The following is a 115,343-nucleotide window of genomic DNA, read 5'->3' on the forward strand; positions in this document are numbered from 1 at the left end:
CAGCTGATTGCCGATATTCGGGAAGCAGGAGCCCGGATTATGCTGATTTCCGATGGGGATGTCTCACCGGGAGTAGCGGTAGCGTTTGAGGAATCGGGCGTGGATTTGATGATCGGCATCGGTGGGGCGCCGGAAGGGGTAATTACTGCAGCTGCTCTCAAGTGCCTGGGTGGGGAAATGCAGGGGCGGCTGGTTCCGGAGGATGAAAGCGAATGGACTCGCTGCCAGGCCATGGGCATTACCGATCCCAAAAAGATATTGACCATGGATGACCTGGTGAAGGGGGATGACATTTTCTTTGCTGCTACCGGAATCACCCCTTCCAGTTTGCTGAAAGGAGTTGCCTTTACCGCTATTGGAGCCAAAACCCACACCCTGGTCATGCGAGGTAAATCGGGAACTGTGCGGTTTATTGAAGCCATACACCGCTTTGATAAGAAACCTAAATATAATCTGGGCCACTAAAACAGAGGGCATGGCGCATTGGTTGACGCCATGCCCTTCTTCCGTTATACTGAAAGTTAGTGATTGACGAGGGCGAGGGGAGAAAATGCGGCTGGGGCGGCGAATCCGCTTATTCTTATTGCTCTTTTTTCGCATTAAGGACATGCCCGCAAAAGTGGCACTGGGATTTGCCGTAGGCTCCTGTGTCAATTTTTATCCTACCTTCGGGGTAGGGGTTCCCATCGCCCTGGCCGCAGCCCGGCTGGCCCGGGGGAATGTTTTTGCCGGTTTATTAGGAGATCTCCTGTTCAAGCCTCTCTTTCCCTTCTTTTTTTATCTGGATTTACTGGTAGGCAACTCTCTGTTCGGTGAAAAACAAGCCGCTATTTCTCAGCAATTACTAGGCCTGGTCAAGATGGAATGGCAGGCCTTTGTTCAGGTAGGCAAAGCTTTTTTTCTGGGAGCGCTGGTCAACAGCTTGCTGCTGGGGCTGATTCTCTTTTTGGTGGTCTGGCGGACTTTTGCCCGTCTGCAGCCATGGTGTCTGAACCGTTTGCGGCATTCAAGGAGAAAGGAAGTATCAGATGCGCATTAACCGCTATTTTCGTTATCAGTATCTCCGTATTTTACGCCTCAAGGATGCACCTGATAAAATCGCCAGGGGAGTGGCGCTGGGGGTGGCCCTGGACTTTTTACCCCTGCCATTTATCAGTTTGTTTGTAGCCTGGATAGTGGCCAAACTGGCGCGCTGGAATACCCTGGCGGCAGTGATTACGGCAGCGGCTTTAAAACCGGCGGTGTTCACTATTTTTTTTCCACTCAATATACTGGTGGGCAGCCTGTTTGTAGAAGGCCGGACTGTTCATCCCCAGCAGGTACAGGTACCGGTGGCTGAACCGGGGATGGACCCCCATTCTCTGGCCAATTTTTTCTCACTGGCTACCCTGAAAAGCCTGGGTTGGCCTTTTCTGGTGGGTTCTTTTATTAATGCAGGAGTCAGTTTCTTGCTGGTTTACCTGCTGGTTAACCGCACCCTGATCTATCGGATGGAGAAAAGACTGGCCCGTTTAAAAACCGGGGTATCCGGGGAAAATAATAATTCAGAAAATCAACAGGAGGGTTGAGATTTTGACAACGCAACTGAATATGCAGGAGCTGGAGGCCATGACTCTGCAGGAGCTGTACAAGGTGGCCCGGGAACTGGAGATTCCCGGATACCGGCAGCTGCGCAAAAAAGAGCTGGTCTTTGAGATTTTGAAAGCCCGTACCGAAAAGGATGGGCTGCTGTTCGCCCAGGGAATTCTGGATATCCTGCCTGATGGCTACGGTTTTTTGCGTCCCTTCGCTTATACCCCCAGTTCCGATGATATCTATGTCTCCCCATCACAGATTCGCCGTTTTGATTTGCGCACCGGTGACCAGGTGGCGGGCCAGGTCCGGCCGCCCAAGGAAAATGAACGCTTTTTTGCCCTTTTACGGGTAGAATCGGTTAATGGCTTTCCGCCGGAATCCTCACCGGAACGCTTGCCTTTCGATGCCCTAACACCCTTATACCCTGATGAGAGGCTGACTTTAGAAACCACTTCCGATAAACTGGCTTTACGCCTGATTGACCTGCTGGCCCCCATCGGTAAGGGACAGCGGGGATTGATCGTGGCTCCTCCTAAGGCAGGGAAAACTACGTTGCTGAAAGAAATCGCTAATGCCATTACTGCCAATCATCCGGAAGTGCATTTGCTGGTGTTACTCATTGATGAGCGGCCGGAGGAAGTCACTGATATGGAGCGCAGTGTCAAAGGGGAAGTGGTGGCTTCCACCTTTGATGAACCGCCGGAACATCATGTCAAGGTGGCAGAAATGGTGTTAGAAAGAGCGAAACGGCTGGTGGAACACAAAGAAGATGTAGTGATTTTGCTGGATTCCATTACCCGGCTGGCCCGGGCCTATAACGTGGTAGTTCCGCCCAGTGGCCGTACCCTTTCCGGTGGTGTAGATCCCACAGCTTTGCATAAACCCAAACGCTTTTTTGGGGCAGCCCGCAACCTGGAGGAGGGAGGCAGTCTCACCATCCTGGCTACGGCGCTGGTGGAAACGGGCAGCCGTATGGATGATGTGATTTTTGAGGAATTCAAAGGCACAGGCAATATGGAGCTGATTCTGGATCGCAAACTGGCGGAACGCCGGATTTTCCCGGCCATTGATGTCCAGCGCTCCGGAACCCGCAAGGAAGAGCTGCTGCTGAGCAAGGAGGAGCTGGAGTTTGTCTGGAACCTGCGCCGGACTTCCAGCGGGGTGCCTTCCGCAGAAGTGGTGGAAAAAATGCGGGAATGGCTGAAAAAGTCCAGCTGCAATAAGGAACTGGTGGAGATGATCAAATGGGGATAAGGATGCTGGTAGCGGATGCCAGGGGACGGGTTATGGATATCCCGGGCTGGGGTATGGCCGGGCGCAGTGGCCGCTTTTTTACTGAGCCGCACCCGGAAGAAATGATACCCTTGCCACCGGGGGCCAGTCTGACGCTGTTGCCAGGCTGTCGTCCAGTGGGGGTGGACCGCCTGGGTAAAATTCGGGTCTATGAGCGCTATTATGCGGTAGCGGCCTTATTGCCTCAGGGCTATACCCGGACCTTATTGCCGGCTTATCAGCGGGTGGAAGGGGACAAGCCTTTACCGCTGCTGGGCTATACGGCGGTGGGCTGGGCCAAAGGCCGTTACTGGGTAGCAGCCAGCAAAACGGACCGGCCCCGGAAGTGGAATCCCCTGCTTTATAATACCCCTGACCTGGCGGAGCGGGTGGCCCGCATCCGGAAGGAACTGCCCCATAACCGTATTATCCGGCAGCTGGCCCGTTGTAGCCTGGATTATGGCTGTCTGACAGCCCAGAATATTTTCTACCGCCGCTGGGAAGGGGGAATTCCCGTTTCCCCGGCCTGTAATGCCCGCTGTGTAGGCTGTATCTCCCTGCAGCCAGCAGAATGTTGCCCCTCCCCGCAGGAGCGGATTGGTTTTTCGCCCACTAGAGAGGAAATTGTGGAAGTGGCCCTGCCCCATCTTCAACAGGCGGAAGGAGCAATTGTCAGTTTCGGCCAGGGCTGTGAAGGCGAGCCCAGTTTGGCGGCTCCTCTGATTGCGGAGGCAATCAAAGAGATCAGAACCCGAACCAGCCAGGGGACCATCAATATGAATACCAATGCCGGATATACCGAGGGTATTAGGCTGATAGCGGAAGCAGGAATCGATTCCCTGCGGGTAAGTCTAAACAGCGCTCAGCCCGACTGGTATCAAGCCTATTATCGCCCGCCCGGTTATACCCTGAGGGATGTGCGGGCATCCCTGAGCCTGGCGGCCAGGCAGGGGGTGTTTCTTTCCCTCAATTATCTGGTTTTCCCGGGGGTCAGTGACCAGAGAGCAGAGCTGGAAGCACTGGTGGAACTGGTCAAATCCACGGGTGTGAAGCTGATCCAGCTGCGCAATCTGAATATCGATCCAGACCTGTATTGTCAGTTGACCGGGGTGCAAGAACCGGGGATGGGGATGGTGGCTTTTCTGAAAGAGCTAAGGCGGCAATTGCCCGGGGTCAGCCTCGGCAATTTTTCACGCCCTCTGCGCTAAAGCTCTTGTCACTCTCAGGGCCTTATGATATAATCTTAAAGGTGTAATTTTGGACTTCCCAGGAAAGAGGTGAATCGAGATGAAAGAAAATATCCATCCCAAATATCAGGAGACAACCGTAACTTGCGCCTGTGGTGCCAGTTTTGTTACTGGTTCAACCAAACCCGTTTTGCGGGTGGAAATTTGTTCCAATTGCCATCCATTCTTCACCGGGCAACAGCGTCTGGTGGATACCGGTGGCCGGGTAGACAAGTTCAAGAAAAAATACGGTCTATAAGCAGAAAAGAGGCAGAGCCTATGGCTCTGCTCTTTTCATAAATTTCTGCCGAACCAAAGGCGGTGTGTTTATGTCTAAAAAAGAATGTTTTCAATACGGTGGACAGGCGGTTATCGAAGGGGTAATGATGCGAGGGCCGCAGGAAATGGCCATCGCAGTCCGTTTGCCCGATGGCACTATTGAAGTAGAAAAACAGCAACTCTCTTCCTGGCTGACCAAATGGCCCTGGCTGAAATGGCCGGGCTTTAGGGGTGTGGTGGCATTGCTGGAGGCCCTGGTGGTAGGGACCCGGGCTCTGGCCTGGTCGGCCAGTAAAGCCATGCCGGAGGAAGAAGGGGAACTGACTACGAAAGAGCTGGTCCTGACCATTGCCTTTGCGCTGGGACTGGGGATTTTGCTGTTTGTCATCATCCCCACAGGGGCAGTGAAACTGGTGGAAAAATGGGTAACCACCCCGCTGGGACAGAATATTGCTGAAGGGGGACTGAGGATTGCCATTTTTCTGGCCTATATTGGCCTGATCTCCCGGATGAAGGATATTCAGCGGGTCTTTCAGTATCACGGGGCTGAGCATAAGGTAATTCACACCTATGAAGCCGGGCTGGAATTGACGGTGGAAAATGCCCGGGGCTTTTCTCCTTTGCATCCCCGCTGTGGCACCAGCTTTTTGCTGGTGGTAATGGTGGTGAGTATTTTTGTCTTTGCCTTTCTGGGCCATCCACCCAATCTGCTCTGGCGAATAGGCAGCCGCATTTTGCTAATGCCCCTGGTGGCAGCTATTTCCTATGAATTTATCAAGCTCTCAGGCCGCTATGGAGACCGCTGGTGGCTGAAATGGCTGGTAGCCCCTGGCCTGGGATTGCAGAGACTGACCACACGAGAACCAGATGACAGTCAGCTGGAAGTAGCTATCCATGCTTTAAAAGCCGTATTAAGAGGTGAAGAACATGCTGGATAAACTGCAAGCAATTGAAGAAAAATACCTGGAACTGGAACGGCTGATTGCCGATCCGGAAGTGATTGCCAACCAGAGCGAGTGGCAAAAACATGCCAGGGCCCATGCAGCTATGACGGAAATTGTTACCGTTTATCGGGAGTATAAAAAAGTGGTAGCCGGGATCGAGGAAGCCCGGGCCATTCTGGCCGAAAAAGGGGACCCGGAGATGATGGAACTGGCCAGAATGGAGCTGGATGAGCTTGAAGAAAAGCTGCCCGAGCTGGAACAGAGGCTCAAAATCCTGCTCCTCCCCAAAGACCCCAATGATGAGAAAAACGTTATTATGGAAATCCGCGCCGGAGCCGGGGGTGATGAGGCCGCTCTCTTTGCCGGGGACCTTTTCCGCATGTACACCCGCTATGCGGAACGCCAGGGCTGGCGGACGGAAATCCTGTCGGCTAATGAGTCGGATTTACGCGGGTTCAAGGAAGTCATTTTCCTGGTGGAAGGCCAGGGTGCCTATAGCCAGTTGAAATATGAATCCGGAGTACACCGGGTGCAAAGGGTACCGGTGACGGAATCAGGGGGTCGCATCCACACTTCTACTGCCACCGTGGCGGTTTTGCCAGAGGCGGAAGAGGTGGATGTGCACATCGATCCCAATGACTTGCGTATAGATGTGTTCTGTTCCAGCGGTCCGGGGGGACAGTCGGTAAACACTACCCAGTCGGCAGTGCGCATTACCCACATCCCCACCGGGCTGGTGGTCAGCTGTCAGGATGAAAAATCCCAGCATAAAAACAAGGAAAAAGCCCTGCGCGTCTTGCGGGCTCGCTTGCTGGAAATCGCCCAGCAGGAACAGCAGGCCAAACTGGCTGATGACCGCCGCAGCCAGGTGGGAACGGGCGATCGCAGCGAGCGCATCCGCACCTATAACTTCCCGCAGGGCCGGGTGACTGACCATCGCATCGGCCTCACCCTGCACAAACTGGATATGGTGCTGGACGGGGAATTGCAGGAGATTATCGATGCCCTGATAACAGCTGACCAGACGGAAAAACTAAAGAATATGGAGTAAGGTGACCGGGGATGACGGTAAAATTAGGGCAGGCGCTGCAGGATACAGTAAAGCAATTGCGAGCAGCAGGGGTAGAGGCTGCCCGGCTGGAAGCCGAACTGCTTTTGATGCGGATTACGGGTTTAAGCCGGGCCCAGCTCTGGACCCGGGAGGAGACGATGCTCAGCCCGGTTCAGCGACAGGCGCTGGCAGAGCTGGTGGCTGCCCGTTGCCAGCGCCGGCCGCTGGCCTATGTTCTGGGGGAAAAGGAGTTTATGGGCCTGGCATTTCGCGTTACGCCGGCGGTGCTGATCCCCCGGCCGGAAACGGAACTGCTAGTGGAACGGATTGTGGCCGATTTGTCTGACCACCCTGCTCCCTGGATCGCCGATGTGGGGACAGGCAGCGGTGCCATTGCTGTCAGCCTGGCGGTCTTACTACCCCGGGCCCGCCTCTGGGCTACCGACTACTCCGGGGAAGCCCTGACCGTGGCCCGCCTCAATGCCTGCCGTCACCGGGTTACGATACGCTGCAGCTGGCAGCAGGGGGATTTGCTGGGCCAGTGGCAGGCCACCCTGACCGAGCGCCTGGACTGGGTTGCTGCCAACCTGCCCTATATACCCCGCGGGGAACTGGGACAATTGCAGCCGGAAGTGCAGTTTGAACCGCGCCTGGCCCTGGATGGAGGCGAGGATGGCCTGGATTTGTACCGCCGTCTTTTGCCCCAGGCCTGGCGGGTGCTCAAGCCTGGCGGCAGGCTGGGCATGGAGATCGACTGCCGCCAGGGGGCAGCCCTTTCCGCTCTGTGTCGGGAGGTGGGCTGGCGGGAAGTGGAAATCGTCAAGGATTATGCCGGTCTGGACCGGTTTGTACTGGCCCGCAAACCGGAAAGGGAGGGGTAGGTGCATGGATACGCTTTGGTTAAAACCGGAAGAAATTTCCGTGGCAGCCCGGTTGTTACGGGAAGGACAGCTGGTGGCCTTTCCTACGGAAACAGTCTATGGTCTGGGGGCCAATGCCTGGTCGGAAGAGGCTGTTGCCGGTATCTTTCTGGCCAAAGGCCGGCCTCAGGACAACCCTCTGATCGTACATATTGCCGGGCGGGCCCAGGTGGAGACTCTGGCGGCAGACATCCCTCCGGAGGCAGAAAAACTGATGGAGCGCTTCTGGCCGGGGCCGTTGACCCTGCTCTTTCCCAAAAAGGCGGAAGTGCCGGAACTGGTCTGTGCTGGCCTGGAAACGGTGGCCATCAGGCAACCGGCCCATCCCCTGGCGCTGGAGTTGATCCGGCAGGCCGGGGTGCCGCTGGCGGCCCCCAGTGCCAATCTTTCCGGGCGCCCCAGCCCTACCTGTGCTGAGCATGTCTGGGAGGATCTGGCGGGCAGGATTGCTGCCATTCTCGATGGGGGCCCGGTGGGAGTCGGGGTGGAGTCTACGGTAGTAGACCTGTTAGGACCGGAACCCATGATCCTGCGCCCGGGAGGGATTACCAGGGAGGAACTGGAAGAGGTGCTGGGACGGCCGGTCCTGCTGGATCCGGCCCTGCTGGGGGCAGAGGAACGGCCTCGTTCGCCGGGGATGAAGTACCGCCATTATGCTCCTGCAGCTCCTCTGGAAGTGCTGGACGGGCCGGAGCGGGAGTTGATCTGGCAGACCATCTTGCAGGAGGCCACTCCCGACACGGGTTTACTCCTTAGTGAGGAAGGGGCAGCCTATCTGGCTGGTCGCTGTCCCGGCCAATTCCTGGTTCTGGCTCCTCTGAACCAGCCGGAAAAGGCAGCCCAGAGGCTGTATAGCGCTTTGCGCACCATGGACAAGGCCGGGGTTAAGCGCATCCTGGCCGAGGCCTGGCCCCGGCAGGGTCTGGGGCTGGCCCTGATGAACAGGATGGAAAAAGCGGCAGGAGGACAATGCCGCCGGGTGGAGGTGCAGTAGGATGAGTAAAATTCTCTTCGTCTGTACAGGCAATACCTGTCGCAGTCCAATGGCTGAGGCGCTGGCTCGCGCCCTCTGGCAGGAGGCGGGAATAGAGGCGGAATTCCTCTCCGCTGGCCTGGCGGCCTGGGGGGAAAGCCCGGCCAGTCCGGAAGCTCAGAAAGTGATGGCGGAAAAGGGTCTGGATCTATCTGAACACCGCTCCCGCAGTTTAACGGCGGAAATGGTGGCGGAAGCGGATCTGGTGCTGACCATGACCAGAGGACACCGGGATTTTATCATCGAACGCTGGCCCCAGTTTGCCCATAAAGTCCACACCCTCTGGTATCATGCCCGGGGGGAAGATCGGGATGTTCTCGACCCCTTTGGCGGTACGGTGGAAGAGTACCGGCAGGTGGCCGGGGAAATTGAAGAGCTGCTAAAAAGGATTCTGGAGCAGGAAAAAGGCGTTTAATGTAGAATTATTGGAGGTGGTCTGATGAAAATCGCAATCGGCAGTGACCATGGCGGCTTTTTTTTAAAGGAGGAAATCAAGCGCCTGCTGGAAGAGTTGGGCCTGGAATATCAGGACTTTGGCTGTCATTCTCCGGAATCGGTGGATTATCCTGATATTGCTGAGGCTGTAGGGGAGGCAGTGGCCCGGGGTGAATACCCCAGGGGCATTCTCATCTGCGGTACCGGCATCGGCATCAGCATTGCCGCCAACAAAATTCCAGGGGTACGGGCTGCCCTCTGTCATGATACTTTTTCAGCCCGGGCCACCCGGGAGCACAATGATGCCAATATCCTCTGCATGGGGGAAAGGGTCATCGGGTTTGGACTGGCCCGGGAGATCGTCAAAACCTGGCTGGAAGGTTCCTTTGCCGGAGGCAGGCATCAGCGCCGGGTGGACAAGATCAGGCAACTGGAACAAAAACACAGCAAATAAGGCAGACAGGTAAGGGGGAAAGGTGATGAGGAAGTTTTTGCCACAACAGGATCCTGAGGTTTTTCGTGCCATTGAACTGGAATTAAACCGGCAAAGGAGCAAGATTGAGCTAATCGCTTCGGAAAACTTCGTCAGCCCGGCGGTTTTAGAGGCCCAGGGTTCGGTACTGACCAACAAATACGCGGAAGGCTATCCGGACAAACGCTACTATGGCGGTTGTGAATATGTAGATATTGTGGAAAAACTGGCCATTGAGCGGGCCAAGCAGCTTTTTGGTGCTGAACATGTCAATGTTCAGCCCCATTCCGGCGCCCAGGCCAATATGGCTGCTTATTTTGCCTTGCTGGAACCGGGGGATACGGTGCTGGGCATGAACCTGGCTCATGGTGGGCACCTGACCCATGGCAGCCCGGTCAATGCTTCCGGTAAGCTGTATAATTTCGTTGCTTACGGGGTGGAACCCGATACCGAAAAAATCAATTACGAGAAAGTGTTTGCCCTGGCTTTTGAACACAAGCCCAAACTGATAGTGGCCGGGGCCAGTGCCTATCCGCGGGTAATCGACTTCGTTCAGTTGCGGGAAATCGCCGATGAAGTGGGCGCGCTGCTGATGGTGGACATGGCCCACATAGCCGGCCTGGTGGCGGCAGGTCTGCATCCCAGTCCGGTGCCCCATGCCCATGTGGTGACAACTACCACCCACAAGACACTGCGGGGACCAAGAGGTGGCCTGATTCTCTGTCAGGCTCGCTTCGCCCAGGCTATTGATAAAGCGGTATTCCCCGGTATGCAGGGTGGACCGCTGATGCATGTCATTGCCGCCAAGGCGGTGGCACTGGGTGAGGCCTTGCAGCCCGAATTCAAAACCTATCAGGAACAGATTATCAAAAATGCCAGAGTGCTGGCGGAAGCTCTGATGGCCAAAGGCTTCCGCCTGGTCTCAGGGGGTACGGATAATCACCTGATGCTGGTGGATGTACGCAATTTTGACCTGACCGGCAAGGAAGCGGAGCACCTGCTGGATGAAGTAGGCATAACCGTAAATAAAAATGCCATCCCCTTCGATCCGGCCAGTCCCTTTGTTACCAGCGGTATCCGCATCGGTACGCCAGCGGCTACCAGCCGGGGCTTCAAGGAAGAGGACATGCGGGAAATAGCGGAAATCATTTATCTGGTGCTCAGCCGCAAGGGTGATGAACAGGCTCTGGCGGAAGGACGGGCCCGGGTCAATGCCCTGTGTGCCAAATACCCCATGTACCCTGAACTGGGATAAGGGATAGAGGAGGAATTGATTGTGGCGAAAGTGCATGTGTTTGACCATCCCCTGATTCAGCACAAGCTCACCTATATCCGGGACAAGCGGACCGGTTCCAAGGAGTTCCGGGAACTGGTGGAAGAGGTAGCCATGTTGATGGCCTATGAAGTAACCCGGGACTTACCTCTGGAAGAAGCGGAAGTGGAGACCCCGGTGGGCCCGGCCAAAACCAGAGTGCTGGCAGGCAAGAAGCTGGGAGTAGTCCCCATTTTGCGGGCCGGGCTGGGGATGGTCAACGGTGTTCTGAAACTGATTCCGGCAGCCAAGGTAGGACATATTGGCCTCTACCGGGATCCGGAAACTTTGCAGCCGGTGGAATACTATTGCAAGCTGCCCACTGATGTGCCGGAACGGGATCTGATTGTGATTGATCCCATGCTGGCCACAGGAGGTTCCGCTGCTGCAGCCATTACATTCCTGAAGGAAAAAGGGGCGAAGAACATCAAACTGATGTGCCTGATCGCCGCTCCGGAAGGGATTAGAACTGTGCAGGAAGCTCATCCCGATGTGGACATTTATGCTGCTGCCGTGGATGAAAAGCTGAATGACCACGGCTACATCGTCCCTGGTCTGGGTGATGCCGGTGACCGCCTCTTTGGCACCAAGTAGGGGGGAGTGAAGATGAATCGTCCCTCCTGGGATGAATATTTTATGGAAATAGCCCGGACGGTGGCCAGCCGCTCCACCTGCCTCAGACGGCAGGTGGGGGCGGTCATCGCCCGGGATAATCGTATTTTAACCACCGGCTACAATGGCGCTCCCCAGGGCCTGCGCCACTGCCTGGACCGGGGGGGCTGCCGGCGGGAGCAGCTGCAAATCCCCTCCGGAGAACGGCATGAACTCTGTCTGGCTGTACATGCCGAGCAAAATGCCATTATCCAGGGAGCCCTGCATGGTGTGGAACTGGCAGGGGCTACCCTTTATGCTACCACTCAACCCTGTGTCCTCTGCGCCAAGATGCTGATCAATGCCGGTATCCGCCGCATCGTTTTTCTGGGGGATTATCCCGATCCCTTTGCCAGAGAATTGCTGGTGGAAGCTGGAGTGGAGCTGTGCCGGCTGAAGGAGGAAAAACTATGACCCAGCAGGTAGATTTCAAGGAAATTCGCCTGCCCCGCTTGCGCGGACTGGATAAGGTAACTCTGGAAAGCACTTTGATCAAGCTGGCGGAGGAACTGGGGGAACTGGCCCAGTATATCGGCAAGTTTCGCGGCCTCAATGGGGAAAATATCGAGAAACAGGAAGCCGAGGTGCTGGATGGACTGACCTCGGAGTTGCTGGATGTGGCCCAGACCGCCATCACCATGATGTATGTGCTGGAAGATACCTATGGCGTGGATATTGCCGCCAAAGTTGAGCAACATATAGATAAACTCCAGCGCAAAGGATATCTCCACAAAAAATAGGAGTGAGAAGGCTTGAAAAAGGTAATGCTAATATTCGGGACCAGGCCGGAGGCCATTAAGATGGCACCTCTGGTCAAGGAATTGGCCCAAGCGGAAGGGATACAGCCCCTGGTGGCGGTAACGGCCCAGCATCGGGAGATGCTGGACCAGGTACTGGAGCTGTTTGGTATCGTGCCGGACTTTGACCTGAATATTATGCAGGCCGGGCAGACTCTCTATGATATTACCGCCCGGGCCATCAAAGGCCTGGAAGAGGTGCTGGCCCAGGCTCAGCCTGAACTGGTGCTGGTCCATGGGGATACTACCACCACCTTTGCGGCCGCTCTGGCGGCTTTTTATAAGCAAATTCCTGTCGGGCACGTGGAGGCCGGCCTGCGCACCAGGAACAAATACTCTCCCTTTCCGGAGGAGATGAACCGGCGACTGGCCGGTGCCATTGCCGACTGGCATTTTGCTCCCACTGCCACCAGTGAACAGAACCTGCTGCGGGAAGGGATACAGCCGGAACGGATTTTTGTTACAGGTAACACGGTAATCGATGCCCTGCTGCAGACGGTAAAGGAGGACTATCGCTTCCATGATGAGCAACTGGCAGCTATCCCCTTCAATCAGCGCCGGGTGCTGCTGGTGACTACCCACCGGCGAGAAAACTGGGGTGAGCCCTTGCGGCAGGTTTACCTGGCCCTGCGCCAGCTGGTGGAGGAATTTTCCGATGTGGAAGTGGTTTTCCCGGTCCATAAAAACCCTGCGGTACGTCAGGTGGTGGAGGAAGTATTAGGAGGGGTGGAACGGGTTCATCTGGTCGAGCCCCTGGATTATGAACCCTTTATTAACCTGATGGCCAGGTCTTACCTGGTGCTGACTGATTCCGGGGGGCTGCAGGAGGAAGCTCCCAGTCTGGGCAAACCGGTGCTGGTCCTGCGGGATACCACCGAACGGCCGGAAGCGGTGGTGGCAGGGACAGTACGGCTGGTCGGTACTGACCGGGAGCGGTTGTATGCCAATGTGAAGGAACTGCTTACCGTTCAGGAGGCGTACCAGCGCATGGCCCAGGCGGTCAATCCATACGGTGACGGGCAGGCATGCCGGCGAATTAAACAAGCAATTGACTGGATTTTCGGTTTTTCCGACCAAAAACCTGCAAAATATGACTATTCAGTATAATTGTATAAAAAAAAGTCCAAAATTTCTTCGTCTGGAAAAAGGATTTTTCGCAATTACATAGAATATTATTGCTTGGTAATATCGGGTCAAAAAAGGACCCTCGTCGAGCGCCGACCCGTCCGGGAGGCAAAAGCATGGCTGAAAATGGCAATTGGCAGGATGTGAAGGCCCTTGGTGTGATCATGTCTCTTGGCGGTACTATAGCTGGAGGCGTACTGGTAGGCTTCTGGCTGGGCCGCTTTCTGGACAGGAAACTCCATACTGAGCCCTGGTTGACGGTAGTCATGCTCTTAGTAGGGATAGCAGCTGGTTTTAAAGCAGCCTATGATGCCATGACCACCGTTCGGAAGGGGGATGAATGATCCCCGTGCTAACCGATCTTTATCACAGCAAAGGTAAACGCAATTTAGGATTGCTGTTAGGCCTGATAGCTGTCATCTTACTTGCAGGCGGAGAGCGGTTGGCAGCATTGGGCTTCTTTTTTGGCTTTCTTGCTGGCTGGCTCAATTTGCTGGCTCTGCAGTGGTCATTAGGCCGGGCCCTGAATTTAAAAGGGGCAGGCCGGGTAAAGATTTATGTTTTTCTCTCCTACACCCTCCGCTGGTTAGCCCTGGGAGCGGTGACCTATGGAGTGATATCTGCAGGAGGTCGCAAGGCTGGGATAGCCTTTTTGCTGGGGCTGGCAGCTCTAAAGCCTTTGCTCTTTTTCAATTTTAGAGAGGTAAGAAATATCAGGAAAAAGGAGGTGGATGAGGATGTTCGGTAGTGCTGAAGCTCTTTTTCACATCGGCCCCCTGGAAGTAACCAAGTACACAGTAACAGCCTGGGGAGTTATTGCGTTACTGGGCCTGATCAGCTGGTTAGGGACCAGGAACATGCAAAAACAACCATCAGGTCTGCAGAATGTGCTGGAGCTGTTTGTAGAAGGGTTGTACAACTTCTTTGAGGGCATGCTGGGCCCGGAACGGGTAAAACGCTATTTTCCGCTCCTGTGCACATTCTTCCTGTTTATCCTAACCTCGAACTATGTGGGGCTGTTGCCGCTGTCCGGCCATGAAGGGCCCTATATTCCGCCGACAGCTACCTTGAGTACCACGGCGGCTCTGGCAATCATTGTTTTCTTTTCTACCCATATTTTCGGGATGATGACCCATGGAATCGGTTATTTCAAACATTTTGTTCAGCCCATGGCCTTTATGCTGCCACTGAATATTGTCGAAGAAATCGTCCGCCCGGTCTCGCTGGCCATGCGTCTTTACGGGAATATTTTCGGGCACGAGCTGGTAGTAGGTACTTTGCTGGCTTTGGCTCCCGCCATTGTTCCCGTGCCGATGCAGCTTTTAGGGGTTTTGACAGGGGCTATCCAGGCTTTCGTCTTTACCCTGCTGGCTGCCAGCTACATCGGTGGTGCTACTGAGAAGCACCACTAACGAAGTTCGAGGTTCGAACTTTGGGCAGTAATCCTAAGCCTATAAACCAATGAGGCTGTTTAGAAGCGAGTATGGCAAGGTGCCAACAGCGGAGAGGCCGGAGGCGTACTGGAAGTGCGTCGAGGACCTCGGAGCTGGTGGCAACGCAGCCAGACGAAGCCTATAAACAACCGAACTAACCCGGCGTACTGATCCCTTAATCATAATTCCATACAACTTGTAGCCACCTTGGAAAGGGGGGAAACGGAATGGTAGCAGGTCTGATTGCTATCGGCGCTGGTCTGGCTGTTGGTATTGCAGCTGTTGGCGCTGGTATTGGTCAAGGTATCGCTGCTGGCAAAGCTTTTGAATCCATCGCTCGTCAGCCTGAAGTCACCGGCACTGTCCGGACCCTGTTGTTCATCGCCTTGGCATTTATGGAAACTATGACCATCTATGGTCTGGTAGTAGCACTAATGCTGGTTACTGGCAAAATGTAAGGCGAGAACATTCAGCAGGCGGGGGAGGTCTAACCTCCTTCCGCCTGCAATGGTACCTTGACCCTCACTGAAAGGAGGCAATTGGCTAATGGAATTTAATCTCTCGACCTTTGTCTGGTCGTTTATCAACTTTTTTGTCCTCTTAGCCATTTTAAATAAATTACTCTATAAACCGATGTTGCAAATGCTGGAGGAAAGAAAGAAAACCATTTCTGAATCCATGCAACAGGCTGAGCAGGCAAGGGCCGAAGCCGAACGGATTAAGCAGGAATATGCTGAACAACTGGCTCAGGCCAAGAAGGAATCCCAGGAAATCATCGCCCGGGCTGAGCGCATGGGCGAGGAAATGAGGGAAGAGCTGGTGCGCAATGCCAGGGCTGAAGCCGATAAGGCCCTGAAAGTAGCCCAGGAAGAAATCGCTCGCGAAAAAGCCAAAGCTGTTGCCCAGCTGCGGGCTGAAGTGGCTAACCTGGCGGTGCTGGCGGCCGGCAAGGTGGTGGGCAAGTCCATCACCGTCGAGGACCATGAAAAAATGGTCAAGGAATTCATCGATGAGGTAGGGGATCTCCCATGCTAAACAAGGCAGTAGCCCGCCGCTATGCTGCCGCTTTTTTCAGCCTGGCTCTGGAAAAAGGGCTGATCGACAGCCTGGAGCAGGAGCTGGCCCAGGTAGTACAGACGGTGGAAGAGAATCCTGAATTGCAGCGTTTCCTGGACAACCCGATGGTGGTTGTGGCGGAAAAGAAGAAGCTCGTTGATGAGGTTTTCGGCGGCCGGGTGTCCGACCTGACCCTGGATTTCCTGAAGGTGGTACTGGACAAGCGGCGGGAAGCCTATCTCAAGGAAATTTACAATGAGTATGTGAAACGGGCCAATGAAGCCCGCAATCTGGTGGATGTGGAAGTTACCTCGGCCAGGGAGCTGTCCCAGTCCGACCTCACTGCCCTGGAAGCCCGCCTGGTCAAATTGACCGGCAAGCAGGTACGGATTACCACCAAGGTGGACCCGGCTCTGATTGGTGGTTTGGTGGTACGCATTGGGGACAAGGTAATCGATGGCAGTGTAACCAAGCGGCTGGAGCTCCTCCGGGAAGCTCTTTTGCAAGCATAAGTTGAAGAGTTAGGGGTGAGCGAGTACAATGTCTATCCGTCCGGAAGAAATCAGTTCTATTATTAAACAACGGATTGAACAGTACCGCACCGATGTGGCCGTTACTGATGTAGGAACGGTTATTCAGGTAGGTGACGGTATTGCCCGGGTTTATGGTCTGGAAGAATGTATGGCCGGTGAGCTGCTGGAATTCCCAGGCGGCATTTTCGGCATGGCCCTCAACCTGGAAGAGGATAATATCGGTTGCGTTATTCTCGGTCCTTACACTGGTATTAAAGAAGGCGACACCGTTAAGCGAACCGGCCGTATCGTTGAAGTACCGGTAGGCGAAGCCCTGATTGGCCGGGTGGTAAACGCCATGGGTCAGCCGATCGATGGCAAAGGCCCCATTGTCACCGACCGCTATCGTCCAGTTGAACGGGTAGCACCTGGTGTTATTACCCGTAAATCAGTGCATCAGCCTCTGCAAACCGGTTTGAAGGCTATTGACAGTATGGTACCCATCGGTCGGGGCCAGCGGGAGCTGATCATCGGTGACCGCCAGACCGGTAAAACTGCAGTTGCTATCGATACTATTATTAACCAGAAGAATACCGATGTAATCTGTATATATGTGGCTATTGGACAAAAAGCTTCCACTGTAGCCAACGTGGTCAAGACACTGGAAGATCACGGTGCTATGGATTACACCATCGTTGTGGCTGCTACCGCTTCTGAACCAGCACCGATGCTCTACATTGCTCCCTATGCCGGCTGCGCTATGGGTGAAGAGTTTATGGAGCAGGGCAAGCATGTGTTAATCGTCTATGATGACCTGTCCAAGCAAGCTGTGGCTTACCGGGAATTGTCCCTCTTGCTGCGCCGTCCTCCCGGCCGGGAAGCTTATCCGGGTGATGTTTTCTACCTGCATTCCCGTTTGCTGGAGCGGGCTGCTAAATTGAATGATGAACTGGGTGGCGGTTCCCTGACCGCTCTGCCGATTATCGAAACCCAGGCTGGTGACGTTTCCGCCTACATTCCGACCAACGTTATTTCCATCACTGACGGTCAGATCTTCCTGGAGTCCGACCTGTTCTATGCTGGTATCCGCCCGGCTATCAACGTCGGTCTCTCTGTATCACGGGTTGGTGGTGCCGCTCAGATCAAGGCGATGAAGCAGGTTGCCGGTACTCTGCGTCTGGACCTGGCCCAGTACCGGGAGCTGGCTGCATTCGCTCAGTTCGGTTCTGACCTGGATAAGGCCACCCAGGCCCGGCTGCTGCGGGGTGAAAAACTGGTTGAACTGTTGAAACAGCCTCAGTATAAGCCCATGGCCGTTGAAGACCAGGTTATGTCCATCTTCGCTGCCGTCAATGGCTACCTGGATGATGTGGAAACTTCCCGGGTCCTGAAGTTCGAAGAAGAATTCCTGAAGTTCATGCACAGTCAGAAGGCGGACATCGTTGAGGCCATTCGCGAACAAAAGACTCTGACTGATGAGATTAGAGAAAAACTGAAAGCCGCCATTGTCGAGTTCAAGAAGATGTTCTAAGCTGTCCCGGTCTGAATGGGACGAAAAAGGTGGTGAACAGCAGGAATGCCCAGCATGCGGGATATTAAACGACGCATCAAGAGTATCAAGAACACAGAACAGATCACCAAGGCCATGAAGATGGTGGCGGCAGCCAAGCTGCGCAAGGCCCAGGATAAAGTGTTTCAGGCCCGGCCTTATGCCAGGGAACTGGCTGGCACCTTGAGCCGGTTGGCCGGCGCGGCTCTGGACTCCACCCATCCCCTGATGGTAAAACGGGAAGTAAAGAAAGTGGCTTTTGTGGTGGTTACCGCTGACCGCGGTCTGTGTGGTGGATATAATGCCAATATCATCCGGAAAGTGCGGAGTGAAATCAGTGCTTTCAATGATGTCAGTCTGATTTGCGTAGGCCGCAAGGGCCGCGACTTTTTCCGCCGTATTGGTGTGCCCATCATTGCAGAGTTTACCGGTCTGGGGGAAGAGGCTCGCTATCAGGATGCCAAGCTGATTGCGGAGACCATTGTGGACTTATATCTTAAAGGAGAATTTGATGAAGTTTATGTCGTCTATACTGAGTTTTTCTCCGCTCTGACCCAGAGACCGAAAACCATCAAGCTCTTGCCTGTGGAGGCCCCGGCGGAAGAAGGAGCCAAAGTCGACTATATTTACGAGCCCAATGCGGAAACCGTGCTGTCGGCCTTGTTGCCCAAGTATCTCAATACCACCATGTTCAGGGCCATGCTGGAGGCCAAGGCTTCAGAACATGGTGCCCGGATGACTGCTATGGGTTCAGCAACCGACAACGCCAAGGAAATGATCGCCAAGTTAACCTTGAACTACAACCGGGCCCGGCAGGCTGCCATTACCAAGGAGATTTCCGAAATCGTGGGTGGCGCTGCCGCTCTGGAATAAACGCAAGGAGGGAAATGGCTGAATGAACGTCGGTAAAGTCAAGCAGGTTATCGGTCCCGTCGTTGACGTGGAATTCGAGCCTGGCAAGTTGCCTGCTATTTATAATGCTGTTATCATTCGCAGTGCCGACCAGGATAAGCCCACTGCTTATGATATTGATTTGACCCTGGAAGTTGCCCAGCACCTGGGGAACAATGTGGCTCGCTGTGTTGCCATGTCTTCCACCGACGGTCTGGTTCGGGGCATGAAGGCCATCGATACCGGCGCTCCTATCAGTGTGCCGGTAGGTCCTGTTACCCAGGGCCGGCTCTTCAATGTTCTGGGTAAGGTGGTTGACGGCAAGGAGCCCGTTAAATCTGATAAATACTATCCCATTCACCGTCCGGCTCCGACCTTTACCCAGCAGTCCACCAAGGCGGAAGTGCTGGAGACCGGGATCAAGGTCGTTGACCTGCTGGCCCCCTATCTGAAGGGTGGTAAGATCGGTCTCTTTGGCGGTGCCGGTGTTGGTAAGACCGTTTTGATCATGGAATTGATTAACAACATCGCCAAGCAACACGGTGGTATCTCCGTTTTCGCCGGTGTAGGTGAGCGGACCCGGGAAGGGAACGACCTCTACCATGAAATGATGGAATCCGGCGTTATCGACAAGACGGTGATGGTGTTCGGTCAGATGAACGAGCCGCCGGGCGCCCGTCTGCGGGTAGGTCTGACCGGTTTGACCATGGCTGAATATTTCCGGGACGAAGAAGGCAAGGACGTGTTGCTGTTTATCGATAACATCTTCCGTTTCACCCAGGCCGGTTCCGAGGTGTCCGCTCTCTTAGGCCGGATGCCGTCTGCCGTGGGTTACCAGCCCACTCTGGCTACCGAAATGGGTGCTCTGCAGGAACGGATTACCTCTACCACTAAAGGGTCTATCACCTCCGTCCAGGCTATCTACGTGCCGGCGGACGACCTGACTGACCCTGCTCCGGCCACAACCTTCGCTCACCTGGACGCGACCACCGTTTTGTCCCGTTCCATTGCCGAGCTGGGGATTTATCCGGCTGTGGACCCGCTGGATTCCACGTCCCGGATTCTGGACCCCAATATCGTAGGTCAGGAGCATTATCAGGTAGCCCGGGGTGTGCAGAAAGTGCTGCAGCGTTATAAGGAACTGCAGGACATCATCGCTATTCTGGGTATGGACGAACTGTCCGAAGAAGACAAGCTGACCGTAGCCCGGGCCCGGAAGATTCAACGTTTCCTGTCCCAGCCCTTCTTCGTGGCTGAAGCCTTCACCGGTACTCCTGGTAAATATGTGCCTTTGAAAGAAACCATCCGTGGCTTCAAGGAAATCATTGAAGGTAAACACGATGACCTGCCGGAAGCAGCCTTCTATATGGTCGGGACCATTGAAGAAGCCGTGGAAAAGGCCAAAACCCTGTAAGGATGTGACGGAAAATGGCCGAGAATACCATTAAACTGGAAGTGGTTACTCCTGACCGCAAGGTGGTTTCCGAGGAAGTGGAGATGGTGGTAGCGCCGGCGGCCGAGGGTTACCTGGGCATTCTGGCCAACCACGCTCCCCTGATCACCAGCTTGCAGATCGGTGTCCTCAAGTACACCGCTGGTGGTCAGGAGCAGAAACTGGCCATCAGTGGCGGCTTCCTGGAGGTAAAAGATAACCGGGCGGTGGTGCTGGCTGAAGCAGCAGAACGTCCGGAAGAAATCGATGTGCAGCGGGCGCTGGCAGCTAAAGAGCGGGCCGAACGCCGTCTGGCTGAACGCTCAGCTGACATTGACATGGTGCGGGCTGAGGTTGCCTTGAAGCGAGCCCTCAACCGCCTCAAAGTTGCAGGTAAAATAGAATAGGTATCGACAACCGGCACAGTATGTGCCGGTTTGTTTTCGGAAAATAGTTCGGGTCAGAACTAATTTTAAGGGGTGGGAATATGGCTGCCAATAGAAAAACACTGCTGGTGAGTATTTTTCTGATGATGGTTGTAGTCCTGGCCGGGGTCAGCGGTTATTACTGGTATGAAAATACCTACTTTGTCAGTACGGAAGATGCCCGCATAGCCGGAGACATAGTTAAGGTATACCCGCTGCTTGTGGCCAAACTGGCGGAAGTTAGGGCTGCCGAGGGCCAGAAAGTGGTAAAAGGAGAAGTGCTGGCCCGGCAGGAACTGAATAACCTCCCGGACAGCAGTGCGGAACAGACATTGCTGCGCGCACCGGTGGATGGCATTATTATCAGGAAGCAGGGAACAGAGGGAGAAGTGGCAACACCAGGACAGGCTGTCTTCTGGCTGGTTGACCCCCATAAACTCTATGTGTCGGCTAATATAGAGGAGACGAAGATAAGCAGGATTAAACCTGGACAACTGGTGGAAGTTACTCTCGACCTTTACCCCGGGCGGACTTTCAACGGACGGGTGCAGGAAATCGGACAGGCTACTACTGCTACCTTTTCGGTTTTACCCCAGACGACCAGCAGCAATTTTACCAAAGTTACCCAGAAAGTGCCGGTAAAAATTCAGCTCACTGACCTGGAGAATTTACAATTGATACCTGGCACCAGTGCTGTGGTTAAAATCAGGGTCAGGTGATGAATGGTGACAGGAAGAAGGATTGATAACAGCAGAAAGTGGCTGGTTCTGGCGGTGCTGGTGCTGGGAACATTTATGGCTATCCTGGATACCAGCATTGTCAATATAGCCATTCCCAAGATGATGGCCGTGTTTGGCGTAGGGACAGAGCAAATTCAGTGGGTACTTACGGCTTATATGCTGACCATGGGGGCCATTATTCCCCTGACCGGATATTTAAGCGACAGGTTTGGCAGCAAAAAAGTATATATTTGGGCCCTAATAGCCTTTACTCTAGGTTCAGCTTTTTGTGGCCTGGCCTGGAGCAACCCCTCGATGGTAGTGGCCCGGGTTATTCAGGCACTGGGTGGAGGCATGATCATGCCTGTCAGTATGAGCATCCTCTATCAGGTTATTCCCCAGCAGGAGCGGGGGTTGGCGCTGGGGATCTGGGGAATTGCCGCCATGGCGGCACCGGCTATTGGCCCAACGTTGAGCGGCTATATTGTCGAGCATCTGGACTGGCGCCTGATTTTCACCATCAATATCCCCGTCGGGATTGTGGCCGTGATTTTTTCGTTTATCCTCTTACCGGAGATACCGCGCCGCCCGGTGGGCAAGTTTGATTACCTGGGCGTACTCTTTGCTTCTGTGGGTTTGGTGTCTATTCTCTATGTTCTGGGTGAGGGGGCTTCTATTGACTGGAATGATATTAAAAACATTTTTTTACTGATTTTCGGCGGATTTTTCCTCCTGCTCTTTACGGTTAATGAATTAACCCACAGTGACCCTTTGCTGGACTTGCGGGTATTAAAAATAGGGCCTTTTACCTTGAGTATTGTGATAGCAAGCATCACTAATATCGCTTTGTTTGGCGGGATTTTTCTACTGCCACTATTTTTGCAAAATTTGCGGGGATATACGGCAATGCAGACCGGGATTATCATGTTTCCGTCGGCAGTGGCTACCGGGCTGATGATGCCCATTGGCGGTAAACTCCTGGACCGCCTTGGACCAAAACCAGTAGTGATACCAGGCCTGGCCATCCTGGCTCTGGCAACCTATGAACTGGCCCACTTATCGATGGAGACACCGCAAACCACCATTACCTGGTTGCTGGTCCTGCGGGGCCTGGGACTGGGTCTGGCCATGATGCCGGCTTCTACGGCGGGCATGAACGCGGTACCTTTGCCGCTGGTGGCCCGGGCTTCCGCTCTCTCCAACGTGGTGCGCCAGGTGGCAGGCTCACTGGGAATCACTATTCTCACCACATTTATGCAGAGAAGACAGGCTCTGCATTACAGTGAACTGGCTGCCCGGGTGACGGAATTTAATGGCCAGGAACTGTATCTATACTGGCTCTACGGCTCGGTACAGAAGGAAGCCTTGATTACAGCTATCAATGATACACTGGCACTGACGGCTGTTATCAGCTGTGTTGCCCTGTTTTTTGCCTTCTGGCTGAAAAAGGGGCAAACCCCTGCCGGCAAGGAACAGGTGATAATCAGTGAGTAAAGAAAAGCGAACAGTACAGGCAGAGGAAATTAACTTGCTCCTGAAAAGCATTATCGGGCATTTTCGCAAATTTGTCTCCAACCATATTAAAGACCTGGGTTTGACTGTTCCTCAGTTACTATTGTTGCGGGTCCTCTACCAGCAGCCGGAACAGACCCTTTCGGAATTATGCCAGCAGCTGGGATTGGCTAAAAGCACTGTTTCCGATCTGGTAGATCGCCTGGAAAAACAGGAACTGGTTGTCAAGCGCAGAGGGGAGCAGGACCGGCGCACCGTCAGGATCAGCCTGGCGGAAAAAACCATGGCTCTGGGGGAGACTATCCAGGCCATCAAAACCGACTACTGGTCTGCCTTGCTCAGTCAGCTGACACCTGCCGAAGTGGAAGAAATTTTACGGGCTCTGCGCAAGCTGCAGGGATTAATTTCTGCCTCCCCTTCTCATACTAAGGGCGAGGTGAAAGTTCATGATAACAGAGGACAAACAGGCGCAACAGGAACTGGCCCAGCTGGCCTTCAATCTGGGGGAGTTTCCTGACCAGGTACTGGTTCGTCTGACCGATGATGAAGTAAAAGCGAAAGGCATTGACCCCCGCGTTAAAGCGGCTCTACAACAGCCCGAAGCTAAAAGAATGCTATTGCGGGCCCGGCTGCTGGAGGAAGGATATAAGTACTGGGAGCTGGCAGAGCAGGCAGGGGTGGAACCGGTAGTGGTGGAAGACCCTGGCTTTCACCCTGATACGGGTTTAGTTGTGGCCCGGGATTAAATTGATGTTTAAATCCTCCTTTTAGCGGGAACACTATCAGTAACGAATAGGATTCCTGAGGAGAAGGAGGAAGGCAAATGCGCAGATTTCTGGTGCTGCTGGGTCTATTATTGGCAGCGGTCTGGCTGGTAAAACACCCAGTCCTGCCTACCCTGGGACAGGGGTTGAGCGGGGAGAACAAACTGATTCTGGCTTTTCGGGAGAGCAAGGCGCGCTTTGAGGACTACACCATTAATGGCTGGGCCAGGGTGAACCGGAAATTTATGACCTTTGCGGAAATGGAGGAACTGGCCTGGCAGGCAGCAAGGGTATTTCCCTATCGGGAAGGGAACCTGCGTCTGGACAAACAGGAGGACACCGGTTTTCGCAGTTTGCGCCTGGCTGGCAAGCTGGGGGAAAAAACGGAACTGGAAATCTGGATCCAGTCCATGGCCGGGGTTAAAACCAGGATAGGCCAGGAGGAAACCGGTCAGGAAGCAGAAACTTATGCAGTTATTACTATTAAAGAACTCGGGGACCTGGATAAACTAAGTCAGGATCGGCTCACAGTGGATGCTGCTTTCAAGAGAATCGCAAGTAGTGCCAAAGTGTCCGAGGTAGTGGCCGGCTGGTTGCCCCAGCTAGTAGACCAGCAGCAGGGGCGGGAAATCGTTGCCTCTATCTTTAAGGAACTGGATGGTAAAAAAATCGAAGGGTATGAAGAAGGGGCAGTGGTCAGCTGGACCGGTTATAGTGATGAACTCAAGGATAACCTGCGCCTGGGCAACCGGGTGGTTAATCTGAATGTGGCGGTTCGGACTGTTCCAGGAGAACAACGCAGCTACCTGGTGATTGGCACACCTTTGATTACTACTGAATATTAATGAATTAATACAGGAGCAGAGGAAGGAGGGGCGCCGGTGGAACGACTGGTAATAACCGGTGGTACCCCATTATCCGGCCGGGTTCGGGTAGGAGGCGCCAAAAATGCTGTCCTGCCCATCCTGGCCGCTTGTCTCTTGACTGACCAGGTCTGCCAGCTGGAGGATGTTCCCCGGCTGGCTGATGTCCGCACCATGCTGATGGTATTAAGCCGGCTGGGGACGGAAGTGGCCTGGGTTGGACATTCTCATACCCTGGTGGTCAAGACGCCGAGGCTGGAAACGGGAGAAGCACCTTATGAATATGTACGGCAAATGCGCGCCTCTATTCTGGTGATGGGGCCGCTCCTGGCCCGATTGGGTTATGCCCGGCTTACCCTGCCGGGGGGATGTGCTATTGGGAGTCGCCCCATAGACTTGCATTTAAAGGGGTTTCAGGCACTGGGGGCAGAAGTGAGCTGGGGGCCAGGTCAAGTGGAAGTAAGATGCCAGCGCCTCAAAGGGAATACCGTCTACCTGGATTTTCCCAGTGTAGGGGCAACGGAGAATATCATGCTGGCAGCTACCCTGGCGGAAGGGACAACAATTATTGAAAACGCTGCGGAAGAACCTGAAATCGTGGACCTGGCCCTCTTTCTCAATGCCATGGGGGCCAGAATCAGCGGGGCTGGCACAGCGGTGATCAAGATCGAGGGTGTAAGTAAACTGCAGGGAGCCAGGCATACTGTCATCCCTGACCGCATTGAAGCCGGCACCTTTCTGGTGGCAGGAGCGATTACTGGCGGGGAAATAACAGTGGAAAATGTGATTGTGGAACACATCAAGCCGGTGATTGCCAAACTGCAGGAAGCAGGGGCGGAAATCACGGAGACGGCCCAGGGGCTGCAGCTAAAAGCCCCGACCCGCATTAAGGCCACTGACATCAAGACTTTGCCCTATCCCGGGTTTCCCACCGATATGCAGGCCCAGATGATGGCCATGCTGACTCTGGCTGAGGGTACCAGTGTGATTACCGAAACCGTTTTTGAAAATCGCTTTATGCATGTTGATGAACTGCGCCGCATGGGAGCGGATATTAAAATCGAGGGTCGAACCGCAGTGGTTCGCGGGGTGGGACAGCTGCTGGGTACCCAGGTTAAGGCTACTGACCTGCGAGCGGGGGCGGCCCTGGTCCTGGCCGGGCTGGCGGCCCGGGGGGAAACGGAAGTCATCCATTTACATCATATTGACCGGGGTTATGAACGATTTGCGGAAAAGTTACAAAGACTGGGAGCTAAAATCAACCGCCTGCGCATATAATTTTCCCGGGAGGGGAAGACATGCGCAAAGGCGGTCTTTTTTTATTGTTACTGACCACTATCCTGTTTTTACTGCCGATTATCATCGGCTGGATGCTGTACAGGCAGGAACCTGGTTTGCCTGGACCTGAAATCAAAATCTACAGTCACCGAGAACAAAAGGTGTTGACTCTGAGCCTGGAGGAATATGTAGTGGGTGTGGTAGGGGCAGAAATGCCGGCGGCTTTTCACCCGGAGGCTCTAAAAGCCCAGGCGGTAGCGGCCCGGACTTACGCCTGGGAAAGGCTGCAGCGGGCCGGGGAACTGGGGGATTTTGCCCATGACCATGGCGGGGCCGTCCTCTGTGATGACCCGACCCACACCATGGCCTGGCTGGAGGAAAAGGAAATACTGGCCAAATGGCCCCGCAGCCAGGCAGGACGCTATTATCAGAAAATCCGGGAAGCAGTCAGCGCTACTGCCGGACAAATACTTCTCTATCAGGGAAAACCCATTCAGGCTCTTTTTCATGCATCCTGTGGCGGGCTGGGCACGGAATCAGCGCTTGAAGTCCGGGGGCAGGATATTCCCTACCTGGCAGGAGCAGCCTGTCCGAAAACTGAGGCTCAGGATTTTCCGCCTCAGCGTCAGCGTGTACCGGCAGCCATCAGTGTCCTCAGTACCAGTCAGCATGGCACAGTGCTGCAGGCTCAGGTTAATGACCGTTCGGTAGCAGGAAGGGAGATCCGTAATCGCTTTCAGCTGCCATCAGCCCGCTTCCGGGTGCTGGAGGTAAGGGCCGGGGTAAGTTTGCTGGAAATCAGCGGTTATGGCCATGGGCTGGGGCTATGCCAGCGGGGGGCCAATCTCTGGGGCCAGCAGGGCTGGGATTATCAGCGGATATTGCAACATTATTACCAAGGGACAGAAATAAAAAAATTGTATTGACTTTCTGAAAACGTTTTCCTATAATAAAATTAGAAAGGGGGAGGGTAATGCCAGTAACGATCAAAGATGTTGCCAGAGAGGCGGGAGTATCGGTTTCTACCGTTTCCCGGGTACTAAATAACAGCAAACCGGTAAGTTCGGAAATCCGGGCCCGGGTTCTGGCGGCAGTAAATAAATTGAACTTTCAGCCCAACTCCCTGGCCCGCAGTCTGGTTCTGAAAAAAACCAGGCTGATCGGGGTTTTGGTCCCGGATATTGCTAACCCCTTTTTCCCGGTGGCTATCGCCGGGATTGAGGAAATTGCCAGTATGTATGGCTACAATATCCTGTTGTTCAACACTTTCGGGCAGATTGAGAAAGAATTGCAATATCTCAATATTTTAAAGGAAAAACAGGTAGATGGTATTATTAAAATGAGTACACAGGTTACAGAAAAACACGAGGAATATTTTGCAAGCACTTCTATTCCTATGGTAGTTACCAGCAATTGTACCGAACGGGAAGATGTGCCCTGTGTAGTAATCGATGATGTGAGAGCTGCCTATGATGCTACCTCCTATCTGATTTCCCTGGGACATAAGCGAATCGGCATGATTAGTGGCCCGCTGGATGACAGTGCCGGACGGGATCGTTTTTTGGGCTATCAGCAAGCAATGCTGGAACACAAACTTAATATTGACTTCAACTTGCTCAAACAGGGGAACTTCAAGGTGGAGAGCGGCAAAAAGGCAATGGAAGAAATTTTGCGGACTGTAGCCAGAGAGGAGTTGCCAACCGCCATTTTTGCAGCCAATGATGAAATGGCGATAGGCGCTATTGGAGTGCTACTGGATAATGGGCTAAGAGTGCCGGAAGATATCTCGGTGATGGGTTTTGATGATATTTTTATTGCCCCTGTTTTCCGACCGGCTTTGACCACAGTGAAGCAGCCTATATATGATATCGGGGCGGTAGCCGCCAGAAAACTGGTAAAGCTAATTGAAGGAGAAAAATTAAGTGAAACAAAGACAGTCTTGCCCTATCACATAATAGAACGTAATTCTTGCCGTAGAATATAAATTTTTTTAAGGTGTAGGAAAACGGTTTCCTAATTAGGGGGTGAGATGGCAAATAAAAAGGTGATGTTTAGTTTCATTTAAAAATCAATTTAGATGGAGGAGGAGCAGAAATGTCGAAGTGGAGAAAGGTAACCAGTATCGCCCTTGCCGCTGTCATGGCTTTTTCCCTCACCGCCTGTGGCACCGGCAAACAAGCAGCGGAAACGCCCAAAACTGAGAACAAGCAAGCTACTGAACAACCGGCAGAAAAGGTAAAACTCATTTACGCTCGGGGTAAAGATGTCACCGGTGCTACCGAAAAAATTGTCGAGGCTTTCGAAAAGAAATACCCCAACATTGATGTGGAATTCCGGGAAATGCCGGCTGATACCGGGCAAAGCCATGACCAGTATGTAACCATGTTCAGTGCCAAATCTTCTGAAATCGATGTTTTTGACCTGGACGTAATTTGGCCTGCTGAATTCGCTCAAGCTGGCTATCTCTTGCCCCTGGATCGGTTTATTGAAAAAGATCAGATTGATATGAGTAAGTACATCAAAGGTGCTGTCGAAGCCGGTAACTACAATGGTCAGCAGTGGACCATGCCCAAGTTTATTGATACCGGTTTGCTCTACTACCGCAAAGATATCGTGAAGCAGCCGCCCAAAACCTGGGATGAGCTGATCGCTCAAGCTCGTCAGTACAAAGGGAAAGGCGGAACTCAGTTTGGCTACCTGATGCAAGCCAAGCAATATGAAGGTCTGGTCTGTAATTTTGTAGAGTTCAATGCTGCTTATGGTGGTAAGATTCTGGACGAAAATGGCAATGTAGTCATCAATAACCCCAATAGCATCAAAGCCTTAAAGAAAATGATGGAAATCGTCAAGTCTGACATTGTGCCCAAGAATATCACTACCTTTACCGAACTGGAATCTCACACTGCCTTCATTGAAGGACAGGCACCTTTCATCCGCAACTGGCCCTATATGTATGCCCTGGCCCAGGACAAAACCCAGTCCAAAGTTGTAGACAAAGTGGCTATCGCTCCGCTGCCGGCAGGGGATGCTGGTTCTGCTGCTACCCTGGGTGGCTGGATGACCGGTATTAACAAGTACACCAAACATCCCAAGGAAGCCTGGGAGTTTGTTAAGTTCATGACTGGTCCGGAAGGCCAGAAGATCACTGCTATCTATGGCGGTTCTGCTCCTACTCTGTTGCCTGTTTATGATGATCCGGAAGTGCAAAAAGCCAGCCCGCTCTTCGCCAATAAAGACTTCATTAATGGTGTAAGTGCAGCTGTGCCGCGTCCTAGTTCCCCCATCTATCCCAAGATTTCTGAAATCATCCAGATCGAAGTCTCCAAGGCTCTGGCCGGTCAGCAAACTGCTGAGCAGGCAGTTCAGAACATGGAGAAGAAAATGAAAGAGGCCATTGGCAAATAAAATACCATGAAAGCGCTGTTGAGGGAGGGATTTCCTCCTCCCTCAACAGCGGGTTTTCATGGTTTTTTTTCTCACCTGAAAGGTTGTAAAAAACAGGAAGTTGGTGAATGCGATGAAACCGGGTAAAGGCAAAGGCTTATCGGAAAAACAGATAGGTTATCTGATGGTATTGCCTGCACTCCTGATGATTACGGTTATTGCCATCTGGCCAGTGCTGCGTTCTTTCTGGCTGAGTATGTTTGATATTCGCCTCAATGACCCGGCCCGGACGGCTGTACATCTCAATTACGGGCTGGATATGGAAAGATATGTGGAAACCATGCCGGCTCTAATCCGGGTGTTAAATAAAAAGAGCGCAGAGGCAGCCGGAGAGGCTCTAACTGCCCTGACGGATTTGAAAACAGCAGCGGAAAATTTGCAAAAGGAATTGAACCGGGATCCAGAAATTGCTAAAAGATATGAAGAGATTGACAAACTGCTCTATGATTTTCAGCCTGTGCCTGAACAGTTAAAATATCTGGAAGTAAAAAAAGAACAAGCAATCTTGATTAAAACCCAGCTGGCCAGTATGCAGGAAAAAATTGATGCCTTAAGCAAAGCTAAAACCATCGAAAAACCCGAGGAAATCCTCGGTCCACTGCAGGGATTGCGGGCAGCTATGATTGAACCAAACTATCTCGGTCTAACCTACTACAAAACCTTTTTCAAGGAGCCCCGGCTCTGGGCAGCTCTATTTAATACCTTTTTCTTTACGGTTGTTTCAGTATTTATTGAACTGGTGCTGGGCCTGTGGATTGCCCTGCTGATCAATAAACAGTTTAAAGGCCGCGGACTGGTCAGGGCAGCAGTGCTGATTCCCTGGGCCATTCCCACAGTAATCTCGGCCTTAATGTGGAAATTTATGTACGATGGACAGAACGGAATCGTAGCCAGGTTTTTTGAAACCATTGGCCTGGTTAATGATATGAGTGTGTTGTTAACCACCAAATGGGGGGCTATGTTCTCGGTTATCTTTGCTGATGTGTGGAAAACTACGCCCTTTATGGCGTTACTCTTATTTGCCGGTTTGCAGACCATTCCTGACTCTCTCTATGAATCAGCGGAGGTAGAGGGGGCCAGCAAAACCCAGCAATTTTTCTACATTACTTTGCCTATGCTGAAATCCACCATTCTGGTAGCGCTCCTGTTCCGGACCCTGGATGCGTTCCGGGTCTTTGACCTGATTTATGTACTAACCGGTGGTGGCCCGGCTAACTCTACCGAAACCATTTCCATCTATGCTTACAAAACCATGTTTGCGCAGATGAATTTCGGGGCCGGTTCTGCTCTCTCGGTCATAGTCTTCCTGTGTATAGCTATTATCAGTTTGATTTTCATCAAAGTTCTCGGCGCTGACCTGATCGGCGATAATCGAGGCAGGTAGGGGGTGGCAGCAAATGATTCAGAAAAAGGCAGGGCCGTTGTTTTATCTATTTCTGGTGGGTTTCCTGTTTGTAATTATGTTTCCCTTTTTCTGGCAGTTAGTCGCTTCCATCAAACCGCCCGGTGAACTGTTTGGAGACAGGGCTTTTAATGTACTGATTGAGAATCCCACCATTGAAAACTATATCCGGGTCTTCAGTGCTCGACCCTTTGGCAGATATCTCTGGAACAGTTTCGTAGTAGCTTCCACTACCACTCTGGTCAGTATTGTTATCGCCTCAATTGCTGCCTATGCTATTGCCTGGGTAAAATTCAGCGGCAAAGCCATCGTACTGGGGATAGTGCTGGCGGTATCCATGTTCCCTCAAATCGCTACCATCTCTCCCATCTTTCTGTTTTTACAGTCGGTGGGACTAACCAATAGCTATCTGGGGCTGATTTTGCCCTATACTACTTTTGCTCTGCCGCTGGCTATCTGGAACCTGACTGCTTTCTTCCGTAAAATTCCCTACGACCTGGCTGAGGCAGCCAAAGTGGATGGAGCCAGTATCTTGCAGACTCTAACCAGAGTCTTTTTCCCGCTGGCCTTGCCCGGGATTTTTACTACAGCGATCCTGGTCTTTATTGCAGCCTGGAATGAATTTCTCTTTGCCCTGACTATCAACACTGAAGAGGCAATGAAAACGGTACCGGTAGGGATTGCCATGTTCCAGGGGCAGTATACCATGCCCTGGGGTGAGATTGCGGCAGCTTCCATTGTGGTTACCGTCCCGCTGGTAATCATGGTATTGATCTTCCAGAAACGGATTGTATCAGGCTTAACCGCAGGAGCAGTTAAAGAATGATGGGAGGAGAGGACGGATGAAAAAAGCCTGGTGGAAAGAAGCGGTTGTATATCAGATTTATCCCCGCAGTTTTATGGACAGCAATGGGGATGGCATCGGGGATTTGCGGGGAATTATCTCCAAACTGGATTATCTGCAGGAGCTGGGGGTGAATGTAATCTGGCTCTGCCCGGTTTATAAATCCCCCAATGATGATAATGGATATGATATCAGTGATTATCGGGATATCATGACGGAATTCGGCACCCTGGCCGACTGGGAGGAACTGCTGGCCGAGGTCCATAAGCGGGGGATGAAACTGATCATGGACCTGGTGGTCAACCACACCTCGGATGAACATCCCTGGTTTATCGAATCCCGCAAGTCCAGGGATAATCCCTACCGGGATTACTACATCTGGCGGCCAGGCAAGGATGGCCGGGAACCCAACAACTGGCGTTCCTTTTTCAGCGGCTCGGCCTGGGAGTATGATGAAACAACGGGGGAATATTATCTCCACCTCTTCTCCAGAAAGCAGCCGGATTTAAACTGGGAAAATCCCCGTTTGCGGGCAGAAATCTATGAGATGATGAAATGGTGGCTGGACAAGGGGATTGACGGGTTCCGCATGGATGTGATCAATGCCATCTCCAAGGTTCCGGGTTTGCCAGATGCACCCAAACGCAGTGATGACCCCTACCAGTGGGGAACAGAGTATTTCATTAACGGGCCCCGTATTCATGAGTTCCTGCAGGAAATGAAACGGGAAGTGCTGGACCACTATGATATCATGACCGTGGGGGAAACACCCTTTGTCACTCCCGAAGATGCCATCAAATACACCCATGAGGAAACGGGGACCCTGAACATGGTTTTCCAGTTCCAGCACATGGATGTGGATATGGCACCCAATAGCACTAAAGGGAAGTGGGAGCTCTATCCCTGGAAATTAACGGACTTGAAAAAAATCATCACCACCTGGCAAAAAGAGCTGGAAGGCAAAGGCTGGAACAGTATCTATCTGGAAAACCATGACCAGCCCCGTTCTGTCTCCCGCTTCGCTGATGATGGGGAGTACCGGGTGCCATCTGCCAAAATGCTGGCCACTTTCCTGCTCACTCTGCAGGGTACACCTTACATTTATCAGGGTCAGGAAATCGGCATGACCAATGTCAAATTCGATTCAATTGAGGACTACCGGGACATTGAAACCCTGAACATGTATCGGGAGGAACTGGCGAAAGGAAGTAAGCCGGAGGAAATCCTGCCCTTGATTCATGCCAAAGGCCGGGATAATTCTCGCACCCCCATGCAGTGGGATGCCAGTGCAAATGCCGGCTTTACCAGCGGCCAACCCTGGATCAAAGTCAATCCCAACTACCGGGAAATCAATGTGGAACAGGCGCTGCAAGATCCCGACTCCGTTTTCCACTATTACAAGCGCTTGATTCGCCTGCGCAAGGAAATGCCGGTTTTCGTATATGGTACCTATGACTTGCTGCTGCCTGAAGATGAACAAATCTATGCTTATACCAGAACCATGGGAGAAGAAAAACTGCTGGTGGTGCTGAACTTCTCCGCGGCTACCCCTCTTTTCACCATGCCGGCAGAACTGGAGCGGTTTAGCCAGCGGCAATTGCTGATTGTCAACTACCCGGTAAACGATGAGGAAAGCAGGGAATTCCGGCTCCGTCCGTATGAAGCCCGGGTCTATCGGTTCAGTAATGGCACAGACAGGAGGTAATGGCGATGGCCAAAGTCCGATTTGAACATATCTACAAGCGCTATGGCCAGCAAACCATTGTTAAGGATTTCAATCTCGAAATCAAGGATAAGGAATTTCTGGTGTTTGTCGGTCCTTCCGGTTGTGGTAAATCCACTACCCTGCGCATGGTGGCCGGTCTGGAAGAAATTTCCGAAGGCAATCTATATATTGACGACCGGCTGGTCAATCATTTGCCACCGAAAGAACGGGATGTGGCCATGGTATTTCAAAACTATGCCCTCTATCCCCATATGAATGTTTATGAGAACATGGCTTTTGGATTGAAATTGCGGAATGTACCCAAAGAGGAAATCGACCGCCGGGTGCGGGAAGCGGCACGCATTTTGCAGATCGAACATTTACTGGAACGGAAACCCAAAGCCCTGTCCGGGGGTCAGAGGCAGCGGGTAGCCATGGGGAGGGCTATTGTGCGGGAACCCAAAGTCTTCCTGATGGATGAGCCCCTTTCCAACCTGGATGCCAAACTGCGGGTGCAGATGCGGACGGAAATCATCAAACTGCACCGGCGGCTGGAGTCCACTATCATTTATGTTACCCATGACCAGACGGAAGCGATGACCATGGGTGACCGCATTGTGGTGATGAAGGATGGGGTGATCCAGCAGGTGGATACACCTTTAAATCTCTATCACCATCCCTGTAATAAATTTGTTGCCGGGTTTATCGGTTCTCCGGCCATGAATTTCCTGGAATGTACCGTTAAACTGGAAGGTGAGACGGTCTCCCTGAATTTCGGTAATTTCGAGCTGGCAGTGCCCCAGGGGAAAGGGGAAAAATTGCAGAAGTATATTAATCAGCGGATAATTTTCGGGATCCGGCCCGAGGACATTCACGATGAGGCGGTGGTGCTGGAAGCATATCCTCACAGCCAGGTGGAAGCGGTCATTGATGTGGTAGAACTGATGGGGGCTGAAACTTATCTCTATCTTTCTGCCGACACCCATAACTTTACCGCCCGCCTGGATGGCCGTTCCCAGTATCGGGCCGGGGAAAAAGTACGGCTGGCCATTGATATGAACAAAATGCATGCCTTTGATAAAGAAACCGAAGAAGCGATTTTGTAAAGCGGGGGACTGCTAATGATAGTTTGTATCGGCGAGGCTTTAATAGATTTTGTGCCCACAGTGTTAGGCCAGGCCCTGCGGGATGTGGAAACCTTCAGTAAAAAAGCCGGAGGAGCTCCCGCTAATGTAGCTGCCGGGATTGCCAAACTGGGGGGTAAAGCGGCCTTTATTGGCAAAGTGGGAGCTGATGAATTCGGCCGCTTCCTGGAGAAAACCCTGGCGGAATTGGGGGTTGATACCAGCGGAATGCTGTTTTCCGAGGAGGCCAACACCGGCCTGGCCTTTGTTTCTCTGCGGGCTGACGGGGAGCGGGATTTCCTCTTTTACCGCCGTCCCAGTGCCGATATGCTGCTTCGGCCCGAGGAAATCCGGCAGGACCTGCTAGCCCGGGCCCGGATTGTCCACTTTGGTTCTGTCACGTTGATTAGCGAGCCGGTTGCTTCTGCCACTCTGGCAGCGGTAAAACGGGCTAAAGAGCTGGGGGCGTTAGTTGCTTTTGATCCTAATCTCCGCCTCAACCTCTGGCCTTCAGCTGAAATGGCCCGGGAGCGGATCCTGGCAGTCCTGCCACTGGCTGACCTGGTCAAGGTCAGTGAAGAAGAACTGGAGTTTCTTGCTGGCCATGCGGGGGAGAACCGGGAGGCGGCCTGCCAGCAGCTGCTGGCTGCTGGCCCCCGTCTGGTGGTGGTAACCCTGGGAGCGAAAGGCGCCTTGCTCTGCAGCCGGGAGCAGGTACTGCAGCTGAATGGGTTTGAGGTGACAGCCATTGATACCACCGGGGCTGGAGATGCCTTCTGGGCGGCTTTTCTCACCCGGCTGGAGGAAATGCTGGTAACCGGACGTCAACTGTCCGGACTAACTGAAGGGGAGTGGCAGGAGGTCCTGACCTTTGCCAACCGGGTAGGGGCGCTGACCACTACCCGGCCGGGGGCAATTGCTGCTATACCCACCCGGGCGGAGGTGGAGGCAGAACTGGCAGCAGCTCCTGTAACCAGTGCGGACTACATTCGTCAGGTGACTGTTGAACTGCCGGAAGGGCTGCTGGGAAGAAGCGCTGCTCTATTTGTCCAAACAGCCGGAAAATATGAGGCGTTATTGAAAATAGGCTACCAGAATAAACTGGTGGATGCCAAAAGTATTCTCGGGGTGATGGTGCTGGGGGTGCGACCAGGGGAAAAGGTAACTTTGTATGCCGACGGCCCGGAAGCAGCCGAAGCCCTGGAAACACTGACTTCTTTCTTACAAGGCAAGACAGGGAGCGAAAGTTGAGATGAAACAACAGACAGCAACACCAATTTACCCCCTCGATGAATGGAAGATCATTGAAGAGAGATTCCGACCTGAAGATAATCTGCGCAATGAATCCATCTTCGCCACCGGCAATGGCTATATCGGGATGCGGGGAAATTTTGAAGAAGGCTATGAGGGCCCGGAAGGGACCTCGGTGAATGGCACCTATCTGAATGGTTTTTTTGATTCAGAGCCCATTATTTACGGGGAAGAAGCTTATGGCTATGCCAGAAACCGGCAAACCATGCTGAATGTAACCGATGGCAAAATCATGCAGGTATTGGTGGATGACCAGCCTTTCAGTCTCTTTCGTGGGCGCATTCTGGCTTACCGGCGGGAACTGGATTTAAAGACCGGTTTGCTTACCCGTGAGGTGACCTGGGAGGCCCCTGCAGGCCAGCAGGTACGCTTGCGCTTTCAACGTCTGGTATCATTACAACGTAAACACCTGGCGGCTCTGACCTGTGAAGTGGAAGCTCTCAACTTTAATGGGGAAATTACCTTTATCTCCGCTCTGAATGGAGAGGTGCGCAACCAGGTCAGCAAGGGGGACCCCCGCACCGGTTCCGGTTTTCAGGGCCAGGTCCTTTTGACGGAAGGGAAAGTGGCTGAGGGTGACTTTGCCGCCCTCCGTCAACGAACCAAAACTACCGCCTTTGCCCTGGTCTGTGCTATGGAAAATGCGATAGTGGCCAGCCGGGAAGGAAAGCGGGAAAAGGTTGAAGCAGAACAACTGGTGGGCTTTCGCTATACCCTGCCGGTGAAGCAGGGGGAAAAAGTGAGACTGGAGAAATATTTGGCCTATTATACCTCCCGGGATTATCCGGAAGGGGAATTGCTGACTCGCGCTCAGGCAACTGTAGAGGAAGCCAGGAACCTCGGCTTTACGGCCCTGGCAGAGGAGCAACGCCAGTATCTGGCTGCTTTTTGGCAAGTAGCAGATATTGAAATTAAAGGGGATGCCGCCCTGCAGCAGGGACTGCGTTTCAATGCCTTCCAGCTGCTGCAATCCGCTGGCCGGGATGGCAGGACCAATATCGGAGCCAAAGGTCTGACTGGTGAAGGCTACGAAGGCCACTATTTCTGGGATACGGAAATCTATATTCTGCCCTTTTTCCTCTATACCAGTCCGGAAATTGCCCGGTCGCTGCTGGCCTATCGCTATCACATTCTGAACAAGGCCAGGGAGCGGGCCCGGCAAATGTCCCAGCGGGGGGCCCTCTTCCCCTGGCGGACCATTGATGGGGAAGAGACTTCCGCTTACTATCCGGCCGGTACTGCCCAGTATCATATCAATGCTGCCGTCATCTATGCCCTGAAAAAATATCTGCAGGCCACCGGGGATCTGGAGTTTTTCCTGCAGGCCGGGGCGGAAATGCTGTTTGAAACCGCCCGGTTCTGGGTGAACCTGGGAGATTATATCCCCAGAAAAGGCAACCGCTTCTGTATCAACGGGGTAACCGGCCCGGATGAGTATACAGCCATTGTCAATAACAACGCCTATACCAACCTGATGGCCAAAGACCATCTGGAGTTCGCTGCCCGCATGGCGAACTGGCTGCAGAGGGAATATCCGGAGCAGTACCAGGTCCTGGCGGTCAAAATCGGGCTTCAGCCTGAGGAAGTGGCGGAATGGCAGCGAGCAGCCGGGCTTATGTACCTTCCCTATGATGAAGAACTGGGCATTCTGGCCCAGGATGATTCCTTCCTGGACAAGGCGGTCTGGGATTTTGCCGGCACTCCGGCTGATAAATACCCCTTGTTGCTCCACTATCACCCCCTAGTGATTTATCGCCATCAGGTGCTGAAGCAGGCAGATGTGGTACTGGCCCTCTTCCTGCAGGGCAACCGTTTCTCCCTGGCGGAGAAAAAGCGCAACTATGATTATTACGAGCCCCTGACCACCCATGATTCATCTCTCTCGCCCTGTATTTACAGCATCATGGCGGCTGAGATCGGGTACAAGGACAAGGCTTATCATTATTTTATGCAGACCGCCCGCCTGGATCTGGATGATTACCATGGCAATGTCAAGGATGGTCTGCATATGGCGGCCATGGCCGGGGCCCGCCTGGCCCTGGTCTGCGGTTTTGGCGGCATGCGGGAATATGACGGCAAGCTTTACTTTAATCCCATTATACCGGAGAAATGGGAGGGCTATAGCTTCAAAGTCCGGTTCCAGCACCGCCTGTTGCAGGTGCAGGTGACAGCCGAAGAGGCAGTCTATACTTTACTGACAGGAGAACCCCTGACCATCTACCATCGACAGCAGGAGCTGCAGCTGCTCGCTGGTCGGCCGGTGGCGGTCAGTATCAAGCCCCGCCTGGAGGCGGTGATTTTTGACCTGGATGGGGTAATCACTGATACCGCCGAATACCACTACCTGGCCTGGAAGCGGCTGGCCGAGGAGCTGGGGCTGGCCTTTGACCGGGCCCTGAATGAACAGCTGAAAGGGATTGGCCGCAAGGAATCCCTGGAGATTATCCTGCAGGCCAATGGCAAAACCGCGGCGGAAGCGGAAAAGGAAGAGTGGATCGCCAGGAAAAACCGGTATTATCTGGAGCTGCTAGAGCAGCTAACGCCGGCGGCGGTGGCACCAGGGGTGCTGGCCCTGCTGCAGGAGTTGAAGGCTCATGGGATCAAGACCGCTCTGGCTTCAGCCAGCAAAAATGCGCCGCTGGTGCTGGAGAAACTGCAACTGACCCGATATTTTGATGTAATTGTAGATGCGGGCGCAGTAAAAAAAGGCAAACCCGATCCGGAGATTTTCCTGACCGCTGCCGAACAGCTGCAGGTGCATGGGGGAAACTGTCTGGGAATCGAGGATGCTGCAGCCGGGATTGCTGCTATCAAGGCTGCCGGGATGGTAGCGGTCGGTGTAGGCGATAAGGCAACTCTCCCGGCAGCGGATCTGGTAGTCAAAACAATGAATGAACTGAATTTGTCTAAACTGCAAGCATGCTTTACAGGTGTCCGTTAAGGCACCTGTTTTTCTTTTGCTTTATGTTTAAGAGATATAAAAAAAGGGAAAAATCAAGGATAAGGAGGTGGTTTTTATGAGCTGGTGGAGAAAAATTATCGACTGGCCCTGGTGGCCGGATGCTCTGGAAAGGCAAAAGAACTGGCGGCGGCGCTGGCTGCTGGGCTGGAGTATCTGGGGGATAGCTATTACTGGCTTGGTCCTGGCGGGTACATATGCCTGGTGGTTTAACCGGACTTATCAGGATCATGTAACTGTGACCCGGGCGGTACAGGATGACCTGAGCAGCACTGCCACATGGGTTAAACCGGCGACGGTGCTGGCCCGGCAAACCGGAGAGGAAACGCAAGCTAAGCGGGCGGTAGAGCCTGCCCGGTCCCGGGAGGAAAAAAAGAAAAAAATTTCCCGCTCCCAGGTATACACCCGGACACAGGTGGGGAATAATATAGTAGGGAAGGAACTCCCCTCTCCCAGATTTCCGCTGGCAGGTGGACAACTTATTTTCGGCTATGGCCAGATTTACTGGCCGGTTTTCGGGGACTACCGTTTCCACCACGGGATGGATATCCGCCCGGCGGAAAACAATAACCTGGTGCGGGCGGTGTGGCCCGGTCAGGTCAAGACCATTCGCGATGGCAGTGAAGGACCGGAACTGGTCCTGAGCCATGCCCAGGGTTGGGAAACGGTATATGGCAACCTGCAGGGCATCAAGGTGCGAATGGGTCAGCGGGTGGAAGGCGGCCAGGTCTTAGGCCTGGTAGCACCGGGTGAGTTGCTCCATTTTGCTGCCAGCCAGCGGGGAGAAGCGGTGAATCCTGCGGTTATCTTCCCTTAACAAGCTACCCTCATTCTTTTCATATCCCCTATCCCCTTTCTTGGCAACCGTTCTGGTTGCCTTTTTTTTATTCTTCCTTTGATGAAACGTTCTTCGAATATTGAACATAATCTGTAACAATAGGCGCTCCAAGAGCCCGGTTAGTTTCGCTTGAAAGGAGTCATAAGCTATGGATGACAGGTTTGAATCACGATTTTTTCGTCAATCAGATCCCAAAATGAAAGAATTCATCTTTACTCTCCCCCCAGCATGGTGGAGCCGTTGTTATGAATACCCCTGGGCCAGTAAGTTTGTTGAATCCAGTGATACGGTACTTGATGCTGGCTGCGGTATTAGTCATCCCTTTAAATTCTTTCTTTCCGATACATGTCGCGAAGTGCATGCCTGTGACATTGACGAACGCATTTTGTCATCCACCGCTATCCTCCAGGAGATTGAAGCGGACTTTGGTCAAGAAGAGGTCACTAAATTTCCCTTACGTTACTTTGATAACATCCACTTTGCTAAAGCGGATCTGGCTAAACTTCCTTATGAAAAGGGAAAATTTGATAAGATATTCTGCATTTCCGTCCTGGAGCACTTAAATACGAAGGTGATGCAGTCTATTCTAAAAGAATTTAAAAGGACCCTTAAAGATACAGGCTTAATTATTTTGACTTTCGACTACCCAACGATTAATTTAGATACTTTCATAAACATAATCACTGAAGTTGGCTTAAAATTTAATGGATCTGTTTCACTTACACTGCCAGATGACGCAGTCTTTAGTGATCTATATGGCCGACTCTATTGCTATCGTGCGGTTTTAAGAAAAGGTTAGCACTTTGAGACGCTATCAGCCTGGCTTTTTGCTATATTACCCGACAAGTGGCTTCTTTTCTCATTCCCTGCAGCATATATATCTATTAGCAATCGGCTGTAGGGGGGTTGAGGACGGGATGCAAGAATACATCAGGAAACGGGTCCTGGATATCAGCAATTATATTCTGGAGTCGGGGGCAACGGTGCGGCAGGCAGCCCAGGTCTTCGGCGTCAGCAAATCCACCGTGCATAAGGATATAACCGAGCGGTTACCGACCATTAATAAACGCCTGGCAGCCCAGGTCAAAAAAATCCTGGAAAACAACAAGGCAGAACGTCATATTCGGGGCGGCGAGGCAACCAGAAAAAAATATCAGGAAAATGCTGAATAACAGTAAGAAAAAGAGGATTTTCCCCTTTTTAGTAGAAATAAATTATATTTAGACGAAACTGGGCGTAATAGAATATTTGAAAGGGGAAAAGAAGAGAATGTTCGGCTTCGGCATGGATATCGGTGTGGATCTGGGCACTGCCAGTGTGCTGGTATATATAAGGGGGAAAGGGATTGTTTTGCACGAACCCTCTGTGGTCGCCATCAACAAGGATACCGGCAAAGTGATTGCTGTCGGGGAGGAAGCCCGGCGTATGATCGGGCGGACCCCGGGCAATATTGTGGCTATTCGCCCTTTGCGGGACGGTGTTATCGCCGATTATGACGTAACGGAAAAAATGCTGCGCTATTTTATCAACAAAGCCGTCGGCCGCAAATTTATTTTGCCTTTTTTCCGGCCCCGCATTATGGTGTGCATTCCCTCCGGTGTAACGGGGGTAGAGGAACGGGCAGTCAGACAGGCCGCCATTCAGGCCGGGGCCAGGCAGGCGGCGCTGATTGAGGAACCCCTGGCAGCAGCCCTGGGGGCAGGGATTGAGATTTCCGAACCCAGTGGCTCCATGGTGGTGGACATCGGCGGGGGTACCACCGATATTGCCGTTCTTTCCCTGGGAGGCATAGTGGTGAGCAAATCCCTGCGGGTCGGCGGAGACAAGTTTGATGAAGCTATTATGCGCTATATTCGGCGGGAATTCAACCTGATGATCGGAGAGCGGACGGCAGAAGAGCTGAAAATCCAGATCGGCACTGCCTATCCGGCCGCCAAACGGGATAACAGCGTTTACGAGATTCGCGGTCGGGACCTGGTTTCCGGTTTGCCCAAGAATGTGCAGGTAACCAGCCAGCATACCTATGAAGCACTGCAGGAAGCGGTGGAACAGGTAGTAAGCTCGGTCAAGGAAGTGCTGGAAAAAACCCCGCCGGAACTGGCGGCAGATATAATGAACAAGGGAATTGTCATGACGGGGGGAGGTTCTCTCCTGCATGGCCTCAGTACCCTGATCAGCAAGGAGACAGGCCTGCCGGTTTATATTGCCGATGATCCTCTCTCCTGTGTAGCCCTTGGAACAGGGAAAGCCCTGGTTAACTACGATGTAGCAGCCAAAAACAACCGGTCCTATCGGAAAGTGCTGTAAGCGGTGGTGATGGAGAGTGAAGCGGCAGCGCTGGCTAAGTTTGATATTGTTGCTGCTGGTCTGGCTGGGGACAGGCTCAGCGTTAAGTCAGGGGGCAGAGGTGGCCCTGGTGGTGGAAAGCCCACTGGAGGGAGCAAGGGTAACCACTGGTCAGATTGATGTCAGGGGCTATCTCAGAGGCAGTACAGAGCTGACAGTTAACGGCAATACCGTTAGTGTAGGCAGTGACGGCTCCTGGACCACCCAGATCCAGTTGACCCCGGGTGCCAACCGGATCGAGCTGGTGGCACGAATATCAGGTCAGACGCTCAAAAAGTATCTCAACCTGTTTTACGCCGATGGCTTGCCGGTGATTACCATCAACCAGCCGGCAGATCAGGGGCTGGTGCGCGCCTCATCTCTCAACTTGACGGGAGAAGTGGCGGAAGGAGTGCTGGCAGCGGTCTATCTCAATGGCAGCCAGCAGTCGGTGACCACCGGAGTTAATACCTTCAATCTGACTCTGTCCGGCTTGAAACCGGGCGCAAATAACATTAAGGTTTCAGCAGTGGACTCCGAAGGGGATAGCCGGGAAAAAAACCTGACCGTCTGGTATGATGACAGTCCGGCACTGGAGGTAACTGAACCCGGTCCGGGACAACAAATTAATGGTAATACTGTGGTGGTCAAGGGGAAGGCCTGGAATGTGGACAAGCTGCTAATCAATGACCAGCAGGTATCTGTCAGTGGTAATAGTTTCAGCTACACCCTGGCGGTCAATGATAAGACCGATAAAATCACTCTGGTGGGCAGCAAAGGCACCCGGTCGGTTACAGTTGAGATTCAGGTCAAGTATGCAGGCAAGCCGGAGCTGGTTATTGACAGTCCTGGTTCGGGCAGCAAGGTCTATAGCAATGTTATCAGCATCAGTGGGCATCTGCTCGGCCTGGCTGATTATAGCGGACTGGAGGCTATGGTCAACAAAAATAAATATTCTTTCAATACCAGAGGGTACTTTACTGCAGACAATATTCTGTTGAAGCCTGGCAAAAATACTGTTAAAGTTGAAGTAAAGATGGCAAATTTAACTTTAAGTAAGAGTATAGATATTTACTATATTGAACAACCGCAAACAGGGGCCAGTATCCGCCTGCAGCCTGCTATCAGCGGCGGCAACTTCAAACTCTGGGGCGGAATGGTTCAATTGACGGTACCGCCCGGGGTATTCAGCGGCAATGAATACCTGCGGGTCAGGAGCGAAAATCCCCGGGACTATACTATTTCCGGAGGTGGTCGGGTTTTTGCCGGACCGGTGCTGAGTATCGAAGGACTGGGGGAACAGGGGGTAACCCTGACGGTTAAAACCGCGCCAGGCCTCAGTTCGGAGCAGGGCCGGCGCCTGGACCTCTATCGCTATGATGGCGATGGGAACTGGGAGCCGCTGGCAGGTACGGCAGATAGTCGAAAAGGGATGGTAACCGCCTGGTTACCAGGAGATGGGGTCTATGCAGTGCTGGCTGATGTCAGGGTTTATGCCGATGTGGAAAAACACTGGGCCCAGGAGGAGATCGAAACTCTGCTGGCTCGCGGTATCATGGTGGCCGATACCAGTACGGCCTTTCGCCCTGACCGGGCTTTGTCCAGGGGGGAGCTGGCGGTAATTCTGGCCAAAGCATTGGGATTACAGCTGCTGAATGGAAATTATCTCTATTTTAATGATGTTTCTACTGCAGATGCGCGTTATCCATACATTCAGACGGTAATTCGGGCAGGTTACATGAAAGGAACAGGCAGTGGCCGGTTCAATCCGAACGGGGTTTTGACCAGGGCTGAGTTTATGACCATCCTCAGCCGGGCTGCAAACTGGACTGCTGCCAGGGATGGTGGCACCAGCTCCGGGTTCAGGGATTGGGCCCAGGTGCCCTGGTGGGCTAAAAATGCTATAACTGTAGCTCTGCAAAAGGGCTATATCAATGGGGTGAAACCGGGAGTGTTAGCACCCCGGGCGGCCATTACCAAGGCCCAGGCTGCCAGGTTGCTGGTCAAGATGATGACGGAATTGAAGCGGATTTAAGCGGGGGAGGGATCGGTTTGATCAGAGGATTATATACAGCAGCGTCCGGGATGGTGGCCCAGCAAAAACGCATGGACACCATCGCCAATAACATGGCCAATGTCAATACAGCCGGTTTCAAGCGAGATGAGACTGTCGTTGAAGCTTTTCCCCAGTTGCTGCTGAGCCGGCTCAATGACCCGGGAATCCCGGGGGCGGATAAAGGGGATGTACGGCCGCTGGTCGGCGGACTGGGCACGGGTGCCCGTTTGCAGGCAGTGCTGCCTATCTTTACCCAGGGACCCTTGCGCCAGACGGAGGCACCGCTGGATGTGGCCATTGCCGGGGATGGCTTTTTCGTGGTTCAGACTCCTGCCGGAGAGGCCTACACCCGCAATGGCGCTTTCCAGCTGGATGAACAGGGGTACCTGGTCACCTCTGCCGGTTACCGGGTGCTGGGGCAGAATGGCCCGATCCGGGTTCAGCCCGGCAGCAAGGTGGTTATTGATGAACAGGGACAGGTAACAGCTAATGGTCAGCCGGTAGGAAAGCTGCGGGTGGTGACTTTTGCCAATCCCCAGGCCCTGCAGAAACTGGGGGACTCCCTCTTCCAGGGGACAGGAGCAACCCCGCTGGCGGAACCGGTGCTGCGTCCCGGTTTTCTGGAACAGTCCAATGTCAATCCGGTACTGGAAATGGTGAATATGCTGACGGCTATGCGGACCTATGAAGCCGGGCAAAAAACCATTCAGGCGGAAGACCAGCTTCTGGAGAAAGCTGTTAATGAAGTAGGCAGGGTATAAGGAGGGAGTCGGAATGATACGGACTTTATGGACAGCGGCCAGCGGTATGACGGCCCAGCAGGCCAATATTGACAATATCGCCAACAACCTGGCAAACGTCAATACTACCGGTTACAAAAAGACTTCAGTGGAGTTTCAGGATCTGCTTTATGCCAATCTGCGGGAAAACGGCCGGGTGCTGGCTGATGGGACCACTTCCCCGATCAATTTCCAGCTGGGTCTGGGGGTAAGGGTGGCCGGGATCAGGACAGAGTTCAGCAAGGGCAATCTGCAGGCTACCAACAATCCCTTTGACCTGGCACTAACCGATGACACCTTTTTTGAAATCCGTCTGCCCAACGGCCAGGTCGCCTATACCAGGGATGGCTCCTTCAAAGTTAACAGTGAAGGGCGGATTGTCACAGTAGATGGCTATCAGCTGTCCTTGCAGAACAAGACGGCCGATGAGGTGCTGATCAGCGATCCGGAAGCGGTATCCATTGCGGAAAATGGCAGTATCGTGATGCCCAAGCGAACTTCTGTTCCTGCAGATATCTATATTCTCAAGGATGTTAAGACTCTGGTTGATGACGGTACTGGTTTCTTCAAGGGCAATTTTGAACTGTGGCAGCCTTCGGACACTCAGCCAACCCCGCCCAAAGACCGCTATTTCAAAGTGGAAATGCCCGATGGCAGTGAAGCCTATGTGCGGGCCGGCAGTTTCAAGGTGGACAGTGCAGGTAACATTGTAACTTCTCTCCAGGTCGCTGATGGCAATGGGGGCTTTAAACCCGCCAGGCTGGTCAGTTCCTCCCTGCCGGAAGTGGACAAGGGGGTAGTTCAGGTGGATGTAGGGGATGATGGCAAATTCGTTCTGACCCAGGAAGTGGGCCTGATTCGCCGGGTGCGTTTCACCAACCCGCAGGGTCTGGAGAAGAGGGGCCAGAACCTGTATTTCCCCACCGCTGCCTCTGGTCCGGCGGAAACCGTGTCTGAAGACCAGGCAGGGGTGATGAGTGGCTTTATTGAGACTTCCAATGTCCAGGTGGCTGAGGAAATGGTGAAGATGATTATGGCCCAGCGGGCTTATGAGCTGAATTCCAAGGCGATCCAGACCGCTGATGATATGATGCAGGTCGCCAACCAGCTCAAGCGTTAAGGGAGGGATAGCCGGTGACAGTTAATGGTATCGGTGGGCCCTCTCCGCTGAAGCTGGCCCGGGAAGCGGTCAAGAGCACCGTTCCGGGTGAAGGGCAGGAATTTGCCCGGGTGCTGGAACAGGCGGCTAAAAGCGCCGATGATAAGAAGCTGAAAGAGGCCTGCCAGCAGATGGAGGCTCTCTTTTTACACCAGCTCCTGCAGAGGATGCGGGCTACTGTTCCCAAAGGAGGACTGTTCCCGGAAGATAACGGAGAAGAGATCTTTCGGGATATGCTGGATGGGGAACTGGCGGTGCAGATGAGCAAGGCCGGTGGGATTGGTCTGGCAGAAATGTTGTATCAACAGTTGAAACCGCATAAATAGCTATTCTGCGGGAATAAAAATTGTTCCAGCTGGTTAACCTGTGTTCTGGTGATTTAAATGCAGATTAGCAGAAGAATCTGGATAGTGGTGGTGCTGGTCGTTATTCTGAACATTTCTGGTGCTGCAACCGGCTGGAGCAGTGAACAAACTATGAATGAACCAGTGGCTATTTTCTGGCATAATGGCCGAGAACTAAAAGCTCTTACTATTCTGGTCATGAGAGCTGATGGCAGCAAAGCGGTGATCGGAACCGTCCCTGTCTTCGCCTATTATGCCAGTCACCGCGGAGGGCCGGGCAGCCGGGGGCTACCGCAAACGGTGGGAGAGATGTTTGCTGCTCAAGGCCGGGCTGCGGTACTAACAGCGGTAAGTACCTATCTGGGCCTACCGCTCAGCAAGTATGTAGCGATTGAGCAGAAAGCTTTTGCCAGCATGTCTGAACTGGTTGGACCCACCACCATCAATGGAAAAGAGATTACCATGGCAACGGCCTTTGAGCAAACCCGGCTGGGGATCAGACATGATGATCAGCAAGTGGTGAGAGCTTTTAGTGCCAAGCTCCGCCAACCGGAGGAATGGTGGAAACTGCCCCGGCTGGCCTATTTACTGATCGGGGCTGTAGATACCAATCTGACCATGCAGGAGCTCTGGCAATATTATTCCCTTTACCGGCAAATCGGACCGGAACGAACTTACAAGGAAGCCGTTCAGGGTAAGGATTTTTATATTGATGGTGTAAAATACCGGGCCATTTCTCCCCGGGAATGGCAGGAATTCTTCCCCCGCCTGTTGAAATAACAGGTAAAGGGGGTTTTTGTTTTGCGGAAAAACAGGATTCTAGCACTCTCTTTTCTACTGATCATGGCTGGATTGGGATTAAGCAAGAGCGGCTGGGCCAGGCCCGGGGATGCGGCTGACCCACTGGTAACCAAAAGCTATGTAATGAAGGTGCTTTCAGAAAACTTCAATCCTATGGCGCAGACTCTGGCGTCTGTAGATAGCAAACTGGATGATTTATTACAGCGTACTGCCAGTGCCCAAAAACAACTGGTGCCCTTTAGTGATGTTTATCAGGCGGAGTACAGCCCGGCTATTGCCCGGATATACCATCTTGGTCTGATCAAAGGTTATCCGGATGGTACTTTCAGGCCCAATGGCCCGATTAGCCGGAGTGAAATGGCTACCCTGCTGGTCAGGGCGAAAAAATTAACGTTAACTACCCGGAAAATCTATTTTAAAGATGTGTATTCCGGTTACTGGGCTTATCAGTATATCGCCACTGCCAAACTATCCGGACTGGTTACCGGTTATCCTGACAATACCTTCAGGCCAACCAGGCAGGTGACCAGAGGGGAAGCGGCTGCGCTCATCTATCGGGCCTATGCCAAATCACTGATAGCAGTGCAATCGGCGCCTAAATACAGCGATATGACCAAACACTGGGCCCGGCCTTATGTGGATTATCTGACTAAAGCAGGGGTGATTCCGGTGGAAGCGGGCGGCAAATTCAATCCCGATGCCCCGGCCACCCGTTTATGGGTGGTGGAGGCCCTGGCAAAACTACAGTAGAGAGGAGCAAAGCCCAATGAAAAAGAGAATGGCCCTGATAATTGCCCTGGCAATACTCGGAACAAATACGGCTGTAGCCTGGGCCCGGCCGGGGGATGCCAGTGACCCGCTGGTAACCAGGAGCTATGTTGACAAACAGGTGGCTGAAGGGCTAACGCCTCTGGCTGACCAGATGGACGCACTGCAACAGCATCTGGACCAGTTGCTGGTAAGAAGCACAGCCTTACAGCAACAGCTGGCCGAACTGTTGCTGAACTTCAAAGATATAGCTGCCATACCGGAAAAAGTGGCCATAATCAAGGCAGTCAAGCTGGGCTGGATGCAGGGCAATGCCGATCGCACCTTTAGGCCCAAAGCGGCCCTGACCCGCAGGGATCTGGCCCTGTTCCTGGTCAGGGCCAAAGGAGTGCCCCTGAGCAAGGCTACAACAAAATACAAAGATGTGAAGGTTACTGATCCGCTGGCCAGGGTAATGGTAACCGCAGCGGAGAAAAAGCTGCTCCCGGCCCGCAGTCGCACCTATTATGGTGCCAACCAGGATGTTACCAGAGCCGAGCTGGCCTATTACCTGGCCAGCAATTTTCCGGAACTGATGCCCAGGGCGGGTACCAAAATGCCGTATGTAAAGGATAGCAACCGTCACTGGGCTAAAACTTCGGTCCAGAAGGTAGTGGTTAGCGGGCTGATGCCCCTGGACAAGCAGGGGAAGTTTTATCCCAACCGGCTGCTGACCAGGGCGGAAGCGGCGGCGATCATGGCAAAAGTGGCAGCCAAGAAAAATTTATAAAAAATTTTCCTCCGACCCCCAAAAAAAGACCCTTGCCTGACGTATTTATATAACGTCAGGACAGGGGTTCAGTTTTATGGTTGATGTAGCAGAAATTTAAATTAAAGCCATTGACTGGACTGCCGTTGCTGGCTATAATGGAAAATGTAGCCTAATGGCTACAGGGGGACTGAAAAGATTAAATAAAAAAAGAAGTGTAAAGGGGGATATGAAAAGAATGAGAATCAAGAAGTCTATGGCTACTTTTGTGGCCGCCACCATGCTGTTCGGTTCCACCGGCATGGCATTCGCTTCCGTGGATGACAGCATCAATCGTCTGAATGGCGTAGGTCTGGTTAAGGGTTATGCTGATGGCAGCTTCAAACCGGAACAGAATATCACCCGGGCTGAATATGCCGCTATTGCCGTACGGGCCCTGGGGCTGGAAGCGGCTGCTCAGTATGCAAAAGGACCTACCAAGTTCAAGGATGTACCTGCCAATCACTGGGCCTCTGGTTATATTAATGTAGCAGTTGACCAGGGGATCATTACCGGTTATCCCGATGGTAAATTCAGACCTGATGCGAATGTAACTGCTGCTGAAGCCATTGCCATGATGGTACGGGTGCTGGGTTATGAGCCTGTTCTGACTGGAACCTGGCCGACCAAGTATATCTCCAAGGCATCAGCTCTCGGTTTGTTGGACAATGTTTCCATTGACAACTTCAATGCTCCTGCTAAACGGGGAGATGTATTCGTTATCGCTGATGATGCATTGGATGTAAAACCGCTGGAACAAAAAGGTTATGGTGACACCAAGACTTACGAAGAATCCACCAAAACCCTGCTGGAACTGAAACTGAAAGTAACCGAGAAAAAAGACATGGCTGTGGGTGCTTCTGTAGTTCACGATGGTGTTGCTACAGACCAAATCAGCGTCAATGGTTCTGTCTATGATCTTGTAGGTACAGTAAATCCTTTTGACTTCTATGGTCTGAAAACAAAAGTCTGGTTTAACAAGGATAATGATGTAATTGCTGTTAAGGCTGATGAGGAAGAAATCTTTACTGATAAGATCAAGGACATTAATGGCAATAAGGTTGTATTCTATGGTAAGGGTGAAAAGGAACTTGCTTCTTCTGTAACCCTTTACGACAACTTTGCTGCAGGAACACAGGCAGTATTAGGAAACAATGTTAAAAAAGGTGATGTAGTAAAAGTTGTACTGGATGATAAAGGCAAGATTATTAAGTTTATTAAGTTTGCTTATCCCAACACTGACTACGTAAAAGAAATTGATGCTGCTAACAAGAAAATTACCTTCAAGCTGTCTGGTAACTCCATCTCCTTAAAGGATAAGGATGAAGACTATATCCAGATCTTCAAGAACGGTAAAAAGGCAACTCTGGCAGACATCAAGGTTGGCGATGTAGTATCTTATTACAAAGATAATAATGGTGATAAATATTTGATCGCAGCTACAGATGCTGTTGTAAGCGGTAAGCTGACCTCTGTTGCTGATGCAGCCGGCAGCAATGTAAAACTGGTTGTTGGCGATAAAACTGTATATACTAATGGAACCGCTAAATACACAACGAATAACGGCGATTCTTTCAGCGACGCTACAACTGCTAGCTTGAACGATGACCTGGTTGGCCAGAATGTTACAGTGAAACTGGGTCTGAATGGTGAGGCAGCCTATGTTATCAGTGACAAGGAAGCTACCAGCAAGACATTTGATGTTCTGGTCAGAAACATTACCAAAGAAACTACTTATAGTGGAAACACCAATTCCACCAAGACCTATATCAAGGTAACCAAGTTTGATGGTACCATGCTGGTATATGAAGTTGATAACGATGACTACAGCACTGTTGGCGATATGACCTATGGATACGTAGGTCTAGATATTAATAAAGATACCAGTGCTGATATCAATCCTAAAGACTTTGTCAAAATCACATTGAATGATTCTGGAAAGGTTTCGAAAGTCACTGCATTAGCTACCGATACAATTAAAACTCCTTCCTCAGTAGACAAAGATACAAATGTAATTTATGTAAATAGTACACCTTATATCGTCACTAGTGATACCAAAGTAATCAAGTCCAAGAAATTAGGTGGTGGCTCTAATCCAGCTTATCTTGACGAAACTGAATATGTAACATGGGATAATGCTGAAGATTATGTAGCACAGAATCTAGCTAAAACTAAAATAGTTATTGATGGTTCCAAAGTTAAGTATGTCTTCCTAGATTCCACTACTGCCGTTGCTTCCGACTATAAGTGGGGTGTTGTTGTTGGTAGCAAGTTCGGTATCGGTGGTGGCGATTATGCAGTAAAAGTTAATGTAGATGGTACAGAAAAGCAATACACATTAGATGGTGTTGATATTAGCAGCTCCAATGCAGTAGTTGCGTTTAAGTTAAATGCTGACGGTACTAAGATAAATAATATTACTGTCCTCACAGATGTATATAATGGGGTAGAAACAGTAGATAAAGTTGAAACCGTAGGCGACAAGGTAATTATCACCATGACTAACGGGAACCAGCGGATTGGCATTGCTTCCAAGGTTAAATACTTTGATAAATCTGGAGGTAAGAACATTACTCCGATTACTGGAGTCTCCAGCGGTGATAAAGTGCGGGTCTATGAATTCCTGGACAAAGATGGGAAATATCAGTCACCGACTGATGGCATGATTGACTTTGTAGTGAAAGAATAACAACAAGGGGCTAAGCCCCTTGTTTTTTTGTGCGCCCGGCATGGGCGTTGTCTATAGGGTGAAAGTCCCGAACGGTGAAAGTAGCAGTAGCCGTAGCTTAAGACAAGGGTGACCACCGTGATGAAGGGCCGAACACGAAGTAAGGGCTTGGCTTGGTACGTTCGAGAGATACTCAAAGACAGCAGAAAACCCCATATGGGGCCTGCCATGGGGAGGAAGCGGTGAATCCGCAGGGGACCTATAGAGGGCCGAGTGTAACTCCGGCACAACCCGGGAACACATCCCGCGAAAGTGATGGTAACGGTCAGAAGGAGAAGGTTGTGGTCAGACAGAACATGCTGGCAACTCTAAGACGGGTAGAGGTGAACAAAGGTGCTCCAGGAATTGACCAGGTCACGATAAAAGACCTCAGGGACTATGTACGGGAGCACTGGGACAGAATTAGGGAAGAACTTCTCACGGGACCCTATAAACCGCTTCAGTTACGGGTTCAGACCCGGACGCAGGGGACATGATGCGGTCAGACAGGCAAGGAAGTACGCAGAGGAAGGATACACCTGGGTGGTAGACATGGAACTGGAGAAATTCTTCGACCGGGTAAACTATGACATCTTGATGGCCCGTGTTGTCCGCAAAGTCAAAGGCAAGCGGGTACTAAAACTTATCCGCCGCTATCTTCAGGCCGGTGTAATGGTCAACGGGGTAGTATAGACACCGATGAAGGTACTCCACAAGGAGCTTTGGCCAAAAGCCACGCTAGTGAGCGTTAAGGAAAAGACGAGGCTAGACCTCTGATAACGTGTCGAAAGCGTAGGGACGTCATCAAAACCAGGGGGTAGTAGTTAGCTTGGGATAAGGCTGGAAGAAATCTGTTTACTGACCAGATGATGACCGGCATGAAGTTGGCGTGAAATTAGTACAGGCTTCTGTGAGGAACGTGGGAACCTGCACTTCGATGCCAAGAGAAAACTCCAAGCGGAGGACCAGTAAGGACGAAAGTATCGACGCGAAGCGCAGGGGCGGAACAATCCGCAGTAGTGATGAAGCTCCCGTAATGGGTGTGAAGCGAAGGGATTGTATTATCCGGTTTTGAACAGCGGTCAACCGCAAGGGAGGAACCAATGAGCAAAACAAAGCCTTATGAAATCTCCAAGTTAATTGTACTGGAGGCATTCCAGAGAGTAAAAGCTAACAAGGGCGCTGCTGGAATTGATTATGAAAGTCTGGAAGCGTTTGAGGCAGATTTGAAGAACAACCTCTATAAGATTTGGAACAGAATGTCTTCCGGCAGCTATTTCCCTCCACCGGTTAAAGCAGTGAAAATTCCGAAGAAAAGTGGGGGTACTCGCATACTTGGCGTGCCCACACAGTGGCCGATCGGATGGCGCAGATGGTGGCGATAATTTACTTCGAGCCATAAGTTGAACCCTACTTTGACGCGGCCTCCTATGGATACCAACCGGGGAAATCGGCTGCTGATGCCCTAGCTGTCACACGGCAGCGGTGCTGGAGGTACGACTGGGTACTGGATTTTGACATCAGGGGGCTGTTTGACAATATCGACCGCGAATTGCTGATGAAGGCAATCCGCAGGCACACCGACAATCTGTGGGTCGTCCTCTATATTCAGAGATGGCTCAAGGCACCGTTTCAAATGCCTGATGGCACGGTCAAAATTGCAGAAGGGAACCTAAATTTGTTTATCCACTGGCAAATGGGGATTCTTCCCGGGGCGGATAATGGGAGTCAGATGAGCTGAGAGGGTCACGTCCGGTTCTGAGAGGGCCTGGGTATAAGACTCCCCAGGGCTACTTACTGTAACTTCTATGTTCAAAGCAAGCGAACCGGAGAACGGGTTTTTGGGAATGCAAATCGTTCCTGGAGAAGAAGTTGATAACTTCTCGAAGCAAGGCCAAGAGGGTTTCGGACCGTTCAAGAGCATCAATGCCTCCTTGGAGGCTGGATAGGCTACTATGCGCTGGCAGAAACGCCAAGCATATTCCAGGAAATCGAGGGATGGCTAAGGCGAAGGCTACGGATGTGTGTCTGGAAACAATGGAAACGTGTCCGAACCCGATACCGTGAACTGCGAGCCTTGGGCTTGCCTGAGAGGGTTGTCCATAGGATGGCCAATGCCCGTAAAGGCTACTTGCGTATGTCGCAGCAATAAACAATGCCTTGAACAATACCTACTGGCAAAGTCAGGGCCTAAAGAGTTTAACTGAGCGTTATCATCGCATTCGTCAAGCTTGGTGAACCGCCGTATACCGAACGGTACGTACGGTGGTGTGAGAAGACGGGGATCAATCACCCCCTCCTACTCGATTACAGAAAAATGTAATCATTAGCAAACAATAGGATAATAAGAAGGACTTTCTGTTTTGATGTCGAATAACAAGATTTATAAACATATCTATCTTGGTTACATGCTGGCTTGCTTGCCTTGTGGAGGCGATAAAAAGACTCAATGAAAAGGTGAAAATAATGAAAGCAAAAGTTATAATAACCGGAGCGGCAGGAATGTTAGGGCAAGATCTGTGCTCTGTCCTGCAATCACAATGGGATGTATACGGATTGAGCCGGGAACAATTGGATATAGCCCAATATCTGCGGGTGGATGAGGTTTTGAAGAAAATTAAACCTGCAGTAGTTATAAATGCGGCAGCATACACCCAGGTTGATAATTGCGAAACGAATCAGGAAGAAGCATACCGGGTAAATGCTCTGGGTCCTCGTAATTTGTCAGTGGTATGTCAGCAAATAGGAGCTGCACTGGTTCAAATCAGTACTGATTATGTTTTCGATGGCAAGGGCACTCAACCGTATGATGAATACAGTCCGACTAATCCTCTTGGTGTTTATGGCAAATCCAAACTGGCAGGAGAAGAATTGGTAAAAACCCTGACCAATCGCTACTATATAGTACGCACCGCCTGGCTATATGGTAAAAATGGAAACAATTTCGTTAAAACTATTTTACGCCTGGCTGCTGAACGAGAATATCTTACAGTTGTTGACGACCAGACAGGGTGTCCTACTTATACAAAAGATTTAGCTGCTGCAATAGCAGAATTGCTTGAACAACCGGGCTCTTATGGAGTTTACCATTTTACCAACAGTGGTAGTTGCACCTGGTATGAATTTGCCAGAGAAATACTGAAAATTGCTGGGATAGAAAAAGACGTAAGACCCATCAAAAGTCATGAATTAAATCGACCGGCACCACGGCCGCATTATTCAGTTTTGGCAAATAACCTGGGGCCTTTAAATGGAGTAAAACCATTGAGAGAATGGCAGCAGGCTTTGAAAGAGTTTCTTAATGAAATCAAATTAATGGGGGATTGAAATGAAAGGTATAATTTTGGCAGGAGGTACTGGCTCTAGACTGTATCCGCTAACAAAGGTAACAAATAAGCATTTATTGCCGGTAGGCAATTATCCCATGCTGTATTATCCAATCAAACGTTTACAAGAGTGCGGGATTGAAGACATCATGATCATTACTGGCAAAGAACATGCCGGCAGTATTGTCAACCTGTTAGGCAGTGGTGCCGAAATGGGTTTGCGCTTTACTTACCGGATCCAGGATCAGGCGGGAGGAATAGCTCAGGCTCTTGGTCTCTGTGAGGAATTTGTCGGACACAATCAATGTATCGTGATTCTTGGTGACAATATTTTTGAAATGAATATTAGCAAGTATGCCGAAAACTTCCGGCGGCAAGGAAAGGGAGCCAAAATCCTGCTAAAAGAGGTGCCAGACCCTCATAGATTTGGTGTAGCAGAACTTAAGGACGGAAAAATCATCGGTATTGAAGAAAAACCCAAAAACCCCAAAAGCAATTATGCGGTAACAGGTATTTATATGTATGATCACCATGTTTTTGAGATCATCAAAACCCTTAAGCCTTCTGCCAGGGGAGAACTGGAGATTACCGATGTTAACAATGCTTATATCGCAAGTAATAGTCTGACTTATGATATTTTAGAGGGCTGGTGGACTGATGCCGGGACTTTTGAATCTTTTTATAGGGCTAATCAACTGGCAGCCACAATTGAATTAGATTTGTAAGTGGGGGTTAATATGGATACAATTGCCGGAGTAAAGGTAAAAAAACTGATTAAACATGTTGATGATCGTGGTTTTTTTATGGAAATTTTAAGGGACGATGACGAGCTTTTAACCAGGTTTGGACAAGCGTCCATGTCTTTAACCTATCCAGGTGTAATCAAGGCGTTTCATTATCATAAAAAACAAGATGATTTATGGTTTTTTCCTGTTGGCAATGCGCAAGTCGTATTATATGACCTGCGTCAGGATTCTCCTACCTACAAAATGACGAATGTCTTTTATATGGGAGAGCACAATCCCATCTTGCTAACAATACCCAAGGGAGTAGCTCATGGCTATCGGGTTTTGGGGAATGAACCTGCTGTCATAGTTTATTTTACTACGGAATCATATGACCGAAATAACCCGGATGAATTCCGGATTGCCTGGAATGACCCGGAAATAGGTTTTGATTGGACAACGAAAAACAGATAGGAGGATAATGGTGAATAAAAGAATTTTAGTTACCGGAGGAGCGGGTTTTATTGGTTCAAATTTTATAAGATATATGCTAAAAAAATACCCTGAAGTCCGGATAGTCAATCTAGATAAACTAACATACGCGGGTAATTTGGAAAACTTAAGAGATATAGAAGATAATCCGAATTATCGGTTTGTGAAAGGAGATATTGCAGACCCCATTGTAGTCAACCAGTTAGCAGCAGAGGTTGATTATATTGTTAATTTTGCTGCTGAATCCCATGTTGACCGCAGCATTGAGGATCCTTCAATTTTTATAAAGACAAATGTTATGGGTACCCAGGTGCTGTTGGATGCTGCTAAAAAACACGGGATAGAAAAATATTTGCAAATATCTACAGATGAGGTGTATGGATCCCTGGGACCGACCGGTTATTTTACTGAGGAAACACCCTTGGCGCCGAACAGCCCTTATTCGGCCAGTAAAGCTGCTGCTGACCTACTGGTTAGAGCGTACCATGAAACCTACGGTTTACCGGTACTGATAACCAGGTGCTCAAATAATTATGGACCCTATCAGTATCCAGAGAAACTTGTTCCTTTTTTCATTAAGAGGGCACTTGCAGATGAATATCTGCCGGTTTATGGCGATGGAATGAATATAAGAGATTGGTTACATGTGGAGGATCATTGCAGGGCGATTGATATGGTTTTGCAAAAGGGTAGAATAGGTGAAGTTTATAATATTGGCGGCAACAATGAAATGACGAATATTGAGATTACCAGGTTGATTCTCCGGGAATTAAACAAACCGGAAAGTTTGATTAAGTTTGTTCAGGATAGATTAGGGCATGACAGACGTTATGCTATTGATGCCAGCAAGATTAAAACAGAACTGGGCTGGCAGCCTGAGTATACTTTTGAGCAGGGAGTAAAGGAGACTATAAAGTGGTATCTGGAGAACAGGAAATGGTGGGAAAAAATTTAATCAAGGAAAAACGAATTAGATTTGGAGCGCATGTTAGCTTTATTTCCGAGATTCGTGAACTGTATGAATATAGAGGTCTTTTACTGAATTTAACGAAAAAAGAACTTAGCTTAAAATATAAAGGGTCAGTTTTAGGTTTTTTGTGGTCCTTTATGAATCCTTTGTTAATGATGACAATTTATTCAATCGTATTTACTACAATAATACGAATTGGGATTGAAGATTTTCCTATATTTTTCTTAGGCAATTTTTTACCATGGACTTTTTTTCAAATGTCAGTTTTGAACTGTGTATCTTCAATAGTTTATAACGCAAATCTTATTAAAAAGGTTTACTTTCCTAGAGAGGTAATACCTTTATCCATAACTATAGCAAATCTAATAAATATGTTATTAAGTTTTATTGTATTTTTATTATTCTTACTCTTTTTTGGAAAAAGCATAAACTATTCTGTGTTTTTTTTACCAATCGTAATCATTATACAATTCTTTTTTACAGCCGGTCTTGGAATGCTTCTAGCTGCACTTAACACGTTTTTTCGTGATATTGAACATTTGGCAAACGTAATATTTTTTGCCTGGTTTTATATAACACCAATTATTTTTCCTTTGTCAATGGTACCTAAAGATTATAAATTTATGTTTTTAATAAATCCTATGACGTTGATTATTACTAATTATACAGATATTTTATATTTTGGTAAATGGCCAAGTGTTAGTAATTTATTAACTTCGTTGTTTTTGGCAGGATTCGTTTTTCTAGCAGGGTACTATGTTTTTAATAAACTTAAATGGCTGTTTGCCGAGTATGTATAAAATAAATACTTAATGAGGCGATGATAGGTAATGTATGCAGTAAAGATAGTAGGTATTTCAAAGAAATTTAAGTTGTATCAACAGAGAACATATTCATTGAAAGAATTTTTGATACGAAGGAACAATCAATATGAAGAGTTTTGGGCGCTAAAAAATATCAATATTAATATTCCTAAAGGAAAGACTGTAGGATTAGTAGGTAAAAACGGATCTGGGAAAAGTACGTTACTTAAAATTATTGCTAGAATACTAAAACCAACTGAGGGGTTCATAGAAGTTAATGGAAAGGTTTCGGCTCTTTTGGAATTAGGTGCAGGTTTTCAAAGTGATTTTACGGGCAGAGAAAATATTTTTCTTAATGGCTCAATTTTAGGATTATCTAATAAAGAAATCACAAATAAAATGCAGGATATTATTGATTTTTCTGAACTGGAAGACTTTATAGATACTCCGGTTAGAAATTATTCATCTGGAATGTATATGCGGTTAGCTTTTGCTATTGCGGTAAATGTTGACCCAGATATTTTACTAGTAGATGAAGTTCTGGCTGTAGGTGATGAAGCTTTTCAAAAAAAGTGTTTAGAAAAAATTAATGAATATAAAGCTAAAGGTAAAACAATTATTATTGTCTCTCACTCTGCTGATTTAGTAGAAGCTTTTTGTGATTTAGCTGTTTTATTAAAGCAAGGACAAGTTGAAGACGTTGGAACTGCATCGGAAATAATAAAAAAATATCGCATGTTGGGATAAATGGGAGGTTTGGATGTGAACGATAATACCACTGTTTGGGATAATGTATTTGCTAGCTGGGATCCCAAATTGATACCGGTACCTTCTCCGTTAGCGTGTGAATTTATATATCTTTTTAAAAGTCTAGTTTCTGAAGGAGCTTGTCTTTTAGAGGTGGGCAGTGGAAGTGGAGAGATTTCAGCTGCTTTAGCACAAAACGGATATGAGTGTACTTTACTTGATGCTTCAGATGTCGCATTAAATTTAAGCAAACTTTTATTTGAAAATAATAATTGTAAAGGGAATTTTGTTAAAGGCGATTTATTTAATTTGCCTTTTCCTGATGAAAGTTTTGATATAGTTTGGAATAGTGGTGTGCTAGAACATTTTGATGACGTGGAAATAGTAGCTGCTCTTCGTGAAATGCGAAGGGTTAGTAGGAAGTTTGTAGTAGTTGCTGTGCCCAATGCATCATGTGTTTTTTATAGATTGGCTAAGTGGTATCTTGAGAGTCAAGATAAATGGGAATATGGAAAAGAAACTCCAAAATCCTCTTTAAAAAAGCTTTTTAGACAAGCAGGCTTCTCAAAGTCTATTATAGAAGGGTATTTAGGTTATGATTTGGGTATTAGCTGGATTAACAGGTTAGACCAAATTCCAGAAGGATTCGGGGAATTAATCAGGCATTGGTCTCAAGAGCTAAGAAATGATGAGGCATTAATATCAAGTCTTAGTTATTTATTAGTAACGATTGGACATAAGAACAATGATAGTTGGCTGTCTTTGGCAGGAGGGGACGTATTATTGCTTAAAAAGAAACTAGGCCTAGGTTTAAGTGAAAAAAGGACAAAGAAAATGGGAATAAATTCGTTAAATGAAAAAATCAAAGAACTCCAAGACACTTTAAATAACTTTATTTTGGAACGATTGTACATTGATTTGGAAAACGAAAGGAAACAAAATTTGGCGCTACAAAAGGAGTTAGGTGAACTCAGGGTGCAACTAACCAGTAGCCAGTATGATTTGTTTAAAAAAGAAAACGAAATTAAAGTTCTCGCAGAAGAACTTAATAAAGTAAAGGTACGTCTTGCTGAAATCATTGAAGAAAAAAATATTATTGAAACTAAATTAGAAACGGAAGTTGCCCATGTTACACAGGAAAAAAAGCTGTTGGAGGATACATTAAAATCAATCTATAATTCTCGTGCTTGGAAAGCTCTAACTCTATATCGCAAATGCAAATATGGATTATTAGAATTGTTTAAAAAAAAATCTGAGGTCGCTATAAAAAAAAATAATGAGCAGGTAAATGTAGGTTTAGAAGTACCGTTAGAAAATAATCCTTATCATATATGGAAGTATGATATCTTGTGTTTTCCAATTATAGACTGGGGTTTTCGCTATCAAAGACCACAGCAATTAATGACCCACTTTGCTGATAAGGGATATAGAATTTTTTACTTTACTACTACATTTAATCTAGCTAAAGAAAAAGATGAACCTAAATTAGAAATTAGAGAGATTAGGAATAATGTTTGGGAAGTCAAACTATCTCTTGTACGTAATCTTAATATTTATAAGGATAGCATTGACGATATAAATCTAAATATGCTTAAGAAATCAATCTTTGAGTTAAGAAAAAGATTTGGTATATTAATGGCATGTAGTATAGTAGATCTTCCCTTTTGGGGGAAATTAGCTTTTAGTCTAAAAGAAGAATTTGGGTGGAAGGTTATTTATGATTGCATGGATCAACACAGTGGGTTTTCAACAAACGATGATATAATGTTGAGAACAGAACGAGAACTGACACAGAAAGCGGACTTAGTAATAACGACTTCCAAAAAGTTGTTTAACGATAAAAGAACAGAAAACAGACATACAATTCTAATCCCTAATGCTGGTGATTTTAAGCATTTTTCTAATCCGCCTGATACCCAAAAACCGGATTATTTAAGTGGACCTGTAGTTGGTTATTATGGAGCAATTTCTGATTGGTTTGATGTTGAAATTATCAGGTATTCGGCGACAAAACATTTGGACTGGAATTTTTTGTTAATAGGGAGCACTTTTGGAGCCGACATTGAGCCACTGAAAGGATTAAAAAATGTTTTTCTATTGGGTGAAAAACCTTACGCTGAATTGCCAATGTATTTAAGCTGGTTTGATGTAGCAACAATACCTTTTAAGATTAATGAGTTGACTTTAGCTACAAATCCGGTTAAGTTTTTTGAATATATTGCGATGGGAAAACCAGTTGTTTCAATAAAACTACCGGAACTTGAGCCATATGCAGAACTTGTTTATCTGGCAGATAATAAAGAAGAGTTTGATAAAATGCTTGAGCTTGCTATAAAAGAAAAAGATATTGTTATAAAAGAGAAACGAATTTCTTTAGCAAAGGAGAATACATGGGAAAAACGATGTGAATTAATGGAACAGGAGATGTCTAAGCTATATCCACTGGTAAGTATTATAATTGTTACCTTTAATAATCTAAGTCTCACTAAGCAGTGTATTGATAGTATTTTTGCTAATACACTCTACCCTAATTTTGAGATTATAATAATTGACAATAATTCAAATGATGGTACAAAAGAATACTTAAAAGGATTGGAGGCTACCGATGCTAGGGTAACGGTTATCTTAAATGAAAAAAATTATGGTTTTGCAAAAGCTAACAATCAAGGGCTTAAAATTGCTAAAGGGGAGTTTTTAGTATTGCTAAATAATGATACCATTGTTTCAAGAGGATGGTTGGACGCCCTTGTCCAGCATGCAAAGAGAGAAGATGTTGGACTCGTAGGACCAGTTACCAATTCTATTGGTAACCAAGCAAAGATAGAGGTTGACTATAAGAGTCCTTCCGAAGTAAATGAATTTGCATGGAAGCATTGTTCAAAAAATAAAGGCATTATTTTTGATATACCTATGTTAGCTATGTATTGCGTGGTAATGCGGAGAGAAGTTTTTGAAAAAGTAGGATTTTTAGACGAGAGCTTTGAATTAGGTATGTTTGAAGACGATGATTATTCTCACCGAGTAAAGTTAGCTGGATACAGGGTAGTTTGTGCTGAGGATGCCTTTGTTCATCATTTTGGCGGGGCCTCATTTGGGAAATTGGAAGAACAACGTTATAAAGAAATTTTTGAGAAAAACAAGCGAAGGTTTGAAGAAAAGTGGAAAATAAAATGGAAACCACATTCTTATCGCTAAGTGATAAGGTGACTTGATGATGGAAGGCAAAACAATCATAATTCTAGGAGTAACCGCTTGGAACGATATTAGGCAGCGACCTCAACACTTTGCTGTTATGCTTGCAAGGAAAAATAAGGTTATTTATTTTAATCCTATAGTATCACCATTTACAGTGATTCAAGGGAAAATTAAAAGGGGAGTTTTTCCAAAAGTTTTTAGTTCAGAAGGGGTAATAATTATCGACCCGCCTCTTTTATGTCCGTTTTCCAATAAAATTAGGCTTATAAATAAGTTTAATGCAACAATATTTTCTCTGTTTTTTAGGGGCATGATTAATGAGAAAATTGATATTTTATGGGTAACTAGTCCGATCTGGGCGGATGTAGTTGGTAATTTGAAAAGTAACCATATAGTTTTTGACTGTATGGACAATTATCCTGAGTTTTTTGTAGGAAGAGAGAAAAGGAACTTCGAAAATCTAGAAAAAAAATTAGTGGTATGTGCTGATGTCATTATTACTTCTTCCCAAGAGTTATATTCTAAAATAAAGGAAAGATATAACCGTAGTAGTGATGTATTTTTAATACTGAATGGTGTGGAAGTTGAAAACTTTTTACCTGCAATAAAATATGACACACCAAATATTGAAAACCCCGTTATAGGTTTTGTTGGTAATATAGGAGCGTGGGTTGATTTAGATTTGATTGAATTTCTAGCTATTAGAAATCCACAGTGGGATATTAGGTTGATTGGGCCAATAAATCAGGGAATTAAGTATAGATCTAAAATGAAAAATGTTAAATTTATTGGTCCAGTGAATTATTATGAATTGGCTTCATTTATGAGAGAATTTGATATAGCAATAATCCCTTTTAAAAAGAATGAGTTAACAAAATATGTTAACCCGGTTAAAATATGGGAATATTTAGCTGCGGGGAAACCTGTGGTTTCAATTGGTATACCAAGTCCCTGTCCGGATCATCTTTGCCGGACATCGGAAAATTATGAGGGTTTTGAGGCTAACATTAAAAGGTTTCTGTCTGCTAACAGTTTTTCTCAGGAAAAGATAAAAGAAAGAGTAAATTTTGCAAGGGATAATTCCTGGGAAAAACGATTTGAGGAGATAGAGATCATACTTTCTAAAATGAATTAAGGTGAGTTATGAAAGTAACAATTGTTATTCCGAATTGGAATGGTGGAAAGTTCTTACGTCAATGTTTAAGTTCTTTAGTGACTCAGACTTTTACTGACTTCGAAACAATCCTGGTTGATAATGGTTCTACGGATGATAGTGTCTTAATGACCAAAAAGGAATTTCCTTGGGTACAAATTATATGCCTTGACAAAAATTATGGTTTTGCTTATGCAGTCAATCGAGGTATTGAGAATGCAAGAGGTGAGTATATAGCTTTATTAAATAATGATACATTTGTTGATCAAGATTGGTTAAAAGAGTTAGTTTATGCTCTTGATATCGATCCTGAAGTCAGCTTTTGTTCCTGTAAGATGTTACAGTTTGGTAATGAGGCTGTAATTGATTCTGTTTGCGATGTGTACACATTATCAGGTCAAGCGATTAAGCTTGGCTATGGTTTAAGAGATTGTGGGCAATATGATAGTTTGAAGGAAGTATTTGGAGCTTGTGCAGGTGCAGCGATTTACCGTAAAGAGTTTTTTGATAAGGTTGGCTTATTTGACGAATCTTTCTTCTGTTATTATGAGGATGTGGATTTAAATTTAAGGGCTGCGGCTAAAGGACTAAAGTGCGTATTTGTTCCTAAAGCAGTAGTTTACCACATAGGTAGTGCTACAACGGGTGGAAGGTATAATAAGTTTAATTTATATTATACGGGACGAAATTCTGTTTTAACCTTAAAGAAAAATCTACCAAAATCTCTCTTGCTTATACTTGTACCCTTGATTTTTTTAAGTAATATAGTACTAGTTATAAAATTTGCCTTTATAAAAATTAGTCTTGGTAAATGTTATCTTAAAGGTTTAATTGATGGGATTAAGGCTGACGTTTCAGTTCACTATACCAAACAACTGAATTTTTATAAAGGGCTAATTATTATGTGTCAAGGGTTTATACTAACATGTCAATTTAGGTTTAGTAGATTGAAATATGGATTAGAGGAAAAATGGCCATAATTATAAGAGTGATATGCATAATATACATTTTTTTAATACTTACTTATTCATTTTAAACTTTTTATGGGGGAGATTAAGTGGAATTGACATGGTTTATTATAAAGCATTATTTAATTATCATTGGTTTGTTAGTTTCATCATTTCTTTTAGGATTTATTTTTCTAAAAAAATTTAATTTTAAAACGGATCTGGAACTGTTCTTTTTTTCAACTTCACTAGGTATTGGTATTTGGGCAATTATACTGTTTGTCCTTGGTTTAATTGGATTATTATATAAAGAAGTTATTTATTTTATTAATATTGTTATTTTTATAAAAAACCTTTCTAAAAGTAACATAAATTTAAGAAGTATATTTTTGTCCAGAAAAGACTGTATTAAAGATAGTTTAATTATTTTAGGATTACTTTTTATAATTTACCCAATTTTTATTTTCTTTTTGTATCCACCTACCGCTTGGGATTCAATAAGTAGTCATTTAGCAGCAGCGAAAATCTATGCAAATTCTCATGCTCTCGTTTACACACCATATTTAAGATATCCTGTATTTAATCAGAATACAGAATTATTATTTTCAGTGATGCTTTTAATTGCAGATGATATTGCAGCTCAGTCAATTTCGTGGGTTGCTAATTTATTGGTTGTTATTGGTATTTATTCCTTTTCATCCCATTTTTTTAACAGAGGTGTTGGAATTATTAGTGTTACTTTCTGGTTATCAGCACCATTAGTCCTTCGTTTAGCTTCTATTGGCTATGTTGATATAAACCTTACTCTATTTACTGTAGCTGCTTGTTTTTCTGGATTCATATTTTTAAAAGAAACTGATATTGGATGGGCTTACTTATCAGCTGTATTTTTTGGATTTGCAGTGGGAACTAAATATTCTGCACTTATTGTAATTACTTTGTTTATATTACTATTATTTAGTCATTATTTAAAAGTTGGTGGATTTAGAGAAGCAATTAAACTGGGATTTAAATACGGAATGGTAGGTTTAATAATATCTTTACCTTGGTTTCTACGAAATTATTTTTATTCAGGGAATCCTTTTTTCCCGTTTTTTAGCAAAGTATTTGGTTTAGGAAAGATATGGACCAAAGACGACTATAACGGACAAATTCAGGATCTTCTTTACTCTCATGGTCTTCAGAAAAACATTGTTAACCTCTTAGATATACCTCATGAATTGTCATTTCATTGGGACCGCTTTTTAATTGAGGCCCCATTTACACCTATTTTCTTTTTCGGGCTAATTCTATTTTTAAGTGTTCCACAAAAAGGAAAATACATTTTATCTATATTTTTAATATGGGTTAGTTATTTAGTAATTTGGTTCTATTCGGCTCAGATACCTAGATACTTATTAATTATTTGGCCTCTTGCGTGTATTACTTTTGGCTGGGCAACAGATTATTGGATAAGTAAAGTTTTCTCTAGAGCCAAAATTAAAGATATTGCAGCATACCTTATTTCTGCTATACTTTTGTTTAATATTTCTTTACCATATTTACAAAGGGAATTAAACAACATGGGAGATTTGCCGGTTACTTCTGAAGATAGAGATGAATATTTATCTAGGTTGCTACCGACATATCCGGCATATAAATATCTTAACTCGCAAGAAAAATCAACTATTTATGCGTTACTTGACGAAAATATGAACTATTTTTATAAAGGGACTTTTATAGGGGATTGGTTTGGACCAGGAAGATACTCGCAAATACTTAATAGTATTAATTCGGGACAGGCTTTATATAATACATTAAAAAAGTTAAATGTTAAATATTTTGTCGTAAATCTTCAAAGAACCAAAAATATTTCTTTACCCAGTGATGAATTTTTTCAAAGTCATTTTTTGTTAGAATATGAAAATGAGTATGTTAAGGTGTTTTCTCTACATTGATAGTTAGTAAGTAATATATTTATTGAAGTAATAATTTGACTAGAAAGGTGTTTGCTATGAGTTTTTTTCCTAAAACGATTGTTATTATTCCTGCTTATAACGAAGAAAAAAGTATAGGAATTGTTGTTAAAAAAATATTAAAAATATATCCTGAGTTTACAATTCTGGTTATCGATGATGGCTCAAATGATAATACTGCTGATATCGCTTTTCAGGCCGGAGCTAAAGTTATTAGACTCCCACAAAATTTGGGAATTGGAGGAGCTGTGCAAACTGGTTATCTGTATGCATTATATAACAAATATGAGATTGCAATTCAAATAGACGCAGATGGACAACATAAGCCTGAAGAACTACATAAGATACTTAAACCGATTGTAGAAAAAGAGGCAGACCTAGTAATAGGCTCGAGATATGTAAAAAAGACCCAATACAAATCAACATTTAGTCGTAGAGTTGGAATGATTATCTTATCTGCTTTAGTTAGCTTAATAACGAAGCAAGTTTTTAAGGATACTACTTCTGGATTTAGAGCTGCAAATCGGAAGGTAATTAAACTATTTGCAAAGGAATATTCTACTGATTATCCTGAAGTTGATTCTTTGGTTGTAGCTAAGATGTATGGATTAAATATTAAAGAAGTTTCGGTTGAAATGGAGCAGAGGATAGCGGGTAGTTCATCTATAACACCTTTACGTTCAGTATATTATATGATTAAGGTTAGCTTATCTTTATTAGTTAGAGCTATTAGGTACGAAAGGATGACACTATGAAAAATATTTTGATTTTTTCATTTACAATTAGTGTTATTTTTATGATAATAATATTTGATTTAATTCGTAAAAAACTTCTCAAAGAACAATATGCATTGCTCTGGTTGTTTTTTGGTAGCATTATGATTATTTTATCAACAAATTCCGTTTGGTTAGATTTCATGGCCAGAGTATTGAATGTAATGTATCCTCCTTCTTTGCTTTTCTTATTCGGAATATTGGTTTGTCTCTTTCTGATTCTTCATCTCTCATTGGTGGTATCAAGACAATCAGAGCGAATAGTTAGGTTAACCCAAGAAATTGGGATTTTAAGACATGAAATTGAGAAAAGAAAAGATGGTTAAAATTTAATATTTTATAAACGACAATATAAATGTTTGCTTCTTAGATAAAGGTGAATTAATGGTATAAATTTTGACATGAAGGTGGTAGAAGAGTTGATAATTTTTCTAACGATTTTAAACTCAATGTTTATGGTTATCGGGCAAATAATGTGGAAATTGGGAGTAATAGGAAAAGAGATTAATAGTGTTTCACAGTTATTAAAGCTCTTCTTGAATCCCTTTATAATATTAGGCATTGCTATATATGTATTTGCTACTGGACTTTGGCTTTATATATTAAACAAAGGAGAGCTAAGTTATGTCTATCCTTTACAAAGTATATCCTATATTTTTGCATTGATGGCCGGATTGACTATTTTTAAAGAGAATTTAACTGCTTCTAAATTAATTGGAGTCTGTTTAATTTGTTTAGGAGTAGTAATGCTTGCTAGAAAGTAGATAAAAATGTGGACGTAAAGTTGGAGAAATGGGTCTGGACAGTTAATGTATTTGGGGTTATATTGGCAATTAAGGAACAGCAACTATAGATACTAATAAAGTCTCTATAATAGTAGAGGTATTCCTAATATGATTCATATTCAGATTATTACTTTTAATAATCAGAGAATAATCACCAACTGCCTACAATCTGTTAATAAACAAATATTGAAGGATTACTCAGTTAATATCATTGATAATGCTTCACATGATAATACTGTTGAGCTAATTAAAAAGTTTCATGATATAGCTTTTAAACAAAATACCATTAACCTTGGTTATGCGGCAGCTCACAATCAGGGACTAAGAGAGCAAAAAGCCGACTATATTTTCATATTGAACCCTGATATCCAATTAGCCCCAAACTTTCTTAAAGAATTAGTAAACACGATACAACAAAACCCCTCCATCGGCATGGTTTGCGGCAAACTTCTCCGTATGACTCCAGATGGCCAACTTACCAACATCATTGACTCAACCGGCCTTATCATGAAAAAAAATCGCCGGGCCTTTGACCGGGGACAAGGCGAAGAGGACAGAGGCCAGTATGATGAGCCGGGATATGTCTTTGGCTGTAGTGGTGCTGCTGTTCTTTATCGCCGGGAAATGCTTGAAGATATCAAGGTTTTGGACGAATATTTTGATGAATCATTCTTTGCCTATAAAGAAGATGTAGATTTAGCCTGGCGTGCCCAATTGCGAGGGTGGAAAGCTTATTATAATCCTAAAGCAGTTGCCTACCATGTCAGAGGTTGGAAGGAAAACGGAAGAGATCAAGTTCCTCGTTTTGTTCAAATTCATTCTTACAAAAACAGATATCTTATGCTATTTAAAAATGATACATTGATGAGTATATTACGCGCCCTTCCACAGTTCTTGCTTTATGAATTTGCAGCTATTATATATGCCCTATTCAGAAGACCATATTTGTTAAAAGGCTGGGTACAAATTTTTAAGTTGCTTCCCCTAACCTGGAGAAAACGCAAGATTATTCAGAGCAGAAGGAAAGTCATCCCCAGAGAAATTGAAAAATGGTTTGAATGAAAAGTAAACCTGTTTAATGGGAGGACAAACATTGAAACTGTCCATCATCATCGTCAATTATAATACTAAAGCCTTGCTAAAACAGACTCTACAGTCTGTCTACAACCATCCTCCTCAAGCAGATTTTGAAGTCTTTGTTGTTGATAATCATTCAACCGATAGCAGTGTTGAGATGGTTAAACAAAATTTTCCGCAGGTTAAACTGATTGAAAATCAGGAAAATGAAGGCTTCTCCCGTGCCAATAATCGCGCTATTCGAATAAGCAAAGGCGAATATATACTTCTGCTCAATTCTGATACTGTAGTTTTACCTAATACTTTTGATATTATGCTCGATTTTATGGACAAGCACCCGCAAGTCGGGGCGGCGGGATGTAAAGTTCTATTACCTGACGGCAAGTTGGATTTGGCTTGCCGTCGCAGCTTTCCCACTCCGCTGAATGCCCTTTTTCAGGCCCTTGGACTGAGTAAACTCTTTCCCAAAAGTCGGTTATTTGCACAATATAACCTGACGTATTTGGATGAGGATCAAACCTATCCTGTGGATTGCCTGGTGGGTGCATTTATGTTAGTACGCAGAAAAACTATTGAACAGGTAGGTTTACTGGATGAAACCTTTTTTATGTATGGCGAGGATATTGACTGGTGTTACCGGATTAAAAAGGCCGGGTGGGAAATTTATTACTATCCTGAAGCCAGGATCATCCATTATAAAGGAGCTAGTAGTAAAAAAAAGAAATATCGAATGATATACGAATTCCATCGTGCTATGGTAATTTTTTATCAAAAACACTATGCCCCGAATACATTTGTACTTGTTAATATCATCGTTCTATTAGGAATTTGGCTGCGTTATTTGGTTGCATTAGTTAGAAATTTGTTCAAATAGTCGAATTAGTTGGTGATGTAACAATGATAAGAGAAAACCAGCGTTTTTTAAATCGTGTACTCTTTCTGCTGGACAGTATCACTGCCCTGACAGCTTTATATGCTGCCTGGTGGTTAAGATTTGAAAGTAATTTATTAGGACAAGTTGATATAGGTACACGACTAACCAAATTTAGCTATTTGATCCCCGCTTTATATATAATACCGTTATATTTATTTATTAATTACCTGATCGGGTTATATTCGCCTCAAAGAGCCAGCAGGTTTTCCCATGAATTTGTTCTTGTTATTAAGAGCAATTTAATTGTTCTTCTACTGGTAATGAGTATTTTGTTTTTTATCAAAGAAATACATTATTCCCGTCTGGTTTTATTAATTTTTCTAATATTAAATATTATATTAAGCACTATTGAACGGTTAACTTTACGATGGTTCCTGCGTTATATCCGTAACCGGGGGTATAACAAAAAATATTTATTGATATTAGGAGCCGGTCGCTTAGGAAGGGAATTTTACAATAAAATTAGCCATCATCAGGAATATGGCTATGAAATATTAGGTTTTTTAGATGATGATCCTGAGAAATTGGGCAAATCTATAGGAAGCACTAAAATTTTAGGTAAACTGGAGCAATTGCCAGAAATATTAACTTCTTTACAAATTGATGAAGTAATCATAGCTTTGCCAGTAACTGCTTATAAACGGATAGCAAATGTTATAGATTTGTGTGAAAAATATGGTGTCAAAGCCTTAATAATTCCAGATTTTTTTGATCTAATTCCTGCCAAACCTCGTATCTCCGATTTAGATGGAATTCCCCTGATTGACATACGCCATGTACCATTGGATGAACCGGTAAATAAAATCATTAAAAGGTTGTTTGACATTGTTTTTTCTCTTTCAGTTCTGATCTTTCTCTGTCCACTATTCATACTTATTGCAATAGGTGTTAAACTTTCTTCTCCTGGTCCTGTTTTCTTCAGTCAAGAGCGGATCGGTCTTTATCGCAGACCGTTTAAAATGTATAAATTTAGAAGTATGTATGTAAGTGATGATACAGTTTCGCAGACACAATGGACTGTAAAAAATGATCCGAGACGTACAAAGTTTGGCGCATTTTTGCGAAGAACCAGCCTGGATGAACTGCCTCAATTTTGGAATGTCTTAAAAGGCGATATGAGTGTGATTGGACCCAGGCCTGAGCGTCCCTATTTTGTAGAGCAATTTAAAGAAAGAATACCTAAATATATGATCAAACATCATGTTAGACCCGGTATTACCGGTTGGGCTCAGGTTAATGGCTGGCGTGGGGATACTTCCATTGAGGAAAGGATAAAATGTGACTTATATTATGTGGAAAACTGGACTTTTTCGTTAGATATTAAAATTATTATTATGACTATTTTAAATGGTTTCTTTAACAAAAATGCCTATTAATTAATAAGGGGGAAGTAGGGTGCCAGTTAACGGATTTGTTTTTTGGGTCTATATATTAACTGTTTTTTTCCTGGTTTTTAACAGGGGTGGTTTTTTTGCTTTTGAAACCATGCCTGTAACTGCTGTTATCCTTGCATTAGGGGCAGCAATTTGGTTGCAAAATCAGTCCGAAGGTAAATATTTTAAATATATGAAAGTGCTTGGTGCCATTTGGCTGGTTACCTGGTTTTTGTCTCTAAATAAAGCAGTTCACCTTAGTTTAGCAATTGAAGAAATGTTAAGGGTTGCTCTCTATATATTTTCATTTATTATTATTTATTTTGTAGCTCAAAAAAAATCACATCGGAAGTTACTTTTGGGAATATTATTGATTATTGGTGTTACTGAAGCTTTCAGCGGTTTGGGTACTGCCTATGGCACATTTGATTTTGATGCTGCCTATAAAGATGGCAGAGTAATGGGAACAATGCAATATCCTAATGCTTATGCAGCTTTTTTAAGTATGTTATTTATACTAAGTATTTTTATATATACAAATACAGAAGAACGTTATCTAAAATCTTTGATTTCTTCAGCTAATTTTATTATGTTTACTGGGGTTTTGTCAGCTCAATCGAGAGGTTCCGTATTGGTTCTTTTAATGGTGGTATCTTTGGCACTGGTCTTTTGGCCTCGGGAAACCCGCTGGACTGCGATTGCTCAAACAATATCTACTATCATTCTTGCCTTTTTGTTTGCCCATTGGACGGTTGACTTTAGCGGTAAGGTTAGCGAAAGCGAACACTGGCTGGCATTGTTTGGCGGCGGCATTTTAGGTGCTGGAGTTCCTTTTATTAAACCACCAGAGACCATTAAAGCCAAATTTAGTAATCAAGGCAAATTACTATTATTTTTGTTGATGATGGTACTGCTGGCAGGTGTTATTTATTATGCTTTTCAGGAAGAAGGACTCTTTAACCGCCTGGCTAGAATAAATTGGCAAGAACAAAGTGTGCAAGAAAGATTTGTTTTTTACCAGGACGGTCTTAAAATTTTAAAAGACTACCCCTTAACCGGGGCTGGCGGTGGTGGCTGGCGCAGTCTTTTTGAAAAATATCAGAGTTACCGCTATATTTCTCGTGAGACGCATAGTTATCCACTTAAAGTACTTGTTGAAACAGGTATAATTGGCTTTTTATCCTACATTGTATTTTTTGGTGCATATTTCTTACTGGTACTATATAATTTCTTTCAAAAAAAGCATTTTTCCACTTTGGCGATGGGTGGTTTGTGGTCTGTTTTATTGATTACACTCCATAGTTTTATTGACTTCACTTTATCTTTATCTGCTATATCAGTGATTATGTGGACTATCATGGCTTTAACCATAACAGAAATCGATGAACATGAAAATAAAACGATTCGTCCCCTGTGGCAAACCATAAGTGGTATAATTGTGATTGTTATGTTATTTGGTTTAGCGATAAAAACTGGAGGTGGAGAGTATTATTTTAGAGAAGCTCAAAAAGCGCTACAACAAAATGATATCGATGCTGCGAAAAAATATATTGATAAAGCGACGGATTTCAATAGTTGGAAAGGTGATTACTATCGATTAAAATTTAATATCTATCTATTACATGCTCAGCAACAAAAAGAAATTCAAGAGTTTAATTCGGCTATAGAAGCAGCCAAAAAGGCTGTAGACATTGATTCTTATTCACCCAATAATGTACTCACCTATGGTAAAGCCTTGTTGCTGGAAGGTCAGATCGAACAGGGGCTTAGTGAACTTGAAAAGCTGACAACCCTTGCCCCCTACGATATTCGCACCTGGGAAGTTCTGACCGAAGCCTACCATAATGTAGCCCAGTACTACCAGCAACAGGGCGAAACAGCGAAGGCAGAAGCTTATCGGGCCAAAATGCAGGAAGTTCCCCGGCGGATGGAAAAGGTCTGGCAGCAAGTACCGGAAAAATACAAGCGAATGTGGATAGCCTGGCCCAAACTTGAGGTAACAGATTATATGAAAAAACTGTTGGTAAATTAGGGAAAACTCCGGCCGTAGGCCGGAGTTTTTTGCAGGAAATTACAGAAGATTGTCGAAGTTATTATGATTAATAATAATTCGTTATGAAAGGAGCGGAGAAAGATGGGGTTCAAGAGAAGAAGATGGCAGCTGGTGGCCTTGTTCTTGAGTGTATTGATATTTTGGACCCAGGTTGCCTGGGGGGCTTATGGTAGCACTCTTTATCCTTTATATGAAATTTATCACCCCAATGACCCGACTTTAGCTCCGGGTAATGCCGAATTTAATTACAACGGTTATCTCTATTACACCGGTTTCAATCAGACAGTCAAGGTCGATGTTGATTTTAACGGTTGGCTGATGGACAACAATTTAGGTGGAGCAACTATCAGTGAAGTATATGCAGACTTAAGCAGTATCGGTATGGACAGCCATTATTTGTTAATTGATAACGGATATAATAATTTTACCTTGCAATTCCCTCTGCCTGATTTGAATGCAGAAGCCCAAACCTACAGTTTGCCCCTCATGGTCCAGATCAATGGGGAGAGCAGTCCACGCCTGGCTGGAGAGTATAATCTGCTGTTAAATTACAATTTCCCGAGCGGCTGGCAGTTGCTGCCCGACCCGCGCATACAAACCGATATGGGCCTGGGTTCTATGACTGACTTTCAGGTTAGCAGGCCCGGAGTCGGTTCAATCAAATGGTGGCCGACAACGACATTATCCCTGGTGGACCCTGTGCTGATCAATAGCTGGCAGGATTGGCAGAGGGTTTGGCTGGAGCCAAAAATCATCGGTTATGGCCCTGACTATTTGCTTACAATGCCTAACCGCCTGGAAATCGTCATGGAAGATGTCTATTTTGCTGCAGGGACGGGAGACCCGGACATTGTTAAACTTACTCCTGATGGTTCCGGTGGCTGGTTAAAGAGCGGACCACTGGATGCTACCGCTTTTGTGGTAGCACCGGGCTGGGATGCTCAGGCCAATCAGGTTAAATTTACCGTCGACCAACCGGGCATTTTTGCCTTTCCGCCCAGTTTGCGTGTGGATCTTCCGGTAGAGGATACGGTCTATTTGACAGACCCGGCTCAGGCTCAGGTGACGATCCAGGGCCAGGTTCAGGACCTGAAAGCTACCATCCAAATCTACCTGGATGCTGAACCAGTGCCGCGAGCTACACCCGGATTAAACAACGATGGCACCTTCACAGCAACTTTAAACCTGGCAGGTCTGAATGATGGTACTCATACCTTGAAAATAAAGGCCCTCTCTACCAATCCCATACTGAATGAGGAAATCAGCAGAACAGTGATTACCGACTTGCAACCACCCGCTGTCACCGGAGTAGCTGATGGCCAGACTTATACCGCGCCGGTGACCCCGGTTTTTACTGAAGGAAGCGCCCGGCTCAATGGGCAACCATTTCTTTCCGGGACGACCATAACTGAGAATGGGCAATACCAGCTAGTGGTAACAGACAGTGCGGGGCATGTCACTACCATCACCTTCACTATTGCCATCCCTGCTTCCGGGCCTGCATTGGGCGGTAGTTCCGGCTCTGGCTCAAGCTCTGGGGGTGGGTCCAGCTCGGGTTCTGCCTTGCCTGCCGGGTTTAATGTTCCTGCCGAACTGCGGGCGGGAATTACCATCAGCCCGACTGCAGTCACTGGCAAAGAACCCGGGATCAATGCTGGCATTTGGGATATCACTTATAATGGTTCATTAAGCCAACCGGCCGCCATCACCTTCCCCCTGCAAACACAGCTCCAGGATGGGCAAGGGGCTGGTGTCTGGTATTACAGCCCTCTGGCTAATCGCTGGCTTCCTATCGGCGGCCAGTTGGGAGCTGATCGGCAAACCATTACTGCTAATCTGAACCATTTCAGCCGTTATGGTGTGTTCTTGCGTCCGAACAGCTTCCCGGACCTCCCGGCTCAGCACTGGGCGGCAGCCACCATCTCCGGCTGGGCAGGTCAGGGACGGATTCAGGGCTACCAGGGTAAGTTTGAACCGGAACGCACCATGACCAGAGCCGAACTGGCAGCCCTGCTGGTACGGTTGCTGGCCGTAGAAGACGATGGCCGGTCCTTGCCTTTGCCTGCCGATGTCCCTGCCAGTCACTGGGCAGCCCGGGATATTGCCCTGGTGGTAAATAAAGGCTGGCTGCTGGGCTATAATAACCGCTTCCGTCCCCAGGAGGCGGTAACCAGAGAGGAACTGGCTGTGGTTCTGGCCAGGCTGGCTGACCTGGGAGCAAGTGCCGATCTAAGCTCCTTCAGTGATAACAGGCAAATCTCACCCTGGGCCCGCGCGGCGGTAGGACAGGCAGTTAAACAGGGATTAATGAACGGGCGCAGTCACAGCTCTCTGGCTGCTCGGGCAGTTGCAACCAGAGCAGAAGCTGTAAGTATGCTGTATCGCTGGAACAAAAAATTTGGTCTCAATGAATAATTCCCCCTTGTCCAGAACAGATGTTTGCGATATAATTAACATGAAGCTATTGGGAAGGGGGGAGGATGGTGGACAAGCTGGACAGACTGGAAGAAATGATGCGCCAGGTCATTGTCATGCTTGCCGGAATGGATGCCAGAATCGAAAAACTGGAAAAAGAAGTTGCTGAACTAAGACAGGAAGTCAATCTGCTGAAGGCACAGATGGCAGAATTTGTTGCTCTTAAACCGCAAATCGAGGAACTGATTGCCTTAAAACCGCAAATCGAAGACTTTATCAAACTTAAACCAGAGATTGAGGAATTTATCAAACTTAAGCCAGAAATCAAGGAACTGATTGCCTTAAAACCGGAGATTCAGGAATTCATCAAACTAAAACCAGAAATTCAAGAATTTATCAAACTAAAGCCAGATATCCAGGAATTCATCAAGCTCAAGCCTCAAATTAAAGAACTGGTCGCCTTGCAGCCGGATATCCAGGGACTGGTAGCATTAAAACCAGATTTGGAGTCTCTGGTTAGCATGAAACACAAAATCGAAGAAAGCCATACCTGGCTTGGTACCATTTACGAAGGACACCGGTTTCAACGGGCGGAAATGGACCGCGTGAATATCAAGCTCGCCAGAGTAGAAGGTGCTCTCACCGAGATGGCCAGTAGTCTGGAACCTTATCACAAAACAGCCCCCTGATCCCAGGGGGTTTTTTCGTGCGCCCGGCATGGCGTTGTCTATAGGGTGAAAGATTTTGCCAGTTGACAAAAGCAAAAAAATGGTATAAACTTTGGTTAGTAAATACTTACTAACCAAAGGAGGGTGGTATAATATGAAGAAAATTATAATGCTCTTTGTTTTTTTGGCCCTGGCAGGTGTCTTTTTTATGCAAAAAAGCAATTTTAAGACAACTACAGTGCCAGCAAAACCGACGCAATTGGGACTACCGGTGGAAACAGCAACAGTAACAAAAGCTACTATCACAGCCAGCGTTAAATATAGTGGGACTGTAGCAGCAAAAGAAGAAGCAACTTTAGCATCCAAAATAGCCGGAAGAATAGAGGAGCTAACAGTGAGCGAAGGGGACGCCGTCCAAAAAGGCCAGGTGGTAATCACCCTGGAAAAGAATGAACTGGTAAGCAAACTGAACACTTTAAAACAAAAACTCACTACGGCCAAACAAAATCTGGATTACTGGGAAGAACAATTAGCCAAATACGACGTGCTCTGGCAGGAAGGGGCAATTCCCGAGGACAAATATAACCAGATCAAATTTGCTCGCGATAATGCCGCTAACGCTTACAAAGAAGTTTATGCCATGCTACAGGAAGCCAGTGTTAATTTAGCCAGTGCCACTATAAGCGCTCCTTTGGACGGGGTAGTTACGGCAGTATTGGCCTTGCCAGGAGACATGGCTACTCCTGGCAAGCCTATCTTGAAAATCGCCGATGTTAAGGACTTGAAAGCTCAGGTTAGAGTGATTGAAGGGGATTTAATCAGGATTAAAGAGGGTTCGCCCGTCTATATTTCTGTGGCCAGTAGCGATTTTCCCCCGGTAACAGCAAAGGTAAATAAAATTTTCCCCGCCCTTGATCCTGTGACCCGTACAGCAGTGGTAGAAGCGGTTATCCCTGAGCAAGCATTCAAGGCAAACAGAGTATTAAGGCCGGGAATGAGCATAGAAGCCAATTTCGTTTTAGGTCAGCAAGAGCAGGCTTTAGTTATACCTAAAAAAGCTGTCAAATGGGAAAATGGAAAACCATATGTGTTTGTTGCCCGCAATAACAAAGCAGTCAAAACCGCGATAAAGACAGGCCTGGAAGATGAAAACAGAGTTGAAGTGCAGGAAGGTCTGAAAGAAGGGGAAATGGTGATTACATCAAATCTCAATGAGCTCTTCGACGGCCGGGAAATTTTCCTCTTTGGAAAGGAGCAGCATAGCTGATGAACTGGGCTGAATTCTCATTAAAACATAAATATACTATTTTTTCCCTTTTGCTGGCAATTATTGTTTTTGGGATTTTTTCCTACAAAAGCCTCAAAACCGAACTGTTTCCGGAAACTGCTCCGCCCCTGGTTAATGTGGTTACCGCCTACCCGGGAGTTTCCGGCAAGGATATAGCCGAAACTTTAAGTAAACCTTTAGAAGAAGAGTTTGCTACCATCCCCGGTGTGAAAAACATCAAGTCCACTTCCCAGGATGGGCTTTCCGTCATCAAGGTTGAATTTCATTATGGCACTGACGTAGATTCCGCAGCTGTAGATGTGCAAAATGCTATTAACCGAATCAAAAGAACCTTGCCGGCCGGAATTCAGGAACCCCAGGTAATGAAATTCAGTTCTTCCAGCAAACCGGTGGTGTCTTACAGTTTAACCAGTCAACAGCTTGATTTAACTGCCATCAGAACCCTGGCGGAAAATGAATTGAAGCGGGAATTGCAGCTGGTAGATGGAGTAGCGGCTGTCGATATTCTTGGGGGTCATAACCGCCAGCAAAATGTATTAATCGATAAAAGAAAACTGGAGGCTTTAAACCTGTCCTTAAATAAGGTGCTAGCAGCTTTAAAAACACAAAACGTCACTGAACCCGGCGGTAGAATTACTGATAAAGACCAGGAATACAGTATCCGCATCTTCAATGAATACCGGGATCTTGATGAAATCGGCAATACTATTATTGATAACCGCAACGGCAATCTTATTTATCTCAAGGATATTGCCAGAATCGAGGATTCTAACCAGGAACAGCGCAGCGCTTATCGTTTTAATGGAGAAAAGGCGATTGGTATTCAAATTCTGAAACGGGAAGAAGCCAATACTGTCGAGGTGGTCAAGAAAATAGAGGCCAAAATTAAGCAGCTGGCCAAACAATATCCCTATATAAAATTTACCAAAGCCAGCGATGATTCCATTTTTACCCTGCAAGTGGTTGACAATATGGCTGCCAGTGTCAGAGATGCCCTGATTTTTACATCACTTATTGTATTGTTCTTTCTGAGCGTGTTAAATGAATCGGTTGTGGTAGCTGCCTCCATGCCTTTTTCCCTGTTGTTGACCTTTGCCTTAATGAAAATTTTTGGAATGGAATTAAATCTGGTTACTCTTTCCGCTATAATTTTGAGTGTAGGGATAGTAGTAGATGATGCCATTATTGTTGTGGAAAACATTATGCGCCACCATCATGAATTGCAAAAGGACCTGCGTACGGCTACTATTGCAGGCACTCAGGAGATTTTATTACCTGCTGTTGCCGGAACGGCTACCATTATGGTGGTACTGGTGCCCCTGCTCTTCCTCCAGGGTTTTATCGGCAAGGTTTTTGCTCCTGTAGCTAAAACTATTATTTTTGCTATGGGCTCCTCCCTGGTAGTGGCTCTTACCATTATACCGTTGCTAACCTATCTGTTAGGAGCCAGACGCTGGAATTTGGGAGAGGAAATGCTTGCTAAAATACTCCAACCCTTTACCTCAATTATGGAAAAGCTGAAAAGAGTCTATGTGGTTATTTTGCACAACGCCCTGCGGTTTCGGCTGTTAACCCTGGTGGCAGCGGCAGTGCTTCTGCTGCTGAGTGTCCGTTTGCTGGGTTCTCTTGGTATGGAAGTTTTGCCTAAACTGGACGCCGGGTCCTTCACCATCTCCCTGCAAACAGTACCGGGAACTTCTTTGCTAAAGACAGTTGAAATTGTAGCACTGGTGGAAAAAGAATTAAAAAAAGAGACAGAGGTGCGATCTTTCAGTACCCAAATCGGTTATGAACCCGGTTCTCATTATTTAGGCGAATCTGGTGCCATGGGGGTAAACCAGGCTTATATAACTGTGAATTTGACTTCGCGAAAAGAGCGGAAAGATACCATCTGGGAAATTGAAGATCGATTGCGGCAAAAGCTAGCCAGGATTCCGGATATCGAAACCTTTGTGATCAAAGAAGCAGGAGGAACGGCCAGGGCTACTACCTCTGCACCCATTGATATCAGGGTTTATGGCTCAGATCCGAAGGTTTTAAATTATCTGGCCAATCAAATCAAGATCAAACTGAAAAGCGTTAACGGCGTGGTAAACATTTACAAGAGCTGGACTCTGAATACGCCTCAGATCAATGTTCATGTGAATGAAACCCGGGCTGCCCAACTTGGACTTTCTCCGACCAGTGTAGCTAATGAGATCTTTAGCAGTTTTGCCGGAATTCCAATCTCTAAATTAAAACAGGAAAATGGTCAGGACACCGATATTTTTGTCAGATTCCAGGAAGAAGACCGCAACTCTATTAATGACCTGTTAAACGCTACGCTAACATCTCCTTTAGGCATCACTGTGCCGCTGCGTCAAGTAGCTACCCTGGAAGTTAAAGAAGGAGCAAATCTGGTTACCAGGGAGAACTTGCAACAAAGCATAGATATTTTTGGTCATACCTATAACCGGTCTTTTAGCCATGTGCTCAAGGACGTGGAAAAAGCCCTGCAGGACATGCAACTGCCTGATGGCTACCGGATGGAAATCGCAGGGGAAGCAACGGACTTGCAGGAATCCAGGAATGAATTGCTGTTTGTTCTGGTTATAGCGGTTATTTCCGTGTATTTGCTGTTAGTCGCCCAGTTCCGCTCCTTTATCCACCCCGTTACCATTATGCTGGCTATTCCTCTGGTAATTACCGGGGTAGCCGGAGCTCTCTTCCTGGCGGGAAAAGCTGTTTCCATGCCAGTGTTACTGGGTATTATCCTGCTGGTTGGTACGGTGGTGCGCAACTCGATTGTTCTCGTAGACTACACACTGCAAGCCCGCAGTCAAGGAATTGAGCGAAATACGGCTGTTATTGACTCGGTAAAGATCCGTTTCCGTCCGATTATGATGACTGCTTTTTCTAATGTGGTGGGTATGTTGCCACTGGCTCTGGAACTGGCTCTGGGGGCGGAAAGATTTTCACCCCTGGCGATTGCGGTGATTGGTGGAATCCTAACAGCTACTTTTTTAACGATGATTGTTATCCCGGTTGTATATACCTTATTTGACGATCTGGCTACTTTCTTTGCCAGGTATTTTGTCAAACAACAGGAGGTCAAGTTATGAAAACCAGGGAATTACAGATTATTCAAGCCAGTTTAAAAATAATTGCTTCCCGAGGGATAAAAAAATTTACCACAGCAGAATTAGCTAATGAGGTGGGTGTTTCCGAAGCGGCTATTTTTAAATATTTCCGGAGCAAAAATGAAATTTTATCTGCAGCAGTAGCATATATTCAACAGACTCTTCTTACTGAAGCTAATAAAATAGCCAGTGAAAAAACAGAGCCCATGCTAAAACTTAAGAAACTGTTAGAATTTCATCTTACATTGATAGAAAACAATTTTGCTATTCCTGAATTGATTTTTTCTGAGCAACTCTATATGGAAGACGATCGGCTGCGCAAGCGGGTTGCAGAAACGATTGAAAGCTATCTTGAAATTTTGAAAAACATTTTACAACAAATACAAGATAGTAGGTCAAAACCATCAGAAATAGATCTGGATATGTTAGCAACAGCTTTTTTAGGTGTAATTCAAGTAAATCTGCTTAGAAAATCCCTGAATCAAAAGGATTTTTCCTTACAGGAAGAATACGAGAAAATCTGGGGCTTCTTCAAGAAAATAATTTGATTAATTTCTCCCCTTATTATTCCTTGACCGACAGGCCGGAGTAGTATATACTGGAAACCAGAGACCGACCGGTCGGGCGGAAGGGATAAATGCAGGGAGGGGATAAGAGCATGTTCAGAACTGGTTTAGCGCTCTTGCTAGGACTCACACTGCTGGTAGGAGCAGCAGGATGTGGAAGTAAAGCCAAAGAAACAGCCACTGCCAGTGAGGCTGTACCGGTTGAGGTGGTAACCGCAACCGAAGGGCCCATTTCCCAGACCATTACTATTGCCGGTAAGGTGGTGCCCAAACAGGAGATAGCCCTGGTGCCCAAAGTGGGCGGCAAAGTCAGCCGGGTAACGGTGGATATTGGCCAGAGGGTAAAAGCTGGCCAGGTGGTAGTAGAGCTGGATGCCAGTGACCTCAAAGCCCAGATTTCCGCCACTGAAGCGGCAGTGCGTCTGCAACAGTCTTTGCAAAAGCAGGCCGAAGTCAACTACCAGGACGCCCTGAACAACTATAACCGGATCAAATATCTCTATGATCAGGGGGGAGCATCCCAGCAGCAGCTGGATACAGCCAGGGCCAACCTGGACCGGGCCCAGGCGGCCTACAGCCCTGCCGGGGGCGGAAGTTCTGCTGCCCAGATCCAGCAGGCCCAGGCCCAGCTGCAGGCCCAGCGGGTACAGCTGGCCAACTTTACCCTGACTTCACCCATTAATGGGGTGGTGACGGCCCGCAATATCGATCCGGGGGAAATGGCATCACCGGGAGTGCCGGTCCTGACCATCGTTGATGATAGCAGCATGCTGGTAGAAGTAGGCCTGATGGAAAACCAGATCAATTACGCCCGGCCAGGACAGACAGTGGAGGTAAAAATCACAGCTACTGGCCGTACCTATCAGGGGGTCATCCAGTCCATCAGTCCGGTTGCTGACCCGCGCAGCAAATCCTATTTAACCCGGATTGAGATCAAGAACGCCGATGAGTCGGTCAAAGGCGGCATGGTAGCGGAAGTGACATTGGCAGCCCAGGAGAAGGATAAGGCCTTGCTCATACCCAAAGCAGCCATAGTGGAAAAGCTAGGGGCCAGATATGTTTATGTTGTGACCGGTAACAAGGTGGACGAAGTCAAGATAGAAACCGGTTTGAGTGATGCCGAGAAGGTGGAGGTGCTTTCTGGAATCAAGGCTGGCCAAAAGGTGGTTATCGCTGGCCAGAACCTGCTGGCGGATGGTACTGAGGTACAGATCAAGGCAGGAGGCCAGAAACAATGAGGATCTCCGACCTTTCCATCCGGCGTCCGGTTTTAACTGCCGTAGTATTCATTTTTATCATCATAATGGGCCTGGTTTCGGTTACCCGTTTGGGGCTGGACCTTTATCCTGATCTGAATTTCCCGGTTGCTGCGGTTGTGGTTAATTACGAAGGGGTGGGACCCCAGGAGATTGAGAACCTGATTACACGCCCGGTGGAACAGGCTATGGGTACAGTCAACAATATCGATCATATTACCTCGGAAAGCCAGCCGGGCTCATCCCTGGTGCTGGTCTGGTTCAAGTGGGGCACTGATATGAGTGAAGCCGCCATCCAGATGCGGGAAAAATTGGACCGGATCAAGCCTGTGCTGCCCAGGGACGCCGATACCCCCATGGTGCTGAAAATGGACCCAACCCAGATCCCCATTTTGCAGCTGGGGGTGACTGGAGGTAAAGACCTGGCGGATTTGCAGCAAATCGTGGAGGATAAAATCCAGCCCCGACTGGAACGACTGGAGGGGGTAGCCTCGGTAGTTACCACCGGCGGTTATACCAGGGAGATTCTGGTGCAGCTGGATAGCAACAAGTTACAGCAGTATGGTCTCAACAGTACCCAGATTGCCGGCATTCTGCGTCAGGAAAACCTGAGTCTGGCCAGCGGGGAGCTGACTGATGGCGGCAAAATCCTGTTTGTCCGTACTCTGGGAGAATTCAGGAGTATTGATCAGCTGGCCAATCTGCCGATTCCTCTGCCCCAGGGTGGCACGATTGCCTTGAAGGATCTGGCTCTGGTCAAGGATAGTAATAAAAAAGTGCGTCAGTATACCCGTATCAACGGGAAGCCCAGTATTGGGATTCATATTCTGAAACAGACCGGGACCAATATTGTGCAGGTAGCCGACCGGGTCAATGCGGAACTGGAGCAGTTACAAAAAGAACTAAAAGCGGACGGGGTCCAGATCAGCATAGCGGTGGATAACTCCAAATTTATCCGGGACTCCATCAATCAGATTAAACAGCATTCCCTGGAGGGCGCTGTTCTCTCCATCATCGTGCTGTTGCTGTTTTTACGCAACTGGCGCAGTACCATCATTGTCGGCCTGGCCATTCCCATTTCAGTGGTTTCCACCTTTGTCTTGCTCTATTTGAAAGGCATCACCCTTAATATGATGTCACTCGGGGGCCTGGCCCTGGGGATAGGGCGGATGGTGGATGATTCCATCGTGGTGCTGGAAAACATCTACCGGCACCGGGAGCGGGGCTTGAGTCTCATTGAAGCAGCCCGCCAGGGCGCAGCCGAGGTGAGCAATGCTGTTATCGCTGCTACTCTGACGGCAATTGCCGTATTTCTGCCCATGATTTTTGTGGAAGGCATTGCTGCTGAACTGTTCCGGCAAATGGCTTTAACCGTTTCTTTCTCCCTGCTTTGCTCCTTGCTGGTATCTCTGATGCTGGTACCTATGCTGTCCTCCAGATTTTTGCGTCTGGAGCAGGAGAAAAATCGGCATGTGGTCTGGTGGGACCGGATGCTCAACTGGTTTAGCGCGGGTCTCAGCAAACTGGATGATCGTTATCGGGATTTACTGGCCTGGAGTCTGGGCCACCGCAAAACAGTGGTCCTGCTGGTAATCGGGTTGCTGGTAGCCAGTGGGGCACTGGTGCCGGTAATCGGCATGGAGTTTATGCCCAAAACCGATACAGGAGAGATAGCTGTAGACATTAAGCTGGCCAAAGGAACGATACTGGAAAAAACCGCAGCTGTAGCCGAGTATTGTGAGCAAAAAGCCCGGGAGCTGCCGGAAACGAAAGTGATTTTTACTTCAGTGGGACCTTCCGGTCGGGGAGGGATGGTCAATCTCAGCGGGCAATCGGAAAATGCCCAGATTCGCATCAAGGTAGGCGCTCGTTCTGAACGGCAGCGCAGTACTGACGAAATAGTGGAAGACTTGCGCCGCCGCATCGGGGTAGTGCCTGGCGCTAAAATTTCCGTCAAAATGTCAGATGCCAGCCAGGGAGGACCTGCCGGGGCGCCCATTCAGATCAATATCAAGGGGCAGGACCTGGAGGAGCTGGCTCGCCTTGCGGATGAAGTAGTGAAAAGGGTGAAACAGGTGCCTGGAACCCGGGAAGTGGAAAGCAACCTGGAAGCCAGTCGGCCGGAACTGCAGATTTATCTCAAGCGGGAAGTGGCGGCTCAGTATGGTCTGACGGCTACTCAGGTAGCCAGTGCAGTACACCAGGCTCTGGCCGGGGAAACTGCCACCCGGTTCCGTACTGGCAAAGATGAAATAGATGTGCGATTGGCTCTGGAAGACAGCTATGCCGAAAGTCTGGGGCGCCTGGCAGCGTTGCCTTTATCCCTGCCTGGGGGCGGGGTGGTGGCATTGGGTCAGGTGGCAGACCTTTCGGTTACCATGGGCCCGACCTCCATCAAGCGGGAGGAAAATGCCCGGGTAGTGACGGTTTCGGCAGAAAATGTGGGCCGGGACCTGGGCAGCGTCACCAAAGACATTCAAAAGGCTCTGGCCGACCTGCGCTTGCCCCCTGATTATACCCTGGAATATGGCGGGCAGAACAAGGAGATGATGCAATCCTTTGCCAGCCTGGCGCAGGCGCTGGTATTGGCGATAATTCTGGTCTATCTGGTCATGGCAGCTCAGTTTGAATCCTTCCTCTATCCTTTTATCATCATGTTCTCCTTGCCTACTACCTTTATCGGGGTGGTAGCAGGGTTGGCCTTGACTGGCAGAGCCTTTAGTGTCAATGCCTTTATCGGAGTGATCATGCTGGTGGGGATTGTGGTTTCCAATGCCATCGTGCTGGTGGATTACATCAATATCCTGCGGGAACGGGGCAAAGACCGCTGGACGGCCATTCTGGAAGCCGGGCATACCAGGTTGCGCCCGATTCTGATGACTACCCTCACTACTGTGCTGGGGATGATTCCTCTGGCTCTGGGAATTGGCGAAGGAGCAGAGGCGGAAGCTCCGCTGGCTACGGTAGTAGTAGGGGGATTGACCACCTCCACAATTCTGACGCTGGTGTTTGTGCCGGTGGTCTATACCCTGTTTGATGATGTGCGCAACTGGCGCTTTAAAAAATCAAAGATAGGGGGGAATTACCATGAAAGCAAGAATTAAAACCGCAGCCCTTTTCCTGGTTATTTTGCTCACCACTTTAACTTTATCTGATGGGGTAGGAGCACAAACTGCTAATCCTAAAGTGGTGAAGCTCTCCCTGGATCAGGCTATTGATCAGGCTTTAAAACACAGTTCGGATTTGAAACTGGCGCAAATAGCAATAGATAAGGCACAGATTGCTGTGGACAAAGCGGAAAACGGCAAAGAGCAGATGGAAGATGCTAAAGACAAATTGAGCTCGATCGGACAGTGGAATGACAGTTTTGATAACGACCTGGTCATGTATTATTATCCCCGTCAGGCCCGGTATGCGCTAACTATGGCGGAGAAGGCCAAAGCCCTGAAGGAAAAAAAGGTACGCCTGGAAACCCAGCAGCTTTATTATGAGGCTTTAAAAGCCCAGATGATGCGGGATGTCAAGAAACGCAGCCTGGATAAAGCTCAGGAAATGGTGCGGCTGGCTTATGCCAACCAGAAAGCCGGGGTTTTCTCCAAACTGGATGTCCAGAATGCCGAAACCCTGGCCGCATCCGCCAAAGCGGAATATATAGCCTATGAAAATAAGTTTCAGATCGCACGCATGAAATTGAATAAGCAGCTGGGACTGGACCTGGACACTCCCCTGCAATTGACCACTGTGCTCAATTATGTTCCCAGCAATGACCTGGATGTGGAAAAAACCATCAAAGATACGGTGGCTGAATCCCTGGATATTTACAGTGCCAATGAAGCAGCCAGTCTGGCAGCATTGAAGGCTCAGCTGGCAGATAAATATTATACTTCCAATGTTTTTACCAACCGGGAAGCTCAGACGGCCAAAGCAGAGGCAGAAGCGAAAAAAGAAAAAACGGAAGTAGAAGTGCGGCTGGCAGTAAAACAGGCCTATTATACCCTCAAATCTGCCGAGGAGAGGATTAATGTCTTAAAAGCCAGTATAAGTAGGGCCCGGGAGGGACTGCGCATTACCACCCTGCGCTATCAGAAGGGGATGGCAACCAATGCTGAGCTGCTGGATGCCCGGGTTAGCCTGGAACAGGTGGAAGCCCAGTACGCAGAAGCCATTTTCGACTACAATCTGGCACGGGCCCAGTTCACTTCCCGGCTGTTTGTGTTAGCTGGCTCTGAAGCCCAGACTACAGCTTCCACCGGAACCGGGGGGGCAGGATTTTAATGGAAACCAGCGGCAAGCGGGAACAAATTCTGGCGGCGGCGATGGAAGTCTTCAGCCGCCGCGGCTTCCATGAAGCCAAAATGGAGGAGATAGCGGCCGCAGCAGGAGTAGGCAAAGGTACAGTTTATGAATATTTTAGCAGTAAGGCTGAGCTGTTTCAGGAAATGTTTCGGCAAAACATATGTAAGCACCTCTCCCGTCTGGAAGACGCTATAGCGGCAGAAACAACGACAACGGGCAAAATTCAGCGTCTGCTGGAATTGCATTTTCAGTTTGCCTGGGAAGCTCAGGACTTAACCAGGTTAAGTCTGGATTTTGGCCATCTGAATTTTAACCAGGAGTTCAGGCAATGGATTCTCAGACATCAGAGACAAAAGATAGAATTGATTACCCGGCTGGTGAGGGAAGGCCAGGAGAAGGGAGAAATCAAAACAGAACTAAATCCCCATGCGGTAGCGCTGGTTATCCTGGGTACTTTCCATTCGCTGTTCGGGGCAATTATGGCTGGCACAGCCGAAGACAGACTGGTTAATGATATTTATTCCGTAATTATTCAGGGTTTAGCAGGAAAAACCAACAATTAGTCGAACAATATTATAGATATGCATAACCATTTTAAAGAAAATATAGATACCCTGGTGGCAAGGGGAGGACTGAAAAGGTTGAAAAGGATAGAGAAAAAAGTCAGGGGCCGGGCATATCTTTGCCTGGCAGTCTGGCTATTAGGGCTTTTTTTACCTGTTTCTGCTCAGGCTGCGGTTTTTCGGGATATTAGTTATAGCTGGGCGAAAGGGCAAATTCAGCATCTGGCAGCCCTCAATCTGGTCGAAGGTTACCGCGGTTATTTTGAACCAGACAGATTTTTGACCAGAGCAGAGCTGGCCAAAATTCTGATTGAAATAAATGGCCGTGGGAAGGAAGTTCAGAGCCTGCAGAACGTCTGGGGAGTATTTCGTGATCTGAGTCCGAAACACTGGGCCAATGGCTATATTCTCCTGGCCCAGGAACAGGGCTGGGTTAAGGGTTATCCTGATGGTACCTTTCGCCCTGACCAGCCTGTCACTCGACTGGAGCTGGCCTATATCCTCTCCCGTTTGCAGCCTTCTGACCAGGACGTGCCCTGGTGGAATCTCAGTTTCCGTGACCTGGGGAAAATACCGGAGGAGGCCCTGGGGGTTGTAGCTAACGGAGTCAGCAAGGGATGGCTCCAGGGTTATCCTGATGGCACATTTCGCCCCCACAACAAGTTAACGAGAGCTGAAGCTGCGTCGGTTGTCTACCGTTTTCTGGCTGACACAGGCGGACTTTATGATCTGGTAGGTACTGTAACAGCTTATTACCCAGGGGAAAGTGTTACCTTGAAAGCGGGTAATAAAGAAGTAACTTTGCGCCTGGCGCCTGAAGCATTACTGCCCGGTGGTGCCCTGTATAGCGGCTGGTATGGGGGACTAGTACTGGACCAGCAAGGGCGGGTTCTGCTGGCTGGCCCGTTGCAGGGGGTAAGCGCTGAAGTAGCAGTTCAGAGGAATAATAGTTCCAGTAGCGCCTTAACCCGTGACAATGACCAGTATCGCCTCTTCAATGGACAGCAGGAACCCAGCCAGGCTGCGCCGGACCCGGCGGTCAGCCTCAATATTACCAGGCGGGAAATGGGTGTAGATGAGCTGCTCAACCTGACAGGCGGGGCGACTGGATTGGGCGAAACCATTGCCATTATCGATACCGGTGTGGATGCGGCCCATCCTGATTTGCAGGCTAATATCCAGGGCTGGCCCAAAATAGTGGATTGGCGGGATGTAACTGAGGATGGGCTGGTTAATTTAAAAGAATTGCCTGCTGATCAAGGCAATGTAATCCTGGATGGACAGACACTGGGTATAAATTCCGCCTGGAGCAAAAGCGGGCTCTGGCGGGGAGGCTGGTGGCAGGAAAACGGAGTTGACCTGGATTTTAACGGTACCGGTGATGACCGCTGGCCGGTGCTGGTTGCAGATAGCAATAAAAAGGGAATTTATGATACGGTCTGGATTGATACCAACCACAATGGGGATTTTCGGGATGAAACTCCTTTGAAGGTGTTTGCCTCTAACCGCTCAGTACTTAAACTGGGCCAGGGGGAAAAGAAACGGGGGGTTGTCCTGGCTGAGCTGGCCAGTGATGGCTCCAGTTTGCGGCTGGGATTTGACGGCTCCGGCCATGGGACCCATGTCGCCGGGATTGCTGCAGCCAGTGGTCAGGTTAACGGCGTAGCTCCGGGAGCTCGCTTGCTGGTGATTAAAGCCGTGGATTCCCGCGGTCGTTCTGATACCAGTAAGCTGGCCCAGGCCATTAATCTGGCTGCTCGGCTGGGTGCCAAGATTGTAAACCTGTCCATCGGAATCCAGAGTGAAAATGGCCGGAGTTCCATTAACCGCCTTTTGAAAAACCTGTCCGATCAGTATGGTATTATTTTTGTAGTAGCTGCCGGCAATAATGGGCCGGGTTTATCCACTATCACCATGCCGGCAGACACAGCCGGAGTGATCAGCGTAGGGGCCTATATTTCCCCGGCTATGTGGTTACAGGATTACGGTTACAAGGTTAATAGCGATACCCTCTGGTTTTTCAGTTCCCGCGGACCCCGCAAGGATGGCCTGGCTTTGCCGACAGTAGTGGCTCCTGGCAGTGCGGTTTCTACTATACCGGGTGGTGGTTATGAACTATCTGAAGGAACCAGCATGGCTGCTCCCCACGTAGCAGGAGCTATTGCAGTTTTACGTCAGGGAGCCAAAGCTAAAGGATTGCCCGCAACACCTGAACTGATACGACGGGCACTGATCAGGGGGGCTGTGCCCATCAATGGTTATTCAGAAGTAGAGCAGGGAGCGGGCAAGGTCAATCTGGTCAAATCCTGGCTGGTCTTGAAACAGCTGCAGACACCGCCGCCAATGCTGGTGAGCATTAATGGTTATGATTTTGAATCGTTAGCAGGACTTTATGGCAGGGAATTTCGGCCTCTTGTGCTTGACTTGAAAATAACCAATATAGACAGTCAAAACTGGCAAATGCGCTTTGAATCAAATATTTCCGGAACAATCATGAGCCAGAACTATCTTTTGCTACCGTCGCTGACAAGCCGAACCCTACCCTTGCACTTTAACCTGCCAGCTGAACCAGGGCTATATACCTATCATTTGCAGGGTTATGCCGGGCCTAACCCTGAACCGGCGGTGGATTTGCTAACCACATATATTTCTCCGGAAAAATGGCAGACAGATGGCACGATCAAACGATGGCAAAAAGAGGATAATGCTCAGGCTGGGCAGAGTAAAAGATATTTTCTGAGGGTAGAGGAAGGCAGCAGCAAACTGCGGATCAGACTGCAAGTAGAAGGTGGACAGGGAAGAACCAGGCTGCACCTGTTTGACCCCCAGGGACGGGAAGTGGATCCTGACCTGACGGCTTTTGCCGGAGTTAATCCCGATGGCCAGAACCGCCTGGAAGTCAGCAAAGAGGTGCTGAATCCTCAGGCCGGTACCTGGGAGGTAGTAGCCTATACTTCCGCTACGCTGGCCAACTACCAGTTGACTGAATCAAAATACAGCTTGCAGGCTGTTCTGGAGAGGAGCACTGTTACATCAAAACCAGAAGGAGAATTGCTGGTTACTGTCTTCCGGGCCGAACAGGGGACGATGGTGGCGGTGCGCTGGCCTGATGGAAGACCCTATAATGGCATGATCTTGATTGACAGTGACCTTTTACAGGTAACTAGTGGCCGCGTCTATCTCTGGCCCAGACAAACATTAAACCCCGGCTATTGAGAGCCGGGGTTTTCCCTTAACTGCCACAACATCCCTAACAGGAACCAGAAATACGTATTCATCATCGGTACTTCAAAAATATTCTCCACTCCATTGTGGGCCAGTACTCCCGTCAATCCTGCTACCAGGCCAGCAGCCAGCAGGCGATCACCGGGGGCGCGGATGCGCCGGTAGGAACCGATGGCATACCGCCAGGCATTGAAGTAAACAAACAGCAATAGTGCCAAACCGATCAGGCCTGTTTCCGCCAGAGTCTTGATATAGTAGTTATCGACATAAAAAGTACCCGGGATATCATTTTGAGCCGCCACGGCACCGCCAAACCGGCCCAGACCCAGCCCGATCGCTGGCCGTTTCTCCACCTTTTCCAGGGCTGTGGTCCAGCGGACCAGGCGTCCGCCTTTCTGGCTGCTTTCGATATACTGGGGGCTGAGCATATAACTAATGCGGGCGCCAACCGATGGGGCCAGGACTGGTACCAGCAGAGACAGGGCCAGGATGGCCACCAGCAGCCGGCGATTGTAGCAGAAGCCGAAAACCAGCATGGCCAGCAGGAAAGCCAGCCAGGCGCCGCGGGAATAGGTATAGACCAGACATAAGAGCTGGGCAGCCAGGATGCCCCAGTACAGTATGTACTCCGACCAGCGCCGGGCAGAAAGGGCAAAGGCCAGGTTAATGGGAATAAACAGCATCAGATAAGAGCCAAGTACGTTGGGACTGCCGATAATGGAAAAAGCCCGAAATGATATAGATCGTTCTGCCTGGTCTACCCACTTGGCCGGGATGGAAACCCCGGCGGCCTTTTGATAGAGACCATAAGCTGCCACCAGGAATGCCCCCAGCAGGGCCACAAACAGCCAGGTCCGGATTTGGACCCTGTCCCGCAGGAAATTGACGGCCACAAAAAACCAGAGGGAATATTCCACTACAGCTCTGAGGCCATCCAGGCCGATTCTGGTATCGGGGGAGCGCAGGAAAAAGAGGAGCAACATGCCCCACCAGAACAGGATGATATATTTGGCAACTGGTGTGGCCTTAAGCTGCTGCCAGCCCTGAGTGGCTAACAGATAGACAAAGCCCAGACCTACAATAAGGACAAACAGCAATTCATCCCAGAGACCGGCCAGAAGGCCGATGGTTCGCAGGAGATAATCGATGATAGGATAGAGGGCTACTAAAAGCAAAAGCAGGCCAGTAAGATTCAGCCGCACCAGGTACTGATAGGTACCAGAAGATTGCAGGAAGTTTTGCAGCTTTTGGGCCAGTACTTCAAGGAAGGTCAGGAGCTGACGGTAAACCAGGTACAGACGGCTTTGCGGCCAGGCTGGCCAGGAATCCACCGGTTCAGTTACCCAGCGATAAAAGCGGCTATTGATGAAGATGCGATAGAACCAGCTGTTGGCGAGCATTTGTTGCCACATACCTTCTTCCTCACTTCCATATTTCTGTTCTCCATTATACTGATGTTGTAAAAGGCAGTCAAATCAGCTACAATAGACAGAGGTGAGACTGACAGATTTTGCGGGAGTTGGTCAAATTGACGAAAATTCGCGTCCTGCACATTATCGGGGGCGGGGAAATCGGGGGAGCGGAAAATCACGTTCTTTCCCTTCTGGCCGCTCTGGATCAAGAAAAATTTGCTCCTATCCTTTGCTGTTTGGCTCCCCGCCCCCTGTACCAGCGGGCCCGGGAGCTGGGAATAGAGGCCTATGCCCTGGATATGCGCCATAAACTGGATATTCATGTGATAAAAAGTATTTATCAGCTGATTAAGGAAAAGGATATCCAGATATTACATACCCATGGGGTACGGGCTAACCTGGTAGGGAGGCTGGCTGGACTCCGGGCAGGGGTGCCGGTGTCTGTAACCACTGTTCACAGTGTGCTGGAATATGATTATCCTGGTTTGCTGGATCGTCTGGTCAACAGCTGGACCGAAAAATCCACCTGGCGCCTGGTAGACAGGTTTATTGCCGTTTCCCAGCTGCTGGCCAGGGATTTGCAGCGCAAAGGCGTGAACGCTGAAAAGATTAGCCTGATTTATAATGGTATCCCGATACCTGCGGAGCCGACTTCCCCGCTGGACAAAGGGCTGCTACGGCAAGAACTGGGGTTGGAGCCACAGCGGCCGTTATTAGGGGTGATCGGAAGATTACATCCCGTCAAGGGCCAGGCGGTGATGTTACAGGCAGCGGCTCGCCTGGTTGCTCAGGGACGGGAATTTACCCTGCTGCTGGTGGGAGAAGGGCAACAGCGTCAGGAATTGCAAAATCTGACATCAGAACTGGGCCTGACGGGATGCGTGCATTTTCTTGGCTTCCGGTCCGATGCAGCGGAAAAAATTATGCCGGCACTGGACATGCTAATCATACCTAGTTTATCAGAAGGATGTCCGCTGGTCGCTCTGGAAGCGATGATCCGTAAGGTGCCGGTAATTGCTTCCCAGGTGGGCGGTTTGCCGGAACTGGTAGAACATGGTATCAGTGGACTGCTGGTTCCCCCCGGTGATCCGGTGGAGCTGGCGGAAAGAATTGTCTGGCTCTGGGAGCGGCCTCAGCTGGGACGGGAATTGACGGAGGCGGCCTATCTGCGGGCCAGGGAGAAGTTCAGTTTAGACAGAATGGTAGCAGATACGCAAAAAGTATATTTTGAGCTGCTGGCTCGTTTCAGGAAAGGGGAAAAAGACCGATGAACAAGGAAACGGCCCGGGCAGTGGTTTGCCTCTCTTCCATTGACTGGGACCCGATTTGGACCCGTAAACAACAGGTGATGTCCCGGTTGCCCCAGAACTACCGGGTACTTTATGTAGAACCTCCCATTACCCTGTTGTCAGCCTTTAAGGATAAAACCCTCTGGTTCAAATGGACGTTGTGGCTGAAAGGCAATCGTCCCTGGCGGGAGAATATCTGGCTTTATTCTCCGCCACCGGTATTGCCTTTTGGTAATAAATATCGCTGGATCAATAAAATTAACCAGTGGTGGCAGAGCCTCTTTATCCGGCGGCAGATCAGGAAACTGGGCCTCAAGCAGCCCTGGTTATGGATGTACCTGCCAGGCAGTGTGGATATAGTTGACCGCCTGGAACACAGCAAACTGATTTACGATTGTGTGGATGAACATTCCGAATATACCGGGCTGATTGATAAACAGGTGGTACGATCCATGGAAGCCGAACTCTGCCGCCGCTGTGATGTGGTATTTGTTACTGCCCTTGGCCTGTATGAAGATAAAAAAGGCTGGAATCCGCGTACATATTTCATTCCCAATGCAGCCAATCTGGAGCTGTTTGGCAAGGCCCAGGACCAGGCTACCCGGGTGCCGCCGGACCTGGAGCAAATTCCGCCTCCCCGGCTGGGATTTGTAGGGGTAATTCAGGACTGGGTGGACCTGGATTTGCTGGCGGAAGTAGCCCGTCTGCGTCCGAATTGGTCTGTGGTGCTGGTGGGACCGGTAGGGGCTGGGATTGATGTCAGTGCCCTGCAAGCTCTACCCAATGTTTACTTGCTGGGGCGGCGGGAGCAAAAGGAGTTGCCTGCTTATCTGAAGGGGTTTGATGTTTGTCTCAATACCTTCAAAATCAATGACTTGACCCGCAACGTCAGTCCCCTCAAGTTTTATGAGTACCTGGCTTCAGGCAAGCCTATTGTTTCAGTGGATATGCCCCAGGTACGAAATTTTGCCGATGTTGTCAAAATCGCTTCAACCCCGGCAGAGACGGTAGCCGCAGTAGAGGAGATTTTAGGCAGCGACAATGAGGAGCAGAAGGCCAGGCGGCTGGCCAGGGCCCGGGAAAACTCCTGGGAGAGCCGGGTTAAACAAATGCTGGAGATTATTTTAAGGAGGCAGTAAACATGACAGAACCGGTAAAAGTAACAGTCTTTGGTCTGGGCTTTGTAGGGCTGCCCCTGGCCCTCAGTTTTGCCATGCGGGGCTGCAAAGTCTATGGTGTGGATGTCAATGAGGAGCTGGTAGCTGAGCTAAAGGCAGGCATAACCCATCACCTGGAGGCTTATCATAGCACTCCTATTCAGAAAATCCTCAAGGATCAGCTGGCAGCTGGTCGCTTCATTCCCACAACTGATGCCAGTGAGGCCCTGACTAACAGTGACAATTTCATTGTTACTGTAGGCATTCCCGTTAAAGATGGGCGGGCGGATTACAGTCATATCGAAGCGGTAAGCAAAACCATCGCCCGAGGCCTGAAACCCAATGATCTGGTCTTGATTCGCAGTACTGTGGTACCTGGAACTACCCGCAATGTCATCAAGCCCATTCTGGAAGAGCTTTCCGGCCTGAAAGCCGATGAGGATTTCTATCTGGCCTATTCCTCGGAACGGATTGCTGAAGGCAGAGCCTTTGAAGAGTTTGAAAACATGCCGACCCTGGTTTCCGGGGTGGACAGAGCCAGCCGCGACCGGGCCGCCAAGTTGCTCTCCATTGTAACCAAAGCTGATCTTATCCCCTGTTCCAGCATGGAAGTGGTGGAAACTGCCAAGGTAATGGAGAATGTTTCCCGGGATGTTAATATCGCGATGGTCAATGAGTTCGCCCGGTTTACCAAGGCCCTGGGGATTGATATTTTTGAAGTAATCAAGGCTGCCAATACCCATACCCGGGTCAATCTGCTTCTGCCAGGTCCGGGCGTAGGGGGGTACTGTATCCCCAATGCTTTCCACTATCTGGCGCCCAAGGCAGAGGAACTGGGGGTAAATCTGAGTCTGACCCGCATTGCCCGGGAAATCAATGAGCAGGTACCGGAACGGGTGGTAACCATGATTAAACGCAATATGACTCCGGAGTTGCCACCGGTAGTGGCGGTGTTCGGTCTGGCCATGAAGGATTATTCCAATGATGATCGCATCAGTCCGGCCATCCGCATTGTGGAACTGCTACAAAGGGAAGGAATTACTGTACAAGCCTTCGATCCTGCAGTACCAACCCGCTATGAATTTAAGAAAGAAAGTATGGCGGAAGCGCTGGAAGGAGCTCAGGGCATTGTGGTTCTGGCCAGGCAGGAAGGCATCGATTTCCACAACTATGACCTTTTCCGCAGCAAGTTGATCGGGGAACGGCCCTTTATCGTGGATACCCGCAATGTTTACCGCCGGGAAATGGTGGAAGCAGCTGGACTGGTTCTGGAAACCATCTAAACCCATAAATAACGCCCGGGAGCATTTGCTCCCGGGCCTTGAAACTGAGACCTAACGGGTATTGATGGTGAGGACGGAACCTTTCAGCTCATAGCGCAGACTCTTGAGCCAGAAATCCTTGCCTACCCGGATTTCCTGTCCGGCAAATTTCATGGCCGTCGGCCCGATGGATACTTTCCCTTCCAGGGTAACATAGGCATCCTTGCGGTAGGGATTGGTAGTCAGCAAGGTTGAACCATCAGCCCTGGTGGTAACGGTGAGCGCCGGTTTGATTTCCACTTTTTTTACCACCGCATCGGTCACAGCTGTATCAGTAACCAGCTGATCCCCGGTTTTAATGGATTGGGCTTCTTCCGGGCGCACAGCCGGTACGATCACGGTGACTTCGGCATTCTGAGCCTTCAAAGCCTTTGGGGCCAGGAAAAATTTATAGCCGGCACCGGCGATGACCGTTACCAGTCCAATGATCACCAGCAAGTCAATGATATTGATTTTGCCGAATAACCGGCCCTTTTCATCGATGATAGACATGGGTTCACTCCTTTCTTAAATAAGTATGCAAGCAACAAATATTTTTTATTCTCCATTCCTTTACATTTTCCTGCTTGGGAGAAGAGATAAATGAGGAGTTACAAAATTGTCCTATCCGGGTATTATGGTTTTAATAATTTAGGGGACGAAGCTTTATTGGGTGCCATAAGCCAGGGATTAAATGACCGCTGGCCACAACTGGAACTGGTAGTACTGTCTCACCGACCGGAAACGACAGCGGGCCAGCATCAGGTGCGGGCTGTTAATCGCTGGTCTTTGCCTGCGGTTATAAAGGAGCTAAAAAACGCAGACCTGCTGATCAGCGGTGGTGGCAGTCTCTTTCAGGATGTCACTGGCAACAAAAGCCTCTATTATTACCTGGCTATTGTTGAGCTGGCCCACTGGCTCGGGGTGCCGACTTTGATTTATGGCCAGGGGTTCGGGCCCGTTTTGCGTCCCTACAATCGACGATTGGTGGCAGCTGTTCTCAACCGGGTCGACTATATTACCGTGCGGGATAGCGAGTCAGCCCAGGATTTGCGCCAGCTCGGTATAAAGCGGCCTCCTCTGGAAGTGGTGGTGGATCCGGTTCTTGGCCATCAACCCACTGAGACAGAGCGGGCCGCCGGATTACAGCTGTTGACCAGCCTGGGCTGGCAGTCAGGGCAGCCCACCCTGGGTCTGAGCTTACGTCCCTGGCTGGGACTGGAGCACGACTGGCCGGCTCTGGTCACTCTGACCCGCTACTGGCTGGGCCAGGGAGGGCAGATAGTGCTATTGCCCATGCAATATCCGGGGGACTGGCAGGTTCTGGAGCGGTTGCGTCAGGAACTGGCGGGGTCAGGGCCTGTCTGGCTGCCACCATCCTACAGTCTCGACCAGGCAATTGGAATCTATGCCTGGCTGGACCTGGTCTGCGGGATGCGCTTGCATGCCCTGATTTTTGGTGCCCTCTGGCATAAGCCTCTGCTGGGAATCAGTTATGATCCCAAAGTGGAACGGTTTATCGCTGATGTAGGACAGGTGATGCTGGGAAGCAGCGGACATTTGCAGGCAGAGCCCCTGATAGAAAATCTGCAGATGGTCTGGCAGAAACGAGATACTTTTGGTACCGCCTTAAAGGAGAGACTTCCCTTACTCAGTAACCTGGCTCGACGTCCGGCGCAGCTGGCTTTTCAGATTTTGTCGAATGGTGAATTTAGCTAATTGACGGTGTTGAACCGGTTAGTCTATAATAAATATGATAGAGGGGAGGAGAAAAGATGAACTGGAAACGTTATATCGGGATTGGAGCATTGATGTTGCTCTGTACGGGTGCCGGTTTTTTGCTGGGACAAAAAGTCCAGGCGGATACCGGTACACCAGGTTCGTTAGCTGATCCTCTGGCCTCCCAAAGTTATGTCAATCAGGCGGTAAATCCGAAAGTACAGGAATTGCAGGCCAAAATCCAGCAGCTGACTACAAAAGCTACAGCATTAGAACAACAGGTGAAATTGCTGGAACAACAACTGGCCCAGGTAAAGAAATAACCTCAACCCCACCGGCCCAGGTGGGGTCATGGTTTGAGAGGAGGAATATCCATGGAGAGGAGACACAGGGAAAGGGGCTTTGCTGCCCTGGTGGTGCTGCTGCTGGTACTTGTCATAACAGCGGCAATTGGTTACGGAGCTGCTGGCCTCTGGCTGGGGGAAGATTCCCGGAAAGGTCCTGGCCTGCTACCAGGAAATTTGCGCAAATTTTTTGCCGGTGGACCTACCACTTTTCTCTTGTTAGGGGTTGATGCCCGACCAGGAGAAAAGGACGCCCGGACAGATACTATTATAGTGGCCCAGCTGGACCCTGAAAAGAAAAAACTGGTAATGGTTTCGGTTCCCCGGGATACCCTGGTGGAATTGCCAGGCCATGGCCGGGAAAAAATAAACAGTGCCAATGTATATGGCGGTGTGGATCTGGTTAAGCAAGTAGTCTCCGAGATGCTGAATGTGGAAATCGACTACTATATCAAGACCAATTTTGAGGGCTTCAAACAAGTGGTAGATACCCTGGGTGGGGTCAATATTGAGGTGGAAAAGCGCATGGTCTATCGGGACCCCACTGATGGGACGTATATCAACCTCAAGCCCGGTTTGCAGCATTTAAATGGCAAAGAAGCCCTGGACTATGTACGTTTTCGTCATGATGCCCTGGGGGATGTGGGGAGAACCCAGCGACAGCAACATTTTCTGAAAGCAGTAGCTGAAGCAGCCCTCAAGCCTTCGGTGGTTACCAAACTGCCCCAGCTGATGAAGGATATTAACCAGGCAGTCCAGACGGATATGTCAGTGGGCGAAATGGTCAAGTATGCCACTTTGGCCCGGGATTTTGGCCAGCTGGAGATTGTTTCCCAGACTTTGCCCGGTCAATTCTATAACAATCACGGCAGTTACTGGAAACATGATGCCACTATCGCCAGGACCTTAATTGCCGACTTGATGAACGGCAAGACCTATCCGATGATTGTAGGGGCAGATATCAATGAGGATGAGCGGCCGAAGAAGAAGGTAAGCCGTAAGACCCAGGTTGCTAAAGCCAGAGATAGCAAATCAACAACTGGCAGTGAGAAAAAAACTTCTACCCAGCCGGTTAATAATAATCCAACCCAGACGCCAGATTCTAATCAGAACGGCTCAGCTACCGGCAACGGAGGGAATGAGAATTTAGCTCAAACCCCTGCTGGCAGCATTAATGGCAGCGGATCCGCCAGTACGAATAACGGTAGTGGTACGAGCTCTACCTCAGGTGGTGATACGACCGGTGGAACTACCCCGGGAGGAACTACTCCTGTTGGGACGGAACCCGGAGGGAGTGGGAGCGGTGGTACTCCCGTTACTTCCACCCCTGCTCCGGAGAGTGGCTCCCAGACCACGCCGCCATCTCCGCAGGGGTAACAGAGCAAAGGAGGATGGAATTTGCGGCAGCAGATACTGGGGGTTGCCTTTGATCGGTTGACACTAGCCACAGCGGTTGAACGGATAGAAGAGCTGGTAGTATGTGATAGACAAGCCCCTGCCCTGGTGATTACTGCCAATCCGGAAATGGTGATGCTGGCCCGCCGGGATGAGGAAATGGCCCGGATCCTGGCGGCTGGAGATCTGGTAACAGCTGACGGCATCGGGATTGTGCTGGCAGCAAAAATCCTGGGTTGCCCGTTACCCCAGCGGGTAACGGGCATTGATTTAGCCCAGAGCCTTTTTGACCTGGGGAAGTATAGTTTCTTCTTTCTGGGGGCACGGCCGGGAGTAGCAGAAGAAGCAGCGGCCCGGCTTCAGTCTATCTATCCTGGCCTCAAGATCGCAGGCTGGCATGATGGCTATTTTCAGGATGATGAAGGGGTAATAGCGGCAATCAACCGGGTAAGGCCGGATATATTGCTGATAGCCATGGGCATGGGGCGTCAGGAAAAATGGTTCTGGAAAAACCGGCACCGTTTGCAGGTGAAAGTAGGCATCGGCGTCGGTGGCTGTTTTGATGTCTGGGCCGGACGGGTGAGGCGGGCTCCTATATGGTTACAGAAACTGGGGTTGGAGTGGTTTTACCGTCTGATCAAGGAGCCCTGGCGCTACAAGCGGATGCTGGTATTACCAGAATTTTTATTATTAGCCTTAAAAGAACGACTTGTCAGGGGAAAAGCCCGGTAGTACAATGATATAGGAGGGATTGGGAGTGGTCATGGAAGCCAGGGAAATTATGGAGATTATACCCCATCGCTATCCCTTTTTGCTGGTAGACCGCATTCTGGAACTGGAAGCGGGCAAACGAGCGGTGGGTATCAAAAATGTCACTATCAATGAGCCTTTTTTTCCCGGGCATTTCCCCGGTTATCCAGTAATGCCGGGGGTGCTGATCGTGGAAGCGCTGGCCCAGGTAGGGGCAGTAGCCATCCTGTCCCAGGAGCAGTTTAAAGGTCGTTTGGCCTTCTTTGCTGGCATTGACGGCGTGCGTTTTCGCCGCCAGGTCTTGCCGGGTGACCAGCTGCGCCTGGAGACGGAATTGCTGAAACTGAAAGGTACTGTCGGCAAGGCCCGTGGGGTGGCTACTGTCGATGGGCAAGTAGTCTGTGAAGGGGAATTGATGTTTGCCTTAAGCTAATGTCAGAGGACTGGAGAGGAGAAAGATGGAGACAATGGCTTTATCCCTGGCAGCGGCCTGGGGCATGGCTCTATTGACTACACCGCTGGTCAGGAAGCTGGCTTTTAAGGTGGGGGCGGTAGACCAGCCCAACCACCGTAAAGTCCATGCCCGGGTGATGCCCCGCATGGGTGGTGTGGCGATTTATCTGGCTTTTGCAGCCCTGGCCCTGTTGACTCAGGGATATCGTCCGGAAGTCTGGGGGCTGATCCTGTCGGGAGGTATTATTGTAGCAACTGGGTGTCTGGACGATATTATGGAAATATCACCGAAAGTTAAATTGATGGGCCAGGTAATAGCTGCGATCGTATTGATGGCCTTTGGCGTGAAAGTCAGTGTGATCACCAATCCCCTGGATGGGGGTGTGATCTTCCTGGACTGGTGGGCCTATCCGGTTACCCTTTTCTGGCTGGTCGGGATCAGCAATGCTGTTAACCTGATTGACGGCCTGGATGGCCTGGCGGCAGGTACCAGTGTAATCGGGGCCGTCACCATGGGGATTGTGGCCTGGCAACAGGATCCGGCGGTAGCTATCCTGGCCTGGTTGCTGGCTGCGGCTACCCTGGGCTTTATGAAATATAACTTTCATCCGGCCTCCATTTTCATGGGAGATGCGGGCAGCCTCTTTCTGGGCTTTGCCCTGGCGGCCCTTTCCATCATGGGGGTAGCCAAAGGGGCTTTTGTCATGTCGGTGTTCGTTCCCATCCTGCTGGTGGGGGTACCGGTGCTGGATACTACCTTTGCCATCGTCAGGAGAATGGCGAATGGCAAACCCATCTTTCAGGCAGATAAGGCCCATTTACATCACCGCCTGATGGCTTTGGGTTTATCCCACAAACAGGCGGTACTGGCTATTTACCTGATCCACGCTATTTTTTCCCTGGCAGGGATTCTGGTCAGCTTCCTGCCTGCCCGTTTGGGCTGGCTGGTACTGGGGGCGTTGACCTTGCTCGCCTTTATGGGGGGGCGCTGGCTGGGTGTGATTGGGCGGAGAGGCTATGAGGTCCATCACCATAGACACTAAAGTTGGGTAGAGGGTTTCTATCTTCCGGATAGAACCCTTTTATTTTCCAGGAGCGGTAGGGAGGGAAATTGATGAAAAACAGCGCAAAATTCTGGCTTGGGGCAGTAATGCTGCTAGTCCTGCTTCTGGGGGGCGCAAACGGGGCTGGAGCCGCAGAACCCTGGTGGTATTATGAGCAACTGCCTTTGGAGCCGGTAGTGGCAATTTATACAGCACCAGACGGTAAAGAAATCGTAAGTTTGTCCTCTGCCTGGTCTGACCCTGGCAAATTACAGGCCTTATATTATGAGTTAAAAAACAATGTTCACGGTAAGGAATGGGATTACCTGGGTGGAGTGGTTATTTACCCTGATTATCCCCTGGGCCGGGGCGTAGGAGGTCTTTATGTTCCGGAACTGGGCTGGGACAGCAGAGGACAGAGATATGTCACACCTAAACGGCCGATTTTTTTATTTGGCGGTGACGAGCAGACAGAGCTGGCTGATGTCGCCAAAACTATGGCCCATGAATATGGTCACCATTTTACGGTCTACTATTTCTGGACTAAATATGGTGTAACCTTTGACAACTACTGGCGCACTCCCTGGTATGATATCCGGCAGGGGATTCGGGACCCGAGGGTAAATAACGGCAGCCATGCCTGGGACCCGGCAGAGATTGCGGCTGATGATTATGCCCAGCTCTTTGGTTCTCCCCAGGCCCGCCAGTTTACTAAATTCACCAGCCAGTTTGGCTATTTCAGCAGCAGCAGCTATAATCTTTCTCCCCAGGAAAACCTGGCCCTGCCTCTGGCAGCTCAGGTGCCGGGGCTGGAAGCCTACTGGCGGCAGCTGGCCGGTCTGCCTGCAGCTACCAATCAGCCGCCTAAGCCACCCCAGCTGGCATTAACCGGCAGCGGCCAGGATGAAAGGGGCCATTACCTTACTTTCTCCTGGAGTCAGGCGGTAGATGACCGCTATCCTGCCAGCCTGGAATACACTCTGGTCTATCACGGGCCCAATGATACTCTGGCTGCTCCGGTTGCCTATACCTTTGGAGATAACCGGGAGGCCAGGTTTTACCTGGGGCGGGAAACGGGTTCTTATTATTTTCGGGTCTTTGCCAGAGATGCCAGCGGGTATGTGGTTTCCTCGCCAATATTAGCGATAAATCTGTCTAACCCCCCGGCACCGACTGCTGTCCCCAGGGGCTGGTTGTTCTGGGATATTGGGCCCGATTACTGGGGTTATCTCCAGGTAGAGAAAGTAACTGCAAGAAAGATTCTTGTACCCAATGCTTATAACAACTTTGTTCCCTGGGGCAATATCACCCGGGCCCAGCTGGCAGTTTTTCTGCAGCGGGCCTTCCCACAGGCTCCAGCGACCCAAACACCACCGGTCTTCAAGGATACAAGCAACCATAGTTATGCCTGGTATATCAACTGGGCAGCCAGCCGGGGCTGGCTGAAAGGGACGCCCCAGGGCTATTTCTATCCTGACAAGCTGGTGACTAGAGCGGAGCTGGCGGCGGTACTGGCCCGTTTGCCGGGTGTGGAACAATTGCCCGTAGCGCAAAGTGGTGGCCTTTTTCCTGATACCACCAACCACTGGGCCAGGGACATTATCCGGGATGATGTTCGCCGTGGGCTGATGTATGGCAATCAACAGGGATATTTTAATCCGGATCGGGCGACGACCAGAATTGAATTTTCCGTAGCTTTGAGTAAATTGCTTTGAGTTCAGGACAAAAAATAAATTCCCCCTATGGTAGTTATAAAAGCTAACATAGGGGGATTGTTTTTGGGTGCCTGGGTATTTTTTAGTCCGGCACTCTGGCATATTTCAAAGCTGTGGGGGCCTGGCCGGCCGGTAGGAGCAAATCCTGGCTGGTTTTTACTTCGATCTTGACTCCATTGACATTGATTAGCTGATCCAGGGTTCCGCCCAGAATATTGATACCAGCGGTAAGCGAGGCACTGTCACCGATGGCCTGGATTACATAGGGGTAGGTTATGGCATGACTGCCCACAATGGTATTGCCACTGGCACTCTGGGTGATGGCAGTATACTGGGTCAGGCGGATGCCATTTATGGCTATACCTTCAGCCCCCACATTCCAGAGCTCATTGATAATGCGGATCAGGTCATCATAACCGATGGGCGTCTGACTGGAAACGGTGATGGTAATGCCAGGCCCCCGCAGGGGTGCCAGGGCACCGGCAGCTCGCAGGCGGCTGTTTTCTTCCCTCAGGGCGGAAAGGAGACGCTGGCCCTGGCTGGGGTCGGACTTGATCAGGCGCAGGCGGTTCTCCAGCTCCCACTTTTCCTGTAACAGAGCTTCCCGCTTTTCATTCAGGGTCTTGATTACTGAAGCCAGGTTTTCCTGGCTCTGTGCCGTATAGTCTCTGAGGGCTGCTTCCTGGGTGTTGAGCTGGACTGATACCAGCAGCCCCAGGCTGAAAGTGGTAAAAGCCAGAGGTAGCTTTAATTTCTGCCAGTGCATGCTTAACTTCCTTTCTCAGCCGGTGGAGTCAGCGGCTGGCCGTAGCGCAGGGCCAGGGCACCACTGTAGGCCGGCACGAGGATTTTCTGGTGTTGTTCGATTCGGATGGGATAATCCAGAGATTTGAGCACACTATAAGTAAAGCCCCTTTCCACAGCCCGTTTCAAGGCGACGGGGTCCCCGATGGCCTTGATCTGATAGGGGGCGGTCAAACGGTTGGAATTGGTGAAAACGATAAAGCCGCCGCACTTGATATCACTGGAACTGATTATCCGCTCACCATTGACAGCGATGGCTTCGGCACCCCCTGCCCTGAGGTCATTGACCAGGTAGACCAGGTCGCTGTCATGGACCAGATAATCCCAGTAATCCACTTGCTGGTTTTCCTTGCGGGCCAGTTCCAGGGCCTCCGTGCGGTCATTGACCACTATTACCACTCCCGGTCCTTCCACTGGTGTCAGACCGACGAGGGCGCGGGTCAAATCCATTTGGGCCCTGATTGCTTGCAGTGTCAGGCTGCCTTCTGCCTTCTGGCTGGCTTCCCATTCTGCCAGCTGCTGGCGTAGACTGCTGACTTCTTTTTCTATAGCCTTGTTTTCCTTTTCCAGGCGGGAGGCCATGGCGGCCAGGGTCTCTGCCCGCTTGGTATTGGGACCGTTGGTTAACTGGTCATGGATGCGCAAATCGATGGCAATGAGTAAACCGGTCAAAACCGCAATTAAGGCGATAGGGGCTTGCCAGGGTGATAGTTCCCGGCGCTTGAGGGAGAGTTTCATTTTCCTGTGCCTCCTGCAAAATTTCTGGGAATTTATGCGGAAAAGAAAGGGATTTATCAATTAAAAGCGAATTTCTTTATAGTCTTTGGAAGGATAGGGAGGTCAGGGTATGCCCGGCTCTAACACCTATTATAGCATTATCGCTTTGTTAGACATAGCCCTTGTTACTTTTGTTTTATATAAAATCTTTTTGTTAATTAAGGGAACCCGTGCCATCCAGCTCTTGAAAGGGCTGGGTATATTGCTGGCGGTCACCATTATCAGCCAGTGGGCTGGACTCTATACTATTAACTGGTTATTGCAAAAAACGATTGGGATGGTGTTTGTGGCCCTGCCGGTGGTGTTTCAGCCGGAATTGCGCCGCGCCCTGGAACAACTGGGACGGGGCAAAATCTTTGCCAGCTCTTCCCGGCAGCTGGGGCCAGAGGCCAGAAAACGGTTGCTGGAGGAGCTGGTTCGGGCCATCAGCCAGGCCAGTCAGCAGAAAATAGGGATGTTAATCGTACTGGTGGGGGAAAGCAAATTGCATGAATTTACGGAAACGGGTACATATATCGATGGAGTGGTTTCCCGCGAATTGCTGGCTAATATCTTTAGTCCCAATACCCCCCTCCATGACGGAGCGGTAATCATCGATGGGGAGCGAGTGGTAGCAGCGGGCTGTCTGTTACCTCTGTCGGAAAACCGGGAGGTAGGGCGGGAGCTGGGTACCCGCCACCGGGCCGCCCTGGGTATCAGTGAAGTTTCCGATGCGGTGGCTATTGTAGTTTCGGAAGAAACAGGTACCATTTCCGTTGCTCAGGAAGGCAACCTGACTCGCTATTTAAGTGAAAAATCCCTTAAAGAAATGCTGGAGGTTCTATACAGTGCGCCGGAAAACCAGAACCGGCCCTGGTGGAGGAAAGTAAGATGAAAAGATTCTGGGAACGCAATACCGGACTGAAATTGCTGGCTCTCCTGACTGCTATTGTCCTCTGGTTTTACGTCAATCAGCTGGAAACCGGGGGCCAGCAGGAGATTCAGGCGACAGTACCAGTAGTGGTCAAAAACCAGCCAGCACAGCTGGTCATCGTAGAAATGCAGCCCACGGTGAATGTCCGTTACCTGAGAGGAAACAAGACTACCCTGCCGCTCTGGGGCAACCGGACCGGTGCTGAAGTCAAGGCGGAAGTGGATTTGAGCCAGGCCAAAGCCGGCCTGAACTGGGCCAAAGTCAAAGTGCAGGTACCCGAAGATGCCCGCCTGCTGGAAGTGAGTCCGGCCCAGATTGCTATTCGTCTGGAACCCTGGAACAAAACCCGCTAAGGAGGCTGCCTATGGCTATTCGCATCAATAATCTCAGGTTACCGCTGGAACACAGTGAACGGGAACTTACCCGCCAGGCGGCCCGGGAGCTGGGCCTGAAGGAAAAGGATATCCTTAGTCTGCAAATCGTGCGGCGCTCGGTAGATGCCCGGCGCAAGGACAGGATCTGGTTCGTCTATGCCGTTGATGTGGAGGTAACTCAGGAAGAACGGGTGCTGGCCCGCTGCCGGGGCAAAGGGCAAATTGCAGCCGTCTCTACACCGGCTGCGGAACCGGAACTGAACAAAGGCAGTCTGCCTTTGAACCAGCGACCCATTGTGATAGGAGCAGGGCCTGCGGGGCTGTTTGCCGCCTTGCTGCTGGCCCGCTATGGTTATCGGCCGCTGGTGCTGGAACGGGGAGCCGATGTCCACAGCCGGGCAGCAGCGGTGGAGGAATTCTGGAGCACCGGCAACCTGGATCCCCGCAGCAATGTCCAGTTCGGGGAAGGGGGTGCTGGGACCTTTTCCGATGGCAAACTCACTACCCGCATCGATGACCCCCGCCGCTTTCTGGTGCTGAAGGAGCTGGTTAAGGCCGGGGCACCGGAGGATATTCTCTATGTACATAAGCCGCATATTGGTACTGACATCCTGCGTCGCGTTGTGGTCAATCTGCGCCGTCAGATCGAGGCACTGGGCGGGGAGGTGCGCTTCCTGGCCCGGGTTACCGACTTGATTCTGGAAGGAGACCGGATACAGGGAGTCATTGTTAACCATACGCAGGAAATTCCGGCTGAAGTAGTGATCCTGGCAGTAGGTCACAGTGCCCGCGATACCTATCGCATGTTATACCGGCATCAGGTCAGCCTTACTCCGAAAGCCTTTGCCATTGGTGCCCGCATTGAACACCCCCAGGCCCTGATCGACCGGGCCCAGTATGGCGCCTTTGCCGGGCATCCTCGCCTGGGAGCGGCGGATTATCACCTGACCTATCAGGATGAGGAGAGCGGGCGGGGAGCCTACACTTTCTGTATGTGCCCCGGCGGTCAGGTAGTGGCCGCTGCTTCAGAACCAGGCCAGGTGGTGACCAATGGCATGAGCAACCGGGACCGGGCCAGCGGCACCGCCAATGCTGCCCTGGTAGTGCAGGTATTCCCTCCTGATTTTCCCGAGGAGGGACCGCTGGGTGGGATCGCTTTTCAGGAAAAATGGGAACAGGCCGCTTTTCGCCTGGGAGGAGAAAGCTATCGGGCTCCAGCCCAGCGGGTAGAGGACTTTCTGGCCGGTCGTCCCAGTTCAGAAGTAAAAGGGGCCAGTTACCGACCGGGTATTACTCCCGCCGACTTGCATCGAACTCTGCCGCATTATGTTGCCAAAGCCATGGAAAAAGCTATAATAAATATGGATAAAAAACTGAAAGGATTTGCCCACCCCGACGCGGTTTTAACCGGGGTGGAAACCCGCACTTCAGCTCCGGTCCGTATCAACCGGGGAGAAGACCGGCAGGCCCTGGAGATTGCCGGTCTCTATCCGGCCGGAGAAGGAGCCGGCTATGCCGGAGGTATAATGAGTGCAGCGGTAGATGGCTTGAAAGTAGCGGAAGCCATTATCCAGCGCTATCGGGAAGGAGATTACTGAGATGGGAAAATTGTTTGGTACTGATGGGGTACGCGGTATTGCCAATCAGGAATTGACCCCTGAGCTGGCTTTTCGCCTGGGCCGGGCCGGGGGTGCAGTGCTGGCCCGGGCAGCCCGGGAACAGGGGATAGAGCGGCCAGCACTGGTGATCGGCCGGGATACCCGCATTTCCGGCCAGATGCTGGAGAGCGCTCTGGTAGCCGGTCTTAATTCAGCAGGAGTGGATGCCTGGCTGGCCGGGGTGATTCCCACGCCGGCGGTAGCCTATCTGATCCGGGCCTACGGAGCCCAGGGCGGGGTAGTGATTTCCGCTTCCCACAATCCAGCTCCGGATAATGGGATCAAGTTTTTTGGCCCCAGTGGCTATAAGCTTACTGATGAACAGGAGGAAACTATCGAAGCCCTGCTGGGCGAAACGGCAGAGGAGGACCACCTGCCCCGGCCCATCGGGGCCCAGGTGGGCCGGGTGCGTCAGCTGGAGGATGCGGAAGATCGCTATCTGGCCTTCCTCAAATCCACCATCCCGGGCGACCTGCGCGGCCTGAAAGTGGTGGTGGATTGCGCCAATGGGGCCGCCTGCCGGGTTTCCCCCCGCCTGCTGCGGGAACTGGGGGCGGAGGTTTTGGTCATCAATGACCAGCCTGATGGGCTCAATATCAATGCCGGCTGCGGTTCGACCCATCTGGACGCTCTCAAGGCAGCGGTGGTGGAACACGGGGCTCAGGTGGGGATCGCCCATGATGGTGATGCTGACCGGGTGCTGGCTGTGGATGAAAAAGGCCAGGTTATCGACGGGGATGTAATCATGGCCCTCTGCGCGCTGGCATGGCAAAAACAGGGCCGACTCAAACAGAATACCCTGGTGGTAACGGTGATGACCAACCTGGGCTTACATCTAGCTTTAAAGCCCAGGGGCATCAACATCCTGGAAACCAGGGTAGGGGATCGCTATGTCCTGGAAAAAATGCTGGAAAGCGGCGCCGTCCTCGGGGGCGAGCAATCAGGGCATATCATTTTTCTGGACTACAACACTACCGGTGACGGGGTGTTGACGGGATTGCAGTTACTGCATATTATTAAAGAGGCGGGTAAACCCGCTTCCGCAACAGCTGCGGTGATGGAACGCCTGCCCCAGTTCCTGGTGAATGTGCGGGTGAAGGATAAGGAGGCGGCCATGGCCAGCCTCAAGGCCCAGGAAGCTATCCGCCAGGCGGAAGCTCAGCTGGCCGGCCAGGGCCGGATTCTGGTGCGGCCTTCCGGCACTGAACCCCTGATCCGTGTGATGGGCGAAGGCCGGGACGGAGCCTTAGTGGAAAAACTGGTACGGGAAATTGCCGCCATTTTTGAACAGATGTAGGCTAAAAGCAGCGGGCCGCCTGCTGCGGGCGGCCCCCTGGCCTTAATTTTTTAAGGGGGTGAGACATGAAGAAAAAGAGCAACGGGCATACTGAAAAAAAGCGCCGGGACTCCTGCGGGAGTTGACGAGGTGAGGGAGCATCGAGGTTTCGGCGGATGCCCTCCGGTGAGGGGCCCAGGCCGTAAGGACGGGACAAAACCTGGCAGTGATGCCAGGGCCAAAACCCGTACCGGGGCCCGGATTTTGGCTTGAGGAGGATAACTTGCATGTGTGGAATCGTCGGCTATATCGGTAGTAAACCGGTTGTACCTATATTGCTGGATGGACTGGCTAAACTGGAGTACCGGGGTTATGACTCCGCCGGTATCGCTGTTTTGACGGAAACGGGCATTGAAGTGGAAAAAAGCGTGGGCAAACTGGCCGTACTGGCGGAAAAACTGGCCCACCATGCTCCCCAGGGTACTCTGGGCATCGGCCATACCCGCTGGGCCACTCATGGCCGCCCCAGCGATATCAACAGTCATCCCCATACTGACTGTGCGGAAAAATTTGCGGTTGTCCATAACGGGATTATTGAAAACTTCCAGAAGCTGAAGGAATGGCTGGCCGCCAATGGCCATACCTTCCGTTCGGAAACGGATACTGAGGTACTGCCCCACCTGGTGGAACATTTCTACCAGGGCGATTTGCTGGCCGCCGTTCGGGAAGTGGTGAAACACATTGAGGGCTCCTATGCCCTGGGCATCATCTGCCAGGATGAGCCCGACAAAATCGTGGCCGTGCGCAAGGACAGCCCGCTGGTGGTTGGCCTGGGTCAGGGGGAGAATTTCATTGCCTCTGACATCCCCGCCATTCTCAGCCACACCCGCGATACCTATATTCTCAATGACGGGGAAATGGTTCTGCTGACTGCCAATGAGGTCAAGGTCTTTGACCAGCAGGGGCAGGAAATCAACAAGGAAGTCTTCCGGGTCCACTGGGATGTGGAAGCAGCGGAAAAAGGCGGCTATCCCCATTTCATGCTGAAGGAAATCCACGAACAGCCCAAGGCCCTGCGGGACACCCTCTCCGGCCGTCTGGCCACCGATAACTCCCGGGTCCTGCTGGAAGAACTGCAAATGACACCGGAGGAAGTAAAGCAGATCAAGAAGATATTCATCACCGCCTGTGGTACCGCCTATCACGCCGGAATTGTGGGTAAATATGTCATCGAAGACCTGGCCCGCATTCCGGTGGAAGTGGATATCGCTTCCGAATTCCGCTACCGCAATCCCATTATCGACCAGGATACCCTGGTAGTGGTGATCAGCCAGTCCGGCGAAACCGCCGATACCCTGGCTGCCCTGCGGGAGGCCAAAAACCGCGGCGCCAGAGTGCTGGCCGTTACCAATGTGGTGGGCTCTTCGGTGGCCCGTGAAGCCAATTGGGTGATTTACACCTGGGCTGGTCCCGAAATCGCCGTGGCCTCCACCAAGGCCTACACCACCCAGCTGGTGGTGATGTACCTGCTCGGCCTCTACCTGGCCCAGCAGCGGGGTACCCTTACCCAGGAGCAAATCAGGGAAGTGGTCACCGCCCTGCGGGAACTGCCCGCTCAGGTGGAAGCCATCCTGGGGCGGGAAGAGGAAATCAAGGGTTTTGTGCAGAAATACGCCCACTGTGAGGATGTGTTCTTCCTGGGCCGCAGCATCGACTATGCAGTGGCTATGGAAGGCTCTCTCAAGCTGAAGGAGATCTCCTATATCCACGCAGAGGCCTATGCCGCCGGGGAGCTGAAGCACGGTACCCTGGCCCTCATCGTCGAGGGGATTCTGGTGCTGGCCCTGGCTACCCAGATGGATGTCTTCGATAAGATGGTGAGCAATATCAAGGAGGTCAAGGCCCGCGATGCCTCGGTGGTGGGCATCACTTTCGAAGGGGAAGAGGAGCTGGCCAAGAGTGTGGATGAGGTGATCTATATTCCCCGCACCCATAAGCTGACCAGTGCGGTGCTGACGGTAGTGCCCCTGCAGTTGATCGCCTACTATGTGGCGGTGGCCCGCGGCTGTGATGTGGATAAACCGCGGAATCTGGCCAAGAGTGTGACTGTGGAGTAAAATGAAAAGGAAAAGGGTTGAGCGACTGTATATTTCATTTAAATCTTTTCCCTGTGTGAAAAAAGTGGTTCTGTTGAGAGAGTGTTAAGGGAAAAGGTTTAAGGTTCAAGTGATAGTGAAAAAGATGAGGGATAAGTGGTGAAGCCTTGAGAAATGAGGGTTTTACGCCACTTATCCCTTTTTCCTTTTGTCCTTGAACCTGTCCATTCGGACAAACTTTTTTCGCACAAAATAGGAGCATGATTGGGAATTTTTAGTAGAAATATAGCTTAATTACGGAAAAACTTTATTACCTCCCAAAAAATGACATGTAGAGTTTATGCGGGGTGGAGGGTTTGGAAATGGAAAGGGTTTTTTTTAAATCAACATCTGGCGGTAATCTGGACTTTTTCTATGTTTAGGAAATTATTGGAAACAATGGAAACGTGTCGATTAAATGGGTTGCATAATTTTAGCAAAAAATAGAGGACATAAATTCTATTGGCTAACACGTGCACAAAAAGTTTAATTCAGGTTAAAATAAGCAGGAAAAGCCCGCTTTTTGCAGAATATGACCCGAGGGACTAATGTCAGTAAATTTCTGGGGGGATTTTTATGGATAAAGGTAAAGTGAAGGAAAAATTACATAATTACACAAGAGCAGTAGAAAGGTTGCGGGAATCGCTGGCCAGAGATGAAAACGATGATATTGTTCTGGATGGCGTAATTCAGAGGTTTGAATTTACTTATGAGTTGTCCTGGAAATTATTGAAAGCATATTTGGCCTATACTGGTATAGCTGAGGTCAGAACACCCAGGGAGGCCTTTAAGGAGGCTTTTGCAGCAGGTTTGATAGTAGACGGCGATATCTGGTTGGAGATGATTGATGACAGAAATCTGACATCCCATACCTATGATGAAACTGAAGCCAGACGTATTTTTGAAAGAATAAGAAACAAGTACTTCAGAGAATTGTTCAAACTTAAAGAAATTATCAGCAAGGAGATGGAACAATGAGATTCGGCCTGGAACAGAGGATTATTGAAAAAATTGTTTCAGTAATAGATATGTGCAAGGTAGTACAAAAAGCTGTTATTTTTGGGTCCAGGGCGAGAGGTGATTTCCGGTATAACTCCGATATAGATATTGCAATATATATGGACGGTAAACCCTATCCGGGATTTTTTGCTGATCTTGATAATGCTGCTGAAATATATAAAATTAATGTGATTGATATGGCCAGCGTTACCAATGAAAAACTGAGGCAAAATATTGAAAGGGAAGGGATTGAAATATACAGAAGAAATAATTAATAAGGAGTCCTAGCTAAAGTTTTAGACGCCCTGGTAAGGGGTGTCTTTTTTATTACCTTTTTTAGCCAGATGGCTAAACTGCGCAAAATGGGGCAAACTAGGTATGTGAAAAATTTTGGCGAAATGGTGAGTGCTGCATGAATGGAGAAAGAAACTTGCTTAGCCCCAGAGAGATAGAGCAACATGCGCTGGAATTAGCCCAACAGCATGTAATCGGCAAAAAAGCTCGTTTCCCGCGGGCCCTGTTGGCCGGGGTGAAACGGCATTACCAGACCATACTTGAGGTTTATCAGACTCTGGATAGAGAGCTGGACCGGGAGCAGCCCCTGCCACCAACGGCGGAGTGGTTGCTGGATAATTTCTACTTACTGGAGGAACAGGTCAAGGATATCCAGCACACCCTGACCCGCAAACCTCACTTGCGCTTACCTTTGCTGGAGAATAAGGAGATGGCAGGATTACCCCGGGTATATGGGCTGGCCAGGGAGCTGGTGGAACATACTGATGGCAATCTGGATGAAGGCAAAATCCTCAGCTTTATCGGGGCCTATCAGCAGCGGCAGGTTCTGGCCATGACGGAATTGTGGGCTCTGGCGGTGATGCTGCGCATTGCGCTCCTGGAACGGATTAGCCAGCTTTGCCAGGAACTGAAGGTCTGTCACCGACAGCGGCAACGGGCCTGGCAGGTAGCAACCCAGTTGCAGGCGGGGGAACTGCGTCGGCTGGTCCGGGAACAAAGGGAAGCTGGCGGACTGGAGCCTGCCTTTCTGGAACTGCTGGTACAGCAGTTGCGCCGGCAGGGCGGCAAAGCAGCCCCTTTGCTGGCGGAGCTGGAACAGGAACTGGCTGCGAGCCAGCTGAGTCTGGAGGAATTGATCAGGGAAGAGCACGGACGGCAGGCGGCCCGGCAGGTAGCTATGGGGGCCGCTATTACCAGCCTCAGGTCAGTAGCGGCTCTGGACTGGAATGAAATTTTTGAGGCTTTGAGTCAGGTGGAAGCCATGTTGCGGCAGGATCCTTCTGGCCATTATTCCCGGATGGATTTTGCCTCCCGGGATTATTACCGGCATGAGATTGAAAAACTGGCCCGGTATTACCAGCTGCCGGAAAGGCTGGTTGCCGAACAGGTACTGACCCTGGCCCGGGCTGCTGCGGAACAGGGTAAAGGTGAGGCTGCGCGGCATGCAGGGTATTACTTGCTCGGTGAGGGCAGAGGAGAACTGGAGGATAAACTGGGGGGACGGCCCCGGGGCCTGGGGGGGTTGCGGAGCTGGCTCCGTCAGCATCCCTACCGGGTCTATTTCGGTTCCCTCGTTTTCCTGACTCTGGCAGTGATAGGGCTGTTGATGGGGTATGTCAGCCGGGCCCAGGGGGGGTGGAGCTGGAGGCTGCTGGCTTTGCTTCCTCTGGTGGCTTTGCCGGCCAGTGAAATCGCTTTAACACTGGTCAATTTCTGTGTCAGCCGGCTGTATGCTCCCCGGCCTTTGCCCAGGCTGGAACTGCGGGAAGGCATCGGGCCGGAAAATAGCACAATGGTAATCATTCCTACTCTGTTGCCTAAAGCCAGTAAGGTGCAGGAGCTGGTGGAAAAGCTGGAGGTTCATTATCTGGCCAACCGAGAGGAAAATTTGTATTTCGCTCTGGTGGGGGATTTCAAAGATGGTCCAGAGCCAAAGGCTGCCGATGATGAGGAAATCGTGGCTACTGCTCTGGCGGGGATTGCCGAGTTGAACCGGCGTTATGCTCCGCAGCGACCGCGCTTTTTTTACTTCCATCGGGAGCGGCGCTATAATCCGGCCCAGGGCCAGTGGCTGGGCTGGGAACGGAAGCGGGGGGCTATCATAGAGCTCAATGACCTGCTTCGGGGCGTTCCTGATACCAGTTTTACTGTACTAAGTTGTGAACGGGAGCAGTTGCCCAGGGTGAAATATATCATCACCCTGGATGCTGATACCAGTTTGCCCTTAGGGACAGCCCGCCAGCTGATTGGTACCATGGCCCATCCCCTGAACCAGCCGGTGGTTGACCGGCAACGGGGTCTGGTGGTGCGGGGACATGGCCTGTTGCAGCCCCGGATTGGGGTGCAGCTGGAAAGTGCCAATCGCACCTGGTTTAGCCGGATCTTTGCCGGCCAGGGAGGAATAGACCCCTATACCACTGCCGTTTCTGATGTTTATCAGGACTTGTTCGGGGAAGGGATTTTCACCGGCAAAGGTATTTATGATCTGGATACCTTCCAGACCTTGCTCAAGGAAGCTATACCGGAAAATGCCGTCTTGAGCCATGACTTGCTGGAGGGGAGCTATCTGCGGGCCGGGCTGGTGACGGATATTGAACTGCTGGATGGCTATCCCGCCCGCTATCTGGCCTATTCCCTGCGCCAGCATCGCTGGGTGCGGGGAGACTGGCAGCTTTTGCCCTGGCTAAAAAGCCGGGTCAAGGATCGGCAGGGGCAGTGGCGGCCCAATCCCCTTTCGCCGCTATCCAAATGGAAAATCTGCGATAACCTGCGCCGCAGTCTGGTCAGCCCGGCTCTGGTGCTACTGGTAGTGCTGGGAACAGGGCTGCTGCCGGGTAGCAGTCTGGTCTGGCTTGGCCTGGGCCTGGGAACAGTAGCTCTTCCCACCCTGCTCTATTTATTGAGTGAAGGGGTACAGGGGCGGACGGTGCTGACAGGGGTAAGGGCCAGTGTATACCAGTCCCTGTTGCAGTTCCTTTTCCTGCCCTACCAGGGCTATTTAATGCTGGATGCCATTATCAGGACGTTAGTGCGGGTGCTGGTGACCGGCAAAAATCTGCTGGAATGGATTCCGGCCGCTGAGCTGGAGACCTTGCTGAAAAACGACCTGGCAACCTATTACCGCAAGCTGTTCATGGCTCCGCTGGCCGGGGTGCTGGTAGCAGTTCTGGCCTGGGGACGGGGAGAAAGCCCGGCAACAACAGGGCTTGGCCTGCTGGTTGGCCTGACCTGGCTGCTGGCCCCGGCGGTGGCCTGGTGGGTAAGCCGGGATTATATGCGAGCGCCAGAACGCCTGACAGCGGCGGAGGAGGCGGAACTAAGGCGGCTGGCCCGGCAAACCTGGGCCTATTTTGAGGACATGGTGATAGCCCAGGACCATTATCTGCCTCCTGATAATTACCAGGTGGATCCGCCTAAAGGGGTGGCCCATCGCACCTCTCCCACCAATATCGGATTATTGCTGGTCTCCACTCTGGCCGCCCGGGACCTGGGTTTCCTGGGGACAGGGCAAATGCTGGAGCGAATCCAGGCTACTCTGGCTACGGTGGAAAAACTGGAAAAATGGGAAGGCCACCTGTATAACTGGTATGATACCCTGACCCTGCGGGTACTGCGGCCTCGCTATGTCTCCACTGTGGACAGCGGTAATTTTGTCGGCTATTTGCTTGTACTGGCGGAAGGAATAAGGGAATATCTCAAGCGACCTGGGCTGGAGCCGGTTTTGCTCCGGGGGCTGCTGGACACGATCGCCCTTTATAATGAGGAAGCAGGCAACGCAGGGGCCATAACTACCGGGGAGCTGGAAAGCCTGCTGGCCCGTGCAGAAAGCAGCCAGGCGGAATGGCTGGTTCTGCTGGAACAGCTGGAAGAGCAGCTTCAGGGGAGGACCAGTTCTTACTGGGGCCAGAAGGTGCTGGCTATGGTGCAGGCCTTGCGGGCGGAAATGGCCTGCAACCAGGAGGAATTACGGAGTCGAGGCGAGGACTTGCTGCAGCGAATTCAGAATCTGGTGGAAAATACCCGTTTTGCCCCCCTGTACGACTCCCGGCGCAAGCTCTTTTCGATCGGTTACCATGTTGATGAAGGGCAGCTGACCAAATCCTATTATGACCTTCTGGCTTCAGAAGCGCGTCTGGCCAGCTACCTGGCCATTGCCAGGGGAGAAGTGGAGGCTCGCCACTGGTTCCGGCTGGGGCGAAAGCTAACCCGGGTAGAGGGGGATAAGGGACTG

General features: G+C 49.4%; 106 protein-coding genes and 2 pseudogenes (1 of these 108 running past the window's edge). 104 read left to right on the forward strand and 4 right to left on the reverse strand.

Annotated features, from left to right (window positions below):
- The 85 genes and pseudogenes from ULO1_RS15210 to ULO1_RS10665 form a co-directional block, all read left to right on the forward strand.
- On the forward strand, window positions 1–465 hold a 465-nt coding region (locus ULO1_RS15210), incomplete at its 5' end, for a fructose-bisphosphatase class II (RefSeq protein ID WP_242947939.1).
- Window positions 466–550: 85 nt separating this feature from the next.
- On the forward strand, window positions 551–1,039 hold the full coding sequence (locus tag ULO1_RS10255; RefSeq protein WP_078666144.1) for a DUF2062 domain-containing protein: 489 nt from the start codon (window positions 551–553) through the stop codon (window positions 1,037–1,039).
- Window positions 1,029–1,568 (forward strand): DUF2062 domain-containing protein, encoded by a 540-nt coding sequence (locus tag ULO1_RS10260; protein WP_078666143.1) that lies wholly within the window; start codon window positions 1,029–1,031, stop codon window positions 1,566–1,568. The genes ULO1_RS10255 and ULO1_RS10260 overlap by 11 nt, the downstream gene beginning before the upstream one ends.
- A gap of 22 nt (window positions 1,569–1,590) precedes the next feature.
- On the forward strand, window positions 1,591–2,829 hold the full coding sequence (gene rho / locus ULO1_RS10265; protein WP_174183007.1) for a transcription termination factor Rho: 1,239 nt from the start codon (window positions 1,591–1,593) through the stop codon (window positions 2,827–2,829).
- Entirely contained in the window at window positions 2,820–4,055 is a 1,236-nt protein-coding gene (locus ULO1_RS10270; protein WP_079933521.1) for a radical SAM protein, read from the forward strand. The genes rho and ULO1_RS10270 overlap by 10 nt, the downstream gene beginning before the upstream one ends.
- Before the next feature lie 79 nt (window positions 4,056–4,134).
- Window positions 4,135–4,332: a 50S ribosomal protein L31 gene (gene rpmE / locus ULO1_RS10275; protein WP_078666140.1), complete on the forward strand. Its 198-nt coding sequence runs from the start codon at window positions 4,135–4,137 to the stop codon at window positions 4,330–4,332.
- A gap of 70 nt (window positions 4,333–4,402) precedes the next feature.
- A complete protein-coding gene (locus ULO1_RS10280) occupies window positions 4,403–5,290 on the forward strand; it encodes a DUF1385 domain-containing protein (RefSeq protein ID WP_079933522.1) in 888 nt (295 codons plus the stop codon).
- Entirely contained in the window at window positions 5,280–6,347 is a 1,068-nt protein-coding gene (prfA, locus tag ULO1_RS10285) for a peptide chain release factor 1 (RefSeq protein ID WP_078666138.1), read from the forward strand. The genes ULO1_RS10280 and prfA overlap by 11 nt, the downstream gene beginning before the upstream one ends.
- 11 nt (window positions 6,348–6,358) lie before the next feature.
- A complete protein-coding gene (gene prmC, locus ULO1_RS10290; protein WP_079933523.1) occupies window positions 6,359–7,228 on the forward strand; it encodes a peptide chain release factor N(5)-glutamine methyltransferase in 870 nt (289 codons plus the stop codon).
- A gap of 4 nt (window positions 7,229–7,232) precedes the next feature.
- Window positions 7,233–8,261, forward strand: coding sequence for an L-threonylcarbamoyladenylate synthase (locus ULO1_RS10295; protein ID WP_078666136.1), 1,029 nt, complete (start codon window positions 7,233–7,235; stop codon window positions 8,259–8,261).
- A gap of 1 nt (window position 8,262) precedes the next feature.
- A complete protein-coding gene (locus ULO1_RS10300; protein ID WP_079933524.1) occupies window positions 8,263–8,715 on the forward strand; it encodes a low molecular weight protein arginine phosphatase in 453 nt (150 codons plus the stop codon).
- A gap of 24 nt (window positions 8,716–8,739) precedes the next feature.
- Window positions 8,740–9,189 (forward strand): ribose 5-phosphate isomerase B, encoded by a 450-nt coding sequence (rpiB, locus tag ULO1_RS10305; protein ID WP_078666134.1) that lies wholly within the window; start codon window positions 8,740–8,742, stop codon window positions 9,187–9,189.
- Window positions 9,190–9,214: 25 nt separating this feature from the next.
- The gene (glyA, locus tag ULO1_RS10310; protein ID WP_079906812.1) at window positions 9,215–10,462 is read left to right on the forward strand and encodes a serine hydroxymethyltransferase; all 1,248 of its coding nucleotides are present in this window, start codon (window positions 9,215–9,217) and stop codon (window positions 10,460–10,462) included.
- A 21-nt stretch (window positions 10,463–10,483) separates the two neighbouring features.
- Window positions 10,484–11,113, forward strand: coding sequence for a uracil phosphoribosyltransferase (gene upp / locus ULO1_RS10315; RefSeq protein ID WP_079906811.1), 630 nt, complete (start codon window positions 10,484–10,486; stop codon window positions 11,111–11,113).
- Window positions 11,114–11,125: 12 nt separating this feature from the next.
- Window positions 11,126–11,584 (forward strand): cytidine/deoxycytidylate deaminase family protein, encoded by a 459-nt coding sequence (locus ULO1_RS10320; protein WP_079933525.1) that lies wholly within the window; start codon window positions 11,126–11,128, stop codon window positions 11,582–11,584.
- Entirely contained in the window at window positions 11,581–11,910 is a 330-nt protein-coding gene (locus ULO1_RS10325) for a MazG-like family protein (protein WP_078666130.1), read from the forward strand. The genes ULO1_RS10320 and ULO1_RS10325 overlap by 4 nt, the downstream gene beginning before the upstream one ends.
- 12 nt (window positions 11,911–11,922) lie before the next feature.
- Entirely contained in the window at window positions 11,923–13,074 is a 1,152-nt protein-coding gene (wecB, locus tag ULO1_RS10330) for a non-hydrolyzing UDP-N-acetylglucosamine 2-epimerase (RefSeq protein ID WP_079933526.1), read from the forward strand.
- Between the two features lie 134 nt (window positions 13,075–13,208).
- The gene (locus ULO1_RS10335; protein ID WP_078666128.1) at window positions 13,209–13,436 is read left to right on the forward strand and encodes an AtpZ/AtpI family protein; all 228 of its coding nucleotides are present in this window, start codon (window positions 13,209–13,211) and stop codon (window positions 13,434–13,436) included.
- Complete coding sequence (locus ULO1_RS10340; protein WP_078666127.1) at window positions 13,433–13,840, forward strand: ATP synthase subunit I; 408 nt, start codon at window positions 13,433–13,435, stop codon at window positions 13,838–13,840. Before ULO1_RS10335 ends, ULO1_RS10340 begins: the two co-directional genes overlap by 4 nt.
- A complete protein-coding gene (atpB, locus tag ULO1_RS10345; RefSeq protein WP_078666126.1) occupies window positions 13,830–14,504 on the forward strand; it encodes a F0F1 ATP synthase subunit A in 675 nt (224 codons plus the stop codon). The genes ULO1_RS10340 and atpB overlap by 11 nt, the downstream gene beginning before the upstream one ends.
- A gap of 248 nt (window positions 14,505–14,752) precedes the next feature.
- Entirely contained in the window at window positions 14,753–14,983 is a 231-nt protein-coding gene (gene atpE, locus ULO1_RS10350) for an ATP synthase F0 subunit C (RefSeq protein WP_079933527.1), read from the forward strand.
- 88 nt (window positions 14,984–15,071) lie between these two features.
- Window positions 15,072–15,560, forward strand: a complete 489-nt coding sequence (gene atpF, locus ULO1_RS10355) for a F0F1 ATP synthase subunit B (protein ID WP_079933528.1) — start codon at window positions 15,072–15,074, stop codon at window positions 15,558–15,560.
- The gene (locus ULO1_RS10360; protein WP_078666123.1) at window positions 15,554–16,093 is read left to right on the forward strand and encodes a F0F1 ATP synthase subunit delta; all 540 of its coding nucleotides are present in this window, start codon (window positions 15,554–15,556) and stop codon (window positions 16,091–16,093) included. Before atpF ends, ULO1_RS10360 begins: the two co-directional genes overlap by 7 nt.
- Window positions 16,094–16,121: 28 nt before the next feature.
- On the forward strand, window positions 16,122–17,624 hold the full coding sequence (gene atpA / locus ULO1_RS10365; protein ID WP_079933529.1) for a F0F1 ATP synthase subunit alpha: 1,503 nt from the start codon (window positions 16,122–16,124) through the stop codon (window positions 17,622–17,624).
- A 45-nt stretch (window positions 17,625–17,669) separates the two neighbouring features.
- On the forward strand, window positions 17,670–18,515 hold the full coding sequence (gene atpG, locus ULO1_RS10370) for an ATP synthase F1 subunit gamma (RefSeq protein ID WP_078666121.1): 846 nt from the start codon (window positions 17,670–17,672) through the stop codon (window positions 18,513–18,515).
- Window positions 18,516–18,537: 22 nt separating this feature from the next.
- Window positions 18,538–19,947, forward strand: coding sequence for a F0F1 ATP synthase subunit beta (gene atpD, locus ULO1_RS10375; protein WP_078666120.1), 1,410 nt, complete (start codon window positions 18,538–18,540; stop codon window positions 19,945–19,947).
- A 14-nt stretch (window positions 19,948–19,961) separates the two neighbouring features.
- Window positions 19,962–20,372 (forward strand): F0F1 ATP synthase subunit epsilon, encoded by a 411-nt coding sequence (locus tag ULO1_RS10380; protein WP_079906806.1) that lies wholly within the window; start codon window positions 19,962–19,964, stop codon window positions 20,370–20,372.
- Between the two features lie 80 nt (window positions 20,373–20,452).
- Window positions 20,453–21,109 carry an HlyD family secretion protein gene (locus tag ULO1_RS10385; protein WP_079933530.1) on the forward strand — a complete coding sequence of 219 codons (657 nt, stop codon included), beginning with the start codon at window positions 20,453–20,455 and terminating at the stop codon, window positions 21,107–21,109.
- A gap of 3 nt (window positions 21,110–21,112) precedes the next feature.
- On the forward strand, window positions 21,113–22,603 hold the full coding sequence (locus tag ULO1_RS10390; protein WP_079906803.1) for a DHA2 family efflux MFS transporter permease subunit: 1,491 nt from the start codon (window positions 21,113–21,115) through the stop codon (window positions 22,601–22,603).
- Window positions 22,596–23,138 carry a MarR family winged helix-turn-helix transcriptional regulator gene (locus ULO1_RS10395; protein WP_079906802.1) on the forward strand — a complete coding sequence of 181 codons (543 nt, stop codon included), beginning with the start codon at window positions 22,596–22,598 and terminating at the stop codon, window positions 23,136–23,138. Before ULO1_RS10390 ends, ULO1_RS10395 begins: the two co-directional genes overlap by 8 nt.
- Window positions 23,068–23,367 (forward strand): DUF1694 domain-containing protein, encoded by a 300-nt coding sequence (locus tag ULO1_RS10400; protein ID WP_079933531.1) that lies wholly within the window; start codon window positions 23,068–23,070, stop codon window positions 23,365–23,367. The genes ULO1_RS10395 and ULO1_RS10400 overlap by 71 nt, the downstream gene beginning before the upstream one ends.
- 77 nt (window positions 23,368–23,444) lie before the next feature.
- Window positions 23,445–24,230: a YwmB family TATA-box binding protein gene (locus tag ULO1_RS10405; protein WP_079933532.1), complete on the forward strand. Its 786-nt coding sequence runs from the start codon at window positions 23,445–23,447 to the stop codon at window positions 24,228–24,230.
- Window positions 24,231–24,266: 36 nt separating this feature from the next.
- The gene (murA, locus tag ULO1_RS10410) at window positions 24,267–25,526 is read left to right on the forward strand and encodes a UDP-N-acetylglucosamine 1-carboxyvinyltransferase (protein ID WP_079906798.1); all 1,260 of its coding nucleotides are present in this window, start codon (window positions 24,267–24,269) and stop codon (window positions 25,524–25,526) included.
- A gap of 20 nt (window positions 25,527–25,546) precedes the next feature.
- Complete coding sequence (locus tag ULO1_RS10415) at window positions 25,547–26,452, forward strand: SpoIID/LytB domain-containing protein (protein WP_079906796.1); 906 nt, start codon at window positions 25,547–25,549, stop codon at window positions 26,450–26,452.
- A 47-nt stretch (window positions 26,453–26,499) separates the two neighbouring features.
- A complete protein-coding gene (locus ULO1_RS10420; RefSeq protein ID WP_079933533.1) occupies window positions 26,500–27,510 on the forward strand; it encodes a LacI family DNA-binding transcriptional regulator in 1,011 nt (336 codons plus the stop codon).
- Between the two features lie 110 nt (window positions 27,511–27,620).
- Window positions 27,621–28,931, forward strand: coding sequence for an ABC transporter substrate-binding protein (locus tag ULO1_RS10425; RefSeq protein WP_079933534.1), 1,311 nt, complete (start codon window positions 27,621–27,623; stop codon window positions 28,929–28,931).
- A gap of 112 nt (window positions 28,932–29,043) precedes the next feature.
- Entirely contained in the window at window positions 29,044–30,354 is a 1,311-nt protein-coding gene (locus ULO1_RS10430; protein ID WP_079933535.1) for a carbohydrate ABC transporter permease, read from the forward strand.
- 13 nt (window positions 30,355–30,367) lie between these two features.
- Window positions 30,368–31,198 (forward strand): carbohydrate ABC transporter permease, encoded by an 831-nt coding sequence (locus tag ULO1_RS10435; protein WP_200803472.1) that lies wholly within the window; start codon window positions 30,368–30,370, stop codon window positions 31,196–31,198.
- Between the two features lie 16 nt (window positions 31,199–31,214).
- A complete protein-coding gene (locus ULO1_RS10440) occupies window positions 31,215–32,921 on the forward strand; it encodes an alpha-glucosidase (RefSeq protein ID WP_079933536.1) in 1,707 nt (568 codons plus the stop codon).
- Between the two features lie 5 nt (window positions 32,922–32,926).
- Window positions 32,927–34,027 carry an ABC transporter ATP-binding protein gene (locus tag ULO1_RS10445; protein ID WP_078665217.1) on the forward strand — a complete coding sequence of 367 codons (1,101 nt, stop codon included), beginning with the start codon at window positions 32,927–32,929 and terminating at the stop codon, window positions 34,025–34,027.
- Between the two features lie 15 nt (window positions 34,028–34,042).
- Window positions 34,043–35,296: a PfkB family carbohydrate kinase gene (locus ULO1_RS10450; protein ID WP_242947940.1), complete on the forward strand. Its 1,254-nt coding sequence runs from the start codon at window positions 34,043–34,045 to the stop codon at window positions 35,294–35,296.
- 1 nt (window position 35,297) lies between these two features.
- The gene (gene pgmB, locus ULO1_RS10455) at window positions 35,298–38,297 is read left to right on the forward strand and encodes a beta-phosphoglucomutase (RefSeq protein WP_079933537.1); all 3,000 of its coding nucleotides are present in this window, start codon (window positions 35,298–35,300) and stop codon (window positions 38,295–38,297) included.
- A gap of 76 nt (window positions 38,298–38,373) precedes the next feature.
- Window positions 38,374–39,132, forward strand: coding sequence for a M23 family metallopeptidase (locus ULO1_RS10460; RefSeq protein ID WP_079933538.1), 759 nt, complete (start codon window positions 38,374–38,376; stop codon window positions 39,130–39,132).
- A 169-nt stretch (window positions 39,133–39,301) separates the two neighbouring features.
- Window positions 39,302–39,952 (forward strand): class I SAM-dependent methyltransferase, encoded by a 651-nt coding sequence (locus ULO1_RS10465; protein WP_079933539.1) that lies wholly within the window; start codon window positions 39,302–39,304, stop codon window positions 39,950–39,952.
- Between the two features lie 118 nt (window positions 39,953–40,070).
- A complete protein-coding gene (spoIIID, locus tag ULO1_RS10470; protein WP_078665212.1) occupies window positions 40,071–40,325 on the forward strand; it encodes a sporulation transcriptional regulator SpoIIID in 255 nt (84 codons plus the stop codon).
- A gap of 97 nt (window positions 40,326–40,422) precedes the next feature.
- Entirely contained in the window at window positions 40,423–41,460 is a 1,038-nt protein-coding gene (locus tag ULO1_RS10475) for a rod shape-determining protein (protein ID WP_079906671.1), read from the forward strand.
- Window positions 41,461–41,476: 16 nt separating this feature from the next.
- Complete coding sequence (locus tag ULO1_RS10480) at window positions 41,477–43,513, forward strand: S-layer homology domain-containing protein (protein WP_079933540.1); 2,037 nt, start codon at window positions 41,477–41,479, stop codon at window positions 43,511–43,513.
- Window positions 43,514–43,530: 17 nt separating this feature from the next.
- Window positions 43,531–44,295, forward strand: a complete 765-nt coding sequence (gene flgF / locus ULO1_RS10485) for a flagellar basal-body rod protein FlgF (protein ID WP_079933541.1) — start codon at window positions 43,531–43,533, stop codon at window positions 44,293–44,295.
- Between the two features lie 13 nt (window positions 44,296–44,308).
- Complete coding sequence (locus tag ULO1_RS10490; protein ID WP_079933542.1) at window positions 44,309–45,433, forward strand: flagellar hook-basal body protein; 1,125 nt, start codon at window positions 44,309–44,311, stop codon at window positions 45,431–45,433.
- 14 nt (window positions 45,434–45,447) lie between these two features.
- Window positions 45,448–45,798: a rod-binding protein gene (locus ULO1_RS10495; RefSeq protein WP_079933543.1), complete on the forward strand. Its 351-nt coding sequence runs from the start codon at window positions 45,448–45,450 to the stop codon at window positions 45,796–45,798.
- Between the two features lie 57 nt (window positions 45,799–45,855).
- The gene (locus ULO1_RS10500; protein ID WP_079933544.1) at window positions 45,856–46,596 is read left to right on the forward strand and encodes an LCP family protein; all 741 of its coding nucleotides are present in this window, start codon (window positions 45,856–45,858) and stop codon (window positions 46,594–46,596) included.
- Between the two features lie 21 nt (window positions 46,597–46,617).
- The gene (locus ULO1_RS10505) at window positions 46,618–47,367 is read left to right on the forward strand and encodes an S-layer homology domain-containing protein (RefSeq protein ID WP_079933545.1); all 750 of its coding nucleotides are present in this window, start codon (window positions 46,618–46,620) and stop codon (window positions 47,365–47,367) included.
- Between the two features lie 16 nt (window positions 47,368–47,383).
- Window positions 47,384–48,154 (forward strand): S-layer homology domain-containing protein, encoded by a 771-nt coding sequence (locus ULO1_RS10510; RefSeq protein ID WP_159446887.1) that lies wholly within the window; start codon window positions 47,384–47,386, stop codon window positions 48,152–48,154.
- A gap of 208 nt (window positions 48,155–48,362) precedes the next feature.
- On the forward strand, window positions 48,363–50,861 hold the full coding sequence (locus ULO1_RS10515; RefSeq protein ID WP_159446888.1) for an S-layer homology domain-containing protein: 2,499 nt from the start codon (window positions 48,363–48,365) through the stop codon (window positions 50,859–50,861).
- Window positions 50,862–51,181: 320 nt separating this feature from the next.
- Entirely contained in the window at window positions 51,182–51,376 is a 195-nt protein-coding gene (locus ULO1_RS15215; RefSeq protein ID WP_242947951.1) for a hypothetical protein, read from the forward strand.
- A complete protein-coding gene (locus tag ULO1_RS15220; RefSeq protein WP_242947947.1) occupies window positions 51,330–51,572 on the forward strand; it encodes a reverse transcriptase domain-containing protein in 243 nt (80 codons plus the stop codon). The genes ULO1_RS15215 and ULO1_RS15220 overlap by 47 nt, the downstream gene beginning before the upstream one ends.
- A gap of 410 nt (window positions 51,573–51,982) precedes the next feature.
- Window positions 51,983–52,530 (forward strand): annotated as a pseudogene (locus ULO1_RS10525) (reverse transcriptase domain-containing protein); the annotation flags it as partial.
- A gap of 282 nt (window positions 52,531–52,812) precedes the next feature.
- A pseudogene (locus ULO1_RS10530) lies at window positions 52,813–53,031 on the forward strand (group II intron maturase-specific domain-containing protein); the annotation flags it as partial.
- 314 nt (window positions 53,032–53,345) lie between these two features.
- The gene (gene rfbD / locus ULO1_RS10535) at window positions 53,346–54,206 is read left to right on the forward strand and encodes a dTDP-4-dehydrorhamnose reductase (protein WP_079933549.1); all 861 of its coding nucleotides are present in this window, start codon (window positions 53,346–53,348) and stop codon (window positions 54,204–54,206) included.
- Between the two features lies 1 nt (window position 54,207).
- Entirely contained in the window at window positions 54,208–54,930 is a 723-nt protein-coding gene (locus ULO1_RS10540; protein WP_079933550.1) for a sugar phosphate nucleotidyltransferase, read from the forward strand.
- A gap of 12 nt (window positions 54,931–54,942) precedes the next feature.
- The gene (locus ULO1_RS10545; RefSeq protein ID WP_079933551.1) at window positions 54,943–55,404 is read left to right on the forward strand and encodes a dTDP-4-dehydrorhamnose 3,5-epimerase family protein; all 462 of its coding nucleotides are present in this window, start codon (window positions 54,943–54,945) and stop codon (window positions 55,402–55,404) included.
- 10 nt (window positions 55,405–55,414) lie between these two features.
- Entirely contained in the window at window positions 55,415–56,377 is a 963-nt protein-coding gene (rfbB, locus tag ULO1_RS10550) for a dTDP-glucose 4,6-dehydratase (RefSeq protein WP_278308227.1), read from the forward strand.
- A complete protein-coding gene (locus ULO1_RS10555; RefSeq protein ID WP_143325447.1) occupies window positions 56,338–57,192 on the forward strand; it encodes an ABC transporter permease in 855 nt (284 codons plus the stop codon). The genes rfbB and ULO1_RS10555 overlap by 40 nt, the downstream gene beginning before the upstream one ends.
- A 30-nt stretch (window positions 57,193–57,222) precedes the next feature.
- Window positions 57,223–57,942, forward strand: coding sequence for an ABC transporter ATP-binding protein (locus ULO1_RS10560; RefSeq protein ID WP_079933554.1), 720 nt, complete (start codon window positions 57,223–57,225; stop codon window positions 57,940–57,942).
- A 15-nt stretch (window positions 57,943–57,957) separates the two neighbouring features.
- Window positions 57,958–61,137, forward strand: coding sequence for a glycosyltransferase (locus ULO1_RS10565; protein WP_159446889.1), 3,180 nt, complete (start codon window positions 57,958–57,960; stop codon window positions 61,135–61,137).
- 19 nt (window positions 61,138–61,156) lie between these two features.
- Entirely contained in the window at window positions 61,157–62,272 is a 1,116-nt protein-coding gene (locus ULO1_RS10570) for a glycosyltransferase (RefSeq protein WP_159446890.1), read from the forward strand.
- Window positions 62,273–62,280: 8 nt separating this feature from the next.
- The gene (locus tag ULO1_RS10575; RefSeq protein ID WP_079933557.1) at window positions 62,281–63,270 is read left to right on the forward strand and encodes a glycosyltransferase family 2 protein; all 990 of its coding nucleotides are present in this window, start codon (window positions 62,281–62,283) and stop codon (window positions 63,268–63,270) included.
- Window positions 63,271–63,347: 77 nt separating this feature from the next.
- On the forward strand, window positions 63,348–65,174 hold the full coding sequence (locus ULO1_RS10580) for a glycosyltransferase family 39 protein (RefSeq protein WP_079933558.1): 1,827 nt from the start codon (window positions 63,348–63,350) through the stop codon (window positions 65,172–65,174).
- A gap of 35 nt (window positions 65,175–65,209) precedes the next feature.
- Window positions 65,210–65,947: a glycosyltransferase family 2 protein gene (locus ULO1_RS10585; protein ID WP_307167973.1), complete on the forward strand. Its 738-nt coding sequence runs from the start codon at window positions 65,210–65,212 to the stop codon at window positions 65,945–65,947.
- A complete protein-coding gene (locus ULO1_RS10590) occupies window positions 65,944–66,291 on the forward strand; it encodes a DUF2304 domain-containing protein (RefSeq protein WP_079933560.1) in 348 nt (115 codons plus the stop codon). Before ULO1_RS10585 ends, ULO1_RS10590 begins: the two co-directional genes overlap by 4 nt.
- A gap of 93 nt (window positions 66,292–66,384) precedes the next feature.
- Window positions 66,385–66,729, forward strand: a complete 345-nt coding sequence (locus tag ULO1_RS10595; RefSeq protein WP_079933561.1) for an EamA family transporter — start codon at window positions 66,385–66,387, stop codon at window positions 66,727–66,729.
- A gap of 129 nt (window positions 66,730–66,858) precedes the next feature.
- Window positions 66,859–67,812 carry a glycosyltransferase family 2 protein gene (locus ULO1_RS10600; protein WP_079933562.1) on the forward strand — a complete coding sequence of 318 codons (954 nt, stop codon included), beginning with the start codon at window positions 66,859–66,861 and terminating at the stop codon, window positions 67,810–67,812.
- 31 nt (window positions 67,813–67,843) lie between these two features.
- Window positions 67,844–68,701: a glycosyltransferase family 2 protein gene (locus tag ULO1_RS10605; protein WP_079933563.1), complete on the forward strand. Its 858-nt coding sequence runs from the start codon at window positions 67,844–67,846 to the stop codon at window positions 68,699–68,701.
- Window positions 68,702–68,724: 23 nt separating this feature from the next.
- Window positions 68,725–70,137 carry an undecaprenyl-phosphate glucose phosphotransferase gene (locus tag ULO1_RS10610; protein ID WP_079933564.1) on the forward strand — a complete coding sequence of 471 codons (1,413 nt, stop codon included), beginning with the start codon at window positions 68,725–68,727 and terminating at the stop codon, window positions 70,135–70,137.
- 19 nt (window positions 70,138–70,156) lie between these two features.
- Window positions 70,157–72,166, forward strand: a complete 2,010-nt coding sequence (locus tag ULO1_RS10615) for an O-antigen ligase family protein (protein WP_079933565.1) — start codon at window positions 70,157–70,159, stop codon at window positions 72,164–72,166.
- Between the two features lie 102 nt (window positions 72,167–72,268).
- On the forward strand, window positions 72,269–74,602 hold the full coding sequence (locus tag ULO1_RS10620) for an S-layer homology domain-containing protein (RefSeq protein WP_079933566.1): 2,334 nt from the start codon (window positions 72,269–72,271) through the stop codon (window positions 74,600–74,602).
- A 68-nt stretch (window positions 74,603–74,670) separates the two neighbouring features.
- Window positions 74,671–75,291: a hypothetical protein gene (locus ULO1_RS10625; RefSeq protein ID WP_143325448.1), complete on the forward strand. Its 621-nt coding sequence runs from the start codon at window positions 74,671–74,673 to the stop codon at window positions 75,289–75,291.
- Window positions 75,292–75,424: 133 nt separating this feature from the next.
- A complete protein-coding gene (locus ULO1_RS10630; protein WP_079933568.1) occupies window positions 75,425–76,537 on the forward strand; it encodes an efflux RND transporter periplasmic adaptor subunit in 1,113 nt (370 codons plus the stop codon).
- Window positions 76,537–79,659, forward strand: a complete 3,123-nt coding sequence (locus tag ULO1_RS10635; protein ID WP_079933569.1) for an efflux RND transporter permease subunit — start codon at window positions 76,537–76,539, stop codon at window positions 79,657–79,659. The genes ULO1_RS10630 and ULO1_RS10635 overlap by 1 nt, the downstream gene beginning before the upstream one ends.
- A complete protein-coding gene (locus tag ULO1_RS10640; RefSeq protein WP_079933570.1) occupies window positions 79,656–80,225 on the forward strand; it encodes a TetR/AcrR family transcriptional regulator in 570 nt (189 codons plus the stop codon). Before ULO1_RS10635 ends, ULO1_RS10640 begins: the two co-directional genes overlap by 4 nt.
- Before the next feature lie 110 nt (window positions 80,226–80,335).
- A complete protein-coding gene (locus ULO1_RS10645; protein WP_159446891.1) occupies window positions 80,336–81,481 on the forward strand; it encodes an efflux RND transporter periplasmic adaptor subunit in 1,146 nt (381 codons plus the stop codon).
- Window positions 81,478–84,603, forward strand: a complete 3,126-nt coding sequence (locus tag ULO1_RS10650) for an efflux RND transporter permease subunit (RefSeq protein ID WP_079933572.1) — start codon at window positions 81,478–81,480, stop codon at window positions 84,601–84,603. The genes ULO1_RS10645 and ULO1_RS10650 overlap by 4 nt, the downstream gene beginning before the upstream one ends.
- Window positions 84,587–85,774, forward strand: a complete 1,188-nt coding sequence (locus ULO1_RS10655) for a TolC family protein (protein WP_079933573.1) — start codon at window positions 84,587–84,589, stop codon at window positions 85,772–85,774. Before ULO1_RS10650 ends, ULO1_RS10655 begins: the two co-directional genes overlap by 17 nt.
- Window positions 85,774–86,358, forward strand: coding sequence for a TetR/AcrR family transcriptional regulator (locus tag ULO1_RS14805; RefSeq protein ID WP_079933574.1), 585 nt, complete (start codon window positions 85,774–85,776; stop codon window positions 86,356–86,358). Before ULO1_RS10655 ends, ULO1_RS14805 begins: the two co-directional genes overlap by 1 nt.
- A gap of 78 nt (window positions 86,359–86,436) precedes the next feature.
- On the forward strand, window positions 86,437–89,574 hold the full coding sequence (locus ULO1_RS10665) for a S8 family serine peptidase (RefSeq protein ID WP_159446892.1): 3,138 nt from the start codon (window positions 86,437–86,439) through the stop codon (window positions 89,572–89,574).
- Here the strand turns inward: ULO1_RS10665 and ULO1_RS10670 are convergent.
- Window positions 89,568–90,995 (reverse strand): O-antigen ligase, encoded by a 1,428-nt coding sequence (locus ULO1_RS10670; protein WP_079933576.1) that lies wholly within the window; start codon window positions 90,993–90,995, stop codon window positions 89,568–89,570. The two genes, ULO1_RS10665 and ULO1_RS10670, sit on opposite strands and share 7 nt — an antisense overlap.
- 116 nt (window positions 90,996–91,111) lie before the next feature.
- On the opposite strand from ULO1_RS10670, the gene ULO1_RS10675 reads away from it, so the two are divergent.
- The 3 genes from ULO1_RS10675 to ULO1_RS10685 are packed head-to-tail and all read left to right on the forward strand — an operon-like array spanning window position 91,112 to window position 94,724.
- Window positions 91,112–92,266, forward strand: a complete 1,155-nt coding sequence (locus ULO1_RS10675) for a glycosyltransferase family 4 protein (protein ID WP_143325449.1) — start codon at window positions 91,112–91,114, stop codon at window positions 92,264–92,266.
- Entirely contained in the window at window positions 92,263–93,423 is a 1,161-nt protein-coding gene (locus ULO1_RS10680; protein WP_078665183.1) for a glycosyltransferase, read from the forward strand. The genes ULO1_RS10675 and ULO1_RS10680 overlap by 4 nt, the downstream gene beginning before the upstream one ends.
- A gap of 2 nt (window positions 93,424–93,425) precedes the next feature.
- Window positions 93,426–94,724, forward strand: coding sequence for a nucleotide sugar dehydrogenase (locus ULO1_RS10685; RefSeq protein WP_079933578.1), 1,299 nt, complete (start codon window positions 93,426–93,428; stop codon window positions 94,722–94,724).
- Window positions 94,725–94,775: 51 nt separating this feature from the next.
- On the opposite strand, the gene ULO1_RS10690 is transcribed toward ULO1_RS10685, so the two are convergent.
- Entirely contained in the window at window positions 94,776–95,255 is a 480-nt protein-coding gene (locus tag ULO1_RS10690) for a DUF4330 domain-containing protein (RefSeq protein ID WP_078665181.1), read from the reverse strand.
- Between the two features lie 90 nt (window positions 95,256–95,345).
- Here ULO1_RS10690 and csaB point away from each other — a divergent pair, with 90 nt between their 5' ends.
- The 7 genes from csaB to ULO1_RS10725 all read left to right on the forward strand — a co-directional run bounded on the left by csaB (window position 95,346) and on the right by ULO1_RS10725 (window position 102,161).
- Window positions 95,346–96,461 (forward strand): polysaccharide pyruvyl transferase CsaB, encoded by a 1,116-nt coding sequence (csaB, locus tag ULO1_RS10695; protein WP_079906714.1) that lies wholly within the window; start codon window positions 95,346–95,348, stop codon window positions 96,459–96,461.
- Window positions 96,462–96,517: 56 nt separating this feature from the next.
- Window positions 96,518–96,784, forward strand: a complete 267-nt coding sequence (locus tag ULO1_RS10700) for a hypothetical protein (protein ID WP_078665179.1) — start codon at window positions 96,518–96,520, stop codon at window positions 96,782–96,784.
- A gap of 51 nt (window positions 96,785–96,835) precedes the next feature.
- The gene (locus tag ULO1_RS10705) at window positions 96,836–98,182 is read left to right on the forward strand and encodes an LCP family protein (RefSeq protein WP_079933579.1); all 1,347 of its coding nucleotides are present in this window, start codon (window positions 96,836–96,838) and stop codon (window positions 98,180–98,182) included.
- A gap of 21 nt (window positions 98,183–98,203) precedes the next feature.
- The gene (locus ULO1_RS10710) at window positions 98,204–98,932 is read left to right on the forward strand and encodes a WecB/TagA/CpsF family glycosyltransferase (RefSeq protein WP_078665177.1); all 729 of its coding nucleotides are present in this window, start codon (window positions 98,204–98,206) and stop codon (window positions 98,930–98,932) included.
- 31 nt (window positions 98,933–98,963) lie between these two features.
- Entirely contained in the window at window positions 98,964–99,383 is a 420-nt protein-coding gene (fabZ, locus tag ULO1_RS10715; protein WP_078665224.1) for a 3-hydroxyacyl-ACP dehydratase FabZ, read from the forward strand.
- 25 nt (window positions 99,384–99,408) lie between these two features.
- The gene (locus ULO1_RS10720) at window positions 99,409–100,446 is read left to right on the forward strand and encodes a glycosyltransferase family 4 protein (protein WP_078665176.1); all 1,038 of its coding nucleotides are present in this window, start codon (window positions 99,409–99,411) and stop codon (window positions 100,444–100,446) included.
- A gap of 71 nt (window positions 100,447–100,517) precedes the next feature.
- The gene (locus tag ULO1_RS10725) at window positions 100,518–102,161 is read left to right on the forward strand and encodes an S-layer homology domain-containing protein (protein ID WP_079933580.1); all 1,644 of its coding nucleotides are present in this window, start codon (window positions 100,518–100,520) and stop codon (window positions 102,159–102,161) included.
- Between the two features lie 82 nt (window positions 102,162–102,243).
- Here ULO1_RS10725 and ULO1_RS10730 read toward each other — a convergent pair whose 3' ends face one another.
- Both ULO1_RS10730 and ULO1_RS10735 read right to left on the reverse strand, forming a co-directional pair.
- Window positions 102,244–102,927, reverse strand: coding sequence for a DUF881 domain-containing protein (locus tag ULO1_RS10730; protein ID WP_079933581.1), 684 nt, complete (start codon window positions 102,925–102,927; stop codon window positions 102,244–102,246).
- A 2-nt stretch (window positions 102,928–102,929) separates the two neighbouring features.
- On the reverse strand, window positions 102,930–103,703 hold the full coding sequence (locus ULO1_RS10735; RefSeq protein WP_078665173.1) for a DUF881 domain-containing protein: 774 nt from the start codon (window positions 103,701–103,703) through the stop codon (window positions 102,930–102,932).
- A 109-nt stretch (window positions 103,704–103,812) separates the two neighbouring features.
- Here ULO1_RS10735 and cdaA point away from each other — a divergent pair, with 109 nt between their 5' ends.
- From cdaA to ULO1_RS10775, 9 genes are all read left to right on the forward strand, one after another.
- Window positions 103,813–104,616: a diadenylate cyclase CdaA gene (cdaA, locus tag ULO1_RS10740; RefSeq protein WP_078665172.1), complete on the forward strand. Its 804-nt coding sequence runs from the start codon at window positions 103,813–103,815 to the stop codon at window positions 104,614–104,616.
- Complete coding sequence (locus tag ULO1_RS10745) at window positions 104,613–105,008, forward strand: YbbR-like domain-containing protein (RefSeq protein WP_078665171.1); 396 nt, start codon at window positions 104,613–104,615, stop codon at window positions 105,006–105,008. Before cdaA ends, ULO1_RS10745 begins: the two co-directional genes overlap by 4 nt.
- A gap of 11 nt (window positions 105,009–105,019) precedes the next feature.
- Window positions 105,020–106,627: an NAD(P)/FAD-dependent oxidoreductase gene (locus tag ULO1_RS10750; protein ID WP_079933582.1), complete on the forward strand. Its 1,608-nt coding sequence runs from the start codon at window positions 105,020–105,022 to the stop codon at window positions 106,625–106,627.
- A 1-nt stretch (window position 106,628) separates the two neighbouring features.
- A complete protein-coding gene (glmM, locus tag ULO1_RS10755; protein ID WP_079906723.1) occupies window positions 106,629–107,984 on the forward strand; it encodes a phosphoglucosamine mutase in 1,356 nt (451 codons plus the stop codon).
- 129 nt (window positions 107,985–108,113) lie between these two features.
- Window positions 108,114–108,236, forward strand: a complete 123-nt coding sequence (locus ULO1_RS15320) for a hypothetical protein (RefSeq protein WP_278307787.1) — start codon at window positions 108,114–108,116, stop codon at window positions 108,234–108,236.
- 14 nt (window positions 108,237–108,250) lie between these two features.
- Entirely contained in the window at window positions 108,251–110,080 is a 1,830-nt protein-coding gene (gene glmS, locus ULO1_RS10760) for a glutamine--fructose-6-phosphate transaminase (isomerizing) (protein WP_079933583.1), read from the forward strand.
- Window positions 110,081–110,674: 594 nt separating this feature from the next.
- Entirely contained in the window at window positions 110,675–111,076 is a 402-nt protein-coding gene (locus ULO1_RS10765) for a nucleotidyltransferase substrate binding protein (protein WP_079933584.1), read from the forward strand.
- Window positions 111,073–111,372: a nucleotidyltransferase family protein gene (locus ULO1_RS10770; RefSeq protein WP_078666476.1), complete on the forward strand. Its 300-nt coding sequence runs from the start codon at window positions 111,073–111,075 to the stop codon at window positions 111,370–111,372. Before ULO1_RS10765 ends, ULO1_RS10770 begins: the two co-directional genes overlap by 4 nt.
- Before the next feature lie 137 nt (window positions 111,373–111,509).
- Window positions 111,510–115,343, forward strand: the 5' portion of a protein-coding gene (locus ULO1_RS10775) for a GH36-type glycosyl hydrolase domain-containing protein (RefSeq protein ID WP_143325450.1). 4,470 nt of this gene lie beyond the right edge of the window; the window shows 3,834 of its 8,304 coding nt (coding positions 1–3,834); its start codon is at window positions 111,510–111,512; its stop codon lies beyond the right edge, outside the window.

Origin of the sequence: Carboxydocella sp. ULO1 (assembly GCF_002049255.1) — a bacterium.
Classification (GTDB): Bacteria; Bacillota.

What these genes read in the sequence shown, in the direction of transcription:
- ULO1_RS10450 (WP_242947940.1), top strand. Translation starts at nt 34,043, where the DNA reads ATGATAGTTTGTATCGGCGAGGCTTTAATAGATTTTGTGCCCACAGTG.
- fabZ (WP_078665224.1), top strand. Translation starts at nt 98,964, where the DNA reads ATGGAAGCCAGGGAAATTATGGAGATTATACCCCATCGCTATCCCTTT.
- atpB (WP_078666126.1), top strand. Translation starts at nt 13,830, where the DNA reads ATGTTCGGTAGTGCTGAAGCTCTTTTTCACATCGGCCCCCTGGAAGTA.
- ULO1_RS10730 (WP_079933581.1), bottom strand. Translation starts at nt 102,927, where the DNA reads ATGCACTGGCAGAAATTAAAGCTACCTCTGGCTTTTACCACTTTCAGC.
- ULO1_RS10560 (WP_079933554.1), top strand. Translation starts at nt 57,223, where the DNA reads ATGTATGCAGTAAAGATAGTAGGTATTTCAAAGAAATTTAAGTTGTAT.
- ULO1_RS10655 (WP_079933573.1), top strand. Translation starts at nt 84,587, where the DNA reads ATGAAAGCAAGAATTAAAACCGCAGCCCTTTTCCTGGTTATTTTGCTC.
- ULO1_RS10640 (WP_079933570.1), top strand. Translation starts at nt 79,656, where the DNA reads ATGAAAACCAGGGAATTACAGATTATTCAAGCCAGTTTAAAAATAATT.
- ULO1_RS10720 (WP_078665176.1), top strand. Translation starts at nt 99,409, where the DNA reads ATGGAGACAATGGCTTTATCCCTGGCAGCGGCCTGGGGCATGGCTCTA.
- glmM (WP_079906723.1), top strand. Translation starts at nt 106,629, where the DNA reads ATGGGAAAATTGTTTGGTACTGATGGGGTACGCGGTATTGCCAATCAG.
- ULO1_RS10390 (WP_079906803.1), top strand. Translation starts at nt 21,113, where the DNA reads ATGGTGACAGGAAGAAGGATTGATAACAGCAGAAAGTGGCTGGTTCTG.
- ULO1_RS10620 (WP_079933566.1), top strand. Translation starts at nt 72,269, where the DNA reads ATGGGGTTCAAGAGAAGAAGATGGCAGCTGGTGGCCTTGTTCTTGAGT.
- ULO1_RS10545 (WP_079933551.1), top strand. Translation starts at nt 54,943, where the DNA reads ATGGATACAATTGCCGGAGTAAAGGTAAAAAAACTGATTAAACATGTT.
- ULO1_RS10600 (WP_079933562.1), top strand. Translation starts at nt 66,859, where the DNA reads ATGATTCATATTCAGATTATTACTTTTAATAATCAGAGAATAATCACC.
- ULO1_RS10670 (WP_079933576.1), bottom strand. Translation starts at nt 90,995, where the DNA reads ATGTGGCAACAAATGCTCGCCAACAGCTGGTTCTATCGCATCTTCATC.
- atpD (WP_078666120.1), top strand. Translation starts at nt 18,538, where the DNA reads ATGAACGTCGGTAAAGTCAAGCAGGTTATCGGTCCCGTCGTTGACGTG.
- rpmE (WP_078666140.1), top strand. Translation starts at nt 4,135, where the DNA reads ATGAAAGAAAATATCCATCCCAAATATCAGGAGACAACCGTAACTTGC.
- ULO1_RS10380 (WP_079906806.1), top strand. Translation starts at nt 19,962, where the DNA reads ATGGCCGAGAATACCATTAAACTGGAAGTGGTTACTCCTGACCGCAAG.
- ULO1_RS10415 (WP_079906796.1), top strand. Translation starts at nt 25,547, where the DNA reads ATGCGCAAAGGCGGTCTTTTTTTATTGTTACTGACCACTATCCTGTTT.
- ULO1_RS10405 (WP_079933532.1), top strand. Translation starts at nt 23,445, where the DNA reads ATGCGCAGATTTCTGGTGCTGCTGGGTCTATTATTGGCAGCGGTCTGG.
- ULO1_RS10320 (WP_079933525.1), top strand. Translation starts at nt 11,126, where the DNA reads ATGAATCGTCCCTCCTGGGATGAATATTTTATGGAAATAGCCCGGACG.
- ULO1_RS10425 (WP_079933534.1), top strand. Translation starts at nt 27,621, where the DNA reads ATGTCGAAGTGGAGAAAGGTAACCAGTATCGCCCTTGCCGCTGTCATG.
- ULO1_RS10645 (WP_159446891.1), top strand. Translation starts at nt 80,336, where the DNA reads ATGTTCAGAACTGGTTTAGCGCTCTTGCTAGGACTCACACTGCTGGTA.
- pgmB (WP_079933537.1), top strand. Translation starts at nt 35,298, where the DNA reads ATGAAACAACAGACAGCAACACCAATTTACCCCCTCGATGAATGGAAG.
- ULO1_RS10260 (WP_078666143.1), top strand. Translation starts at nt 1,029, where the DNA reads ATGCGCATTAACCGCTATTTTCGTTATCAGTATCTCCGTATTTTACGC.
- ULO1_RS10270 (WP_079933521.1), top strand. Translation starts at nt 2,820, where the DNA reads ATGGGGATAAGGATGCTGGTAGCGGATGCCAGGGGACGGGTTATGGAT.
- atpA (WP_079933529.1), top strand. Translation starts at nt 16,122, where the DNA reads ATGTCTATCCGTCCGGAAGAAATCAGTTCTATTATTAAACAACGGATT.
- ULO1_RS10435 (WP_200803472.1), top strand. Translation starts at nt 30,368, where the DNA reads ATGATTCAGAAAAAGGCAGGGCCGTTGTTTTATCTATTTCTGGTGGGT.
- prfA (WP_078666138.1), top strand. Translation starts at nt 5,280, where the DNA reads ATGCTGGATAAACTGCAAGCAATTGAAGAAAAATACCTGGAACTGGAA.
- ULO1_RS10575 (WP_079933557.1), top strand. Translation starts at nt 62,281, where the DNA reads ATGAAAGTAACAATTGTTATTCCGAATTGGAATGGTGGAAAGTTCTTA.
- ULO1_RS10770 (WP_078666476.1), top strand. Translation starts at nt 111,073, where the DNA reads ATGAGATTCGGCCTGGAACAGAGGATTATTGAAAAAATTGTTTCAGTA.
- ULO1_RS10590 (WP_079933560.1), top strand. Translation starts at nt 65,944, where the DNA reads ATGAAAAATATTTTGATTTTTTCATTTACAATTAGTGTTATTTTTATG.
- ULO1_RS10385 (WP_079933530.1), top strand. Translation starts at nt 20,453, where the DNA reads ATGGCTGCCAATAGAAAAACACTGCTGGTGAGTATTTTTCTGATGATG.
- ULO1_RS10680 (WP_078665183.1), top strand. Translation starts at nt 92,263, where the DNA reads ATGAACAAGGAAACGGCCCGGGCAGTGGTTTGCCTCTCTTCCATTGAC.
- ULO1_RS10685 (WP_079933578.1), top strand. Translation starts at nt 93,426, where the DNA reads ATGACAGAACCGGTAAAAGTAACAGTCTTTGGTCTGGGCTTTGTAGGG.
- atpG (WP_078666121.1), top strand. Translation starts at nt 17,670, where the DNA reads ATGCCCAGCATGCGGGATATTAAACGACGCATCAAGAGTATCAAGAAC.
- ULO1_RS10475 (WP_079906671.1), top strand. Translation starts at nt 40,423, where the DNA reads ATGTTCGGCTTCGGCATGGATATCGGTGTGGATCTGGGCACTGCCAGT.
- ULO1_RS10445 (WP_078665217.1), top strand. Translation starts at nt 32,927, where the DNA reads ATGGCCAAAGTCCGATTTGAACATATCTACAAGCGCTATGGCCAGCAA.
- ULO1_RS10690 (WP_078665181.1), bottom strand. Translation starts at nt 95,255, where the DNA reads ATGTCTATCATCGATGAAAAGGGCCGGTTATTCGGCAAAATCAATATC.
- rho (WP_174183007.1), top strand. Translation starts at nt 1,591, where the DNA reads ATGCAGGAGCTGGAGGCCATGACTCTGCAGGAGCTGTACAAGGTGGCC.
- ULO1_RS10570 (WP_159446890.1), top strand. Translation starts at nt 61,157, where the DNA reads ATGGAAGGCAAAACAATCATAATTCTAGGAGTAACCGCTTGGAACGAT.
- ULO1_RS10635 (WP_079933569.1), top strand. Translation starts at nt 76,537, where the DNA reads ATGAACTGGGCTGAATTCTCATTAAAACATAAATATACTATTTTTTCC.
- ULO1_RS10295 (WP_078666136.1), top strand. Translation starts at nt 7,233, where the DNA reads ATGGATACGCTTTGGTTAAAACCGGAAGAAATTTCCGTGGCAGCCCGG.
- prmC (WP_079933523.1), top strand. Translation starts at nt 6,359, where the DNA reads ATGACGGTAAAATTAGGGCAGGCGCTGCAGGATACAGTAAAGCAATTG.
- ULO1_RS10255 (WP_078666144.1), top strand. Translation starts at nt 551, where the DNA reads ATGCGGCTGGGGCGGCGAATCCGCTTATTCTTATTGCTCTTTTTTCGC.
- ULO1_RS10420 (WP_079933533.1), top strand. Translation starts at nt 26,500, where the DNA reads ATGCCAGTAACGATCAAAGATGTTGCCAGAGAGGCGGGAGTATCGGTT.
- ULO1_RS10300 (WP_079933524.1), top strand. Translation starts at nt 8,263, where the DNA reads ATGAGTAAAATTCTCTTCGTCTGTACAGGCAATACCTGTCGCAGTCCA.
- ULO1_RS10725 (WP_079933580.1), top strand. Translation starts at nt 100,518, where the DNA reads ATGAAAAACAGCGCAAAATTCTGGCTTGGGGCAGTAATGCTGCTAGTC.
- ULO1_RS10440 (WP_079933536.1), top strand. Translation starts at nt 31,215, where the DNA reads ATGAAAAAAGCCTGGTGGAAAGAAGCGGTTGTATATCAGATTTATCCC.
- ULO1_RS10335 (WP_078666128.1), top strand. Translation starts at nt 13,209, where the DNA reads ATGGCTGAAAATGGCAATTGGCAGGATGTGAAGGCCCTTGGTGTGATC.
- ULO1_RS10360 (WP_078666123.1), top strand. Translation starts at nt 15,554, where the DNA reads ATGCTAAACAAGGCAGTAGCCCGCCGCTATGCTGCCGCTTTTTTCAGC.
- ULO1_RS10340 (WP_078666127.1), top strand. Translation starts at nt 13,433, where the DNA reads ATGATCCCCGTGCTAACCGATCTTTATCACAGCAAAGGTAAACGCAAT.
- atpF (WP_079933528.1), top strand. Translation starts at nt 15,072, where the DNA reads ATGGAATTTAATCTCTCGACCTTTGTCTGGTCGTTTATCAACTTTTTT.
- ULO1_RS10500 (WP_079933544.1), top strand. Translation starts at nt 45,856, where the DNA reads ATGCAGATTAGCAGAAGAATCTGGATAGTGGTGGTGCTGGTCGTTATT.
- ULO1_RS10630 (WP_079933568.1), top strand. Translation starts at nt 75,425, where the DNA reads ATGAAGAAAATTATAATGCTCTTTGTTTTTTTGGCCCTGGCAGGTGTC.
- atpE (WP_079933527.1), top strand. Translation starts at nt 14,753, where the DNA reads ATGGTAGCAGGTCTGATTGCTATCGGCGCTGGTCTGGCTGTTGGTATT.
- spoIIID (WP_078665212.1), top strand. Translation starts at nt 40,071, where the DNA reads ATGCAAGAATACATCAGGAAACGGGTCCTGGATATCAGCAATTATATT.
- ULO1_RS10325 (WP_078666130.1), top strand. Translation starts at nt 11,581, where the DNA reads ATGACCCAGCAGGTAGATTTCAAGGAAATTCGCCTGCCCCGCTTGCGC.
- ULO1_RS10745 (WP_078665171.1), top strand. Translation starts at nt 104,613, where the DNA reads ATGAAAAGATTCTGGGAACGCAATACCGGACTGAAATTGCTGGCTCTC.
- ULO1_RS10465 (WP_079933539.1), top strand. Translation starts at nt 39,302, where the DNA reads ATGGATGACAGGTTTGAATCACGATTTTTTCGTCAATCAGATCCCAAA.
- ULO1_RS10400 (WP_079933531.1), top strand. Translation starts at nt 23,068, where the DNA reads ATGATAACAGAGGACAAACAGGCGCAACAGGAACTGGCCCAGCTGGCC.
- ULO1_RS10735 (WP_078665173.1), bottom strand. Translation starts at nt 103,703, where the DNA reads ATGAAACTCTCCCTCAAGCGCCGGGAACTATCACCCTGGCAAGCCCCT.
- ULO1_RS10510 (WP_159446887.1), top strand. Translation starts at nt 47,384, where the DNA reads ATGAAAAAGAGAATGGCCCTGATAATTGCCCTGGCAATACTCGGAACA.
- ULO1_RS10515 (WP_159446888.1), top strand. Translation starts at nt 48,363, where the DNA reads ATGAAAAGAATGAGAATCAAGAAGTCTATGGCTACTTTTGTGGCCGCC.
- glmS (WP_079933583.1), top strand. Translation starts at nt 108,251, where the DNA reads ATGTGTGGAATCGTCGGCTATATCGGTAGTAAACCGGTTGTACCTATA.
- ULO1_RS10460 (WP_079933538.1), top strand. Translation starts at nt 38,374, where the DNA reads ATGAGCTGGTGGAGAAAAATTATCGACTGGCCCTGGTGGCCGGATGCT.
- ULO1_RS10700 (WP_078665179.1), top strand. Translation starts at nt 96,518, where the DNA reads ATGAACTGGAAACGTTATATCGGGATTGGAGCATTGATGTTGCTCTGT.
- rpiB (WP_078666134.1), top strand. Translation starts at nt 8,740, where the DNA reads ATGAAAATCGCAATCGGCAGTGACCATGGCGGCTTTTTTTTAAAGGAG.
- ULO1_RS10280 (WP_079933522.1), top strand. Translation starts at nt 4,403, where the DNA reads ATGTCTAAAAAAGAATGTTTTCAATACGGTGGACAGGCGGTTATCGAA.
- ULO1_RS10430 (WP_079933535.1), top strand. Translation starts at nt 29,044, where the DNA reads ATGAAACCGGGTAAAGGCAAAGGCTTATCGGAAAAACAGATAGGTTAT.
- ULO1_RS10540 (WP_079933550.1), top strand. Translation starts at nt 54,208, where the DNA reads ATGAAAGGTATAATTTTGGCAGGAGGTACTGGCTCTAGACTGTATCCG.
- ULO1_RS10705 (WP_079933579.1), top strand. Translation starts at nt 96,836, where the DNA reads ATGGAGAGGAGACACAGGGAAAGGGGCTTTGCTGCCCTGGTGGTGCTG.
- ULO1_RS14805 (WP_079933574.1), top strand. Translation starts at nt 85,774, where the DNA reads ATGGAAACCAGCGGCAAGCGGGAACAAATTCTGGCGGCGGCGATGGAA.
- cdaA (WP_078665172.1), top strand. Translation starts at nt 103,813, where the DNA reads ATGCCCGGCTCTAACACCTATTATAGCATTATCGCTTTGTTAGACATA.
- ULO1_RS10765 (WP_079933584.1), top strand. Translation starts at nt 110,675, where the DNA reads ATGGATAAAGGTAAAGTGAAGGAAAAATTACATAATTACACAAGAGCA.
- ULO1_RS10610 (WP_079933564.1), top strand. Translation starts at nt 68,725, where the DNA reads ATGATAAGAGAAAACCAGCGTTTTTTAAATCGTGTACTCTTTCTGCTG.
- ULO1_RS10490 (WP_079933542.1), top strand. Translation starts at nt 44,309, where the DNA reads ATGATACGGACTTTATGGACAGCGGCCAGCGGTATGACGGCCCAGCAG.
- glyA (WP_079906812.1), top strand. Translation starts at nt 9,215, where the DNA reads ATGAGGAAGTTTTTGCCACAACAGGATCCTGAGGTTTTTCGTGCCATT.
- ULO1_RS10650 (WP_079933572.1), top strand. Translation starts at nt 81,478, where the DNA reads ATGAGGATCTCCGACCTTTCCATCCGGCGTCCGGTTTTAACTGCCGTA.
- csaB (WP_079906714.1), top strand. Translation starts at nt 95,346, where the DNA reads ATGAGGAGTTACAAAATTGTCCTATCCGGGTATTATGGTTTTAATAAT.
- rfbD (WP_079933549.1), top strand. Translation starts at nt 53,346, where the DNA reads ATGAAAGCAAAAGTTATAATAACCGGAGCGGCAGGAATGTTAGGGCAA.
- ULO1_RS10750 (WP_079933582.1), top strand. Translation starts at nt 105,020, where the DNA reads ATGGCTATTCGCATCAATAATCTCAGGTTACCGCTGGAACACAGTGAA.